The organism is Pseudonocardia hierapolitana (genome assembly GCF_007994075.1).
Classification (GTDB): Bacteria; Actinomycetota; Actinomycetes; order Mycobacteriales; family Pseudonocardiaceae; genus Pseudonocardia; species Pseudonocardia hierapolitana.
Genome location: NZ_VIWU01000001.1, coordinates 7,159,326 through 7,274,668, shown reverse-complemented (window position 1 = coordinate 7,274,668; position 115,343 = coordinate 7,159,326). Strand labels below are relative to the sequence as shown.

Sequence of the window (115,343 nt, the reverse complement as noted above, 5' to 3'; positions counted from 1 at the left end):
GGCCGCAGGCCCCGGGGCGGGCCGGATCAGCCGCGGTGCGCGTCCAGCCAGCCCTGCAGGATCGCGACGGCCGCGGCCTGGTCCACCACGGCCCGCTGCTTGCGGCCCTTCACGCCGCGCTCCCGCAGTTGCTGGGTGGCGACGACGGTGGTGAGCCGCTCGTCGGACAGCTCGACGGGCACGTCGAGCACGCCGGCGAGCGCGTCGGCGAAGGCGCGGGCGGCCTCCGCGGCAGGGCCTTCGCGGCCCGTGAGCGTGCGTGGCAGCCCGACGACGACACCGACCGCCTCGTGCTCCGCCACCAGCGCGGCGATCGCCCGCAGGTCGGAGCCGCCGGCTGCGTCGCGGGGGACCGTGACGAGCGGGGTGGCGAGCACGCCGCCCGGATCGCAGATCGCGACCCCGACCCGGACGGCGCCGACGTCGATCCCCAGGTACCGCCCCCGGTTCACCCGCGCAGCGCGGAACGCAGCGCGGTGACCGCCTCCGGGATGCCGGCGGGGTTCGTCCCGCCGCCCTGGGCGAGGTCGGGCTTGCCACCGCCGCGCCCGCCGACGGCCGGGGCGAACGCCGGGATGAGCTTCCCGGCGGCGATGCCCCGGTCGCGGGCCGCGGCCGTGGTGGCGACGACGAACGACACCTTCTCGCCGTCGGCGGAGAACAGGGCCACGACGCCGGGTCGCGCACCCAGCCGGCCGCGGACGTCGGAGGCGAGCGCGCGCAGGTCGTTGCCGCCGACCCCCTCCGGAGCGGCGACCGCGACGAGCGCGACCCCGTCGACGTCCTCGGCGCCCTCGGCGAGCGCGCCGGCCGAGGCGAGCACCGCGTCGGCGCGGACCTTCTCCAGCTCCCGTTCGGCCTGCCGAAGCCGCTCCACGATCCCGCCGATGCGCTCGGGCAGCTCCTCGGGCCGGGCCTTGAACTGCTCGGCCAGCTGGGAGACCAGCACGTGCTCCTTGGCCAGGAACCGGAACGCGTCGAGCCCGACCAGGGCCTCCACGCGCCGCACGCCGGAGCCGATCGAGGCCTCCGACAGCAGCTTCACGAGACCGAGCTGGCCGGAGCGGTGCACGTGCGTGCCGCCGCACAGCTCGCGGGAGTAGTCGCCGATCTCGACGATGCGCACCTTGTCGCCGTACTTCTCGCCGAAGAGCGCGAGCGCCCCCAGCTTGCGGGCCTCGTCCTGGGAGGTCACGAACCAGCGGACCTCCTCGTCGTTCTGCAGGACGGCGTTGACCTCGTCCTCGACGTCGGTCAGCACGGACGTCGGCACGGCCCCGCCGGGAGAGGTGAAGTCGAACCGCAGCCGGCCGGGGGCGTTGAGCGAACCCGCCTGGGCGGCGGCGTCACCGAGGTGCTTGCGCATCCCCGCGTGCACGAGGTGGGTGGCCGAGTGCGACCGCGACACCGCGGCCCGCCTGCCGGTGTCGACCTCGGCCTGGACGGTGGCGTCCACCTGGGCCTCACCGGCGGTCACGGTGCCGCGGTGCACGACCAGCCCGGCCACCGGCGACTGGACGTCCTCGACGTCGACGGTGAACCCGTCCCCGCGGATCCAGCCGGTGTCGGCGAGCTGCCCGCCGCCCTCGGCGTAGAACGGGGTGCGGTCGAGCACGACCTCCACCTTGGTGCCCGTGCCCGCGGCGGGCACGCCCACGCCGTCGACGACGAGACCGACCACGCGTCCCTCGGCGACGAGGTCGGTGTAGCCGAGGAACTCGCTGCCGCCGGCGGCGTCGAGCACGGAACGGTAGACCGAGGCGTCGCCGTGGCCCACCTTGTGCTTTGCGGCGTCGGCCTTGGCGCGGGCCCGCTGCTCCTCCATCAACGTGCGGAAGCCCTGCTCGTCGACGGTGAGCCCGGCTTCGGAGGCCATCTCGAGCGTGAGGTCGATCGGGAAGCCGTACGTGTCGTGCAGCTGGAACGCCTTGTCCCCGGCCAGCCGGCTCCCGCCGGCCTGCTTCGTGGCCGCCACGGCGGTGTCGAAGATCCGCGAGCCCGCGGTGAGCGTGGCGAGGAAGGCCTCCTCCTCGGCCCGCACGACCGCCGAGATCCGCTCGAAGTCGGTGACCAGCTCGGGGTAGGACGGAGCCATCGCGTCCCGCACCACCTCGGCGAACGGGCCGAGCACGGGCTCGTGCACGCCCAGCAGCCGGGCCGAGCGCACGATGCGGCGCAGCAGCCTGCGCAGCACGTAGCCGCGGCCCTCGTTGGACGGCGTGACGCCGTCCCCGATGATCAGGACGCCGGAGCGGGCGTGGTCGGCGATCACCCGGAACCGGACGTCGTCGGTGTGGTCGGCGCCGTAGCGGCGTCCGGAGAACTCCTCGGCCCGGGCGATCACCGGCCGCACGAGGTCGGTCTCGTAGACGTTGTCGACGCCCTGCAGCAGGTAGGCCACCCGCTCGATGCCCATGCCGGTGTCGATGTTCTTCTTCGGCAGGCTGCCGATCGGCGGGTGCCCCTTCTTCGGGGAGAGCTCACCGCGCTCGTCCTGCATGAAGACGAGGTTCCAGATCTCGAGGTAGCGGTCCTCGTCGGCGACGGGACCACCCTCGCGGCCGTGCTCCGGCCCGCGGTCGAAGTAGATCTCCGAGCACGGGCCGCCCGGGCCTGGCACGCCCATGTCCCAGTAGTTGTCGTCGCCGCCGCGGCGCTGGATCCGCTCCTCGGGCAGCCCGGCGATGCGCCGCCACAGCGCGATCGCCTCGTCGTCGTCCTGGTAGACGGTGACCCAGATGCGTTCCGGGTCGAAGCCGTAGCCGCCCGCGTCCTGGCTGCCGGTGACCAGGTTCCAGGCGTGCTCGATCGCGCCTTCCTTGAAGTAGTCGCCGAAGGAGAAGTTCCCGGCCATCTGGAAGAACGTGTTGTGACGGGTGGTCTTGCCGACCTCGTCGATGTCGCCGGTGCGCACGCACTTCTGGATTGAGGTGGCCCGCGGGTACGGCGGCGGGACCTGCCCGAGGAAGTACGGCTTGAACTGCACCATGCCCGCGTTGACGAAGAGCAGGTTCGGGTCGTCGAGGATCAGCGAGGCGCTGGGCACACGGGTGTGGCCGGCGTTGACGAAGTGTTCGGTGAACCGACGGGTGATCTCGTGGGTCTGCACGGTTGGCTTCCAAGGGTCGAACGGGAGGCAGGCGTCCTCAAGGCGGCGCGGCCCAGTCTCCCGCAGCGAACGGGACACGGAACGGCAGGGGGACGCGCGCGGTGGAACGAAGCGCGGTCAGGCCCCTGCCCTGCGCGCTCGCGCGCGGGGAGCAGGCCGGTACGCAGGCGCAGGCTCGGGGTCGGCGAACGCGTCGCTCAGCGCCGGGATCGGTGTTCCGGTGCGGCGCTCCACGAGGTCGGCGAGCTCCCGCTCCCGCTCGGTCATCCCGGCGCGCACCTCGGCGCCGAACGCACCCAGCCCGGCGCCCAGCTCGCGCAGGCCGTCGGCGAGGTTGGCCCCCACCCCGGCCGGAGTGAGCGCGTGGGCCGCCTCGGATGCCCGCCGGGTGGCGTAGACCCCCACGGCGAGCCCCAACCCCAGCCAGAAGAGCCGCTTCATCGCACGCCCTCGCTGCGCTCGGGCGACGCTTCGCGGCCGCGCTGTGACATCGGTGAGCTCGCGAGCCCGCTCACGTCCGCCGCCCCCTCCGCCGCCGGGAGTGGGCACCGGCGTCCTGCGCGGCGCGGCGGGCCTTGATCGCCTTGTTCAGGCCGTAGCTGAACGCCGCGGCCCGCACCAGCGGGCCGCCGAGGGTGGCGGTGAACAGCGAGGTCAGCACCGAGACGTTGCTCGACACCGTGCGCGCGCTCGAGGTGATCCCGTCGACCCGCTCCAGCTGTGTGTTCACCTGGTGCAACGTGGTCTGCGCGTCACGCAGGATCGGGTCGCCGCCCTCGTGCGCCTTGCGGATGGCGATGGTGGCCTCGTCGAGCGTGCGGCCGAGCTTCAGCAGCGGGACGGCCAGCAGCAGAACGAGGACCACGAAGGCCCCCGCGGCGATGAGCGCCGCGATCTGGCCAGCCGACACGAAGCCTCCCCGGATCCCGCGCGGCGCAACCGGATCGCCGCTCTTGATCTCCTCAGGTTACTCCCCGCCCGCATCCCGTCACCGTCAGGGCTCGCCGGTGAACGGGTCGGTGACCCGGCCTTTCTACTCGTCGTCGTCGTGCTCGTCCCCGGCATCGACCCCTGCCGCCACGAGCTTGCGGCGCAGCCGGTTGAGCGCCCGGTGCTGGGTGACCCGGACCGCGCCCGGCGTGGACCCGACCGCGTGCGCGGTCTCCTCGGCCGAGAGCCCCACGGCGATGCGCAGCACGAGCACCTCGCGCTGGCGCGGCGTGAGCAGGTGCAGCAACGCCCCGAGCCGCTCGGTGAGCTCGACCTGGAGCAGGTGGAACTCGGGACCGTCGTGGACGAGCGGGGTGTCGGGGATGTCGGCGACGGGCTCGGACCGGTTGCGGCCGATGGCCCGGAACGCGTCGGTGACCTTGTGCGCGGCGATCCCGTAGACGAACGCGCGGAACGACAGCCCGCGCAGCGTGTAGCCCGGCAGCGCGTTGACGACCGCGAGGCAGACCTCCTGCGCGACGTCGTCGGCGGAGCCCATCAGGGTCTCCTGCCTGCCCAGGCGGGCCCGGCAGTACCGCAGCACGAGCGGGTGGATCTCGGCGAGCAGTCGCTCACGCGCGCGGGGCTCGCCGGCCACGGCAGCCCGCAGCAGGCTCTCCAGGAGCGGCGGCTCCGCCTCGGCAGCGGCGCGCCCGAGCGCCGGGACGACGGCGTCCGGCAGGGGCGGCGCCATCTGCCCGACGACCTGCCCGAGGACCTGGCCGGCAACCTGATCGGCGGTCCGGTCGGTCTCCTCGACGGTGGAGATCACGTCGGGGGTCACCGCCGCGAGCGCGTTCATCGTGCGACTGCCGTGACGAGCAGGGTGGTGCCGGACGCTGCCCCGTGGCGCCGGCGGAAATGATGGGACAACAGATCGGACGCGTACATCGGGTTCCCCTCCCCTGCGCCGGCGGTGCCATCGCCGGCGGCTGCGCGCCCTCCGGACGACCGGGCGGCGCGTACTGCGATCGTGCTGAGTCATGCTCGGTGTTACTGCAGAGCGTCAGTGCCGATCCATGCTGTGGAGGAGCGCCCGGACCCTTCGCTGATACCTGCGCTCGTCCCCCGACTGCAGGCGTCCGTTCCGGTTCCCCTCCGGCGCCCGATCCCCGCCGTGCCCTGCGGTGATCGAGGTCGTTCGACTTTCAAGCACGGAGTTTGGGTCCAACCCAAGTTGGAGTCAAGAGCAATTCGAGCCGAAAGCGGTTACGCTGCGCTCAATGGCAGCTTCCGCCCCCGCTGACTCGGAGGATCCGCGCGCCCGCGCCGCACGGACGAAGCGGGACCGCACGCGACGGGCGCTGTTGGATGCTGCGGACGCGACGTTCGGCAGCCGTGGATGGGCCGACACGCGCATGGAGGACGTCGCGGCCGCGGCCGGGGTCAGCGCGGCCACGGCCTACAACCACTTCCCGTCCAAGCAGGTCCTCGTGGGCTCCGTCTACGGCCCGCTCGTGCGCCCGCTGCTGTCCGAGGCCGAGCACGACATCGCCATCGGCCGCCCCGTCGTGGACGCGCTGAACGACCAGATCAGGGCCCTGGCCCGCATCAGCCAGCGGTACCGCAAGCTCACCGCGGCCTTCTGGTCGGCCGTCGAGGAGTACACGATCAAGGTGAGCGGCCCGCCGGACCCGGACGACGAGGACGACCCGCGCACGCTCGCGCCGGTGCCGACACCGCTGCGGACGCTGATCGAACACGGCCAGCGCACGGGCGAGCTGCGCCCGTTCCCGAGTGCGCTCGACGCCAGCGGGATGGTCGTCAACCTGCTGCTGCTGCGCAGCATCAACCGCCCGGACGAGCCCGACGACGTCACCGCGGAGCTGCTACTCACCGTGCTGTTCGGGATGCTCCGCCCCGAGCTGCTGGCGGACGCGGGCACCGAAGGGCGGCCGTTCCGCCGAACGGGCTGAGCCGCGCGAGGCGCCCCACCGGGCGTCGGTCGACGGGCCGGTTCAGGCGCGGTTGCGCTTGCGGCCGGTGACCTGGTTGTAGACGACGAGCACGAGCACAGCGCCGATGATCGACCCGATCCACCCGGTGGGCTCGAACCCGCGCAGGCCGCCGGTCAGCAGCCCGAAGATCAGCCCGCCGACCACCGACCCGACGCAGCCCAGGATGATCGTGCGCAGGATGCCGATGTCGTCCTTCCCCGGCACGATCGCGCGGGCGATGAAGCCCGCGATCAACCCGAACACGATCCAGCCCAGAATCGTGAAGACGATCATCCCGGTGCTCCCCTCGGCCGATGGCGCCGCCGAGAGTACTCCAGGAAGATCACTGGCCGGTGAGCTCGGTCAACGACCGGGCCAGCGCGTCGACCGCGAAGCCGATCTCGTCCTCGGTGACGACGAGCGGTGGGGAGAAGCGGACGGTCGAGCCGTGGGTGTCCTTCACGAGCACGCCGCGCCGGGCGAGGGCCTCGCTCACGGCTCGTCCGCTGCCGAGACGCGGGTCGACGTCGACGCCTGCCCACAGGCCCGCGGCGCGTACCGCGACGACGCCGTGGCCGACGAGGTCGGCCAGCCGGGCCTGGAGCACCGCACCCGACCGCCGCGCTGCGGCGAGCGCGCCGTGCGGTCCGCCGTCGGCGAGCAGGCCCAGCACCGCGCGGCCGACCGCGCAGGCGAGCGGGTTGCCGCCGAAGGTGCTGCCGTGCTGGCCGGGCCGGAGCACGCCGAGCACCTCGTCGTCCGCGACCACGGCCGAGAGCGGCAGGATCCCGCCGCCGAGCGCCTTGCCCAGCAGGTACACGTCCGCGTCGGTTCCCGCGCCGCGCGTCGCGAGCACGTGACCGGTGCGGCCGAGCCCGGACTGCACCTCGTCGGCGACGAACAGCACGCGCGCGGCGTCGCAGAGCGCGCGGACGCCGGCCAGGTAGCCCTCCGGTGGCACGATCACGCCCGCCTCGCCCTGCACGGGCTCGAGCAGCACGGCCACGGTGTCCGGGGTGACGGCGGCGGCGAGCGCGTCCAGGTCGCCGTAGGGCACGACGTCGAACCCGGGGGTGAACGGGCCGAACCCGCCGCGGGCGTCCGGGTCGGTGGAGAAGCCGACGATGCTGATGGTGCGGCCGTGGAAACCCCCGGCGGCCACGATGATCCGGGCCCGGTCCTCCCGCACGCCCTTGACCTCGTACCCCCACTTGCGCGCGACCTTGAGCCCGCTCTCGACGGCCTCGGCGCCCGTGTTCATCGGGAGGACCCGCTGCTTCCCGACGAGCGCCGCGAGCTCGGCGCAGAACGGGCCGAGCTGGTCGTTGCCGAACGCGCGGCTGGTGAGCGTGAGGCGGTCGAGCTGGCGGTGCGCCGCCGCGACGAGCCCGGGGTGGCGGTGGCCGAAGTTGAGGGCGGAGTAGCCGGCGAGGCAGTCGAGGTAGTGGCGGCCCTCGACGTCGGTGACCCATGCGCCGCTGCCCTCGGCCAGCACGACGGGCAGGGGGTGGTAGTTGTGCGCCGAGTGCTCGCGGACGAGCTCCTCGTGGGCCGCCGTCGCCGACTGCGTGAGCGTCATGAGCGCACCTCCAGCGTGCAGCACTTCGGTCCGCCGCCCCCGTTGAGCAGCTCGGACAGGTCGACGGGCACAGGCGTGTAGCCACGCTCGCGGAGTGCCGCGGCCAGGCCGGTGGCCTGCGCGGGGAGCACGACGTGGCGGCCGTCGCTCACGGCGTTGAGGCCGAGCACGGCGGCGTCGGCCGGGCCTGCGACGATCCCCTCCGGGAACCGGGCCCGCAGCACCTCCTGCGACGCCGGTGTGAAGGCCGCGGGCAGCCAGGCGATGTGCGCGTCGTCGAGCACGGCCACCGCCGTGTCGAGGTGGTAGAAGCACGGGTCCACGAGCTCGAGCGGCACGACTTCGCGGCCGAACACGGCGGCCGCCTCGGCGTGGGCGCGCGGGTCCGTGCGGAACCCGTGCCCGGCCAGCACGACGTCGCCGACCACCAACAGGTCGCCCTCGCCCTCGTTCACGAACTCCGGTTCCACGACCGGGAAGCCCGCCGCGGCGAACCAGTCGCGATGCGCGGCCGCCTCCGCCTGCCGCTGGGGGTGGCGGAACCGCGCGCCGAGCACCGTCCCGTCGACGACGGTGGCGCCGTTCGCGGCGTAGACCATGTCGGGCAGGCCGGGGACGGGGTCGATCAGGTCGACGCGATGGCCCAGGTCCAGGTACGCCTGCCGCAGCGCCTCCCACTGGGCGAGTGCCCGCTCGCGGTCGACGGGCCGACCGGGCCGCATCCACGGGTTGATGGCGTAGCGGACCTCGAAGTGCTCGGGCCGGCACATCAGGTAGTGCCGGGGGCGGGCGACGGGCTCGGCGGCCGCAACCGGCCGGGGCAGGACGCTGGTCACGTTGATCACGGTAGGAAGGGTCCGGCCGCCCGACAATCGCGAAGTCCTGCCATCTCACGCAACATCGCTGCGTGTTCGCCCCGGTTCGCGCTCGATTCGAGCGCAGTACTCCGAGAGAGGGATCAGGGCAGCTCGGCCGGCAACCCGAACGCCGTGACCTGCTCGCGGCCGAGGAACGAGGTGACCCCCGCGATCCGGTCACCGCTCAGGGTGAGGACGTTGATCGCCCACGCCACGTGCGCCCCGGCCGCGTCGTCCCACAGGTAGCAGGCCACGGCGGGCTGGCCGTTGGCCGACGTCGGCAGGTGCCGCCACGCCCCGCAGGAGCCCATCGGGACCTGCACCGCCCAGTCGGTGACGGCGGGCAGGCCCCGGTACCAGTGCGGGAGCGGCGGCATCGTCCAGGTGACGTCCTCGGTGAGCAACGCGACCAGGCCGTCGGTGTCGCGGCGCTCCAACGCTCCGGAGAACCCGTTGACGATCTCGCGCAGCCGCGCGTCGTCCAGCTCCCGCAGCGTCTGCTGCTGGGTGCGGGGCGGCACCTTCTGGGCGACGACCGCACGGGCGCGCTGGATGGCGCTGTTCACCGACGCCCGCGAGGTGCGCATCATCTCCGCGATCTCCGCGGCGGAGAAGCCGAGCACCTCGAACAGCAGCAGCGCCGCGCGCTGGTTGCCCGGCAGGTGCTGGCACGCGGCCACGAAGGCCAGCTCGACGGCCTCGCGCTGCTCGACGCGCGCGTCGGCGAGCATCGCGTCCGGGTACGGCTCGAGCCAGGCGACGTCGCCACGCGGTGCGGAGTCGACCACGGCGTGATCGCTCGCCGGCCCGAGGTCCACCGGCGTCGCCCGGCGGCCGCGGCGCCGCGCCGCGTCCAGGCAGGCGTGGGTCACCACCGAGTACAGCCACGAACGCAACGAACTGCGGGCCTCGAAGCCCGGGAGCGCCTTCCACGCCCGCACCAGGCCGTCCTGCAGGGCGTCCTCGGCGTCGTGGACGGAGCCGAGCATCCGGTAGCAGTGGGCGTGCAGCTCCCGCCGCAGCGGCGCGACGATCCGGCTGAACGCGGCGTCGTCCCCTCCGCGAGCACGAACCAGATCCGGATCCTCGACGGCGGTCGACCCGCTCTGCTCGCTCACGCCACCAATTCTGGCTCCTCACATCATCACCGCGGAGGGCGCGTGGACGCTACCGGCCCTCGAGCCGGTAGCGGCGGGCGCCGTCCTCGCGCACCGTGCCGTCCCAGCGGTAGCGCAGCAGGGTGAACGTCGCCCGGGCCGCCTCGTCGGCGACGGGGTCGTCCTGAGACGGCGCGTCGACCTCCGGCAGCGCCAGCACCCCCGAGGTCGCGATCGGATCGTCGTTCGGCACGCGGAACTGCCTGCCGTCTTCGGCCCCACCGATGAGGACGACCAGGACGCTCACGGCTCGAGCCTTCCACGCCCGGCCTGCGATCAGTGCGGCGGCGGGGTGGACGAGCGCCGCAGCAGCGGCGACAGCACCAGCACCGACTTCGTCCTCGCCACGAACGGCTGGGCGCCGATCTGCTCGAGCACCTTCTCGAAGTGGCGCATGTCGGTGGCGAGGATCCGCAGCACGGCGTCGGCGTCGCCGGAGACGGTGCTGGCGTCGACGACCTCGGGGAACCGGTCCACCGCCGCCCGGATCACCCCGGGTGCCGTGCTGTTGCGGCAGTACAGCTCCACGTAGCCCTCCACGGTCCAGCCCAGTGCGCCCGGGTCGAGGCGCACCGTGAACCCGGTGATCGCACCGTCGGCCCGCAGCCGGTCGACCCGCCGCTTGACCGCGGACGCGGACAGGCCCACCCGCTGCCCCACCTCGGCGTAGCTGCGGCGGGCGTCCTCGACCAGCAGCGCGATGATGTCCTCGTCCAGACGGTCCAGCTGCACGCGCCCATCGTGCCCCCGCGGCATCGGCGGCGAAGCGGCAGGATGTGCCGCATGTACCGGGTGGATTCCGAGGTGGGCGTCCTGCGGCAGGTGATCCTGCACCGGCCCGGCATGGAGCTGAAGCGCCTCACGCCGGGCAACAAGGACCGGCTGCTCTTCGACGACGTGCTGTGGGTGGCCCGGGCGCAGGAGGAGCACGACCGGTTCGCCGCGCTCCTGCGGGAGCGGGGCGTGGACGTGTACCTGTTCGGGGAGCTGCTGCGCACCACGCTGGAGATCCCGGAGGCGCGCAAGTACGTGCTCGACCGGATCTTCGACGACCGGGTGTACGGGCCACTGGCCATCGACGCGCTGCGCAACTGCTTCGACGCGATGGATCCCGGCACGCTGACCGATCACCTCGTCGGCGGGATCACCAAGCGGGAGGTGCTCGACCGGATCCCGGAGCCGCGCTCCATCGCCTTCCACGTGCTCGACGCCGACGACTTCGTGCTCGAGCCGCTGCCCAACCACCTCTACACCCGTGACACGTCGGCGTGGCTCTACGGCGGCGTCGCGATCAACAGCATGCGCAAGAAGGCCCGGATGCGCGAGACCGTGCACTACGAGGCGGTCTACCGCTGGCACCCGCTCTTCGCGGACGCGGACTACGCGGTCTGGTCGGCGGGCGCGGTCAACGGGCCCGCCACCACCGAGGGCGGCGACATGCTCGTGCTCGGCGGTGGCGCGGTGCTGATCGGCCTGTCCGAGCGCACCACCCCGCAGGGCGTGGAACGGCTGGCGCGGCAGCTCTTCGCCGGGGGCGACGTGGACCGGATCGTCGCGCTGCGGATGCCGCAGGCCCGCGCGTTCATGCACCTCGACACGGTCCTGACGATGGTCGACCCGGAGACGTTCACCCAGTACGCCGGGCTCGGGATGCTGCCCGCGTACACCATCCGGCCCGGCGACACCGAGAAGGAGCTGGACCTGGTCGACCACCCGCCCGAGGACATGCACCGCGCGATCGCGAATGCACTCGACCTCCCGGCGATCCGGGTGCTCACCCCGGTGCAGGACGTGCACTCCGCGGAACGCGAGCAGTGGGACGACGGGTGCAACACCCTCGCCGTCGCGCCCGGGGTGGTGGTGACCTACGAGCGCACCGTCACCACCAACCGCTTCCTGCGCCGCAACGGCATCGAGGTGCTCGACATCCCGGGCGGCGAGCTCGGTCGCGGCCGCGGCGGGCCGCGGTGCATGAGCTGCCCGGTGCTGCGCGACCCCTAACGGGTGATCATCGGCCACCCGACGGCACCACGGATCCGCGGAAACGCCACGAACGCGCGCCGCGACGAGCAAGATCCGGAGCGTGATGTTCTGGGCTGCAGCCGCCACCGTCGCGATGCTCGTGGGCGCACCGGCAGCGCCGGGTCTGCCGCCGGTGCCGGACGTGCCGGTGCTGCCGGTGCTGCCGGCGGTGCCGGTCTCGGCCGCCCAGGACGACCGGATCGGGCGCATCGCCCTGTCCGCCGACGGCAACCAGCACGACGAGGACGACTGGGCGTCGTCCGCCATGACGCTGGCGATACTGGCCAGCGCCGGGCTGCAGCAGAACGTCGTGAACTACATCTACAACAACCACATCTGGGACTCCGACGCCGAGCACCGCCGGAACATGACCGAGAGCGTCCTGGGGGCGGGCGAGCGGTTCGGCTTCGACACCTCCCGCTTCTACGACGGCGCCGACCCCGCCGGGCTCGCCGCGGGCGTCGCGGCGCTGACCGCCGAGATCAACGCCTCCACGCCGGGCGACGAGCTCACCATCGTCCTCGCCGGGCCGATGGAGACCACGTGGATGGCCCTCGACGCGGCTGATCCCACGGCCCGCAAGCACGTGAAGTGCGTCTCGCACGGCGACGGCAGCTTCAACCAGACGCACGGGCAGAAGGACCACGGCGGCCACTCCTACGACGACGTGATCGAGCTGGGCTGCCAGCGCGTCCAGATCCCGGACCAGAACGGCAACCTCGGCCCCACCAAGCTGTCCGACTGGGGATACCTGCGAGACCTCGGCCCCGAGATGGACTGGTTGCACTCCCGGCTCGAGCTGGCCGAGAAGGGCGATGTGTCCGACGCGGGCATGGCCTACTTCGTGATCACCGGCGAGAAGCGGGTCTCCCGATCGGAGCTGCGGAAGTTCCTCACCACACCGCGCCGCACCTGACGCGGACCGGCCAGGATGGCCGGTGTGACGGACCTTCCCGGCGGCGTCCCGCCGCTCGACGGCTCGCTCCACGTCGACCTCACGACGCGCACGCGCTACGCCGGGGACGCCGGACGGATCAGCAGCGGGCCGCCCGCCGCCGTCCTGCGCCCCGGCTCCGCGGCGGACGTCGCCCGCATGGTCCGCTACTGCCGCCGCCACGGCGTCCCCGTGGGCGCCCGCGGACTGGGCAACACCACGGGCGGGCAGTCGCTCGTGCCCGGCGGGGTCGTGATCGACGCCAGTGCCTTGGCCGGCATCCGCACGTTCGGCCCGGGCGGGGCGACGGTCGGTGCGGGGACCACCTGGCTCGAGCTGGCCCGCGCGGCCGCCCGCCACGGCCTCGCGATCCCGGCCGCGACGGGCTACCTCGGCCTCACCGTCGGCGGCACGCTGTCGGTCGGCGGGATCCCCCCGGCCGTCGCCACCGGCGCCCAGGTCGACCACGTCCACGAGCTGGAGGTCGTCACCGGCGACGGCGAGCTGCGCCGCTGCTCGCCGTCGGACGACCGCGACCTGTTCGAGGCCGTGCTCGCCGGGCTCGGCCAGTTCGGGATCATCACGGAGGCCACGGTCGGCCTGGTACCGGCCCCGGCGGTGGTGCGGGGCTGGTCGCTCCCCCACGCCGACCCGGCCGCGTTCTTCGGCGGCCTGCGCGCCCTCGCACGCGGCGGCGAGGCGACCGAGGTCTTCGGGGACTGGTGGCGTCCGGGCGAGGCGGGCGAGGTGCACCACCTGAACGCCTTCGCCTTCGACCCGGCCGACGGCGCGCCCGACCCTCCGCCCGGTGCCGAGGTCCGGGAGGCCGGCTACCTGGAGCACGTCACACGCATCGACGATGCCGTGGCCGAGCTGCGGGAGCTGATCGGCTGGGACGCGCTGCCCAAGCCGTGGCTCACCGTGTGGCTGCCCGACTCGCGGGTGGAGGAGGTCGTCGGCGCGACGCTCGCCGAGCTGACGCCGGCCGACGTGGGCGTGGGCGGCTTCGTGCTGCTCTACACCCACCGCCGGGCAGCGCTCACCCGCCCGTCGCTGCGCCTGCCCGCACCGGACGGCAGCGACCTCGTCCACCTGTTCACCGTGATGACGGCAGGACCGCCGGACGCAGGCCCCGGGTATGGCGCAGCGATGCTGCGCCGCAACCGCCGCATGCTCGACCGCGCCCTCGCCGCGGGCGGCGCGCGCTACCCCATCGGCACAGTGACCAGCCGCCCCGCCGACTGGCACGCCCACTACGGCGAGCGGTGGCCCCATCTCGTCGCGCTGAGGCAGCGCTACGACCCGGCCGGCATCCTGACGCCCGGCCATGGCGTTTTCCTCGGGTGAAAATCACGGCGATGCCGCCGTGGGCCAGCTATCGTCGTCCGGTGACTTCCGTCGCGGAACAAACTCCGCCTTCCGCCGACTGGAGCGCGCTCGACGGCAGCCACCAGCGGGTCGCCGTCGAGGTCCTGCGGTTCGGCCCGCTGCCCCGCGCTCAGCTCGCCCGCCGACTGGGCCTCTCCCCCGGCTCGCTCACCCGGCTCACGCGCCCGCTCGTGGACGCGGGCCTGCTCGTCGAGGGCGGTCCGGAGAACGGCCCGAAGGACAGCCCGGAGCATCCGGTGCGCACCGGGCGGCCGTCGCTGCCACTGGACGTGGGGCCGTCCGACCAGCGCTTCGTCGGCGTGAAGATCACCGGGGACACGCTCTTCGCCGTCGTCACCGACCTGCGGGCAGCCGTGCTCGCCGAGCACACCCGCCCGCTTCCCGGAACGGATCCGGCGGCCGTGGTCGGTGCGGTCGCCGACGTAACCCGGCTGCTGCAGGCCGACCACCCCGGCGTCGTGGGCCTCGGCGTGGGGATCGGCGGGTTCGTGATCGACCGCCGCGACGTCGCCCGCGCCCACTTCCTCGGCTGGCACGAGCTGGTCCCGCTCGCCGACCTGCTGCACCGGGCCACCGGTCTGCCTGCGGTCGTCGACAACGACGTCCGCGCGCTCACGGCGGCCGAGCACTGGTTCGGGGCCGGGCGTGGTCTGCAGTCGCTGCTAGTGATCACGATCGGCGCGGGCGTCGGGTGCGGGATCGTCGTGCACGACCTCGTGGTGGAGGGGGCGCACGGCGGCGGCGGGTCGATCGGGCACCGCCCGGTGGTGAGCTCGGTGGTGTGCGAGGACGGGCACCGCGGCTGCGCGCAGGGCCTCGTCTCCTCCCGCGCGGTCTCCGGCGCCGTCGCCCAGGCGCTCGGCAGACCGGTGACCTACGCCGAGGCGCTGCGGCTCGCCGTCGACGGCCACGGCGCCGCCCGCCGGGTCGTCGACGAGGCGGCGGGAGCGCTCGGGGTGCTCGTGGCCGACATCGCCAACCTGATCGACCCCGAGCTCGTGATCCTCACCGGCGACGGCATCGGCCTGGTCGAGGCCGCCCGTCCCGCGCTGGACGCCGCCCTCGAAGAGAACCGGAAGGCACCCCTCGCCCCGGTGCGGCTCGACGTGCGGCCGTTCCCGTTCACCGAGTGGGCACGCGGCGCAGCGGCCGTGGCCGTGCAGGAGCACGTGCTGGGCCGAGCGCGGGCGGTCACCCCTGCGTGAACAGGGCGTTGACCTCCTCGTTGGCCGCTGTGAACGACGAGACGTCGGCGCTGCCCGCCATCACCCGCTCCATCGCCGTCTCCATGATCGAGTCGATGTCGGCCGCGTGCTGGGCCGCCGGGTAGGGGAACGCCGTTCCCTCGCGCAGCTGCCGGGTGAACGGGGTGATGTCGAGGCCGTGCGCGCCGATCGCCGCCTCGGCGGTGGAGACCACGGACGCGATCGCGGGCACCACCACGCCGCCCTCCGCCACCACCGACTGGCACTCCGGCGAGGCGAGGTAGCGCACCCACTTCCAGGCCGCGCCCTTGTTCGGCGAGCCGGCCGCGATCGAGTCGGCGAGCGAGTTGGTCATCGCGGACCGGAAGCCCTGGGGGCCGATCGGCGTGGGCGCTGTGGCCATCTCGATGCCGCCGAGCTTCGCGAACGTGCTGATGTTCCAGGACCCCTCGGTGACCAGCGCGACCCGGCCCGCCTGCAGCAGCTGCGACAGCTCGTTGCCGACGGCCTGCTCCAGCGGCGGCATGTAACCCTTCTCGACCAGGCTGCGCCACCAGGCGATCGTCTCCTGGAAGCGGGGGTCGTCGTAGTTGAAGCGCGTGCCCCACAGCGGGCGGTCGGTGTGGCCCCAGCCGAGCGTCGCCGTGAGGAACGACCACTGCGTCTGGCCCGACCCGCCGCCCGGCGGGTAGGCGATGCCGAGGCCGTAGGTCGCGACGTTGCGCGGGTCGAAGCCGGGCTCGTCGCCGCGCACCCCGTTGGCGTCGACGGTCAGGCGGGCGAGCACGTCCTCGTAGGTGCCGCCGTCCTGCGGGTTCCAGGTCAGGTTCTGCATCTGTTCCGGGGTGATGCCGGCGTCCCGGGCCATCGTCGCGTTGTAGAAGATGCCCACCGCGTCGAAGTCCTTCGGCAGGCCGTAGCGCTTGCCGTCGTCGCCGACCCACAGGTCGCCGGTGCCCTCGACGAACTGGGACAGGTCGGGCCCGTCGCGGGCGATCAGCTCGTCGAGCGGCTCGATGAGCCCGCGGGAGGTGTAGTCGCCGTACTTGGACGTGTGGTTGACGAACACGTCCGGTGCGGAGTTCGCGACGAACGAGGTGAGCATCCGGCCCCAGTAGTAGTCCCAGCCGACCTGTTCGATCGCGATGTCGATGTCGGGGTTGCGGGCCTCGAAGTCGGTGGCGCACCGCTGGTAGGCGGGCAGCTGGTTGGCGTCCCACATCCAGTAGGTGACCTCACCGGTGTCGTCCCACCCGCCGGACTCCGTGGGGGGACGCTCCGCGGCGCAGGCCGGTACGAGCGCGACGAGGACAGCGGTCGCGATGACGGTGAGCCTGCGGGTGCGCTTCATTTGATCCCCGAGAAGCCGATGGAGTCGACGATCTTGCGCCCGAAGGCGATGAACAGCAGGAGCACCGGGAGCGCTGCGATCAGCGTGGCCGCCATCAGACCGGGCCAGTCCGGGTTGCCCTGCGGCGTCTGGGCGCGGAACACCCCGAGCGCCACCGTCAGGGTGCGGACGCTGCGCTCGCTGCCCACGAGCAGCGGCCAGAAGTACTCGTTCCACGCCTGCACGTACTGCAGCAGGGCGAGCGTGGTGATCGGCCCCCAGCTCATCGGCACGATGATCCGGAAGAACGTGCGGACGTGGCCCGCGCCGTCCAGCCGGGCCGCCTCCTCGATCTCGCGGGAGATGCCGAGGAAGAACTGGCGGAGGAAGAACACCGCGAACGGGGTCATGAAGAAGAACGGCAGCACGAGCCCGGCGTAGGTGTTGACCAGCCCCAGATCGCGCATCAGCAGGAAGTTCGGCAGCTGCGTGAAGATCGGAGGCACCATCAGGGCCGTCAGCAGCACGAAGAACACGAGGTCACGCCCCGGCCAGCGCATGCGGGCGAAGGCGTAGGCCGCGAGCGCCCCGAAGAACACCTGCCCTGCCGTGATCAACCCCGCCACCAGCACGGAGTTGCGCAGGTAGACCCAGAAGTCCACGGCGGAGCCGGTGCCGCCCTCCGCCTGCGCCTCCTCGAGGGTGGCGAGCCCGAGCACGCGCCGGAACGCACCCCACGTGAAGTCGACCGGCAGCCACGAGCTGCCCGCGGTGGCGAGCGTGGTGCCGTTCGACAACGCGGTGCGCAGCATCCAGTAGAACGGGAACAGGGTGATCAGGATGATCACGACGAGGCAGGCCCATGCCAGCACCCGGCCCGGTGTCGGGCCACCTGCTTCGCGGCCGGGTGTGCGACTGGTGGGCGCGGCCGTGACGTCGGCATCGACGGTGACCATGCTCAGCTCCTCAGGCGAGGTCCGACTCGTTCGCCCGCATCAGCCGCAGCTGCACGAAGGCGATGACGGACAGGATCACGAGCAGGACGACCGACACCGCCGAGGCGTAGCCGTAGTCCAGACGCTCGAAGGCGAGGTCGAAGATGTAGTACTGGATCACCCGGGACGCGTCGGCCGGCCCGCCCATCGTGGTGACCGCGACCGTGTCGAACACCTGGAACGAGCCGACGACGGTGATCACCAGCACCAGTGCGAGCACCGGACGCAGCAGCGGCAGGGTGATCCGCCAGAACATCTGCCACTCGCTCGCGCCGTCCACGCGGCCTGCCTCGTAGAGGGTCCGCGGGATCATCACCAGCCCCGCGAAGATCAGCAGCGCGGTGTAGCCGAGGTGGCGCCACGTGTTGACGAACGCGATCGTCGGGATGGCCCACGACTCGCTGCCGAAGAAGGAGATCGGGCCGATCCCGAACCAGGACAGGACCTGGTTCACGATCCCGATTTGCGCGTCGAGCATCCAGAACCACAGCAGCGCGACCACGACGTTGGCCACCAGGTAGGGCAGCAGCACGAGCCCGCGGATCACGACCGAGCGGGTGAGCCGGTGCAGCAGGACCGCGAGCAGGACGGCCAGCACGGTCTGGAATCCGATGTTGAGCACGACGTACCAGACCGTCACCAGCATGGCGTTCCAGAACGTCTCGTCGGTGAGCAGCCGCTGGTAGTTGGCGAGCCCGACGAACGAGGTGTCGGAGAAGAACTGGTAGTCGGTGAGGCTCAGCCCCAGCCCGCGCAGGGACGGCCAGAGGTAGAACACGACGAACCCGAAGACCGTCGGGAGGATGAAGCCCAGCGCGACCCAGGTCTCGCGGTTCGAGCTCGCCCGGCGCGCGATCGCGGGGGCGCCGGAAGCGGGGGCGCCCGCGGCGGGCACGGCCGTCGTGGTCATGACGTCACGTCCGTCACGCGCAGGAGCAGCAGCTGCTCGGGGTTCAGCGCCGGGGCACGCAGACCGGCCTCGGCGAGCACGCGGCCGGGGAGCTCGACCCCGCGGGCGACCCAGTCCGGCGCCTGTCGCTGCCGCAACGCCGGGCGGTCCCCGGGCGGTTGGACCGTGACCCGGTAGCGCCGGTCCGGGTCGAGGCCGGGCAGCCGCAGCTGACCCGGCACCGAAGTCAGCGGCGTGGCCAGCTGGACCAGCGCGTAGAGCGCGTCGGCGCGGTCGGGCGCGACGGCGCCGTGCAGGGCGAACGACGGGTCGTGCTGGTCGGCGCGGACCATCGTGCCGGTGTGGATCAGGCCGCGGACGTCCTTGTAGAGCTGCACCCACGCGGCGAGCTCCTTGCGCTCCTCCGGGCCGGTGGTCGTGACGTCCCACTCGATGCCGAACGAGCCGAAGAGCGCGGTGCCCGCGCGGAAGGACAGGTCGTGGGTGCGCGCGGTCGAGTGGGAGCGCGGGGCGGCGACGTGCGAGCCGACCAGCTCGGGCGGGATCAGCTGCGCGGTCCAGCGCTGGATCTGCTGGCGCTCGAGGGGGTCGGTCATGTCGCTGCCCCAGATCCGGTCCGTGCGCTCCAGGATCTCCAGGTCCACGCGCAGGCCACCGGACGAGCAGGACTCGATCTCGACGCCGGGGTGGCGGGCCCGCACCTCGTCGATCAACCGGTAGACGGCGCGGGTCTGGGCGTGCACGCCGGGCACCCCGAGTGGGCCGTGCCCCGCGTCGACCAGGTCGCGGTTGTGGTCCCACTTCAGGTAGCTGATCGGGTACTCGCTGAGCAGCGCGTCGAGCCGCTCCAGGATGTACGCGTAGGCATCCGGGTGCGCGAGGTCGAGCACCTGCTGCTGCCGGGACGGGATCGGCATCCGCCCGCCGGTCTGCAGGATCCAGTCGGGGTGGGCGCGGGCGAGGTCGGAGTCGGGGTTCACCATCTCCGGCTCCACCCACAGCCCGAACTCCATGCCCCGCTGCCGCACCTCCTCGACCAGCGGGTGCAGGCCCTGCGGCCAGACGCCCTCGTCGACGTACCAGTCGCCCAGCCCTGCGCTGTCGTCGCGGCGGTGGCGGAACCAGCCGTCGTCGAGCACGTAGCGCTCCACGCCGACGTCGGCGCCGACCCGGGCGAGCTCGACGAGCCGGTCGAGGTCGTGGTCGAAGTAGACGGCCTCCCAGGTGTTCATCACCACGGGACGCGGATTGGCCGGGTGGTGCGGGCGGTCGCGCAGCAGCCTGTGGAACCGGGCCGCGATGTCGTCCAGGCCGCCGGTGGAGTGCGCGGCGTAGACCCAGGGACCGGTGTAGGACTCGCCCGGCCGCAGGAGCACCTCGCCGGGGAGCAGCAGCTCGCCACCGCCCAGCACGGCGGCTCCGGTGGAGAGGCGCTCGGCGTAGGTCACGTGGTTGCCGCTCCAGGCCACGTGGATCGCCCAGACCTCGCCCTCGGAGAAGCCGAAGCCCGCCGTGCCCGCGGCGAGGATCAGCGGGGCGTCCGGGCCGGTGCGGCCGCGACGGTTCTCCCGCGAGTGGACGCCGACGACGAACGGGGCCCGCTGCGGGGCGCGCTCGCGGCCCCACCTCCCGGCCAGGTCGAACAGCTCGGTGGCGACCGGCGGCACCGGCAGCGTCAGCCCGAGCCCGTCGACCACGAACGGCTCGGCGTCCGCCTCGGCGGGGACCTCCACGGTGCCGCGCTGGCGCAGCACGCCCGACGGCGACAGCTCCAGCTCGAGGTGCACGGCCAGGCCGGCCTCGCCGTCCCGGCCGGAGGCCCGCACCCGGCCGCCACCACCGGCGGTGTGCTCCACCGCGAGGTCGGTGAGCGTGAAGAGCGGCGACCACGCCCGGCCCGCACGCTGCCCGGCGAGCCCCGGCCTGCCGTTCCAGCCCGCGGCGTGCTCGGCGACGATCCCGGCCCGCGTGACCTGGTCGAGGTCGTTCGGGACGGCGGCGGGCACGCCTGCGCCGGCGAGCTGAGCGAGGTCGGCGGCGGTCAGCTCGCCGAGGTCGGCTCCCCAGTGCAGCACGGCGGGCAACCGTCCGCCGTCGGTCACGACGATCACGCTCACCCCGGCCGCGCGCAGGTGGATCGGGTCGGCGGCGGGCTGGGTCATGGCGTGCTCCGTTCACCTCGTCGTGGCGGGCTTAGTTCTACGGCAGAACTTATCCCGCGTCAACGGGGGAACTCAGCGGTCGCGAACCGCGTCCGCGAGCCGATCGAGCACGGCGACGAAGGTGGCGCGTTCGCGCGGTTCGAGGTGGGCGAGGAACTCCGCCTCCATCGCGCGGACGTCCGCCCGGCACGAGGCCACCAGATCCCGGCCCGCTGCGGTGAGCGCGACGATGCGGTTGCGCCGGTCGGCCGGGTCCGGGGTGCGCCGGAGCAGACCGCGGGCCTCCAGGCGGTCGAGGATCGGGATGAGCCGGGTCTTGTCCCGCCCGGTGGCCGCCGCGAGCTCCGACTGCGTGGGCGCCGGCCCGTCCTCCAGGGTCACGAGCACGGCGTAGTCCCACATCTCGACGTCGTGCGCGCGCAGGATCGGCTCCTCCGCCTTGATCATCGCGCGGGCGAGCCATGCGAATGCCGCGCCGAGATCGTGTCGCTGCCCGTCCACGAACCGACGCTATCCCTTGACCAATCGTCTACCACGGTAGACCATCTACTCGTGGAGAACATCATCGACCTGCACCGGCGCTCCGTCACAGGGCTGCGTCCCGTCCTCGACCGCGTCACGCCCGCCGACCTCGGGCGCCCCACCCCCTGCGCAGGCTGGGACCTGCGCGCCCTGCTCGAGCACATGGCAGGCCAGGACCGGGGGTTCGCCGCAGCCGTGCGAGCCGCCCGCGCCGGCGACGACGTGGACGTGTCGGCCTTCGCCCCGCACCCGCTCGGCCCGTCCCCCGCCGCGACGATCGCGGACGGACTCGACGACGTGGTGGCCGCGTTCGCGGCAGGAGCCGACGGCCTCGTCCTGATGCCCGAGTTCGACCGCCGACTGCCCCTGCCGGTCCTCGTCCAGATGCACCTGATCGACACCCTCGTGCACGGCTGGGACGTCGCCGCGACACTCGGCGTGCAGGCCGACTACGGCTCGCGGCTGGACGCGGACGTGGTCGCCGCGGCACTGGCCATGTCCGAGCAGATCCCGGACGACGAGTACCGGGAGACACCGGGGGCCACCTTCGCCCATGCGCTCCCCGCACCGCAGGACGCGGGCCCCTGGACCCGCGTCCTCACGTTGCTCGGCCGCGACCCGGCGTGGACGAGCGACCCCCTGGTCCGCCGGTAGCCGCTGCCGCGCACACCGGCTCGCCCGCGCTTCGAGGCCGGAAGGGTCAGAACGGCCCGATCACGGCGAACAGCAGCGCCGCGAGCGCGGCTGCCGCATACAGCGCGCCCGACCGCCACCCGCCCCGCTCGGCACGCTCGTCGGCCTGCACCGCCTCGGACGAGGTCTCGGTCGTGATCCGGATCGGCGCGTCCGGCCGCTCCTTCGCCACGAGCCTCCCCGCGACGTCCCGGACGTCGGCGACGACGGTGAGCCGGGTCCCGGCCGCGACGACCCACTCGCGGCGGATCGTGCGGTCGGGGTTCGAGACGATCCGCACCAGACCGAGGTCGATGCCCTCGTCGGGGCTCTCGACGACCTCGTCCACCGTCTGGGTCGCGCCCTCGATCGGGGTGGCCCCGGCGAGGACGTGGAGCTCGGCGCCGCCGTCGACGAGGCGGAACCCCTGCCGACTGGTGACGTCGGCGTCGACCTCGTGGCGGGTGCGGCCCTTCCCGTCCTGAACGACCCGGAGGGTCGTCGCCCGGTACCAGACGCAGGGCGTCGCGCTGAACGGCGCCTCGAGCGGTCCGTGCTCCGACGGCTCCGCCACCCCCGAGGCCACGACGTGCTGGTCGAACACGCCGGGGCCGAGCTCCGCTCGGGCTGCACCGGCCATCGCCACGAGCTCGGCCACCGTGACGGGGGTGGCGCCGAGCGACCGCAGGCGCCGGGACCGGCCGGCCAGCGCCGCCCGGACGTGCGTGTAGGCGCGATACGCCAGGGTGCCCGCGAAGACGATCGCGACGAGGCTGCTCATCGACACCCGATGAGCCTGCCATCGCCCGCGGTGAGGCCAGAACCGTAGTCCTACGGGGCTCAGCAGTTCTACCGGCCTCAGCCCTGTCGCTCCCCGCGCACGACGCGGCGCAGCCTGGGGAGCCGCTCGGCGAGCGCACGCTCGGCGCCGTGGGCGGACGGGCGGTAGTAGTCCCGGCCCACCAACGCGTCCGGCGGGTACTGCTGCGCCAGCACGCCGTCGGGGGCGTTGTGCGGGTAGCGGTAGCCGACCGCGTTGCCCAGCTTCTGCGCACCGGCGTAGTGGCCGTCGCGCAGGTGCGGCGGCACCGCGCCGGTGGCGCCGGCCCGCACGTCGGCCATCGCCTCGTCGATGCCGGTGATCACGGCGTTGGACTTGGGTGCGGTGGCCAGGTGGACCGTGGCCTGGGCGAGCGCGAGCCGGCACTCCGGAAGCCCGACCAGCTGCACGACCTGCGCCGCAGCCACCGCGGCCTGCAGCGCCGTGGGGTCGGCGAGGCCGATGTCCTCGCTGGCGTGCACCATCAGGCGCCGGGCGATGAAGCGCGGGTCCTCCCCCGCCACCAACATGCGCGCCAGGTAGTGCAGCGCCGCGTCGGCGTCGGAGCCGCGGATCGACTTGATGAACGCGCTGATCACGTCGTAGTGCTGGTCGCCCTGCCGGTCGTAGCGCACCGTCGCCTCGGTGACCGCGCGCTCGACCGCGGGGACGTCGATCACTGGGTCGATCTCTGCGGCTCCGGTGCCCGTCACGCCGTCGGCCGCCGCCTCCAGCGCGGTGAGGGCGCGCCGGGCGTCGCCGCCGGCCAGCCGGACCAGCGCGTCCTCCGCGTCGGGGGTGAGCGACACGACGCCGTCGAGCCCGCGCTGGTCGGCGACGGCGCGGCGCAGCAGCGACCGCACGTCGTCGTCGGTGAGCGACTGCAGCTGCAGCACCAGCGACCGCGACAGCAGCGGCGACACCACCGAGAACGACGGGTTCTCCGTGGTGGCCGCCACGAGCAGGACGAGCCGGTCCTCCACGGCGCCCAGCAGCGCGTCCTGCTGGGTCTTGGAGAAGCGGTGCACCTCGTCGATGAACAGCACCGTCTGCTGGTCGAGGCGGTCGCGGCGGCGCCGCGCGTCGTCGATGACGGCGCGCAGCTCCTTCACCCCGGACGACAGCGCCGAGAGCGCCACGAAGTGCCGGCTCCCCACGCCGGCCAGCAGCCGGGCGATCGTGGTCTTGCCGGTGCCGGGCGGGCCGTAGAGCAGCACCGACGCGGCGGCGCCGCCCTCCACGAGCCGGCGCAGCGGGGCTCCCGGGCGCAGGAGGTGGGCCTGCCCGACGACCTCGTCGAGGGTGCGCGGGCGCATGCGGACGGCGAGCGGCGCCGTGGCCCGCGCGCCGGCCTCGTCGACCGGCGGCATCGGGTCCGGCTCGTCCAGCTCGAACAGCCCGTCCGCCTCGGTAGTCATCCCTTCCAGCCTGCCACTCCGCTCCGACAACTTCCGCGGGTGCCTATCGTTCCGGCGTGCGGAAACCGGAGCGGGGCGCGATCAGCTCGGCGGCGGCCGTCCTCGCGCTGGTCCGGCTCGTGGCGCGGCGCGGCTCGGTGACGGTCACCGAGGTCTCGCGGGAACTGGACGTCGCGGTCTCCACCGCGCACCGGCTGCTCGCCACCTGCGTGCGCGAGGGCTTCGCCCGCCAGGACCACGTCGGCGGGCCGTACACCGCCGGGCCCGCGCTGCACGAGCTCACGCTCGTGGTCGGCTCGAACGCCGTGTCTCTGCGCGACGCGGGCGCCGAGGTGCTCGCCGGGTTGCGCGAGCAGGTCGGCGAGACGGTGAGCCTGGCGATCCTCGAAGGGCGCCACACCCGGTTCGTGCAGTCCCTCGAAGGACCGCATTCGGTGCGCGTGAGCTCGCGGCTGGGACTGCTGATGCCCGCGCACTGCACGTCAGGCGGCAAGGCGATGCTCGCCGCTCTCACCCCGGCCGCGCTGCGGGACCGCTACCCGAGCCACCACCTCGAGGCCACGACCGGGCGTTCGATCTCCGAGTGGGACGCCCTGGAGCGCGAGCTCGGCCGGATCCGCCGCCGCGGGTGGGCGACCAACCTCGGCGAGACCGACCCGTCCGTGGCCGCGCTCGGAGCGGCCGTGCTGCTCGGGACCGGTGAACCGGTGGCGGCCGTGTGCGTCGCCGCGCCGATGTCCCGGCTGGGCACCGCCACCCGCCTGCGCGCGCTGGCACCCGCCGTGACCGCAGCCGCCTCGCTGATCCAGCAGCGGATGCGCGGAAGCTGACCTTTCCGCATCGGGGAAAGGTCATCGCGCGCGCTTGCCGCCGTCCCGTAGACCCGGCTGTGGTGGGGGTCACCACACGAGGGGGGTGTCCGCGGATGACCAGGTTCCCGCAGCGGGAGGGCGCGAGCGCGTTCGAGGCGCCGATGCGCGTCGAGGCCGACATCGCCGGCCTCGAGGTCGTGCAGGGCGAGGTGCCCGAACACCTGTCCGGCACCTACTACCGCGTGGTCACCGACCGGCAGTGGCCGCCTGCCGTGCTCCCGGACGTGCCGACGTTCAACGACGACGGCATGGCCATGTACTTCCGCTTCCACGGCGGCCGGGTCGACTTCCGCAGCCGCTACGTGCGCACGCCGCGCTACGAGGCCGAGGCGAAGGCCGGGCGGGCGCTCTTCGGGGCCTACCGCAACCCGCTCACCGACGACCCGTCCGTCGCCGGGATCTCCCGCGGGCTGGGTAACACCAACGTCTTCTACCATGGCGGGAAGCTGTACGCGTCCAAGGAGGACAGCGCGCCGATCCTGCTCGACCCGATGAGCCTGGAGACGATCGGCGAGTACACGTTCGAGGGCACGCTCACGTCCCGGACGTGCACCGCGCACCCGAAGGTGGATCCGCGCACCGGCGAGATGGTGTTCTTCGGCTACGCCGCCAAGGGCGAGACCACCCCGGACATCGCCTACTACGAGGCCGACCAGGACGGCCGGATCATCCACGAGACCTGGATCCGCGCGCCGTACTCGAGCATGGTGCACGACTGGGCCGTCACCCAGAACTTCGTGGTCTTCCCGATCATCCCGATGCGCAGCGAGTACGCGTGGCTGGAAGCGCGGCAGCCGCACTTCCAGTGGGACCCGGACCGAGACGTCTACCTCGGCGTCCTGCCCCGCAAGGGCAGCGCCGACCAGGTGCGCTGGCTGCGCGGGTCCAACCGGTTCGCGAGCCACATCCTCGGCGCGTGGGACGACGGGCGCCACATCCACATCGAGACGCCGGTCGGCCGGAGCAACTTCTTCCCGTTCTTCCCCGACGTGACCGGCGCGCCGTACGACCCGGTCCGCGCCCGCGGGTACCTGTCCCGCTGGACGATCGACATGGGTTCCGACGGCGGGACGTTCACCGAGCAGCGGCTGACCGACGTCGCGGGCGAGTTCCCGCGGATGGACGACCGCTTCGAGACGCTGCCCTACCGGCGCGGCTTCCTCGCGCTCAACCACGTGCCCGGCGAGCAGCGGCCGGGCGCGGGCTTCCGCTGGATCGGCGCGTTCGACACCACCGGCGCGGCGCCGCCGCAGATCTACTACCCCGGCGACGACTGCTCGGTGGCCGAGCCGCTCTTCGTCCCCGGCGGCGACGACGCGCCCGAGGGCCACGGCTACGTGTTCGTCGTCGTAGGGCGCCACCAGGAGATGCGCAGCGACCTGGTGATCCTCGACGCCCAGCGGCTCGACGCCCCGCCCGTCGCCACGGTGGCGCTGCCCATCCGCATCCGCCGCGGCCTGCACGGCAACTGGGTGAGCAGCACGGAGCTCGCCGCCCGTACCGCCTGAGAGAACGAAGGAGTTCCCGAGGATGTCCACGACCGAAGCGCCGACCGAGCTGGAGCAGCTGCAGCGCACCGTCGACGAGCTCGCGCGCCGCCTCGCCGTCACCGAGGCGCGCCACGAGGTGCGCACGCTCCACCACAAGTACGGCTACTACCTCGACAAGTGCCTCTACCAGGAGGTCGTCGACCTGTTCGCCCGCGACGGCGAGGTCGTGTTCATCGGCGGGCGCTACCGGGGGCGGGCCGGGGTGGAGCGGCTGTACCTGCAGCGGTTCCGCGAGCGCTTCACCCGCGGCCACAACGGTCCGCTCCCCGGTTTCCTGCTCGACCACCCGATGCTGCAGGACGTCGTGACGGTCGCGCCGGACGCGCGGTCGGCGAAGGCGCGGATCCGCGCGCTCATGCAGGCCGGGGTGCACCACTCCGCGCCCGAGCTGGCCGGGCGCACGTCGTTCGAGCAGTGGTGGGAGGGCGGGGTCTACGAGAACAGCTACGTCGTCGAGGACGGGGTCTGGAAGATCCAGAAGCTGCACTACCACCCGTTCTGGCACGCCGACTACGACAAGGGCTGGGCACGCACCGAGCCGATGAACCACCTCATCCCGACGACCACGTTCCCCGACGACCCGACCGGCCCCGATGAGCTGGTCCCGGACTTCGCGTTCTTCCCGGCCACCGACGTGGTGCCGTTCCACTACCCGCACCCGGTGACGGGCCGGCCGTGGGCGTGACCTACCGGCGTATCGCCACCGAGGAGGCGTTCGCCCCTGCCGAGCTGCTGGACTGCTACCGACGGATGCTGCACGACGGGCGCGGCGACAAGGGCTTCCAGAGCCTCTGGGGCTTCTACCTCGGCAGCGCGGCGGAGCGACCGCGCGCCGTCGTCCGCAGGCTGGCCGACCTCGGCGCCGAGCGCATCGCCGACATGGACGCCGCCGGCATCGACCACCAGGTCCTGGCCCTCACGGCGCCGGGCACGAACGTCCTCGACGCCGTGACCGCCCGCTCGATGGCGACGCTCGCCAACGACGTTGCGGCGCAGGCCGTGCGCGACCACCCCGACCGGTTCACGGCCCTCGCCGCGGTGGCGTGGCAGGAGCCGGACTCGGCCGTCGCCGAGCTGGAGCGCGCCGTCAGCAGGCTCGGGATGTGCGGGGTGATCGCCAACTCCCACGTGCAGGGCCGCTACCTCGACGACCAGCGGTTCTGGCCGGTGCTGGAGGCTGCGGAGCGCCTCGACGTGCCCGTCTACCTGCACCCGAACACCCCGAACGACCGCATGGTCGAGCCGCTGCACGAGGCGGGCCTCGACGGCGCGATCTACGGCTTCGCCGTCGAGACCGGGATGCACCTGCTGCGGATCATCACGTCGGGGGTGTTCGACCGGTTCCCGCGGCTGAAGCTCGTGGTCGGGCACCTCGGCGAGGCGCTGCCGTTCTGGCTGCCCCGGATCGACCACTTCCACGCGGCGCAGGTCGCGTCCGGCCGTTACCCCGCGATGAAGGCGCTGCAGCTGCGCCCGAGCGACTACCTGCGCCGCAACGTCTGGTACACGACCAGCGGGATGGCCTGGCAGCCCGGGATCATGTTCGTCCGCGACGTCGTGGGCGCCGACCGCGTGCTCTACGCGATGGACTACCCGTACCAGTACGTCGCCGACGAGGTCCGGCACCAGGACGAGCTCCCGCTCGACGCCGCCGAGCTGCGCGAGTTCTTCGAGGGCATCGCCACGCGCCTGTTCCACCTGACCGTCTGAGCCGCGTTCCCACCAGCGGACCGGTGCGCGCCGGCCCGCCGTCCCGTCATGGAGTCAGCCGTGAGCACTGCGGACATGAGCGCTGCCGACCTGGGTGCGCAGGAGGCGCCCGGGCTGCGCCCGCTGGCCCTCACCGCCTTCGTCGTGGCGAACCTGTGCGCCTGGTCGGCGATCCTCACACCGGCCGCGATCGCCCTCGCCCTGCGCGTGCGCGAGATCGACCCGGCGGGCGCGAGCGCCACGCTCTCGTTGGTGGCGGCGGTCGGCGCCGTCTTCGGGATCATCGGGAACCCCCTGTTCGGGCGGCTGTCCGACCGCACCCGCTCCCGGTTCGGGATGCGCAGGCCGTGGATGCTCGGCGGGGTCGTCGCGGGCGCGCTGGGGCTCTCGGTGGTCGCCGTCGCGCCGTCGGTGCCGGTGCTCGTGCTCGGGTGGGCGGTGACGCAGCTGGGCATCCAGGCCCTGCTGGCCGCGATCACCGCGGTGCTGCCCGACCAGGTGCCCCACCGGCAGCGCGGACGCATCGGCGGGCTGATCGGCATGGGCCAGAGCGCCGCCACGACGCTCGGGACCGGCCTGCTCACGCTGAACGCGACGTCCCTGACGTGGGGCCTGCTCGCCCCGGTCTGCCTCGCGGCGGTCACCGTCGGGTTCCTGTGCCTCGTGCTGCCCGACCGGGTGCACGACGGGCGGCCGCAGCCGCCGCTGTCGGTGCGGGAGATCGCGTCCAGCTTCTGGTCCAGCCCGCGCCGCTACCCCGACTTCGCCTGGACCTGGGTGAGCAGGCTGCTCGTGTTCATGGGCATCACGATCCTGATCGTCTACCAGACCTACTTCCTGCTGGCCCGCATCGGCGTGCCGCCCGCGTCGATCGCGGCCGTCATGTTCGGGGTGCTGCTGCTGGAGAACGGGGTGAGCATCGCGGCGAACCTCATCTCGGGCCACCTGTCCGACCGGGCCGGCCGCCGCAAGATCTTCGTGGCCACCGCGGCGTGCCTCGGAGCACTCGGATTCGCCGTGGCCGGGCTGTCCGAGACGCTGCCGGTGTTCCTCGCGGGCGTCGCGCTCCTCGGGGCGGCCAAGGGCGTGTACGTCGCCGTCGACCTCGCCATGGCCACCGACCTCCTCCCGGCCGGCCGCGCCGAGGCCGCGAAGAACATGGGCCTGTTCACGATCGCGAGCCTGTTCCCCAACCTGCTCGCACCGATGCTCGCCCCGCTCGTGCTGGGGATCAGCGCGGGTCCGGCCGAGCCGGGAGCGCCCGCCGGGAACTACCCGCTGCTGTTCCTCGCCGGAGGCTTCTTCATGCTGGTCGGGGCCCTGGCCGTGCGGCCGATCCGGGGAGTGCGCTAGGGCCGTTGATGATCACCACAAGTGGTGCGATGGCGACAGTTCGAGCCTGTTGCCGGATGTCTGGCGGAGCATTGCCCGGGAGCCGCCGACCAAGGGCAAATGGTCGTCAGTCGATCTCCGACCATCTGCCCTTGATCACGGCCTCCGAGCACCTCGACGTCGGTCGGGCCGGGCCAGCCGCACTCCCTGCGACGTGCCGCATCCCGACCGGCCTGCGATCCATCTGAGCCGCACCCGACCGTCGCTGCGGCCGCAGCGGCGTGCCGCTCCGACCGATCACACGCGCGTGATCGCCGCGAGCAGCGCGTCGGTGCGGACGTCGCAGCGGTGAGGTACTGGTCGGATCGATCACCACGGCGGTAGGACAAGCGACGAGCCACTACGTCGTGGTTGGGCAACAGCCTGGTTCTGACGCCCTGGCGCCACTTCCGCCGATCATCGGCTCGACCGACACGCGCGCCGCCGCTTCCTGTCAGGCGCCCGTGGGAGCATGGCGCTGCCCGTGGAAGGAGACGGCGATGACCCTCTCGTGGCCGAACCACCCGATCACCCTCGAGGAGTGGGAGGCGCTGCCCGAGGACTCGGTGAACAAGCTCGAGGTCGCGGAAGGGATGCTCGTGATGTCGCCCAGACCCCTGTCTTGGCACCAGAAGGCAGGGATGCGGCTCGGCACGCTCCTCGACGATCAGCTCCCGGACCACCTCACTGGTCTGCTCGACGTCGAGGTGCTGATCACGCTCGCCCCGCTCACGATCCGGGCACCCGACGTGCTCGTCACCCTCACCGCGTTGTTCGAGACCAATCCCCCTCGATATCCGGCCGCCGACGTGCTCCTCGCCGTCGAGATCCTCTCCACCGGCACCCGCCGGGTGGACCGGGTCCTCAAGTTCTCCGAGTACGCGGAGGCCGGGATCCCGCAGTATTGGATCGTCGACCTCGACGACCCCACCAGCCTGCTCGCCTACGTCCTGGTGGACGGCAACTACGAGCTGTCCGGCGAGCACACCGGCGCGGCTGCCCTCGACGTCAGCGGTCACCCGGTCTCGATCGACCTCCCCGCACTCACCCGGCGCTGACGACACTGTTCCGGTCAGCGACGCGATCCGAACCAGGTGGCTACCGACCCCCGGGGTTATGCGGACGGCCGTGCCCGACCTGGGGGCTCGCCCGTTCACCGACGAGGCTGCTGCGGCCGGGCGCCACGCAGCCGGCTGTGGTCCCGTCCCCGCCACCGGCCCTTCCCAGGAGTCCGGGGTCTGGGCGGCTGGAGCGTGGCACGGTCTCCACGGACCGGCCGATGCCCGAGCGTGAGGGACCGGGTGGCGCCCGTACCGCCGTCTTGATCGCCGCGAGCAGTACCTCATCGCTGCCGCATCCGCGCTGACGTACGGGCCGCGGCGATCAACCCGCTCTGATCGGCGCGATCAGCACGCCACTGCCGTCGCAGCGACCAGTGGGTGCTGCCCAGGTGGATCAACGGGCGGCGGGGCCGCGACACGGCTCACGTCCTGGCCCGCCTCGCGGCTGCGGTACTTCTCGCGGATGATCACGCGAGGCACCTGGTCACCGCGCACCGCGCGTCCCACGGCGCGCCGGCCGCCGTGCTGGTCCGGCCGGACGGCTACGTCGCCTGGGCGGGTGCCGACCCGACCGGCCTGCCCGGGGCACTCGACGGGTGGTTCGGCACCGTGCATCTGCCGGAGGGGTCGGTTCTCCATCAGGGGTGGAAACGCAGGTCCAGGTGCTCGGGCCCGTGAGGTACCGGATCGCGCACTCGGGTCGACTTCCTCGCGCTCACGCGGCGCTGACCGGTCGATCCCGGGCCGGCTCGTTCGTCGTCAGGGCATGGAACTCGGAGTGGCGCTGCCCAACGGCGGCGCGACGGTGCTGACGGAGGACCTGGTCCGGCTGGCCACGGGCGCGGAGGCGGCCGGGCTGGATTCGGTGTGGGTGATGGACCGCTGGCTGCGCCCGCGGCACCCGGTCGAGATGCCCGGGGTGCCGGTGCCCGTCGAGATGCCCGCGGACGGCTACGCGTGCGTGTTCGACCCGATCGACGTGCTGGCGCACCTCGCCGCGCTCACCACCCGGCTGCGGCTGGGCACGAGCGCGGTACAGGCGCTGCTGCAACCGCCGGTGCTGCTCGCCCGCCGGCTCGCCACGGTCGACCAGCTCTCCCGGGGCCGGGTCGTCGCCGGCCTCGCCGCGGGGTGGATGCGCGAGGAGTTCGCCGCCGCGGGCCGCTCCCCCGCCAACGGTCACCGGCTCGACGCGCACCTCGCGGCGCTGCGCTCCGCATGGGGACCGGACCCGGTCGAGGTCACGTGCGACAGGTACCCGGTGCCGCCGTCGGACGTGGGGCCGAAGCCGTTCGGGCGGGCCGCGATCCCGGTGCTGCTCGGCTACGCGGCCGCGGCCGGGATCCGGCGAGCGGCGCGCATCGCCGACGGGCTGCACCCCTACCGCACCGACGCCGACCAACTCGCCGCCGACATCGCGCTGTTCCGGTCGGCGGCTGCCGAGGCGGGCCGCGATCCGGCGACCCTGCCCGTCGTGCTGCGCGGCGACGCCGTCCTGGACCCCGCCGCCGGACGGGACCGCCCGCTGTTCCGCGGAACGGTCGTGCAGTGGGCGGAGGACGCAGCGCGGGTCGCGGACCTGGGCGTCGGGCAGCTCGTGCTGCAGGTCGACGCCACCGTCGAGGCCACCCTCTCCGCACTCGAGGACCTGCGGTCCCGGTTGCCGACCGCGGGTCCGTGTCCGGCCAGATCGACCGCGCCCACCCGGGCCTCACACATGTGATCAGCACACCACGGCGCCGCTGCGCACCCCCAGGTACTTCTCGCTGATCGCGACGGGAAGCGCGTCATTGATCGGATCGATCATCAGTCCGGGCGGCCCGGCGAGGGCGAGTGGGCTCGCGTCAGCCGAAGCGGACGTGTCGCAGGCTGACTGCGTAGCGGCGCACCCGGCGGCGTACCGGGCCGTCGAGGTTCGGCGCGATCGACAGGCCCGCCGAACGTGCGATGTGGGTCGCGACGTCGGGGACGGGCAGGTCGTCGGTGCGGATGTGCTCGGCGAACTCAGGGGCCTGCAGGCGATCCAGGCACTCGTCGAGCTTGGCCACGGCGAAGCTGTCCCACTTCACGCCGAGCCCCCACCCCCGCTCGCGCAGCCGCCGCAGTACCGTGGCCCGCTCCGCCAGGAGCGCGAAGTGCCGCACCTCGTGCCCGTCGTCGCGAAGCCGCCCGACCACCTCGTCGAAGTAGCCGGCGTGCACCAGCGTCATCGGCGCGATCACCGGGCCCTCGTGCTTGCGGAGCACCATGTCGAGGACCTCCCGCACGCCCTCGCGCCACGCCGCGAGGTCCTGGAAGTCGCCGCGCAGCGCGCGCGGGGTCATCCGGTGCAGGCCGAAGCCGACGTGCTCCGGGTCGCACACGACACTGCCCGGCATCCGCCGGTGCAGCTCGTACGCGGTCTGGGTCTTCCCGCCGCCGAACGGCCCGTTGATCCACACCAGCATCCGGCAGACCCTAGAGCATCTCACGGACTGAGATCACATTTCCGCATTCCAGGATCGATCCGGCATCCTCGAGGGACGCGGGCGCCACCCGGCCCGCCACCCCGCTCGCCCTGTCGACCCAGGACGAACCGCCCTCCTGGATCGACATCGAAGGTGAAACGCATGTCCATCACCCTCTCCACCCGGCTGCGCGACGTGCGCGGCTCTGCCATCCGCGACCTCCTCGCGCTGACCGCCCGCCCCGAGGTGATCTCCCTCGCCGGCGGGCTTCCCGGCAACGAGCTGCTCCCGCGCGAACGGATCGCGGCGGCACTCGCAGCCGCCGTCACCGAGCCGGCCGCCGTGCAGTACGGCGAGACCGCGGGGCTGCGGTCGCTGCGGGAGGTCCTCGCGCAGCACGAGTCCCGGCGGCTCGGGCGCGCCGTCGACCCCGCCTGCGTGGTCGTGACCAGCGGCTCGCAGCAGGCCCTCGACCTCGTCGCGCGGGCGCTGCTCGACCCGGGCGACCCGGTCGTGGTCGAGGACCCCGTCTACGTCGGAGCGCTGCAGGTGTTCCAGGCCGCGGGCGCGCAGCTGAACCCGGTGCCGGTGGATGCCGACGGGATGGCCGTCGACGTGCTCGCCGACCGGCTCGCGCGCGGCCTGCGCCCCCGGCTGGTGCACACCGTGTCGAACTTCCACAACCCGCGCGGCGCCACCCTCAGCGCACCACGCCGGGCGCTCCTCGCGGAGCTCGCCGAGCGGTACGGCTTCCTCGTGGTCGAGGACGACCCGTACGGGATGCTCGCGTTCGACGGGTCGCCACCGGCACCGGTGGCCGCGCACGGCGACCGGGTGGTGCGCCTGGGCAGCGCGTCGAAGGTGCTCGCCCCCGCGCTACGGGTCGGCTGGCTCGCCGGGCCCGCGCCGCTCTGCGCCGCCGTCGAGCGGCTCAAGCAGTCCACCGACCTGTGCACGTCCAGCCTCACCCAGCTCGTCACGGCCGAGCTGCTGGCCGACGACGCCTGGTTCGCCGCGCACCTGGACCAGCTCCGCACGGCCCTGCGCGAGCGGGCGACCGCCCTCACCGGCGCCCTCGCGACGGTCTTCGGCGACGCGGCGACCGGGTCCGTCCCGAAGGGCGGGATGTTCTGCTGGCTGGAGTTCAGCGACGGCACCCGCCCTGCCGACCTGCTGCCACGGGCGCTCGAGCACGGGGTCGGGTTCGTGCCCGGCACGGCGTTCGCCGTCGGGCAGGACCTGTCGGCGGCTGCGCGGCTCTGCTTCGCGTCCAACCCGCCCGGCGAGCTCCACACGGCCGTGGAGCGGCTCGGCGCCGCCTGGCGCGCCGGAGGGACGTAGGGTCTCCCGCGTGCGCCAGATCCTGGAACTGCTGGAACGCGACGCCCAGCTCTCCCACGACACGATCGCGACGATGACCGGCCTGCCGGTCGCCGAGGTGAGCGAGGCGATCGCGACCTGGGAGGCATCCGGGGCGATCCGGCGGTACAAGGCCGTGATCGACTGGGACGCCGTCGACGAGGACCCGACCAGCGAGACGGTCACCGCGTTCATCGACGTCTCGCTCGCGCCGGCCCGTGGCGTCGGCTTCGACGACGTGGCAGCGCGCATCGCGCGGTTCGACGAGGTCCGCAGCGTCTACCTCGTGTCCGGCACGCACGACCTGCGCTGCACGGTGATCGCCCGCACGATCCGCGCCGTCTCGGACTTCGTCGCCCAGAAGCTGTCGACCATCGACCGCGTGCAGTCCACGGCCACGCACTTCGTGCTGAAGACCTACAAGCGCGACGGCGATGCGTTCACGGCACAGGAGGCCGACCACCGGCTGCCGGTGACGCCATGAGGCCGACGCACGCCACGGGGTCGACGCGGTGAAGCCGCTCAACTCGGTCATCGCCGCGTGCCCGCCGTCGGGCATCCGGCGCTTCTTCGACATCGCCGCCGAGATGGACGACGTGATCTCCCTCGGTGTGGGCGAACCCGACTTCGTGACGCCGTGGCGGGTGCGCGAGGCCGGGATCTACGCCCTCGAGCAGGGCTACACCACCTACACCTCCAACGCCGGGCTCCCGCGGCTGCGCGAGCTGATCTGTGCCGACCTGGCGAAGCGCTACGGCGCCGACTACGACCCGGGCAGCGAGTGCCTGATCACCACCGGTGTCTCCGAGGGTCTCGACCTGGCGCTGCGGGTGCTGCTCAACCCGGGCGACGAGGTGATCGTCCCGGAACCCTGCTACGTGGCCTACGAGCCGTGCGTCGCCTTCGCCGGCGGCACCCCGGTTCGGGTGCCGACGCGGTGGGAGGACGGGTTCGCCGTCGACGCCGACGTCGTCGAGGCCGCGATCACGCCCCGCACGAAGGCGATCCTCATCGGCTCACCGGCCAACCCGACCGGCGCCGTGCAGCCGCGGGCCGCGCTCGAAGCGCTCGTGCGGCTCGCCGAGGAGCACGACCTCTACCTGATCTCCGACGAGATCTACGACCGGCTCACCTACACCGGCGGCCACACCTGCCTCGGCACGCTGCCGGGCGCCCGCGAGCGCACGGTGCTGCTGGGCGGGTTCTCCAAGTCCCACGCCATGACGGGCTGGCGGGTCGGCTGGATCTGCGCTCCCGAGCCGGTCGCTGAGCTGGCCGTGCGGGTGCACCAGTACACGATGCTGTGCGCACCGCACATCTCGCAGCTCGCGGCCGTGGAGGCGCTCTCGGCGCCGGACGACGAGGTCGACGCCATGGTCGCCGACTACGACCGGCGCAGGCGGGTGTTCGTCAAGGGACTGCGCGAGACCGGTCTCGACTGCCCGGAGCCCGGCGGAGCGTTCTACGCGTTCCCCTCGATCCGCTCGTCCGGGATGGACTCGGAGACGTTCGCCGAGCGCCTGCTGCACGCCGAGCACGTGGCAGTGGTGCCCGGAAGCGTCTTCGGACCCTCCGGTGAGGGCCACATCCGCTGCTCGTACGCCACCGCGCTGCCCCTCCTGGAGGAGGCGCTCGTGCGCATCGACCGCTTCCTGCGCACGCACGGTCAGCGGAACGCCTCGCGGTGATCGTGCGCCCACTGCCGGAAGCTGCGTGCCGGCTTCCCGGTGAGGTCCTCCACGGTCGAGGTCACCAGGGTCGAGGCCGCGCGGTTCTCCGCTGCTGACAGCAGGGCGTCCACCAGCGCGTGCGGGCGGCCGTCGGCCAGCATCCGCGCTCGCGCGTCCGGAGCAGGGACCTCCTCGAAGTGGAGCTCCCGGCCGATCGCCGCCCCGATCGCCTCGACCTGCTCGGTGCGGCTGATCACCTGGGGCCCGGTCAGCAGGTGGGTCGCGCCGGAGTGGGCGTCGTCGGTGAGCGCGCGGGCGGCGACGGCGGCGACGTCGCGCGGGTCGACGACCGCCGTCGCCGCGGTGAGCGGGCCCCGCACCACACCGGTGGTGCGGACCTGCTCGGCCCAGCCCAGCGCGTTGCTGGCGAGGGTGTCCGACCGCAGCGCCGTCCACGGCAGGCCGCACGCCTCGATCAGGCGTTCCACGTCGGCGTGCAGCGCGAAGATCGGGTCCGCCCGCTCCTCGGGTCCGCCCACGCCGACCGACGACAGGTAGACCAGGCGCCGGGCACGCCGGCCGATCACCTCCAGCACGGCCGGCGCGACCTCGGTGGTCAGGAACGGCCACACCAGGAAGACCGTCTCCACCCCGGCCAGCGCCGCGTCCAGCCCGCCCGGATCGTCGAGACCCCCGGTCGCGACGTCGAGGCCATCGGGCCGGTGCGGGGCGCCGGAGCGCACCAGGGCGCGGACGTCGGCCGCGCCCGCCGCGCGGAGCTGGAAAAGCACGTGCCGTCCGACGTTCCCGGTCGCCCCGGTCACCAGGATCATGCGGCGGGTACCTCCTCGTCGCGGGGGAAGAAGGGGAGCTCGATGCGGACCCGATCCGCGGCGGCGAGGATCGCCTCGGCGTCGTCGACCGGCGGGTGGATCGCCAGGTTGATCTGCCTCTTGATCTCCCCGCCGTCGGCGCCCGAGGCCATCACCCTACGATCCCAGCCCCGCGTGAAGATCCCGCCCGCACCGCCGAGGTCCAGGCAGGTGACGTACGGGCCGGGGGTGAACTCGCGCAGCGGCACGCCGAGCAGGTCGGCCGCCGCGTTGTACCCGGCGACCTTGCCGAGCGGGGTGGCGTGCTGGCAGGCCTGCATGACCGTGTGCAGGGCGTCGACGGCCGCCGCGGCCGTGTCGCCGGCGACGAACACCTCGGGAAGGCCGCGCAGGTGCCGGTCGACCGGCACCCGGCCGAGGCCGTCGAGCTCCTCGGAGATCTGCTCGGTGAGCCGGCTGGCCCGCATCCCCACAGACCAGACCACCGCGTCCGCCGCGACGCCGGTGCCGTCGGAGAGGACGGCGTACCCGTCGCCGACCTCCGTCACCGTCGTCCCGAGGCGGCGCTCGATGCCCAGCTCGTCCAGCGCGGCCTCGATCGCCTCCCGCGGGCCGGGGCCGAGCTGGTCACCGACCACATCCGAGCGGTCCACCAGCAGCACCCGGCCCCGCGCGGCCAGCGCGGTAGCGGCCTCCAGGCCGACGAACCCGGCGCCGACGACCACGGCGGAGTAGTCCTCGCGGCCGCGCAGGTGCGCGGTGAGCCGCCGGGCCCCGTCCAGGGTGTCGATGTCGAAGAGCCGTTCGGCCCCGGGCAGTCCGTCGGGCCGGACGAGCTCGCTGCCCGCCGCCAGCACGAGACGGTCGTAGCCGATCTCCGCACCGTCGGCCACCACGACGCGGCGGTCGGTGTCGATCGTGCTCACCGTGGCCCGGACGTGCTCGACGGCGATCGGCCCGAGGATCCTGCTGAGCTCGACCGCGGCCAGGTCCGGCTCCGGCTCGTACAGGCGCGGCCGCAGCACCATGTGCTCGTTCGGCGCGACGAGCGTGATGCGCAGGTCTGCGTCCCCGCGGGCCAGCGCCGCTCCCGCTGCGCTCCACACGCCCGCGAAACCGCCTCCGACGATCACAACGTCTGCCATGAGGTCTGTCCTCCCTCGCACCTCGCCCCCCGGGATCGGAGGGTTCGGCAGGGAGTCAAGACAGCGGCCTCATGTGTGACCGAGGTGCGCGAGTTTCTCGGGATTGGCCAGCCGCCGCAGCGCCGTGATCCGCCCGTCGGTGACCTCCACCGTGTCGAGCCAGACCAGCTCGCCCTCCTGGTAGGTGGCAAGGGCGGGATGCCCGTTCACCTCGACGATGCGGAACGCGTCGGGCCGCCTGAGCTCGACCTGCCTGATCGCCAGCAGGGCGATCCGCTCGGCACCCTGGACCGGCCTGCGCGCGGCGGTCATCCTGCCGCCGCCGTCGGCGACGTAGACGGCCGCGGGGTCCAGCAGCTCGATCAACCCCGCCATGTCCCCCGCGTCGGCCGCCGCCTTGAACGCCTTGAGCACCCGCTCGGTCTCGGCCCTGGACGCCCTGGGCCGCTCCCCGGCCGCGGCGACCCGCGCCCGCGCCCTGGACGCGAGCTTGCGACTGGCGGCAGGCGTGCTGCCGATCACCTCGGCGATCCGGCCGAACGGGAAGTCGAAGACGTCGTGCAGCACCAGCGCGACGCGCTCCGCGGGGGCGAGGGTCTCCATGACCAGCAACATCGCCGTTCCCACCGACTCGTCCACGAGAACGTCCGCAGCGACGTCCGGCCCGGTCAGCAGCGGTTCCGGCAGCCATGGCCCGACGTAGGACTCGCGGCGGACGCGCGCCGACTTCAACACGTTGTAGGACGTCCGGGCGGCCACGGTCACCAGCCAGGCCCGCAGGTCGCGCACCTCCGACAGGTCGGCCGCCGCGGCGCGCAACCAGACCTCCTGCGCCACGTCCTCGGCCTCGGCCACGGTGCCGAGGATCCGGTAGGCCGCCCCGAAGACCGCGGGGCGGTGCGCTTCCCAGTCGGCCTCGGTCAAGGTGCCGATCCGCTCCACCGCGACCCCTCCCCTCGGCCAGCGATGCTAGCCACGCGCGTACCGGGCGGCGGGAGCACCGACACCGGAGGACCTCCAGTAGTCGGATGTCCACGCAGCGTAACCTTTATCCGGGGTTCATCCCGTCGCAATCGGGACCCGGGAGCCTCAGGAGGCATGGACAACAGGGCCGACAAGACGGCTTGCCCACTCTGCGCCCTCGCACGCACCCCCGCCGATGCCGCGGGACTCGCCTGGAGCAGCCAGCACGAGCCGGACGGCTCGATCACCTGGATCTGCCCCACCTGCACCCGCGCGCAACTGTGGCGGATCGAAGCGCTGCTCGCCGTGGCCTCGCCGACGTCACCGGTGGCACCGGTCCCCCTGCGCCGCGCCGCCTGACGGGCTCGATCAGCAGCGGCCGGTGAGCCCCGCGCGCAGCTCACCTGCGAGGCCCTGGACGATCACCGGGCCGAGGTCCCGGGCGCGCCGCACCAGCCACGGCACGCCCTTGAACACCAGCCATGCGGCCCGGTGCAGGGCCGTCACCTCCCGGCCGCCACCGCACTGCATGCTCACCCGGCCGGGCACCGCGAAGCCTGCGCCGGCGAGCAGCGCGGCGAGCCCGGCGGCGACCATCCGGTGCCCCAGCTCGGAGGGATGCAGCCGGTCGACCGCCCATGCGGCGGGTTCGTATCCGCCCGGCAACGCGTCCAGGTCGAGGACGCCGATCCCCGCGCCCGTCTCCGTGACGACGGCGTCGACGGCCAGGTTCAGCGCCACGACCCGCCGCCACAGGGCCCGGCGCAGCGGCGCCGGCAACGGGAACACCCGCGTGTGGTCGTGGTAGCGCATCACCAGCACGTACGCCCCGGCGGAGCGCAGCGCGCCAACCGTCGCGGCGAGGTCGGCCCGCAGCCGGACCGGGTCGAAGTCCGAGCGCAGGGTGTCGTTCATCCCGACGAAGACCACCCCGACGTCCGGTTCCTCCGCGAGGACCACGGGGAGCTGGTCGCGGCGGACGTCGGCCATCCGGGCACCGGTGACGGCCGGGTTCACCAGCCGCGCGCCGAGCGCCTCGGCCAGCAGCACGGAGAACCCGCGCCACCCGCCCCCCGGCATCGGGTCGCCGAGGCCGGCGGCGGTGGAGTCGCCGAGCGTCACCAGCGTGCGGACCGGGCGTGGCCGCGGCTCCGGGACGAGGGTGAGTCGGGGCCGGAAGGGGTCGGGTGGTGGCACAGTCGACGGCTGCACGCTCACACCGCCACGATCACCGATGCCGGCTCACCGGGAGTGTTCGCGGGATGACGTACCGAGGGCGGGCGGACGAACTATCGGTGCTCTGACCAGCGGCGATCGGTCACGCGACGGACCGGAACGCGGGGTAGAGCGGCAGGGTGCCCGGCGCGTCCGGGAACCGCTTGGCGAGCGCGTCGGCCACCGCGTCGCCGAGCTCGGCGGTGGCGGGAAGGCCACCCTCCTCTGCTGCTCCGGCCATCTGGCGCCAGTAGTGCCCCAGTGCGCTGCTGATCCGGGGGGAGCGGGTGGCGTCCGGGCCGATCGGACGGTCCCTCTCGCGGATCCGGGGCAGGAGCCACCAGGTGGTGAGCCACACCCACAGCAGCTGGGCGTGCAGCAGCCTGCGCTCGAGCACGGCGGGCTCGTCCAGGTCGGGCCAGACCGCCGCGATCTCGTTGCGCCACGCCTCGAGCATCGTGTCGGCCAGGCCGGCCGGCAGGGCGAAGCTCGCCTCGCAACCGGGGAACGGCACGCGGAAGTACGCGGCGTCGAGAGCGACGTCGCGGAAGCACCCCCACTCGAAGTCGACGAACCGCACGCCACGGCTGGTGACGAGGTTGTTGTCCGGGCAGGTGTCGGACGGGCTGAACGCCCGGTAGCGGGTACCGCCGAGCAGGCGGGCGGTCTCGTGGGCCTCCAGCACCGCCGCGGACGAGGCGTCGACCCCGAGCTCGCCCGCCAGCAGGGCCGGCCCCTTGGCGAGCGCGACCCGGGCGTCCTCGGCCACCGGGTCGCGCCAGGCCCGCTCCCCCAGCCGGCGCAACAGTGCCCCGAAGTCGCCCTCGCGGCCCGCCGTCGCCGCCTGCATCCGGCCCAGTGCCCTGGCCCAGCTGAGCATGTTGCTCCGCGCGGCGGCGGCGTCCGGCCCGAAGAGCTTGTCGGCCAGCGTGGAACTGCGCCCCAGGTCCTCGAGCACCAGCAGGCGGGTCTGCGGGTCGTGCGCGATCAGCACCGGGCTCGGGCGCGCATCGGCCGGGAGCGCCGTGAACAGCTGGCAGCTGGCCACCTCGTAGTGGAACGGGTCGGGACGGTCCGGGTCGGGCTCGCCCAGGTAGTGCTTGACCACGATCGTGCGCGGCAGCGAGAACGGGTTGCGCACCAGCCGGGCGCGCGCCACCACCGACCGCTCGCTCCCCCCGAGATCCTCGGGGTCCGCGAGCACGACGCCGGCCCCGGACCGGCGGGTGAGCAGCCGCTCTGCGGCAGCCAGCGCAGCGAGCACCGGCCTGGGAAAGCTGCCCAGGTCGCGAACCATCGTCTCGACCCTACCCCGCGGACAGCTTCCGCCCGCCCCGCTCCGAACGGCTGCGGGCGAGCAGGAGGACGGCGGCTGCCGCGATGACGATGCCGACGAGGTTGACGGCCAGCTGGAGCCCGGACTGCATCGCCTGCACGTAGCGGCCCTCGACCAGCGCCACCGAGGCGAACGCCGCGGCGGGCACCGTCGTCACCGAGATGAACACGCCGACGAGCGACGCCGACTTGGCCGAGGTCAGCGAGAGCATCCCGGCGGCGCCGGCCAGCAGGGCGACGATCAGCGAGAACGGGCCGACCTCGTAGATGAACGCCACCTGGTCGAGGTCGGCCAGCTGGGCCGTGGACAGCAGGCCGGTGGCGTCGAGCAGCAGCGTCCCGAGCGCCGTGACCGCCATGGCCAGCGGGAACCCGGCGCCCAGCGCGACGGCGCCGCGGCGGACGAGGTCGCCGCGGCGCAGGACGAGGCCCACGGCGACGGCCGCGAGCGGCCCGAACTCCGGCCCCAGCACCATCGCCCCGACGACCGTGACCGGCGAGTCGGTGATCGCGCCGATGGCCGCCAGCAGGCAGGCGATGGTCAGGAAGGCCTGATAGCTGATCGAGAGCCGGGACTCCTCGCCCGTGCGTGCCACCACCTCGTCCCAGATGACGGCGTCCTGCGGATCGCCCGGCGCGGCCTCCTCCGCCGCGTCGGCCGCGTCGGACAGGCTGGTGTCGATCAGTTCGAGCGTGACCCCGCCCGACCGGTCGACGCCGAGCGTGCACAGCTGCCCGAGGAGGTCGTCCGCGGCCTCGCGGGCCACATCGGCCTCGATCACGTCCCCCGCCGGTTGCACGGCGGCGCCCGGGAACACCGCGACGTGCGTGGCGCCCGGTTCGGCCACCAGGAGATCCCGCACCGCGGCCGAGCGGTCGGCGGGCGCGATCACCCTCATGTGCAGCACGGGCTCACCCCCGCGGCTGCACCGCTCACAGCTTGGTGGGCGGCTCGTCGGCGGCCGGTGACGCCGCGGGCGGTGCAGGCGGCGGCACCGCGTCGACGCCCGCCTCCTTGCGCTGCTCCGCCGTGATCGGTGCGGGGGCGGCCGTGAGCGGGTCGTAGCCCCCGCCGGTCTTCGGGAACGCGATCACGTCGCGGATCGAGTCGCCCCCCGCCAGCAGCATGCAGGTGCGGTCCCAGCCGAACGCGATACCGCCGTGCGGCGGCGGGCCGTAGGCGAACGCGTCGAGCAGGAAGCCGAACTTCTCCCGCTGCTCCGCCTCGTCCATGCCGAGCAGGGCGAACACCCGCTGCTGCACGTCGGAGCGGTGGATACGGATGGAGCCGCCGCCGATCTCGTTGCCGTTGCAGACGATGTCGTAGGCGTAGGCCAGCGCCTCGCCCGGCGCCTCCTCGAAGCGGTCGACCCAGTCCGGGTTGGGGGAGGTGAAGGGGTGGTGCACCGCCGTCCAGCCCAGCTCGTTGCCCTTGTCGTCCCGGATGCGCTCGAACATCGGCGCGTCCACGACCCACACGAACGACCACGCGCTCTCGTCGACCAGCCCGCACCGGCGGGCGACCTCGCCCCGGGCGGCGCCGAGCAGGTCGCGCGCGTCGGACGGGTGGCCGGCGGCGAAGAAGATCGCGTCGCCCGGTGAGGCACCGACGGCCTTCGGCAGTCCCTCCCGCTCGGCCTCGGAGAGGTTCTTCACGACCGGGCCGCGGTCGCTGACCGTCCCGTCGTCGTCGACGAGGACGTACGCCAGGCCGCGCGCCCCGCGCTGCTTCGCCCACTCCTGCCACGCGTCGAGCTGCTTGCGCGGCTGGCTCGCGCCGCCCGGCATCACGACGGCCCCGACGTAGGCCGCCTGGAACACCCGGAAGGCCGTGTCGGCGAAGTACTCGGTGAGGTCGGTGAGCTCCACGCCGAAACGCAGGTCGGGCTTGTCGGAGCCGTAACGGGCCATCGCCTCGGCGTAGGTGAGCCGCGGGATCGGGCGCGGGATCTCGTAGCCCGCGAGCTCCGACCACAGCGCCGCGACGATCTCCTCGCCGAGCTCGATCACGTCGTCCTGCTCGACGAAGCTCATCTCGATGTCGAGCTGGGTGAACTCGGGCTGGCGGTCGGCGCGGAAGTCCTCGTCCCGGTAGCAGCGCGCGATCTGGTAGTAGCGCTCGGCACCGGCGACCATGAGCAGCTGCTTGAACAGCTGCGGGCTCTGCGGCAGCGCGTACCACGACCCGGGGCGCAGGCGCGCGGGCACGAGGAAGTCGCGGGCGCCCTCCGGCGTGGAACGGGTGAGCGTGGGCGTCTCGACCTCGACGAAGTCCCGCTGGTGGAGGACGGTGCGAGCGATCCGGTTGGCCTCGCTGCGCAGCCGCAACGCTGCCGCCGGGCCGCTGCGGCGCAGGTCGAGGTAGCGGTGCTTGAGGCGGATCTCCTCGTTCGCGTCGCTGTGCTCGTCGAGCGGGAACGGCAGCGGCGCCGACTCCGAGAGCACGGTGAGGGCGGTGGCGGTGATCTCGATCTCGCCGGTGGCGAGGTCCGGGTTCTCGTTGCCGGCCGGGCGGCGCACGACCTCGCCGGTGACCTGGACGCAGAACTCCGCGCGCAGCCGGTGGGCGCGCTCGGCCATCTCGCCCTCGCGGAACACCACCTGCGCCGATCCGGACGCGTCCCGCAGGTCGATGAAGATCACGCCGCCGTGATCCCGGCGGCGCGCCACCCACCCGGCGAGTGTCACTGACTGTCCGGCGTGCTCGGCACGGAGAGTGCCGGCGGGGTGGCTGCGCATCACGAGCCGAGGTTATCCGGCCAGAGCCAGCGGGTTTCCGCGCACCCCGGTCCAACCGCCGCCTCCACGAACGCTGTGGGGGGCTCACGCAGGACCGGCTCGTCCGACGTGGCGCCTACAGGAGTGTCAGCTGCTCCGCAGGCGGCGTGTGTGGGGCCTCCTCCGGCGGGGTGCGGGGCATGCCCACCCCACGGTCCAGGCCGTGCTCGCGCAGCAGCGGGCGGACGCGTTCGGCCAGCATGCGGCGGTAATCCGGCACGACGTAGGAGCCTCGGCGGTACAGGCGGGCGTAGGGCTCGACGAGGCGCGGGTGTTCCCGGGCCAGCCAGGCCTGGAACCACTCCCGGGTGCCGGGCCGCAGGTGGAGGGCGATGACGCTGGCGCCGCTCGCTCCCGCGGCGCTGATCTGCGCGAAGAGGGCGTCGAGGGCCTCGGCGGAATCGGTGAGCAGCGGCAGCACCGGGGCCACCATCACCCCGCAGTCGAGGCCGGCGTCGGTGATGCGGCGCACCAGCTCCAACCGCGCGGCCGGTGACGGGGTTCCCGGCTCGAGGCGGGACTGCAGCGGCCGGTCGAGCAGGGCGATGGACACCCCGAGCGACACGGGCACATCGGCCGCCGCCGCGGACAACTGCGGAAGGTCGCGAGCGAGCACCGTGCCCTTCGTGAGCACCGAGAACGGTGTGCCCGAGCGCGCCAGCGCACCGACGATCCCGGGCATCAGCCGGTAGCGGCCCTCGGCACGCTGGTAGGGGTCGGTGTTGGTGCCCATCGCCACCGGCTCCCGTTTCCAGCGCGGGGAGCGCAGCTCGCGCTCCAGCACCCGCGCGATGTTGACCTTCACCACGATCTGGCTGTCGAAGTCGGCGCCCGCGTCGAAGTCGAGGTAGGTGTGCGTGTTCCTGGCGAAGCAATAGGTGCACGCATGGCTGCATCCCCGGTACGGGTTGACCGTCCAGCTGAACGGCATCGGCGACGCACCCGGCACCCGGTTCAGCGCCGATTTCGCCTCCACCTCGTGGAACACCGTGCCGGCGAACTCGGGGGTGCGCACCGAGCGCAGCAGCCCGCGCATCCCCGGCAACGCCGGCGCGGCCCCGACACCCTCGTCGAGCACCTGCTGCCCGCTCCAGCGGAACTCGGAAGCCATCCCGACATCGAACACCCGTTCGAGACCGGGTGCAAGCGGGTGCACCGGCGATGCGCGAAGCTGCCACCATGACACGCACGTTGGTGGTGATGGGCGTCTCCGGGGTCGGCAAGACCTCGGTCGCCGACGCGATCGTCGAACGCACGGGCTGGGTCTTCGTCGAGGGCGACGACCTGCACCCGGAGGCCAACCGGGCCAAGATGGCCGCCGGCACTCCGCTCGACGACGACGACCGCTGGCCGTGGCTGCGCCGCATCGCCGCCTGGATCGGGCAGCAGGAGGCCGCAGGCCGCGACGCGGTGCTCACCTGCTCCGCGCTCAAGCGCAGCTACCGTGACCTCCTGCGCGACGGCCACCCCTCGGTGCGGTTCGTGCACCTGCTCGCCCCGCGTGAGCTCATCCAGAACCGGGTGGACAACCGCCGCGGCCATTACATGCCGCCGTCCCTCCTGGGGAGCCAGCTCGCCACGCTCGAACCCCTCGCCCCCGACGAGCCGGGCTTCGCCGTCGAGACCGACCGCTCCCCCGCCGACATCACCGAGGACGTACTGGCGCGCGTCGCCGACGATCGGAGCAACCCCGATGCGCCGAGCGGACGCAATGACGATTGACGGGCGCGCGCCCACCCGCTGACCCCCAGGTAACGGGCCGGTGACCGCGCCACACCCACCGGCGAACGGACGAGGCGGGAAGCTCCCGGCGGGCGTTGACAGGATGGGAGCGTGCCTGCTGACGAACCGGAGGAGACCACAAGGGCGGCCCGTGGCAGCCGTGCACCGGGCCGGCACCGCACCGACCGGCCCGACACGGCGCCGCAGACACCCGAGGTCGGCTTCCCTGCCGTCCTCCAGCCCGCCCACCGCTCCGAGCGCCCCCGACACGCCCGCGACGGCGCAGCGGCCGGCCGCCGGTCAGCGGAGGCCTTCGAGGGCGGCTCCTCCGACGACCGGTACCGCAGCAGCGGGAACGGCGCCGACCCGACCGGTGACCCCGACGGCGACCGGAACCACGGAGACCGGACGGCCCGTGACGGCAACGGCGGCGGCCGGAACCACGGCGAGTGGGATCACGGCGACTGGGACACCGGCTGGGACACGGGCCGAGACACCGGCCGGGACCCGGGCTGGGACACGGGCGGCTGGGACACCGGCTGGGACACCGGCGACCGGGACCTCGCCGGCAGGAACGGCGGCCCACACAGCGCGGCCTCCGATCGCGGATCCCGACGCCGGGCCGACGCCTACCCGGATGCGCCGCACCGCGGCGAGCCGTACCCAGCGGACCCGTACCCGGCGGACCCGTACCCGGCGGACCCATACCCGGCGGAACCGTACGCAGCGGAACCGCACCGGGCGGACACCTACGCAGCAGACAGCTACGCGGCAGACTTCTACGCTGCCGACCGCCGTGCAGCGGGCACGTCCGCGCCGGGCCCCCGGGCGGCGGACACGTACGCACCCGGCCCGTATGCGGCGGACCGAGCTACCCGCAACCCGTTCGCCGCCGACGCCCCCGGGCCGGACGCCGACGCAGCCGCCGCGTACGCGAACGACCCGTTCGCCGAGCGTCCCGGCCGGCAGGACGAACGCGACCGCGTCGAGCCCGACCGGCCACCCCGCAGGAGGATCGCCGGCAACGGGGCCCCGGCCGGCTCCCCCGTCACAGCGGACGACCCGTACCACGGTGCCGATCTCGGGATCCCGCCCGGACCTCCGGGTCCCTCCCCAGACAGCACCGTCGGCCGGCCCGGCATCCGCGACATCCCCTCGCACCCGGACCACCCCCGCGTCGACCCGGTCGTGACCGGCCTGCCGGCCCGCCGTCCCGGTGACCCGCCCGGAGCGCCGGCCGAGCTATTCGTCGAGACCACCACCGAGACCCCGGCCCTGACCCCGGAACTGCTGGGACTCCACGACAAGGCGCGCGCGCCCGCGGCCCCCGACCCCGCGGCGCCCGCCGTCGAGGTCCCCGACGTCGAGGCCCCGCCGGAGGAACCGCCCGTACGAGCGCGCGTGTTCGGCCTGCCTGTGCCGATCACGCTCCCCGGCTGGGCCACCAGATTCCTGCCCCCGGGGAAGCCCCCGGAGGATCACCCGGCACCCGGCCACGGCCACGGGCACGGCCACGGACCTGTCCGCCCCGCCGGGCGGAAGGTGCGGATCCTCATCGCGGCGCTCCTGGTCCCGTGCGCGCTCGCCACGCTCGTCGGGCTCGTCCTGCTCCGGCCCTCCGGTGGCCCGCCCGCCACGGCGCATCCGCCCAGCCAGGAACTGGTACGGGCCCAGGTGACGGCCACCCGGGCGACGGACTGCTCGCCCGGCTCCGGCGACGGCGGTTGCGTCGCGCTCGTCGTCCACATGGCGGACGGGCCCCGACCGGGCCGGGACCTCGTGCAGGTGGTCCCCGTCGAGCCGGGCACGCCGCGGTTCGCGGTGGGTGATCAGGTGGTGCTGGGCTGGTCCGGTGCCGAGCCGGACGACGCCGGGTCCTACCAGGTCGTGGACTTCCAGCGGGACGCCCCGCTCGCGTGGCTCGCGGGCCTGTTCGCCGCGGCGGTGCTCGTGCTGGGCCGGTGGCGCGGCCTCGCCGCGCTCGGTGCGCTCGGGCTCAGCTTCGTGGTGCTGCTGTTCTTCGTGGTCCCGGCGATCCTCGCGGGCCGCGATCCCCTCGCCGTCGCGGTCGTCGGTTCCTGTCTGATCATGTTCGCGGTCCTGTACCTGACGCACGGCCCCTCGGCGCGCACGTCGACGGCCGTGCTCGGCACGCTGCTCTCGCTCGCGCTCATCGGCGCGCTCGGCGCCGCGTTCTCCGCAGCGGCCCAGCTCACCGGCCTGGACGACCAGACGAGCAACCTCATCGCCACCCTCGGCACCGGCGTCGACGCCCGCGGCCTCCTGCTCGCCGGGGTGGTCATCGGCGCGCTCGGCGTGCTCGACGACGTGACGGTCACCCAGACGAGCGCCGTGTGGGAGCTGCGCCACGCCAACCCGGGCCTGAGCGCGCGTGGCCTGTTCACGGCGGCGATGCGGATCGGGCGCGACCACGTGGCCTCCGCCGTGAACACCCTCGTGCTCGCGTACGCCGGTGCGGCGTTGCCGCTGCTGCTGTTGTTCTCGCTGTCCGGGCGGGGATTCGGCGACATCGTCACCTCCCAGGACGTAGCCACCGAGATCGTGCGGACCCTGGTGGGCAGCATCGGCCTGGTGGCCTCGGTCCCGATCACCACGGCGCTCGCGGCCGCGGTGGCGGCGCGGGAGACGGTGCCGGCTGCCGAGAAGGCGGGCTAGTGGTCCCCGCCACGCTGTGTCCGGCCGCTGGGACAACGCTTGCCCCGCACGCCCACGAGCGGTGATCCTCGACGCGTGACCTCCCTCTCCGTTCAGCTCTACACCCTGCGCGAGCTGCTGGTCGAGGACCTTCCCGGCACCCTCGACCGCCTCGCCGGGTTGGGACTCGCCCAGGTCGAACCGTTCCGGCTCACCGACTTCGCCGCGCAGCTCGGCCCGGCGCTCGCGGCGAGCGGGCTCACCGCGCCCACGGCGCACCAGCACGTCGTCGGCACCGGGGCGGAGGAGGAGATCTTCGCCGCGGCCGCCGCGCTCGGGGTGGGCACCGTGTTCGACCCGCGCATCGACCGGGAGCGCTTCGAGAGCGCGGACGGGGTGGCCGCCGTGGCCGACGACCTCAACGCCGCGGCCGCCGTCGCCGCCAGGCACGGGGTGCGCGTGGGGTACCACAACCACGCCCAGGAGCTGGAGATCGTCCTGTACCCCACTGAGGGCATGCGTCGGGACGGCACCACCGCCCTCGAGCTGCTCGCCTCGCACCTCGACGACGCGGTGGTGCTGGAGGTCGACACGTACTGGGCGGCCGTCGGCGGGCAGGACCCGGTGGAGCTGCTGAAGCGGCTCGGCGACCGGGTCACGGCGGTGCACGTCAAGGACGGGCCCGCCACCCCGGACCCGCTCGACCAGGTGCCGGTCGGCCAGGGCGACCTCCCGGTCCGCGAGATCCTCGCCGCGGCCCCGCACGCGCTGCGGGTCGTCGAGCTCGACGACACCCGGGGTGACCGGTTCCAGGCCGTCGCCGACAGCGTCGCGTGGCTGCGCGCCGAGGAGCTCGCATGAGTGGGGCCGGCGGGACGGGCCCGGTCCGGGTCGGCGTGATCGGCGCCGGCGTCATCAGCACCGAGTACCTGCGCAACCTGACGCGCTTTCCCGACCTGGACGTCCGCGCGGTCGGCGACCTCGACGAGGAGCGGGCCCGCGCGCAGGCCGCCGCGTTCGGCGTGCCCCGCGGCGGCTCGGTGCCGGAGGTGCTCGAGAACGAGGAGATCGAGCTCGTCGTCAACCTCACCGTGCCGCAGGCCCACGTCGACGTCGCGCTGCAGGCCATCGGGGCGGGCAAGCACGTGTGGAACGAGAAGCCGATCGGCCTCGACCGCGACGGCACCCGCAAGCTCCTCGACGCCGCCCGCGCGAGCGGGCTGCGCGTGGCGACGGCCCCGGACACGTTCCTCGGCCCCGGCATCCAGACCGCGCGCCGGCTCGTCGAGTCCGGGGCGATCGGCACGCCGCTCACGGCCCTGACCCTGCTGCAGAGCCCGGGCCCGGAGTCGTGGCACCCCAACCCGGACTTCCTGTTCCAGGACGGCGCGGGCCCGCTGTTCGACCTCGGCCCCTACTACCTCACCGCGCTCGCCCAGCTGCTCGGCCCGGTCGCGCAGGTCTCCGCGGTCACGTCGAAGGCGCGAGCGGTGCGCACGGTCGGGTCGGGGCCGCGCGCAGGCCAGCAGTTCGACGTCACGGTGCCCACCCACGTCGCCGCGATCTACCGGTACGCCGGTGGCGCGAGCGCCCAGTGCCTCTTCAGCTTCGACTCGGCCGTGAAGCGGCGCACGATCGAGATCTCCGGTACCGAGGGCACGATCGCGGTGCCCGACCCCAACACCTTCGCAGGCGAGATCGTCGTGCACCGCATGGACGGCGACGTGGTCACCACTCCGGCCGTTCCCGCTCCGGCCACGCGCGGCACGGGGGTGCTCGAGCTGGCCCGCGCGGTGCGTGCGGGGCGGCCCGAGCGCGCGTCCGGTGAGCTGGGCGAGCACGTGCTCGACGTCATGATCTCCACGATCGAGGCGGCCGATCGCGGCACACCCGTGGACGTGGCGACCACGGTCGAGGTGGCCCCGGCCCTCCCGGAGGACTGGGACCCGGCGGCCCGCACACTGGAGCAATGAGCTCCCCCGAACGGCCGACAGGGCGGCGCATCGCGATCGCGAGCTTCGTCGGCACCGCGATCGAGTTCTACGACTTCTACATCTACGGCACGGCCGCGGCGCTCGTGTTCGGCGCAGTGTTCTTCCCTTCGTTCTCGCCGCTCGCCGGCACCCTGGCCGCGTTCGCCACGTACGCGGTCGGGTTCGTCGCGCGGCCACTGGGCGCGATCCTGTTCGGCCACTTCGGCGACCGGATCGGGCGCAAGCGGATGCTGATCGTCTCGCTCGTGCTGATGGGCGGGGCCACGGTGGCCGTCGGCCTGATCCCCTCGTTCGAGACCATCGGCGTGCTCGCGCCCGTGTTGCTGGTGATCGCCCGCTTCCTGCAGGGCATCGGGCTGGGCGGCGAGTGGGGCGGCGCGGTGCTGCTGGCCACCGAGTACGCCCCGCCCGGCAAGCGCGGCCTCTACTCGGCGTTCCCGCAGCTGGGCCCCGCGGTCGGGTTCGTGCTCGGGAACGCGCTCTTCCTGCTGCTCGACGCGACGATGTCGGACGAGACCTTCCGCACCGTCGGCTGGCGCATCCCGTTCCTCGCCTCGGCCGTGCTCCTCGTGGTGGGCTACTACATCCGGATGCGGATCGCCGAGACCCCGGTGTTCCAGGCCGCGATGGACCGCCAGGAACGCTCCCGCGTGCCGTTCGCCGACCTGTTGCGCAGCCAGCCGCTGGTGCTGCTGTTCGCGACGCTGTCGTTCATCCTCGCGCACACGCTCTTCTACACGGTCACCACGTTCGCGCTGTCCTACGGAACCACCATCCTGCACGTCGACCGCACCACGATGCTGCTCGCCGCGATGGTGGCGGTGGCCGTCATGGGGGCGGCCACGCTGTGGTTCGCCGTGCAGTCCGACCGCATCGGCCGCAAACGGCTCTGCATGGCGTCGGCCGTGCTCGCCGCGGTCTGGGCGTTCCCGCTGTTCTGGCTGATCGACACCGGCAACCCGCTGCTGATCACGCTCGGCATGACCGGTGGTCTGCTCTGCTTCGCGATGCTCTACGGGCCGATGGGCGCGTTCCTGCCGGAGCTGTTCCGGGTGCGCTTCCGCTACTCCGGCGCCTCGTTCGCCTACAGCGCGAGCGGCATCGTCGGAGGCGGGATCAGCCCGATCGTGGCCACGGACCTGCTCGCCCGCACCGGGTCGAGCGCGGCGATCTCGGCCTACGTGCTGGTGATCGCGCTCGTGTGCCTGGGCGGCCTGGTCCCGCTGCGCGAGACGAAGGACGCCGACTTCACCGACGGCCTCGAGATGGCGCGGCCGTCCTGACCGGTGCCCGGGCCACCAGGCTCGCCTCGCCGTCCCGCTCGGTGTGGTGGAGCACGTCGAGCCCATCGAACGCGGCCCGCAGCTCCCCGGCGGGCGCGCGGAACGGCCCAGCTCCCTCCCCCACCTCGGACAGCACGCTCATGACGAGCAGGCCGCCGGGCGCGAGCCGGGCGGCCAGCTCCGGGTAGCGGGCGGGGTCGCGGAAGCGCTGGCAGACGACGACGTCGTAGGGGCGGGCCTCCGGCAGCCCGGTGTCGAGATCGTGGAGCAGCCACCGCACCGTCACGCCCTCCCGCGCCGCGAGGTCGCGCCCCGCGTCCAGCGCGACCGGGGAGACGTCCACCGCGTCCACGTCGAACCCGCGCGCAGCCAGCCAGACGGCCACGGTGCCCCGGCCGCAGGCCACGTCGAGTGCCCGGCCGCCGCGCGGGAGCAGCCCGGTGCGCCCGCGCAGCGCGTCGGGCGGGGCGGGCGCCACCGCACCCGCCGCCACCGCCGCGGCGTGCCGGGCGTCCCACCGCTCCCGATCGGAATCGGCCACGCGCCGAGCCTAAGGGCTCGCTACCGTGGAACGAGCCATGAGCACACCGGTGCGGAGTTCGCTGCTCGTCGGCCGGGCGGCCGAGTCGGGGCTCCTCGACGCCGCACTCCGCCGCGCCGCCACGGGCGGGGTGTGCGCCGTGCTCGTCGGCGGCGAGGCGGGCGTCGGGAAGTCGCGGCTGGTCGAGGAGTTCCTCGCACGCAACCCGACCCTGCGGGTGCTCGCAGGCGGGTGCGTCGAGCTCGGCGCCGACGGGTTGCCGTACGCGCCGTTCGTGGCCGCCCTCCGCGGCACGGAGCTGGAGGACGACACCGAACGGCGGCGCCTCGCGCCGCTCCTCCCCGCCCTCGACGTCGGGGACACCGCGCCCGGTGACCGGCCTCGGATGTTCGAGGCCGTGCTCACCCTGATCGCCCGGCCGGCGGCGGGCGGCCCCACCGTGCTCGTGCTCGAGGACGCGCACTGGGCCGACCGTTCCAGCCTCGACCTGCTCGAGTTCCTCGTCCGCAACCAGCGGGCGGCGCCCGGGTCGCTGATCGTCGTGACGCACCGCTCGGACGAGCCGGGCGCGCGGGGCCTGCGCCCGCTGCTCGCCGGGCTCGGCCGGCTCGGCCACGTCGAGCGCGTCGCGCTGGCGCCGCTCACCCGCGCGGAGGTGGCGGCGCAGGCGAGCGCGATACTCGGCCGGCCCGCCGATCCGGCGCTGGTGGCGTCCCTCCACGAACGCAGTGACGGCAACCCCCTCTTCGTCGAGGCCCTGCTGAGCGACGCGCCGGGCGACGTCCCCGGATCGCTCTCCGACCTCCTCGCGACGCGGGTCGACCGGCTCGGCGAGGCCGCGTCGGTGGTGCGGGCCGTCGCCGTCGGCGGACTCCGGGTCCCGCACGCTGTCCTCGCGGCCGTGTGCGGGGGGCCGGTCGACGCGGCGGTCCGCACGGCCGTGGACGCCGGCGTGCTCGTCGTCGACGGCGACGGGTACCGGTTCCGGCACGCGCTCATCCGGGACGCCGTGCTGGCCGGGGTGCTGCCGGGCGAGCGGGCCGGGCTGCACCGCCGCTACGCCGACGTGCTGCCCGACCACGGCGGTTCGTTCGCCGAGGTCTCGCACCACCTCACGGGCGCAGGCGACGGGCCGGGCGCGGTCGTCGCGGCATGGGCGGCCGCCGCTCAGGCCCGCAGGGCGCTCGCGCACGCGGAGGAGCTGCAGCTGGTCGAGCGCGTGCTCGGCTGGTGGGACGACGTTGCGGACGTGGCGGTCCTCGTGCGCGCAGATCGCGCGACCGTGCTGGAGACGGCCGCGGAAGCGGCGCTGCGGGCCGGGGAGAGCGAGCGCGGCGAGCAGCTCGTCACGGTGGCGCTGGCCGAGCCGGGACTGGAGGACGTGCACACCGCCGCGCTGTACGAGCTCCGCGCTCGGCTCAGGGCGTGCACCGGCCACCCCGGCCGGGGCGGCGACCTGCGCGCTGCGCTGGCCGCCGTTCCGGACGGGCACCCCATCCGGCCCTACCTGCTCAACGCGCTCGCGACGTACCTGATGGACCTGCCGGACCCGGACGGCGCCCGCGCGGCCGCGAAGGAGGCCCTGGCGGCCACCCGCGGCGCCGGCGACGACCCGGCCGAGGCGAGCGCCCTGGTCACCCTCGCCACGCTCGACGCACGGCTCGGCGACCTCGACACCCGGCTCCCGCTCCTCGTGCGGGCCGAAGCGGTGGCCCGCACGCTCGGGGCCGACCACCTCCGGTTGCGGGTGCTCGCCCTCGAGTCCCACCTGCTGGAGGGCTACGGCCGGCTCGCCGACGCCGAGCGGGCGGCGCGGGCCGGTCTGGCGACGGCCGCCGAGGCAGGCCTGATCCGCTCGGCAGGCCCGGTGCACGCGGCGAACCTCGCCGCGGCACTGCTGGCCGCCGGACGCTGGAGCGAGGCGGGTGACACCGTGGAGCGGGCCCTCGAGCTCGTCCCGGAACCCATCCACCACTCCCGGCTGCTCGTGCTGGCCGCCGACCTCGCGCTCGGCCGCGGTGAGCTCGACCACGCGGGTGCACTGCTCGACCGCGCGGCCGAGCTGGGTGTCGAGAAGCCGCTCGTCCTCGTGCGGCTGCGCGGCCGGCTGCACCTCGCTCGTGGCGAGCCGGTCGCCGCCATCGAGGCGTTGCGGCCTGCGCTCGATCCCGCCGACCTCGCCGTCGCCGCCCGGTACTCGTGGCCGCTGCTCGCCGTGGCCGCGGAGGCCGCCGCCGCCGACGATCTCCTCTCCGCGGACGTCGCATCGATCGCGGCCGGGGTGCCGGCTCTGACCCCGCCGCAGCGGGCGTGGGCCGCCACCGCCGCCGCGTACCCGTCGGGACGGTCCGCCGACTGGGCCACTGCGGCGGGGCTGTGGGACGAGATCGGACACCCGTTCGAGCGCGCGACCGCGCTCCACCACGAGGGTGCCGCCCTGCTCGCCGCAGGCGCCCGCGACGCCGCCGCCGAGGCACTCGCCCGCGCCGCGGCCATCGCGCGCGAGCTGGGTGCGGCACCGCTCCTGGCGGCGGTCACCGACCTGGCCCGGCGCGCCCGCCTCCCGCTGGGCGGGCAGGCATCCGCGGGCGACGCCGCCGGCCGCATCGGCCTCACCCCGCGCGAGACCGAGGTGCTGGCGCTGCTCGCCACCGGGATGGGCAACGCCGCGATCGCCGCGCGCCTCTACATCTCGCCGAAGACCGCGAGCGTCCACGTGTCGAACATCCTCGGCAAGCTCGAGGTCGCCAACCGCGTCGAGGCCGCGGCGGCCGCTCACCGCCTCGGACTGCTGGCGGACCGCGCCATCTGAAGCCACGCCCGGCGGCCGCCGCTCAAGGGCAAATTGTCGTCGGTCGATCTTCGGGAGCGACCATCTGCCCTTGGTCACCGAGCGGGCGCACGTCGAGTCCCGGCCCGGATGCGTCGAGTTCGGAATCGCCCTCTAGGGCTCGTGCCCGATGCGCGACCCCCGGACTCAGAACGAGCGTGGTCCCCGCGGCGGCCGAACGTGCCGCCGTGAACAGGAGGACCTCCATGACGGTGTCCCGCGCCGCGACGACCGGCTCGGGGAGTCGATGGGACGCGGTGCTCGTCGTCTGCCTCGGCGTCGTGCTGATGTCGCTCGACATGACGATCGTGGCCGTCGCCCTGCCGGCCATCGGCGCCGAGCTGAACGCACCGCCCGCGGTGGCGCAGTGGCTCCTGCTGGGCTACTCCCTGCCGGTCGTGGCGCTGAGCCTGCCGGCGGGCCGGTGGGTGGACCGCGCCGGCCCGCTGCCTGCGTTCCGGCTGGCCGTGGGCGGGTTCGGCATCGCGAGCGCGCTCGTGGCGCTCGCACCCGGGATCGGAACCCTCGTGGCGGCGCGGGTGCTGCAGGGCTGCGCGGGTGCGCTGATCGGCGTCGTCGCGCTGCCGCTCGTCAACGACGCGGTGCGGCCCGAGCACCGGGGCCGCGCGATGAGCATCGTGCTCACCCTCATCCCCCTCGCCGGGGTCGCTGGGCCGGCGCTGGGCGGCCTGCTCACCGACACCGTCGGCTGGCGGACGATCTTCCTGGTGAACCTGCCGGTGGTGGCGGTCGCGCTCGCGCTCTCCGGCCGGGCGATCCCGGCGGTGCGCCCCGGCCGGGCCGGGCTGCCGCGCCCGGACCGGGCGGCCGTGCTGGACACCGGTCTGCTGGGCGCCGGTGCCACCGCGCTCGTGCTGGCGCTGAGCCTGCCGGCCGATGCGCCGCTCCTCACGGCCGGCCTGCTCGCCGTCGCGGCCGTCACGACGGTCGCGTGGGCGCGGCGGCCGGACGCCCGGCCCGTGCTCGGGCTGCTGCGCATGCGGCGGATCACGCCGTCGCTCGTCGCGCTGCTCGCGACCACGGCCGGGGTCGGCGCGGTGAACCTGCTCGTGCCCTATGCGCTGGTCGGCGCCGGCGCGAGCACCACGGGGCTGGTCCTGCTGGTGCTGTCGGCCGCCATGGCGGCGACGTCGCCGCCTGCCGGCGTGCTCGCCGACCGGGTGGGCGCCGCGCCCGTCGTCGTCGCGGGGGCGGTCGCGGTGCTCGCCGGCGCGGCCTGGATGCTCGCCGCGCCGGTCGGCCCGCTCGGCCTGGTCGGGCCGCTGCTGCTCATCGGCGTGGGCAACGGCCTCTTCGCGGGACCGACCTCGGCGCTGGTTCTCGGCGCGACGCCTGCGGGCATGGTCGGAGCCGGCAGCGGGCTGACCGCGCTCGCCCGGAACCTCGGGTTCACCCTGGGCCCCGCCCTGGCCGCAGTCACCCTGGGCACCGCGGTGGTGCCGCTGGTCCTGGCGGCGATCGCCCTGATGGCCGCCGCGGCGGTACCGCGGCGGCGCACCGGGTCGTGACGCTCAGGCGAGCGCGGCCACGTCCCCGCGCTCCCGGTCGGCGCCGGTCGGGCGGCGACCGGGAGGCCGGAGGCGCGGTGTCAGTCCAGCAGGTCCTCGATCGTGATCGGGGTGTGCCGGACCCGGATGCCCGTGGCGTTGTAGACGGCGTTCGCAACGGCCGCGGCCATGCCGACCGTGCCGATCTCGCCGACACCCCTGGCGCCCACCGGGTTGTGCAGCGTGTCGGGGTGCTGCACGAAGTGCACGTCGGCCTCGGGGATGTCGGCGTTGACCGGGAGGAGGTATCCGGCCAGGTCGCCGTTGGCGAGCCGGCCGTTCTCCTCGATCTCCAGCCCCTCGTGCAGCGCCGCGGAGACACCCCAGATCATGCCGCCCATCAGCTGGCTGCGGGCGGCCTTCTCGTTGATGATCCGGCCGGCGTCGAACACACCGAGCATGCGGGACACGCGTGCCTCGCGCGTCCACCTGTGCACCCGGACCTCGCAGAACTGGGCGCCGAAGGAGCTGAACGAGTGCTTGGTCAGCTCCTCCCCCGGTGCCGACGAGCCGCTGGCCGAGATCGACACGCGGCCGAGCGCGATCAGCAGCTCGCCGAACGTCATCGAGCGGCCGCCACCCAGCACCCGCCCGTCGGCGTAGGTCACGTCCTGACCCGCGAACGGCGCGCCCGGCGCGCTCGCCATGGCCTGGAGGTCGTCGATCACCGCCGACGCGGCGATCATGATCGCCGAGCCGACGCTGGCCGTGGCGGTCGAGCCGCCGGACAAACCGCCGGGCGGGTACGCCGAGAGGCCCAGCCGGGGCGTGATCCGCTCCGGTGCGATGTCCAGCGACTCCGCGCCGATCAGCGCCATCACGGTCAGCAGGCCGGTTCCCGGGTCGGCGCCGCCGACCGAGATCACCGCCGTGTCGTCGGACCGCAGCGTGATCTCGGTCGTGGCCGGGAACCGCAGGGCCGGGAACATCGCCGTCGCCATGCCCATCCCGACCAGCCAGTCGCCGTCCTCGCGGCCGGTGGCCGAGCGGTGGGCCCAGCCGAAGCGCTCGGCACCGATCCGGTAGCAGTCCTCGAGGTACTTGCTCGACCACTGCAGGTCGCTGCCCACGGGTCCGATCGAGCCGTTGCGCAGGCGCAGCTCGATCGGGTCCATGTCCAGCGCGGCGGCCAGCTCGTCCATCGCGCTCTCGAGCGCGAACGACCCCGGTGCCTCGCCAGGCGCGCGCATGAACGTCGTGCGCGGGATGTTCAGCGGCACCACCTTCTGGCTGACGGCCAGGTTCGGGGTGCGGTACCACTCCTTGGACGTGGCGTGCGAGGTCTGCTCCACGAACGACAGGTCGGTCGCCGCGCTGCACCACGAGTCGTGGCGCACCGCGATCAGCGTTCCGTCGCGGTCGGCGCCCAGCGCGATCTCCTGCAGCGTCTCAGCGCGGTTCGCGGTCGCCGTGAAGACCTGCTCCCGGCTCAGCGCCGCCTTGACCGGCCGGCCCAGGACACGGGACGCGGCCGCTGCCAGGAACGCCGGGGTCGACGTGCTGCCCTTCCCGCCGAACGCACCGCCCACGAACGGGTTGACCGTGTGCACCGACGACGCCTCCACCTCGAGCGCGGCCGCCATGTCCGCCTGCTGGAAGCTCGCCCCCTGGTTTCCGCTGTAGATCGTCAGGCCGTCGTCGTCCCAGACCGCGACCGCGGAGTGGGGCTCCATGGCCGCGTGGTTCTGGGCCGCGGTGGAGTAGGTGCCCTCGACCACGACCGGGCTCGCGGCGAGGGCCTCCTCGATGGACGCCACGCCCGGGGCGAGCACGGTGTGCGTGGGCGGGGCGCCGTCCATGGCGGGCGGCCCGTCCTCGGCCAGGTCGAGGTTGGCCTGGAGCGACGTGCGGGCAGGCCGCTCGTCGTAGGACACCTCGACGAGCATCGCCGCGTCGCGGGCCTGCTCGTAGGTCTGCGCCACGACGAAGCCGATGGGCTGTCCGTAGTAGGCGACGTCCCGGTCCTGCAGCGGTACCCAGGTCTCGCCCAGCACCGGGCTGTTCGGCTTCCGCAGCGTCAGCGGGTCGAACGGCGAGTAGACGGCGACCACGCCGGGAGCGCTCTTGGCGGCGGTCACGTCCATCGCGACGATCTCGCCGTTCGCGATCGTGCTGGTGATCACGTAGCCGTGGAGCATGCCGGGGAAGTTGTGGTCCAGCCCGTATCGCGCCTGGCCGGTGACCTTCAGCGGACCGTCGATGCGGCTGGTCATGCCCCGCTCCCTTCCGTCAGTTCCAGCGGCGCAGTGAGTTCGAGCAACGCCCGCACGACCGTCCGCCTCAGCAGCGGCAGCTTGAAGCCGTTCCCGGACAGCGGTGCCGCGCCCTCGGTAGCGACGGCCGCGGCGTCCTCGAACGCGGCCTGGGACACCGGCGCGCCGCGCAGGGCCGCCTCCACCCCGTGCAGGCGCCACGGCACCGTCGCCACCCCGCCGACGGCCACCCGGGCGTCGACGATGCGGGAGTCGCGCACCTCCAGCGCGACCGCGGCGGAGCAGAGGGCGAACTCGTACGACTGCCGGTCGCGCACCTTGACGTAGGTGGAGTTGGCCGCCCAGTCGAGCCGCGGCACGACGACCTCGGTGATCAGCTCACCGGGCCGCAGGTCGTTCTCCACCTCCGGCGTATCGCCGGGGAGCCGGTAGAAGTCGGCCAGCTTCACGGTCCGGGTCCCGTCGGCGCCGGCGAGCGTGACGTGGGCGTCCAGCGCGACCAGGGCGACCGCGACGTCGCTCGCGTGCGTCGCGACGCACGAGTCGCTCGTGCCCAGGACGGCGTGCATCCGGTTGGCACCCGAGCGGGCCGGGCAGCCGCTGCCGGGTTCCCGCTTGTTGCACGGCATCGCGACGTCCCGGAAGTAGGTGCACCGGGTGCGCTGCAGGAGGTTCCCGCCGATGCTGGCCATGTTGCGCAGTTGCTGCGACGCGCTCTGCAACAGGGCCCGCGACACGGCGGGGTACACCCCGGGGTGCCGGGCGATGTCGCTCATCCGCTCCAGCGCGCCCAGGCGCAGGCCGTCGCTGGTGTCGATGCCGCGCAGGGGCAGCGCGTTGATGTCCAGCACGTGCTGCGGCGTCAGCACGTTGAGCTTCATCAGGTCGACGAGGGTGGTGCCGCCTGCGAGGAACGTGCCCGGTTCGGCGAGCGCGTCCTCGACGGTCGCGGGGGCGGTCAGCTCAAACGGACGCATCGGCCCGCCTCACCTGGTCGATCGCCGCCACGATGTTCGGGTACGCGGCGCACCGGCAGATGTTGCCGGACATGAACTCCCGCACGTCCGCCACGTCCTGCTCCACCGCCGCGACGGCGGACATGATCTGGCCGGACGTGCAGAACCCGCACTGCAGCGCGTCCTGGTCGACGAACGCCTGCTGCACCGGGTGCAGCTCGCCGTCGGCGGCGAGGCCGTCCACGGTGGCCACGGGCTCCCGCACGGTCGCGGCGAGCGTCAGGCACGACAGCACGGGCCGCCCGCCCACGTGCACCGTGCATGCGCCGCACTGGCCGCGGTCGCATCCCTTCTTGGGCCCGGTGACGTCCAACCGCTCGCGTAGCGCGTCGAGCAGCGTGACGCCGGGTTCGACGTCGAGGTTCTCGGTTCTGCCATTGACTTCGATACAGATGTCCACGGGACTTCTTCCCCGGCGGCCGCCCGCGAGCGGTCGCACGGCATCGTGTGGTGGTGGTGTGGCTCGTCGAGCTCGTAGGATGGAAACCGGATGAATATCCGGTCCATGCACCGCCACCGTAGCGGATAACTATCCGCTCGGCAATGTCCCGGGGAGCCCGGCGTGGATTACCGTGCAGCGGGACCAGCCGGGAGGTGAACGACGGTGACGATGGGATCGGTGAGCCCGAGACGCGCGGACACGCGACGCAACAACGAGCGCATCCTCGTCGCGGCGGCCGCGTCGTTGGCGTGCTCGGGCGAGGTCTCGTTCAACGCGATCGCCAAGGCCGCGGGCGTCGGGGTCGGCACCGTCTACCGGCATTTCCCCACCCATGAGGCGCTCGTACTGGCGGTCTACCGGCGGGAGGTGCAGCACCTGCTCGACGTCGTCCCCACGCTGCTGCGCGACAGGTCCCCCCAGGAGGCGTTCCGGGTGTGGACCACCGACCACCTCGCCCGGTACATGATGACCAAGCGCGGCCTCGTCGAAGCCCTGCGCGCCACCACGAGCTCCCACGAGGACGTCGCAGGCAAGGCCTACGAAGCCATGGCCGGCGCGGTGTCCACCCTGCTGGCGGCCAACGTCGAGGCGGGCACCGTCCGCGCCGACCTGGATCCGCAGACCGTGCTGCGCGGGCTCTCCGGTCTGCTCTACCTCGACCCGGGCGGCGACTGGCGCAGCCAGGCCGAGGCGCTCACCGACCTGCTCTGGCGCGGCATGGCCCCCCGGCCGGAATGATCATCGACTCGGTGCAGGAACGGCCGCATCCGACCGGTTTCGCACCAGCCCGCTGATCACCGCACCCGGAGAGCGCGAGCCCGGCCCGGCTGCATCACGATCTAGGCGAGCGCCGCGACCACCGTGTCGACCACCGCGTCGAGGGGCACCGACTGCTGCTCCCCCGTCGCCAGGTCCTTCACGCCGATCGTCCCGGCGTCCAGGTCGCGCTCGCCTAGGACGAGGGCGAGCCGCGCGCCGGAGCGGTCGGCCGCCTTCATCGCACCCTTGAGCCCGCGGCCGCCGTAGGCGAGGTCCACTCGGACCCCGGCCCGGCGCAGCTGCGCGGCGAGCACCACGAGCCGCCGCTTGGCGGCATCACCGAGCGGCACCCCGAAGACCTCGCAGCGGGCCTCCGACCAGGGCGCGACGCCCTCCGCCCTGCAGGCCAGCAGGGTGCGGTCGACGCCGAGCCCGAAGCCGACGCCCGACAGCGGCTGCCCGCCGAGGGTGGCCATCAGCCCGTCGTAGCGACCGCCGCCGCCGATCCCGGACTGCGCGCCGAGCCCGTCGTGCACGAACTCGAACGTGGTCTTGGTGTAGTAGTCCAGGCCCCGGACCATCCGCGGGTTCTCGACGTAGGGCACCCCGAGGTCGTCGAGGTGCTGCTTCACGGCCGCGTGGTGCTCGGCGGACGCAGCCGAGAGGTGGTCGATCAGCAGCGGCGCGCCGGTGAGGAATTCGCGCACCTCCGGCCGCTTGTCGTCGAGCACCCGCAGGGGGTTGAGCTGCGCGCGGGCCCGGGTCGGCTCGTCGAGCGGCAGCCCCGCGAGGAACTCGCGCAGCAGGCGCCCGTACTCCGGGCGGCATTCGGCGTCGCCGAGCGAGGTGATCTCCAGCCGGTATCCGGTGAGCCCCAGCGCGCGGAACCCCTCGTCGGCGATCGCGATCACCTCGGCGTCGAGCGCGGGGTCGTCCACGCCGATCGCCTCGACGCCGACCTGCTGCAGCTGCCGGTACCGGCCGGCCTGCGGGCGCTCGTAGCGGAAGAACGGGCCCGAGTAGCGCAGCTTGACCGGCAGCCCGTGCCGGTCGAGCCCGTGCTCGATCACCGCCCGGACGACGCCTGCGGTGCCCTCCGGCCGCAGCGTGACCGAGCGGTCGCCGCGGTCGGCGAACGTGTACATCTCCTTGCTCACGACGTCGGTGGACTCCCCGACGCCGCGGGCGTACAGCGCGGTGTCCTCGAAGACGGGCAGCTCCAGCAGGCCGTACCCGGCCCGGTCGGCGGCCGCCTCGAGCGTGGCACGCACGTGCGCGAACCCGGCCGACTCCGGCGGGTAGTACTCCGGGATGCCCTTGGGCGCCGCGAACGGCGTCACCTTCTCCTCCAGCGCGGTCACAGCCCGCGCCCCCGCGCCGGCGCCTCCAGGCCCTGGAGGAAGGGGTTGGACGCCCGCTCCCGGCCGACCGTGGTGGTCGGCCCGTGCCCGGGCAGCACGACCGTGTCGTCGGTCCTGGTCAGCAGCTTGTCACGCAGGCTGGCGAGCATCTGCTCGTGGTCGCCGCCGGGCAGGTCGGTGCGCCCGATCGAGCCGGCGAAGAGCGTGTCACCGGCGAGCACGACCTCGACGCCTTCCTCGGTGGGGGTGGTGAACACGACGGAGCCCGGGGTGTGGCCCGGGGTGTGGTCGACGCGCAGCGTGAGCCCGGCGAGGTCGAGCGCGGCGCCGTCGGCCAGCTCGCGGACCTCCCGTGGCTCCCGCAGCTCCAACCGCCCGCCGAAGAACGCGGCCGCATCGGCCGAGATGCCCTTGAGCGGGTCGGCCAGCATCTCGCGGTCGTCCGGGTGGATCCAGGCCGGCACGTCGTGGCCGTCGCAGACGGGGGCGACGCTGAACGTGTGGTCGAAATGGCCGTGGGTCAGCAGGACCGCCACCGGCGTGAGCCGGTGCTCGGCGAGCAGCGCATCCAGGGGCTCGACGGCGTCCTGACCGGGGTCGACCACGACGCACGCCTCGCCCGGACCCGCTGCCACGACGTAGCAGTTGGTCTGGAACGAACCGGCGGGAAAACCTGCAACGAGCACGTCACCAGCGTAGAGGGACCTGACCTCACCGAACTCTCTCAGGGTCGCTCGCTATCCTGCCGCCGTTCGGCGGAAAGCGAGGGAGTTTCGGTGGCGACCAACCAGATTCGGCGCGAGGCGGCCAAGCGCAAGCTGGAGAACCAGCAGAAGCGACGGGCCGAACGGGCCCGCCGCCGGCAGCGCACCGCGCTCATCACCTCCGCGTCCGTGGTCGTCGTGGTGGTCGTGGCCGTGGTCCTGCTCTCCACCGTCGGCATGCCCGGAGGCGGCGACGACCCCGCCGCGCCGCCGGCCGACGCGCCCACGCCCTCCGCCGCCCCGGCCGCGCTCGGCGACTGCGCCTTCACCCCCACCCCGGACGAGCCCGCGGCGAAGCCCGCCCCGGTCCCGACGGTCACCACGGCGAGCACCAGCGGCACGGCCGCCGTCTCCCTGGAGACGAACCGCGGCCCCATTCCGCTGACGCTCGACCGGGCCACCGGCCCCTGCGCGGTGGAGAGCTTCCTGAGCCTCGTGAATGCCGGCTACTTCAACGACACGCCGTGCCACCGCCTCACGACGGGCGAGGGCCTCAAGGTGCTGCAGTGCGGCGACCCGACCGGCCAGGGCACGGGCGGTCCCGGCTACACGATCAACGACGAGCCGCCCACGAACCTGGCACCGGCGCCCTCCGGCGGCGGTACGGTGATCTACCCGCGGGGCACCCTCGCCATGGCGAAGACGTCGGCCCCGAACTCCGGCGGGAGTCAGTTCTTCCTCGTCTACGCCGACTCCACCCTCCCGCCGGACTACACGGTGTTCGGGACGGTCGGCCCGGACGGCCTCGCCACGCTGGACGCCATCGCGCAGGGCGGTTCCGACGACGCCAACGGCCCCGGTGACGGAGCGCCGCGCACGCCGGTGACCATCCAGACCGCCACCGCCGCCTGAGACCGGTGAACCGGGCGCGCGCCGGGGCGGCCGCCGCGCTCTGCGCATCCACCGTCCTCCTCACGGCGTGCACGAGCGCCGCGCCACCCGCGCCTGCCGCCCCGCTCGGCGAGCTCGTGGCCGTCGAGCAGGGCGAGCTGCTCGGCCTCACCGACGGATCGGTGCTGCGCTACAGGGGCGTCCCGTACGCCGCACCGCCGGTGGGCGACCGGCGCTTCGAGCCGCCGGGGCGGCCGCACGCGTGGAGCGGCACCCGTCCGGCGACGGAGCCGGGAGCGCGGTGTGCCCAGCCGCCCGCCGCGCCGGACACGCCGCACGCCACCGGCGCGAGCGACACCGAGGACTGCCTGACGCTCGACATCACCGTGCCGGCCGGCACCACCGCCGGTGCCCGGCTGCCGGTGCTGGTGTGGATCCACGGCGGCGGGTTCAACGCGGGTGCGGGCACCGACACCGACCCGCGTCGCCTCGCCGAGGCCGGGCCCCTCGTCGTCGTCACCGTCAACTACCGGCTCGGCATCTTCGGGTTCTTCGGCCTGCCCGGTGTGGAGGGGTCGGGCTCGTTCGGGCTGCTCGACCAGCGCGCCGCGTTGACCTGGGTGCAGCGCAACATCGCCGCGTTCGGCGGCGACCCGGACAGCGTCACGCTCGCCGGCCAGTCCGCGGGCGCCGACAGCGTCTGCAGCCAGCTCACCTCGCCCCAGTCCGCCGGGCTGTTCCACCGGGTGATCATGCAGAGCGGCGAGTGCGGCACGACCAACCTCGTCGACGTGATCCACCCCGGTGCGGGGCCCGCGGGCGACACGTGGAAGCCGCTCCCCCTGCTCGAGGCCGCAGGCGTGGCCGCGGCGAGCGCCCTGGGCTGTCCTGCACCACCCGGTGAGCAGGACACCGCCGCCGTGCTCGCCTGTCTGCGCGCACTGCCCACCGCACAGCTCGCCGGCGGGGCGGCCTACTACTGGAGCCCGGCCACCGGAACCCCGACCCTCCCACGGCGACCGTCGGACATCGTGCTGAACCGGGACGCCCGGCCGGGAGTGCCCGTGCTCGCCGGCACCACCCGCGACGAGGGCACCCTGTTCACGGTCGCGTTCTTCGACCGCGCGGGCGCCCCGCTCACCGACCCGGGCTTCCGCGCGCTGCTCTCGGCCGCCGCCGGCACCCGGGCCGGGGAGGCCGGCGAGCTCTACCGCATCGTCGACCGATCCCCCGGGCGGGCCTGGTCCGACGTCATCACCGACCGCGCGTACGCCTGTCCCGGCCTGGTCAACTACCGCGCGCTCGCCGCCCGTGGCCCGCTCTACGCCTACGAGCTCGCGGACCCCGCGGCGCCCTCACCGTACGTCGCGCTGCCGGCCGATCTCGCAGGCGGCTCGGCCCACGGCGCCGAGATGCCCTACCTGTTCGACCTCGTGCCCGGCCAGCCGCAGCTCACGCCCACCCAGCAGGCCCTCGCGACGGAGCTGGTGAACCGGTGGGCGCGGTTCGCGACGACCGGCGACCCCAACACGGGCACCTCGACCGAATGGCCACCGTGGACCGGCGACGGCCAGTTGCTCACGATCTCCGGACCGGGCCCGGCGACGACCGTCAGCCCGGCGACGGCGTTCGCCACGGCCCACCGGTGCGCGCTCTGGGGCGTGCGCTAGCCCGTCGGTGAGTCGGCGGCCGGCGGCGCGACCAGGTCCCGGTCGATCCGGCGGTGGTAGCGCATACCCGCCAGGCCACCGAACACCGCACCCAGCAACGTCACCACCAGCACGCCCACGGCGAGCGCCGCGGCGCCTGCGGAGATCACCCCGCCGTTCATCAGCCCGCCGTTCAGCGGGAGCCGGAACAGCTCGTCGAGCCGCGGGCCGGTGACGGCGCCGGACAGGGTGGCGACCACCGCGCCGATCACCGCCACGAACAACGTCCACAGCCACACCGCCACGCCCTGCCGCGCGCCGGCGAACCGGGCCATCCGCCCTGCGACGTAGCCGCCGCAGTAGAACCCGACGAAGATGATCGCCAGCATGGCGGCTGCGCCGGCGACACCCATCGTCTGGAGCGTCGTGGCGTCGACCGTCGGGGGCACCAACCCCAGAGCGGCGCCCGCGGCCGTGAGAAGAGCACTGAGCAGGGTCACCATGCCCATGGCCGCCACCCAGCCGAAGAAGGCCGAGCCCCAGCGGATGCCGCCGAGACGCCGCGTCTGCTCGGACGTCACATGGCTGCGCGCCTGCTTGAAGGTGGGGACGGGCTGGGTGCGTTCCGCATCGGGCACCGTGGTCATGGGCATCTCCTCACTCTCGTGAAAGGAGGTACCCCGATCAGGTGTGCGGCACTCAGCTCGCGCTCGTCACCCGGTACACGTCGTACACGCCCTCGACGTTGCGCACGGCACGCAGCACGTGCCCGAGGTGCTTCGGGTCGCCCATCTCGAAGGTGAACCGGGAGACCGCCACCCGGTCCCGCGAGGTCTGGACGGAGGCGGAGAGGATGTTCACCCGCTCGTCGGCGAGCACCTTCGTGACGTCCGACAGCAGCCGGTGCCGGTCGAGCGCCTCCACCTGGATCGCGACGAGGAACACCGAGCCCGGCTGGACCGACCATGCGACCTCGACGAGCCGCTCCGAGCGCGCCTGGAGGTCCGTGGCGTTCGTGCAGTCCGTGCGGTGCACGCTGATCCCGCCGCCGCGGGTGACGAATCCGAGGATGTCGTCACCCGGCACGGGCGTGCAGCACCGGGCGAGCTTGGTGTACATGTCGCCCATGTCGCCGTCGGGGCCGCGCACCACGACGCCTGCGTCGCCGCTGCTGCGCCGCAGCCGCACGATGGACGGGGTGCGCTCGGCGAGGTCCTCCTCGGCCTGCTCCTCCCCGCCCAGGAGCGCCACCAGCCGCTGCACGACGTGCCGGGCGCTGGCGTGCCCCTCCCCGACGGCGGCGTAGAGCCCCGAGACGTCGGCGAAGTGCATCTCGCGCGCCAGCGCGGACATCGCCTCGGCCGAGACGAGCCGTTGCAGCGGGAACGAGGTGCGCCGCGCCTCGCGGGCGATGGCTTCCTTGCCCGCCTCGATGGCCTCTTCGCGGCGCTCCTTCGCGAACCACTGCCGGACCTTCGACTTCGCCCGGGGCGACGCGACGAACGACAGCCAGTCGCGGCTCGGGCCTGCGCTCTCGGCCTTGGACGTGAAGATCTCGACGACGTCGCCGGACTCGAGCTTGCGTTCCAGGGCCACCAGCTTGCCGTTGACGCGGGAACCGATGCAGCGGTTGCCCACCTCGGTGTGCACGGCGTACGCGAGGTCGACGGGGGTGGACCCGGCGGGCAGCGTGACGACGTCGCCCTTGGGCGTGAAGACGAAGATCTGCTGCGACCCGAGCTCGTTGCGCAGCGACTCCAGGAAGTCGCCCGGGTCGGCGGCCTCACGTTGCCAGTCGAGCAGCTGGCGCATCCAGGCCATCTGCTCCACCTCGACGGCCTGGCCGTTGTGGGCGCCGCGGGTCTCCTTGTACCGCCAGTGCGCCGCGATGCCGAACTCGGCCGTGTTGTGCATCTCCCGCGTGCGGATCTGCACTTCGAGGGGCTTGCCGTCCGGCCCGATCACGGTGGTGTGCAGCGACTGGTACACCCCGAACCGGGGCTGGGCGATGTAGTCCTTGAACCGGCCGGGCATCGGCTGCCACAGCGCGTGGACCATGCCCATCGCCGCGTAGCAGTCGCGCACCTCGTCGACGAGCACGCGGACGCCCACGAGGTCGTGGATGTCGTCGAAGTCGCGGCCCTTGACGATCATCTTGCGGTAGATCGAGTAGTAGTGCTTGGGCCTGCCCTCGACCGTGGCCTGGATCCGGGCCGAGTCGAGCTGCTGCATGACCTCGTCGATGACCTGCTTGAGGTACGTGTCGCGCGACGGCGCCCTCGTGGCGACGAGCCGCACGATCTCGGAGTACTTCTTCGGGTGCAGGATGGCGAAGGACAGGTCCTCCAGCTCCCACTTGATGGTGGCCATCCCGAGCCGGTGGGCCAGCGGGGCGAGCACCTCGAGGGTCTCGCGGGCCTTCTTGGCCTGCTTCTCCGGCGGCAGGAAGCGCATCGTGCGCATGTTGTGCAGCCGGTCCGACAGCTTGATCACCAGCACCCGCGGGTCGCGGGCCATCGCGACGATCATCTTGCGGATCGTCTCCGCCTCGGCCGCGGTGCCCAGCTCCACCTTGTCCAGCTTGGTGACGCCGTCGACGAGGTGGGCGACCTCCTCGCCGAAGTCCTTGCGCAGCCGGTCGAGCGAGTAGTCGGTGTCCTCCACCGTGTCGTGCAGCAGCGCCGCGACGAGCGTGGTGGTGTCCATGCCCAGCTCCGCGAGGATGCTGGCCACGGCGAGGGGGTGGGTGATGTACGGGTCGCCGGACTTGCGCTTCTGGCCCGCGTGCTTGGCCTCGGCGACGTCGTAGGCGCGCTGCAGGAGCGCGAGGTCGGCCTTCGGGTGCAGGGTGCGGTGCACGCTGGCCAGCGGCTCGAGCACCGGGGCGACGACGGCCACCCGCTGTGGCGTCATGCGACGGGCGATGCGGGCGCGCACGCGACGCGTGGCCGACGGCCTCGCCCCGACGCCGTTCGCGTCCGGGACGGGTGGAGCCGGGCTCGCGGCCGGGGGCGCGGGCTGATGCAGCTCCGTCATCCCGTCGTGCCTCCCACCCGCGCCAGTCTAGGCTTCCCCGGATCAGGCCGTCAGTAGGGCGTGCACCGGCACGTCACCCAGCCGTGCCCGGCCGTTCAGCGCGGTGAGCTCCAGCAACGCACCGAACCCGACCACGGTGGCTCCCACCTCGCGCAGCAGCTCGGCCGCGGCCGCCGCGGTGCCGCCGGTGGCGAGCACATCGTCGACGAGGAAGACGCGCGCGCCCCGCGCCACCGTGTCGGCGGGCAGCTCGAGGGTGGCGGTGCCGTACTCCAGCTCGTAGGTGCGCGAGGCCGCCACGCGGGGGAGCTTGCCTGCCTTGCGGACCGTGACGACGCCCGTTCCCGCCACCACCGCCACCGCTGCACCCAGGAGGAACCCGCGGGCCTCCACCCCGGCCACGAGGTCGGCCTCCCCCACCAGCGCCGCCAGCTCGGTGGTGACGGCCGTGAACGCCTCCGCGTCGGCCAGCACCGGCGTGATGTCGCGGAACAGGATTCCGGGCGACGGGTAGTCCGGCACGTCGCGGACCAGCCCGGCCACGCGCTCGAGCTCGGGCTCGCCGCCGGCGACGGGGACCGGACCGGGGTCCGTCACAGGGCCGGTCACCGTTGCCGCTTGCCGGTGGGGCGTGCGACCTTGCCGGCCGGCCGGGCGCCCCGGTGCTGCCCGCCGCGGGCCTGCCGGGCCGGCACGCCCGCGGCCGCCGCCATCGCCCGTTCCTTGCGCAGCTCCCCGGCGAGCACGGCGTCGTCGGCGATGTCCGGGTCGGTGTCGGCTGCCGCACCGTCCACCGTGACGCCCGCCGCCTTCGCCCGCCGCGCCGCCACCCGGGCGGCCTGCTGCTGGAAACGCGGGTCGCGCATCTTGAGGTCGACGAGGATCGGCGTGGCCAGGAACAGCGACGACAACGCGCCGGCGATGATGCCGACCATCTGCACCAGCGCCAGGTCCGCCAGCGTGCCGACACCGAGCAGACCGACACCGATCACCATGAGCGCGATGACCGGCAACACCGCGAACAACGAGGTGTTGATCGACCGGATGAGCGTCTGGTTCAGCGCGAGGTTCGCCGCCTCGGCGTAGGTGCGGCGGGTGAGCCCGAGCAGCCCCCGGGTGTTCTCCTTGACCTTGTCGAACACGACGACCGTGTCGTAGAGCGAGAACCCCAGGATCGTCAGCAGCCCGATCACCGTGGACGGGCTGACCTCGAACCCGATCAGCGAGTAGATCCCCGCGGTGACCACCACGTCGTGCAGCAGCGCGACCAGCGCCGCCAGCGCCATCGACCGCTCGAAGTAGAAGGCCAGGAAGATCGTGACGAGCACCAGGAAGACGCCGAGCGCGATCAGCGCCTGGCGGGTGATCTGCCCACCCCAGCTGCCGCTCACCGCGCTGTCACTGATCACCGCGAGCTCCGGCGCGCCGGACGCCCCGATCGGCTGGAACGTGTCGAACAACGCCTGCTTCAGCGGGACCAGCTGGCTCGCGTCCAACGCCTCCGAACGGATCAGGATCGACGCCGAGCCGCCCGAGCCCGCCGACTGCACGGCCTCCGGCTCGTGCCCGATCACCCGCTCGTAGACCCCGCGCACGGCCTCGACGTCGGCCGGAGCGGCCGCGGTGGTGGCCGGGAACTGGATCTGCGTGCCACCGGTGAAATCGATCCCCAGGTTGAACCCGCGGAACACGATCGAACCGATGCAGATCAGCACCAGCACCGAGAACGCGGCGTACCAGACCCGCCTGCGTCCGACGATGTCGAACGCACCGGTGCCCGTGTAGAGCCTGTTCAACACCCCGGCCACGTCAGGCTCCCTTCGATCGGCCGGAAGCGGCCGCCAGAACACGCCGGCGCTCGGCACCCGTACGCGCCGCCTCCCCCAGCCCGGACAACCCCGGGTTGGAGAACACGCGCGACTTCGCCGCCAACGCCACCAGCGGATGCGTCACCAGGAACACCACGATCAGGTCCAGCACCGTGGACAGGCCCAGCGTGAACGCGAAGCCCTTCACCTGCCCGATCGCGAGCAGGTACAGCACCGCCGAACACAGGAAACTCACCGCGTCGGCCGACAGGATCGTGCGCCGCGCCCGCACCCAGCCCCGCGGCACGGCCGAACGGAACGTCCGCCCGTCCCGCATCTCGTCCTTCAACCGTTCGAAGAAGATGATGAACGAGTCGGCCGTGATGCCGATGGCGAGGATGAACCCGGCGACGCCCGCGAGGTCGAGGGTCAACCCGATCCAGCGCCCGAGCAGGACCAGCACCGGATAGACGATCGCCGCGGACAGCGCGAGCGACAGGATCAGGAGGATCCCCAGCACGCGGTAGTAGAAGAGGCCGTAGAGGAAGACGAGCGCGAGCCCGATGGCACCGGCGATCATGCCCGCCTCCAGCGAGGCGAGCCCGAGCGTCGCCGACACCGTCTGTGCCTCGGACGACTCGAACGACAGCGGCAGCGAGCCGTAGCGCAGGACGCCGGCAAGCTGTTCGGCGTCCGCCTGGTTGAACTGCCCCTCGATCTGGGTGGGCCCGAAGATCGGCTGGTTGATCCTCGGCGCCGACACGACCTCGCCGTCGAGGGTGAACGCCACCAGCTTGCCGACGTTGTTGGTCGTGTACTCGCCCCAGGTCTGCGCGCCCAGCGACTCGAACGTCAGGCTGACCACCCAGCCGACACCCGTGGTGTTCGCCTGCGCCTGCGCACTCGCGATCTCGGTGCCCTCGAGGAACGACGGTCCGAGGATGTACTTCTCGGTGCCGTCCTGGTTGCAGGCGACCAGCGGCTTGGTCGGGTCGTCGTAACCGCGCAGCGGGTCACGCGCGTTGCAGTCCAGCGTCAACAGCGCAGTCTCCTGCACCGTCGGGTCGCTGCTCTGCCGCATCTGACGCGCCGAGTCGACCTCCGCGGCGAGCCGCGGGTCGGCGGGCGCCGCCGGGCCAGGGGCCGGCGGCGGGGCGGGCGGAGGCACCGGGTCCTGCAGCGGCCGGCTGAAGGCGACCGGGGCGACATCGCGCTCGACGGCGTCACCCATCCCCTGCGGCTGCCCCGTGGGCGGCGCCTGCCCCGCGTCGACCGGAGGCGCGGCGGGATCCGCGGGCGGGGCACCCGGCTGGGGAGCACCGGGCTGGGGCTGCTGCTGGGGCTGCTGCTGCGCCGCGTACGGGCCGCCGACGACCTCCCGGAACCGCAGCTGGGCCGTCTGCCCGAGCGAACGCGCCTGGTCACCCTCCTGGCCGGGCACCGTGATCGTCAGGTTGCTGCCGTCGACGACCACCTCGGCACCGCCGACGCCCAGGCCGTTGACGCGCTGCTCGATGATCTGCTGCGCCTGCAGGAGCTGCTCGCGCGGCGGCTCGGCGCCGGTCTCGGTGCGCGGCTGCAGGGTGACACGGGTGCCACCCTGCAGGTCGATGCCCAGCTTGGGCCTCGGATTGCCGTCGCCGGTGAAGAACACCAGCGCGTACAGCGCGGCGACGATGGCGACGAACGCCGCCAGGTGACGCCAGGGGCGGATCTGCCCCGGGGTGGATGCCACTGCTCGCGATCTCTTCCTTCTCAGGTGCGAACCGGCCGGCGCACCGGTGGCCGCGCGGGCGCCGTCAGCTGCGGGCGGTGCCGTTCGTCGACTCGTCCTTCTCGGCCGCTGGCTTCTCGAGCGGGGACTTCTCCAGCGACGGTGCCACCGACTCGTCCTCGGTGGCCGCGGTGGCCGCCGGCGTCTCCTCGGCCGATGCGTCCTCGTCGGCGGCCGGGTTGACCTTCTCCCGGACCGCGCCGCGCACCCAGGTGGTGACGACGCCGTCGGCGATCTCGATGTCGATCGTGTCCTCGTAGGAGGCGTCCACGACCGTGCCGCGCAGGCCGGAGGTGGTCATCACGACGTCACCGGGCTCGAGCGCGGCCTGCAGCTGCTGCATCTCCTGCTGCTGGCGGCGAGCACGCCTGCCTTGCAGGAAGATCGGGATGAACAGCAGGAGGATGAGCAGCGGGAACAGCAATGAGATGTCCATGGTCTCCGAATCTCCGCACGTCGTGGAGCTACCAGAGTCTGCCAGCCCCCGGTTCAGAACAACGCGGGAGGTCCACCCGGAGTGACGTCGGGTGGCGCAGCGATGCCCAGATGTGACCAGGCGGCTGCGGTGGCCACCCGGCCGCGCGGTGTGCGGGCCAGCATGCCGGCCCGCACGAGGAAGGGCTCGCAGACCTCCTCGACGGTACCCGGTTCCTCTCCCACCGCCACTGCCAGCGTCGATACGCCCACCGGCCCGCCGCCGAAGGAGCGCACCAGCGCCCCGAGCACCGCGCGGTCGAGCCGGTCCAGGCCGAGCTCGTCGACGTCGTAGACGGCGAGCGCGTCGCGCGCCACGGCGCGGGTGACGGCGCCGTCGGCGCGCACCTCCGCGAAGTCGCGCACGCGGCGCAGCAGCCGGTTCGCGATCCGCGGCGTGCCCCGGGACCGCATGGCGATCTCCTCCGCGCCGTCCGGACGCAGGTCGACCCCCAGGATGACGGCCGCGCGGCGCAGCACGAGCTCCAGCTCGGTGGGCTCGTAGAACTCCATGTGGGCGGTGAAGCCGAAGCGGTCGCGCAGCGGCCCGGTGAGCGCACCGGACCGGGTGGTGGCGCCCACGAGCGTGAACGGCGCGATGTCGAGGGGGATGGAGGTGGCGCCCGGCCCCTTGCCGACGACGACGTCGACCCGGAAGTCCTCCATCGCGAGGTAGAGCATCTCCTCGGCGGGCCGGGCCGTGCGGTGGATCTCGTCGATGAACAGCACGTCGCCGGGCTCGAGGTTGGACAGCATCGCGGCGAGGTCGCCCGCGCGTTCGAGGGCGGGACCGGACGTCAGCCGGATCGCCGCGCCCAGCTCGGCGGCCACGATGAGCGCGAGGCTCGTCTTGCCCAGCCCGGGTGGCCCGGACAGCAGGATGTGGTCGGGTGGCTGGCCGCGGCGGCGCGCGCCCTCCAGCACCAGCTCCAGCTGTTCGCGCACGCGTGGCTGGCCGATGAACTCGCCGAGCGTGCGCGGGCGCAGCGAGGCGTCGGCCTCGAGGTCCTCCGGCTCGGGCCCGGGGGTGAGCGAGAGCTCGGTCATCGACCCTTGCCGCCGAGCCTCGTGAGCGCGGCCCGCAGCAGCGCGCTCGCGTCCGCGGTGCCGTCACCGGCCAGTACGGCGTCCACCGCCTGCTCCGCGGGCTTCGCCGCGAAGCCGAGGCCGACGAGCGCCTCCACCACCTGGTCGCGGCGCGGGTTCGTCCCGTTCGCGGCGGCATCTCCCACGCCCGGCAGCGTCGCGGGCGATGCGGCGGGAGCGACGACCTTGTCCCGCAGCTCGAGGGCCAGCCGCTCGGCGCCCTTGCGGCCGATGCCGGGAACCCGGGTGAGCGTGGTGAGGTCGCCGTCGACGAGGGCGCGGCGCAGCACGTCCGGGCTCAGCACGGCAAGGGTCGCGAGGGCGATCCGGGGCCCGATCCCGCTCACGGTCTGCAGCAGGCCGAAGAGCTCGCGCTCCTCCTCGTCGGCGAACCCGAACAGGGTGAGCGAGTCCTCCCGCACGACCAGCGCGGTGGCGAGCCTGCCCTGCTCGCCCCGGCGCAGCCGGGCGAGCGTGCCCGGCGTGGCCTGCACGGCGAGGCCGACGCCGCCGACCTCGACGACCGCGTGGTCGAGGCCGATCTCCAGCACCTCTCCCCGCACCGAACTGATCATGAGGCCTCCCCAGCACGTCGCGCGGCCTCCAGCCGCGCCTTGTGGGCGCGGGCGAGCTCCGCCGACCGCGCCTGCGCCTGCGCCATCCGGTCGAGCATCGGCGCGCGCCAGCAGTGACAGATGGCGAGGGCGAGGGCGTCGGCCGCGTCGGCAGGCCGCGGCGCCTCCTCCAGCGCGAGCAGCCGCGTGACCATCGTCGTCACCTGCTGCTTCCCCGCGCGCCCCTCCCCCGTGACCGCGGCCTTCACCTCGCTGGGCGTGTGGAAGGCCACCGGCAGGCCCGCCTTGGCCGCGAGCATCGCGACGACGCCGCTGACCTGGGCCGTGCCCATCACCGTGCGGACGTTGTGCTGGCTGAACACCCGCTCGACCGCCACCACGTCGGGCCGGTGCCGCTCGATCCACCGCTCGACCTCGGCCCCGACGGCGAGCAGCCGCTCGGGCAGCGGGGCGTCGGCCAGGGTGCGCACGACGTCCACCGCCACGCACCGCACCCGCCGCCCGCCCGCACCGTCGACGACCCCGAGCCCGCACCGGGTCAGCCCCGGGTCGACGCCGAGCACCCGCACCCGATCTCCCCCACCCGATCAACTCCGCGAACAGCCGTTCGAGGAGGCAGGCTACCGGCGCGCCCAGGAGGCGCCGCAGGGGCGCGCCGACCCGCGGTCTACGCGTTGGGCTGGGTGAGGCTGAACCAGTTGCCCGAGTCGTCGCGGAACAGCGCCTCCACGCCGTAGGGCCGGGTCACCGGCTCCTGCGTGAACACGACCCCGCGGCCCGACAGCTCGTCGAAGGTCTTCCGGATGTCGTCGGTGGTCATCGCCCCGGGGCCCATCGCCCCCTTCGCCACGAGCGCGCGGATCTGCTGGGCGCTCTCGGCGTCGTGACCCATGCCGGGGTCGGCCAGGATGATCTCGACGTCCGGCTGGTCGGGTGGGCAGACGGTGAGCCAGCGGAACCCCTCTCCCGCTCCCTCGAACTCACTGCCCATCCGCACGTCGCTGCGCACCTCGAAGCCGAGCTTCTCGGTGTAGAACTCCTTCGCCCGATCCTGGTCCAGCACGTAGACGCAGGTGTGGGACAGCCTTCTGATCATCGGCCCAGGCTAGGAGCGGCGCACGCGGGAAGGCTTCTTCCAGATTGCGGTAGTCCGGGTCGTCGCTACGCCACGGGCGCCTCGGCCGCCGCACCGGAGCTGCGCCGGTCCCACTCCGCCAGAACGTCGGGCGCGGTGGGCCGCGACACCAGGCTCCCGACCACGAACACGGCCAGCCCGGCCGCGAGCCCGACGTAGATCGGCTCGTTCGCGTCGATGTCGCCGACCACGGCCATCGTGACGAGGGTGCCCACGGTGCCGACGGCCATCGCCGCCACGGCACCGACGATCGTGGCGCGCCGCCACACCAGGCCACCGAGGATGGGCACCAGCAGGCCGCCGACCAGGATGTCGTAGGCGATGGTCAGCGCGCCCACCACGTCCTGCAGCAGGCAGGCGATCACGATCGCCACGACCCCGAACGCGATGACGAGGAGCCGGTGGCCGCGCACGTGCTCGGCCTCGGAACCATCCGCCCGCCCGCGCAGCCGCTGCGCGATGTCCTGGCCGAACACCGTGGCCGTGGCGATGAGCGAGCCGCTGGCGGTGGACATGACGGCGGCGAGCGCCGCGGCGAGCACCAGCCCGGCCAGCACCGGCGTCATGGTCGCGCCCACGACGGCGGTGAACGCGTCGCCCGGTTCCTCGAGGCCCGGGACGAGCACGCTCGCGCCCATCCCGACCAGTGCACCGGCCACGCCGTACAGCAGGCAGTAGACGCCCGCCGCCGCACCCGCCCAGCGGGCAACGCCCGGGCTGCGGGCGGTGAACACCCGCTGCCAGATGTCCTGGCCGATGAGCAACCCGAACGTGTAGATGACGAAGTAGGTCAGGATCGTCTCGCCGCCGATCGTGGTGGGCGAGAGCGCCTCGGGCGGCACCGCCGCGAACCCGCCTGCCTGCACGAGCACCACCGGCAGCAGGATCAGGAAGATGCCGACCGTCTGGATGAAGAACTGCACGAAGTCGGTGAGGGTGATCGACCACATCCCGCCCAGCGCCGAGTAGATCACCACGACGAGGCCGCCGACGAGGATCGAGGGCACCCGCGGCAGGTCGAGCAGTGCCGCGAAGATCGTGGCGTACGCGATCGTCGAGGTCACGGTGAGCATGAGCGTGTAGCCGAACATCACCACGCCGGACAGCACGCTCGACCCCGGCCCGTAGCGCAGCTGGAGCATCTGGCTCACGGTGTAGACGCGCAGCCGCTGGATCCGCCCGGCGAACAGCAGGGACAGCAGCAGGACGCCGGTGCCGATCGCGACCACGAGCCACATGCCCGACAGCCCGTACTCGTAGCCCAGCCCGACGCCGCCGATCGTCGACGCGCCGCCCAGCACGAGGGCGGACAGGGTCCCGGCGTAGAGCAGCGGGCCGAGCCTGCGGCCGGCCACGAGGAAGTCCGACTCGGTCCTGGCACGCCGCTTGCCCCAGAATCCGAAGGCGATCATGGCGACCAGGTACGCGACGACGACGGCGACGTCCATGCTCACTCCATTTCCAGGTGGATGACGGTCGGGCGGTCGGCCGACAGGGCGTCGGCCACGAGCGCGGTGAGCGCGCCCGGATCGGACGTACGCACGCCGTGCGCACCGAAGGCTCCGGCGAGGGCGGCGAGGTCGGGGACGGGCAGGTCCACACCGACCGGCGGGATGCCGCGCTGCTCCTGCTGGTCGCGGATCTCGCGGTAGCCGCCGTTGTCGACCACGACGATCGGCAGCGGCAGCCGCAGGTCGACGGCGGTCGCGAGCTCCTGCACGGAGAACAGGAACGCCCCGTCCCCCAGCAGGACGGCGACGGGCTCGCCCGGCCGGGCGAGCGACGCCCCGATCGCCGCAGGCAGGCCGTAGCCGAGCGTGGCGTAGCCGGGCGTGTAGCAGAACCGCCGGGGCGCGGGAACGTCGAAGAAGTGCACCGAGCCCAGGTAGGTGACCTGCGAGCTGTCGCCGGCGAGCACCCCGTCGGCGGGCAGCGCGGCCCGGACTGCGAGATTGATCTCCTCGTACGTCGCGGCCCCGTCCCTCGCCTCCGCACGGCAGGCGTCCCGCAACTCGCTCGCCCGCACGGACGCGGGCCCGTGCGTTCCGACGAACGGCGCGTTCGTCGGATAGGTACCGACGAGGGCGCCGCTCGTCGGAAGGGCCGTCCGCAGCGCGCGCAGGGTCGTCGCCGCGTCGCCGAGCAGCGCGACGGCCGCCTGGCAGTTCTTGTGGAGTTGCCCGGGCTCGATGTCGCAGCGGATCACGGTCTGCGCCGTGATCCGGCCCTCCCACAGGTCGGAGTCGCCGAGCTCGCTGCCCACCACGAGCAGGGCGTCGCTCTCCGCCGCCGCCTTGTGCAGGGCGCGCAACCGCACGGAGGCGCCGACGGCGAGGGGATGCGACTCGTCCAGCACGCCCTTGCCGTTGACCGTGGTCGCGACCGGGGCACCGAGCGCCTCGGTGAGCGCGCGTACCTCGGCGGCGGCGTCGACGGCGCCCCCGCCCACGATCACCAGCGGCCGGCGGGCGCCCGCGAGGAGGGTGGCCGCGCACCGCACGTCGGCGGCGTCGGGCTCGGGCGGCGCGGTGACGGCCCCGACCCACGGGCTGCCGTCCCACTGCTGTTCCAGGACGTCGAGGGGGATCTCGACGTGTACCGGCCGTGGCCGTGCCCCGCGGAACGTGGCGAACGCCGCGGTGACCGCGTCGGCGGCGTCCTCGGGGCCTGCGACGCGCCGGCTCCAGCGCACCAGGCGGTCCATGGCGCCGCTCGCGTCCTTGGTCTCGTGCAGGAGGCCGAGGTCGCGGCCCTCGGTGCCCGTCGGCACGCCCGGCGAGAGGACGAGCATCGGCTGCGACTCCGCGTAGGCGGTGGCCGCAGCGGTCATCGCGTTGGTCATCCCCGGGCCGCTGGTCGTCAGCACGACGCCCGGCCGCCCGCTCACGCGCGCGTACCCCTCGGCGGCGTAGCCGGCTCCCTGCTCGTGGCGGGGCGTCACGGCGCGGATCCCGCAGGGTGCGAGGTGCCGGTAGAGCTCGAGGTTGTGGGTGCCCGGGATGCCGAAGACGGTGTCGACGCCGTGCGCGGCGAGCGTCTCGACGACGGCCGACCCGCCGTTGCGAACACTCATTTCGCCGCGAGTACCGCGAGCAGCTCGTACGCCACGTGCGCCGCCGCGATGCCGGTGATCTCCGCGTGGTCGTAGGCCGGGGCGACCTCGACGATGTCGGCGCCGACGATGTCGGTGCCGACGAGCCCGCGCAGGGTGTGCAGCAGCTCGCGGCTGGTGAGCCCACCGGCCTCGGGCGTGCCGGTGCCGGGCGCGTGGGCGGGGTCGAGCACGTCGATGTCCACCGAGACGTAGACCGGGCCGTCGCCGAGGCGGGCGCGCATCCGCTCGACCACCGTGGCGAGCCCGTCGACCTGGTAGTCGTCGGAGCCGATCACCTGGAAGCCGAGCCGGGCGTCGTCCGCGAGGTCCTCGGCCCCGTAGAGGGGTCCGCGGATCCCGACGTGCAGGCAGCGCTCCGGGTCGAGCAGGCCCTCCTCGCTCGCCCGCCGGAACGGGGTGCCGTGCGTGTAGGGCGCGCCGAAGTAGGTGTCCCAGGTGTCGAGGTGCGCGTCGAAGTGCAACACGGCGACCGGCCCGTGCGTGCGGTGCACCGAGCGCAGCAACGGCAGCGCGATCGTGTGATCACCGCCGATGGACAGCAGCCGCGCCCCGCTGCCGCGCAACTCGTCGGACGCGCGCTCGACCGACCCGATCGCGTCGTCGAGGTCGAACGGGTTGATCGCGACGTCGCCGGCGTCGACCACCTGCTGGTCGGCGAACGGCTCCACCTTCAGAGCCGGGTGGTGCGGGCGCAGCAGCTTGGACGACGCGCGGACGTGGGCGGGCCCGAAACGGGCCCCGGGCCGGTAGGAGACACCGGAGTCGAACGGCATCCCGAGCACGGCCACGTCCACGTCGGTGACCTGGTCGAGGCGTGGCAGGCGCGCGAACGTGTCCGGGCCCGCGAAGCGGGGTGTGACTCTCGCATCGACTGGTCCCAGCGGCATCGGCCCAGGGTGGGGCGCCGCGCGCTTCCCGCACATCGCCATCACGTCTAACCTCACACCGTTGGGTTGGCCGAAACGTCCAGGAGTGTGCGCGCTGCTGACCGTCGCCGACCTCGCCGCCGATCCGGCACTGCGGCTCTCGGTCGTCGCGGGCCGGGGCGAGCGGGGCCGCGAGCTCGAGGCCGCGGCCGTGTCCGAGCTCGCGGAACCCGGCCCGTGGCTGCAGGGCGGCGAGCTTCTGCTCACCATCGGGCTGCTGCTCGACGAGTCAGACGCAGGCTGCGCCGCCTACGTCACCGGGCTGCAGGCCGCAGGCGTGCGGGCGCTCGGACTGGGGCTCGGCGCGGACCTGCGCTACCAGGCGGCTCCGACCTGCCTCGTCCGCGCGGCCGAGGACGCCGGGCTGCCGCTGCTGACCGTGCCGGACGGGGTGCCGTTCATCGCCGTCACCAAGGCGGTCTTCGCCTGGCGGGCGCGCGAGGAACGCCGGCAGCTGGAGTGGGCGCTGCACACCCAGCGCGCGCTCACCGCGGCCGCCGTCCAGCCCGGCGGGCTCGCCGGCATCCTGGGCGCGTACGAGCGGGCCACCGGCCGTGCCGCCCTCGTCGTCGACCTGCTCGAGCGACCCATCGCGAGCTCCCGCCCCGGGCACGAGTCCCTCGCCGCGGAGTTCGCCGGCATGCTCGCCCGCGTCCGCGCACAGGGGTTGCTCGGCGCCGCCGTCGACGCCGCCCCTGGTCGCAGGCGCGAGGTGCACCCGCTCGGCTCCCGCAGGCTGCGGGCCTGGCTGCTCGTCACCGGGCCTGCCGACCGAGCCGGCTCCAACCTCGTCACCGGCGACCTCGTCTCGCTGCTCTCCCTCGAGCTCGAACGCGTGCACGGGCTGGGCGCGACGCGGCAGCGCGACCGCGCGCAGGTGCTGGCCCGGCTGGCCCGGGGCACCGTCGACGACATCCTCGCTGCCCGCTGGCTGGACGCGGCGGGGCTGCCCGACGGCGACCTGCGCGCCGCCGTCGTCGCGGCGCCCCACGCGGCCGAGCTCGCCGCCGACCTCGCAGGCGCCCTCCCCGACGCGCTGACCCGCGTCGTCGAGCTCGCGGGTGAACCCTGCGTCGAGCTGGCGGTGCCCGTCGGTGTCGACCTCGCCGCGGTGCTGCGCACCCTCGCCCCCGCGCGCCCCGCCGGGATCGGCATCGGAGTACGGCCCGGGGCGCTCGCGGTGTCGCTGCGGCAGGCGCGCTCCGCGCTGCCGGAGAGCCGGATCACCGGCCGCCACGTGCACGCCGCCGACATCGCGAACAGCCGCCAGCTGCTCGCGACCGTGCCCGGCGAACGCCTGCAGGGTTACGCCGACGCCGTGCTCGGCCCGCTCGACGCGGGCGACCGATCCGCCGATCTCGTGCGCACCCTCACCGCGTTCCTCGAGCACAACGGCCACTGGGAGGCGGCCGCCGCCGCGTTGCAGGTCCACCGCCACACCGTGCGGAACCGCATCGCGACGGTGGAGCAGCTCACCGGCCGCCGGCTGGCGTCGGCCCACGACCGCCAGGAATTGTGGCTCGCACTGCGCGCCCGCGACCTCGCCCGCATGTCCGACGGCTGATGTTCCCCGGCACGTCACCCCGCCGTCGCGGAGGGATCTCTACGGTCTCGGCATGGGTGATGGCCGGGTTCTGTTCCAGGAGTTCCTCCGCGCGCCGACACGCGTCGCGACCGTCACGGCCAGCTCGAACGCCCTGGTCGACGCGCTGCTCGCACCGCACCGGCTGGACGGCTCACCGACCGTCGTCGAGCTGGGCGCCGGCACCGGCCGGGTCACCGACGCGTTGCAGCACCGCCTCAGCGGCACGGGACGGCACCTCGCCGTCGAGATCAACCCGGTGCTCGCCGACCGGCTCGCCACCCGGCACCCTGCGGTCACCGTCGTGTGCGCCGACGCCGCCCGGCTCCCGGACGTCCTGCGCGAGCACGGCATCGACCGGGTGGACGCGATCGTGAGCCTGCTGCCCTGGGCGGCGTACGCGGTCGTACCCGTGCCGGCCATGGCGGCTCGCGCCCTGGCTCCGTCCGGCACGTTCACCCAGGCCACCCTGCGCGGCTTCCACCTGCTCCCACCCGCCCGGCGCCAGGCCCGGGACCTGCGCGCGGCGTTCGGCACGCTCACGGCGAGCCCGACGATCTGGCAGAACCTGCCGCCGGCCCGCGTCCTCATCGCCCGCGAACCCCGCTCCGCAGCATCCTGACAGCACCTGTCAAGGTATGCCCGTAGCGTCTCCGGCCATGAGCACATGGGACGAGTTCACGGCGGGCGCCCCGCGGATCGCGGAGATCTTCAGGCGCCGCCACGCGAAGGCCGGGAACCTGTGCATGCTCGCCACGATCCGCTCCGACGGCTTCCCACGGATCAGCCCGATCGAGCCGCGGATCTTCGAGGGACGGCTGGTCGTCGCCGGCATGCCGGACACCACGAAGTTCCGGGACCTCGCCCGCGACCCGCGGTTCTGCCTGCACACCGCCACCGTCGACACCCACGTGGCCGACGGCGACGCGAAGATCTTCGGCCGGGTGCACGACGAGCAGGACGAGGCCATGCACCAGCGGTTCGCCGACGCGCTCTTCGCAGAGACCGGGTTCGACCTGCGGGGCCGGCAGTTCCGCCCCTTCTACGTCGCGGACCTGATCGGGGCCTCGTCGGTGGAGATCGTCGACGGCGCGATGGAGGTGACGATCTGGAAGCCGGGTGAGCCGGAGCGGGTGGTTCGCAAGAGCTGAGGGCGATCGCCGGCGGCTGATGCGGCGTCCGAACGGCGGACGACAGCTCCTGCGCCACCTGTGATGCTGGCCGCTCCCTGCGGTCACGCGTCATCCGGGAGGCGCCATGAAGGCCGTCCGGCTCCACTCGTACCACCAGCCGCCCCGGCTCGAGGAGGTGCCCGAGCCCCAGGTCCGCGACCCGCACGACGTCGTCGTCAGGGTCGGGGGTGCCGGGGTGTGCCGCACCGACCTGCACATCCGCGACGGGTGGTTCGCTCCCGCCGTCCCCACCGAGCTGCCGATCACGCTGGGGCACGAGAACAGCGGGTGGGTGCACGAGATCGGGTCGGCGGTCGAGAACGTCGCGGTCGGCGACCCCGTGATCTGCCACCCGCAACAGTCCTGCGGGGTCTGCCCCGCGTGCCGGATCGGTGACGACATGCGCTGCGCCCGCGGCCTGCGCTTCACCGGCCTCACCCGCGACGGCGGCTTCGCCGAACTCTTCGCGACCACCGACCGGGCCGTGCTCCCGCTCCCGGCCGGGCTGCGACCGGCGGACGTCGCGCCCCACGCCGATGCCGGGCTGACGGTCATGCACGTCGTCCGCAAGGCCGTACCGCTGCTCGGGCCCGGGACCCGGGTGGTCGTCGTCGGGATCGGCGGCCTCGGGCACATCGGCGTGCAGTGCCTGCGCGCGCTGACCACCGCCGAGGTCATCGCCGTCGACCGCGACCCCGACGCGCTCAAGCTCGCCACCGGCGTCGGCGCGCACCACGTCGTCCCCGCGGACGAGCAGCAGGTCGAGCGCGTCCGTGCCCTGACCGGCGGTGAAGGCGCCGAGGTGGTGATCGACTTCGTCGGTGAGGGGGACGCCGTGGCCGCCGCCGTCGGCATGGTGCGCGCCCGCGGCACGTACTTCGTGGTGGGTTACGGCGGCGAGCTGCGGGTGCCAACGTTCGCGGTGGTGCTGCCGGAGATCAGCATCGTCGGCAACGCCGTGGGTACCCACGACGACCTGCGCGAGCTCATGGCCCTCGCGACGATCGGCGCGGTGCCGGTGCACACCCGCACCTACCCGCTCGACGCCTTCGCCGACGCGATGACCGATCTCGAGCAGGGCCGCATCCACGGCAGGGGCGTACTCGTGCCCTGACCGCCGGTAGCGTCGGCGTGGTGGAGACCGCGGTGGAGATCGTCGGCCTGCTCGTCTCCCCGATCCACGCCTATGGGGGCCGGCCCGACGACGGCCCGAGACCCGACCCGGACGGCCGCCGCCCGACCGCGGTCGAGGTGCGCGCCGGGCTCGGGCTCGTCGGCGACCGCTACTTCGGACGGCCGGCGCACCGGCGGGCGGCGGTCACGCTCTTCGCGGCCGAGTCGATCGACACGATCGCCCGCGAGCTGGACCTTCCGGCCACGCCAGACCCACTGCTGGCCCGGCGCAACCTCGTGCTGCGCGGCTTCCCGGTCGACGAGCTCGCCGCCGGCCGGGACCATCCCGGGGCGCTGTTCAGCCTCGACACCGGCGACGGTCCGGTGCGCTTCCAGGCCCACCGCCCCGCCAACCCGTGCCGCTGGATGGACGTCGTACTCGCTCCGGGCGCCTTCCGGGCCATGCGCGGCCGGGGCGGGGTGCGGTGCGAGCCGCTCGACGACGGCGTCCTCCGGCTCGGCCCCGCGCGCCTGCGCATCCTGGAGTTCGTGCCCGCCGAGGCGTGATCGTCCCGCCGGCGCTGCAGGACGAGGCCCTGCACCAGCGGTTCGCCGACGCGCTCTTCGCAGAGACCGGGTTCGCCTGCGGGGCCGGCAGTTCCGCCCCTTCTACGTCGCGGACCTCATCGGGCCTCGTGGGTGGAGATCGTCGACAGCGGTATGGAGGCGACGATCTGGAAGCCGGTGAGCCGGAGCGCGTGGTGCGATAGGGCTGAGGGGCACTTCTTCTGACGACAGGCCTCCTGGCGGCAGGCCTCCCGGCGGCAGGCCTCCCGGCGGCGCCGCGCATTGTGCGGGCAAGCATCGCGGGCAGGCCGGGGCCTGCCCGTTGGGCGCGCGGCGCCGCCAGCAGGCCGGTCTCAGGGCACGTGAAGGTGGATCTCCGTGCCCGTCACGCACCTGGTGTGCGCTCACGCGCCCCGTGTCCGCCGACGCGCCCGGTCGACGGGGCGTGTGAGCCGAGAACGGATGCGTCAGCTGCGCAAATCGTCCGATCAGCACACCACGGGCTCGGCGGAGACGTTGATGCACTCCTCGGGCCGGTCATCAGAGCCGTCGCCCCCGCCGACGTGATCGGCAGGTCGACGCGATCCCGTGTCGCTTTTGGCCCGTTCCGCGCCGAAGCCTCGATCTTGTCCGCGGACACCGCCTTCGGTGGCGCCGCGCGCCCTCCGGGCAGGCCCCGGCCTGCCCGCGTTGTACTGCCCGGAGGGGCGGCCCCGCACGATGCGCGGCGCCACCGGAGGCCACACCGCCAGCCCTCCACACACGCCGATCAGTGGGCGGCGTCGTCCCAGCTGCGCCCGTACCCGACGGAGACCTCGAGGGGCACCGACAGCTTCGCCGCCGCACCCATCTCGCGGCGCACCAGCTCCTCCACGTGCTCGCGCTCCCCGTCGGCGACCTCGAGAACGAGCTCGTCGTGCACCTGCAGCAGCATGCGGCTGCGCAGGCCCTCGGCGGCCAGCGCGCGGTGGACGCCGAGCATCGCGACCTTGATGATGTCGGCGGCGCTGCCCTGGATCGGCGCGTTCAGGGCCATGCGCTCGGCCATCTCGCGGCGCTGGCGGTTGTCGCTGGTGAGGTCGGGCAGGTAGCGGCGGCGACCCATGATCGTGGCCGTGTAGCCCTCCTTGCGGGCGACGTCGACGACGCTGCGCAGGTAGTCGCGCACGCCCCCGAAGACCTCGAAGTAGTCGTCCATCATGCCGCGGGCCTCCTCGGTGGAGATCCGCAGCTGGCCCGACAGGCCGAACGCGGACAGGCCGTAGGCCAGCCCGTAGTTCATCGCCTTGATCTTGGCGCGCTGCTCGACCGACACGTCCGTCGGCTCGCAGCCGAACACCCGGGCCGCCGTGTCGGCGTGGAAGTCGTGGCTGGACCGGAACGCCTCGATGAGCGCGGCGTCCTCCGACAGGTGGGCCATGATCCGCATCTCGATCTGGCTGTAGTCGGCGGTCATCAGCTCCGCGTGCTCCGGGCCCACCACGAACGTCTCGCGGATCCGACGGCCCGCGGCCGTGCGGATCGGCACGTTCTGCAGGTTGGGCTCGGTGGACGACAGCCGGCCGGTGGCCGCGATGGTCTGGCTGTAGGTGGTGTGGATGCGCCCGTCGTCGGCCACCGACTTGAGCAGGCCCTCCACGGTGACCTTGAGCCGCGTGGCGTCGCGGTGCAGGAGCAGGTGGGACAGGAACTCGTGGCCGGTCTGCTCGAAGAGCGTCTGCAGCGCGTCGGCGTCGGTGGTGTAGCCGGTCTTGGTGCGCTTGGTCTTCGGCATGCCCAGCTCGTCGAAGAGCACGACCTGCAGCTGCTTGGGCGAGCCCAGGTTGATCTCCTTGCCGATCACCGCGTAAGCGTCCTGGGCGGCCTGCTTGACCTGCGCGGCGAACTCCGCCTCCAGCGCGGCGAGTGCCTCGTGGTCGACGGCGATGCCCGCGGTCTCCAGATCGGCGAGCACGTACTCGAGGGGGAGCTCCAGCTCGGCGAGCAGTTCGGTGCCGCCGCGCTGGGCGAGCTCGGCGTCGAGCGCGTCGGCCAGCTCGGCCACGGCGGACGCGGCCACCATCTGGGCGTGCGCCCGCTGCGCGTCGGCCTCCTCCTCGCCGCCGAGCAACGACAGCTGCCCGGACTCGGCCTCACCCTCGGAGCGCAGCTCGCGCCGCAGGTAGCGCAGCGCGAGGTCGGCCAGGTCGAAGCTGCGCTGCCCCGGCCGGGCGAGGTAGGCCGCGAGCGCGGTGTCGCTGGTGAGCCCGGCGAGGGTCCAGCCACGCCCGCGCAGCGCGTGGAGTGCGGCCTTCGCGTCGTGGGCGGCCTTCGGGACCGACGGGTCGGCGAGCCACTCCCCCAGCGCGGCCTCGTCGTCGGGGGTGAGCCGGGTGACGTCGAGGAAGCCCGCCTGCGGCACCCCGGCAGCGGCCCCTTCGGCACGGGCCTCCACGGTGGGCTCGCCGACGGCCAGCCCGATGCCGGACAGGTCGGCTGTGGTGGCGCCGCCCCGCACCCCGGCGAACGCGACACCGATCCGGCGGCCGTCGCGCGCGTGCTCGTCGAGCCACGCCCGCACCGCGCCCGGCTCGATCGCGCCGCCCTGCACCTCGATGCCGCCCTCGGCCTCGGGCTCGGCGCTCTGCAGCGTGGCGAAGAGCCGCTCGCGCAGCACCCGGAACTCCAGCTCGTCGAACAGCCGGTGGACCGCGTCGCGGTCCCACGGGCGCACGACCAGCTCGGCCGGAACGGCGTCGAGCGGGACGTCGCGGATCAGCTCGGTGAGCTGGCGGTTGAGAAGCACCCCGGCGAGGTGGGCGCGCAGCGCGTCGCCCGCCTTGCCCTTGACCTCGTCGACGCGGTCGGTGAGATCGGCGAGCGAGCCGAACTCGCGCACCCACTTGGCCGCCGTCTTCTCCCCCACACCCGGGATGCTCGGCAGGTTGTCGCTCGGGTCGCCGCGCAGCGCTGCGAAGTCGGGGTACTGCGCGGGCGTGAGGCCGTAGCGGTTCATCACCTCGGCCGGGTCGACCCGCGAGAGCTCCGAGACCCCCCGCTTGGGGTAGAGCACCGTGACGTTGTCGCTGACCAGCTGGAACGCGTCGCGGTCGCCCGTGGTGATGAGCACCTGGAAGCCGTCGGCCTCGGCCTGGGTGGCGAGGGTGGCGATCAGGTCGTCGGCCTCGTAGCCCTCGACGCCGAAGTCGGGGATGTTGAGCGCCCGCAGGACCTCCTTGATGAGGTCGACCTGGCCCCGGAAGTCGTCGGGCGTGGTGGTGCGGTTGGCCTTGTACTCGGCGTAGCGCTCGTTGCGGAACGTGACCCGCGAGACGTCGAAGCACACCGCGAGGTGGGTGGGCTGCTCGTCGCGCAGCAGGTTGATCAGCATCGAGGTGAAGCCGTAGACCGCGTTGGTGGTCTGCCCGGTGCCCGTGCGGAAGTTCTCGGCGGGCAGCGCGAAGAACGCCCGGTAGGCCAGCGAGTGGCCGTCGAGCAGCAGCAACCGCCGCCCCGTTGACGGCGGCGCGTCCTGCGCGGCGCCGGACTTGCTGGATGCGGTGGTGGCGGTGCTCACGGGACGCGAGTGTAGGACCACCCCCCGACAGTGTTTCCCGGCCCGCCGAGCACCGAGGAGCCGGGTTCAGGGCGCCGGTTCGTCGACCTTCCGGACCGCGACCGGGGCGGAGCCGTTGGTGGTTGTGGCGGGCTCTTGCTTGTCGCCCATCGACGCGAGCAGCTGGCGGGCGAGGCCGAGGCCGGTGCCACCCATGGCCAGTGCCTTGGTGAGCAGGTCGGCCACCCCGTCGGCGCCGTTGAGCACCACCATGTGGTCGACGTTGCCCAGCGCACCCGCGCCGGCGCGGACGATCTCCGGCCAGTTCTCGGCGAGCTGCTGGGCGATGACGGCCTCCTGGTTGTGCGCGAGGGCGTCGGCGCGGGCCTGCATCGCCTGGGCATCGGCGAGGCCCTTGGCCTTGGCCGCCTCGGCCTCGGCGAGACCGCGGGCGCGGGCGGCGTCGGCCTCCGCCTCGCCGGTGAGGCGGGTGGCGGTGGCGTGGGCCTCGCCGCGCGCCTTCGTGGCCTCGGCGTCGGCCTGCGCCGCGGTCTTGACCCGCGTGGCGTCCGCACCCGCCGACAGCTCGGTCTCCCTGGCACGGGCCTGGGCGCGCGCGATCTGGGCGTCGCGCTCGGCGTCGGCGAGGGTGCGCAGCTCGTAGGCCTTCGCGTCGGCGGGCTTGCGCACCTGGGACTGCAGCCGCTGCTCGGCGAGGTCGGCCTCCAGCTGGGCGGCTCGCGTCTCCTGGACCACGACCTCCTGGCGGGCGGTGGCCTGCGACAGCGGACCGGCCTGGGTGGCCTTCGCCGAGGCCTCGTCCATCTCGGCCTGGTAGCCGGCCTGCTGGATGCGGCTGGCACGGACGGCGGCCGCCTTCTTGGCCTCCGCGATCTGCTCGGCCTCCGTGGCCTCCTGGTCGCGCTGCGCCTCGGCGATCCGCGCGGCCGCGGCGATCGCGGCGGCGTGCGGCTTGCCGAGGTTCACGATGTAGCCGGAGTTGTCGTCGATCTCCTGGATCTGCAGCGAGTCGATGACCAGCCCGAGCTTGCTCATCTCGTCGGCCGAGCTGCGGCGCACCTCGCCGGTGAGCGCCTCCCGGTTGTGGATCATGTCCTCGATCGTGAGCCCGCCGCAGATCGAGCGCAGGTGCCCGGCGAACAGCTCGTGGATCGTGTCGTTCATCGTGTTCTGCTGGTCCAGGAAGCGGCGCGCGGCGTTGGCGATCGAGACGAAGTCGTCGCCGACCTTGTAGATCACGACGCCGCGCACGGCCACCGGGATGCCCTGCTTGGTGACGCAGGAGACCTGCAGGTTCGCCCCGCGGGTGTCCAGCGACAGGCGCCGGGCGGCCTGGAAGCCGGGGATGACCATCGTCCCCTTGCCGGTGACGATCTTGAAGCCGAGGCTGTCGGCGGCCTCGCCGGGACTGCTGCGGGCCCGGAACCCGGAGATGATCAGCGCCTCGTTCGGCTCGGCCACCCGCCACAGCATCTTGAGCACGAGCGCGAGCACGATGATGCCGACGACGACCGCGCCGGCGGTGATGAGCAGTTCCACGACGTCCCCCCAGTGATGTGGATCAGCTCGAGGACCACCGCTCGACGTACGCCGTGCGGGGTGCCTGGAAGTCGACGATCAGCACCTGCGTACCCGGTTCGATCACCTCGTCCGGCTGCTGCGGATGGGCGTAGAACGCCTCCGAACCGCCACGCACCGACACCATGATCTCGCCGACGAGCCCCGGTCCCACCCGGCCGGTCACCCGCCCCACCTTGCCGATCACGCGACCCCCACTTCCTCGAGCGGAGGCAGCCTAGTGGACCGCCGTGAACGCCGGGAGCGGCTGCGGGAACCGGACGGACGGGTCCTCCGTTGCCGTGATGACATCCGTGGCGTCGCGTCCGATTCATCCCGTTAAGCTCGGCCGCGCCCAGCTCGAGAACCAGGGGGGTTCGAGCCCCCCGAGACAGATGCGGAGCAATACGTGAGCGTCAGCCTCACCAAGGGTGGAAACGTCAGCCTCTCCAAGGAGGCCCCCGGTCTGACCAACGTGGTCGTCGGCCTCGGCTGGGACGCCCGCACCACCACCGGCGTGGAGTACGACCTGGACGCGTCGGCGATCGTCGCGGGCGCCGAGGGCAAGGTCCTCTCCGACGGGCACTTCATCTTCTTCAACAACAAGACGACCCCGGACGGCACCGTCGAGCACACCGGCGACAACCTCACCGGCGAGGGCGAGGGCGACGACGAGCAGATCAAGATCCACCTGGCCGGCCTGCCCGCGGAGGCCGACAAGATCGTCTTCCTGGTCAGCATCTACAAGGGCGACGAGCTCGGCCAGAGCTTCGGGCAGGTGCGCAACGCCTTCATCCGCGTGGTCAACGCCGCCGACTCCAAGGAGATCGCGCGCTACGACCTGTCCGAGGACGCCTCCACCGAGACCGCGATGGTGTTCGGCGAGGTCTACCGCAACGGCGCCGACTGGAAGTTCCGCGCCGTGGGCCAGGGCTACGCATCGGGTCTCGTGGGCATCGCCCGCGACTACGGCGTCAACGTCGGCTGACGCCCGTCGTGGCGATCGACTACACCAAACGACCGAAGGCCCAGCCGCCCGCCCCCGACGGCGGCGGCGTCTCGCTCTCGAAGGTCACGCTCACGAAGTCCGCACCGAGCGTCTCGCTCACCAAGGGCGCGACGGGCGGGCAGCTGCGCGTCAACCTCCAGTGGAGCGCGGGCGAGCAGCAGAGCCGGGGCCTGTTCGGCAAACGCCGCGGCAACGCGATCGACCTCGACCTCGGCTGCCTGTGGGAGTTCTCCGACGGCAGCAAGGGCGTGGTGCAGGCGCTGGGCAACGCGTTCACCGCGCCGTACCACGGCACACCGATCGTCCGGCTCGACGGGGACGACCGGTCCGGCTCCGCCAGTGGCGGCGAGAACATGTTCATCGACCTGTCCCGGGTCGACGAGATCCGCCGCATCCTCGTGTTCACCTTCATCTACGAGGGTGTGCCGAACTGGGCGAGCGCCGACGGGGTGGTCACGCTCCACCCGGCGAGCGGGCCGGAGATCGAGGTGCGGCTCGACGAGCCCGACCCCAGCTCGCCCACCTGCGTCATCGCGATGCTGGAGAACCGGGGCGGTGATCTCGTGGTGCGCCGGGAGGTGCGCTACATCCGAGGTGGCCAGGCAGACGTCGACGCGGCGTACGGCTGGGGGATGGAGTGGGCGCGCGGGCGCAAGTAGCGCTCGCGGCAGCGATGCAGGCCGTGCCACGCGGGGGTGGCGTCGTCGAGGGGGGCTCCACCGTGCGGCACTTCGGGTACCTGAGCGCGTCCGATACGGACGCGCTGTTCGAGGCTCCACCGCAGCAGTTCAGCCGCGAGAGCGCCGCCGATCTGCTCGCGGTGGCCCTCGGCGCCACGCTGTACATGCCGGCGAGCCGTCCCGCGCTCGCCGCCGACGTCACCAAGCAGGCGGCGGCCGGGGTCACCTCGGTCGTCGTCTGCCTGGAGGACTCGATCGCCGACGACGACCTCGCCGAGGCCGAGGCCAACCTCGTCGCGGCGCTCGTGGAACTGCACCAGCAGGACCAGGCCGAGCTACCGCTCCTGTTCGTCCGGGTCCGCGCGCCGGCCCAGATCCCCGACCTGGTGTCCCGGCTCGGGCAGGCGGCCGCCGTGCTCGACGGGTTCGTGCTGCCCAAGTTCACCGCCGCGCTCGGGGCGGTCTACCTGCACGCGGTCGACGAGGCCGACGCGCTGCGCCGAGCCCTGTCGGGCGGGCCGGGCCCGGCGCTGCGCGTCATGCCGGTCATCGAGTCCGGCGCCGTGCTGTACGCCGAGACCCGCGTCGTGGAGCTCACTCGGCTGCGCGACCTGCTGCACCGCGAGCGGCACCGCATCCTCGCCATCCGCCTCGGCGCCACCGACCTGTGCGCCCTCTACGGGCTGCGCCGCTCGCCCGACCTGTCCATCTACGACGTCAAGGTGGTCAGCGACCTGATCGCCGACGTCGTCAACGTGCTCGGCCGCGCCGACGGCACCGGCTTCACGGTCACCGGCCCGGTCTGGGAGTACTTCGGCGGACCGGAGCGCATCTTCAAGCCCCAGCTGCGGCAGTCGCCGTTCGTCGAGCACGACGAGCCGGACCTGCGCGGCCAGCTCGTCTCCCGCGCGATCGACGGGCTGATCCGCGAGGTCACCCTCGACCGCGCCAACGGGCTCACGGGGAAGACCGCCATCCACCCCAGCCACGTGGCCGTCGTCAACGCGTTGTCCGTGGTCTCGCACGAGGAGCACCGCGACGCCGCGGACGTGCTCGGCGCCCGGCGGGCCGGGGGTGTGCTCGCGTCGGTGCGCCGCAACAAGATGAACGAGGTGCGCCCGCACACCGCGTGGGCCCGCGACACCATGCTGCGGGCGCAGGTGTTCGGCGTGGCCGCCGACGGCGTGTCGTTCGTCGACCTGCTGGCCGCGAGCCTGCCCCGATGACCGAGCAGACGACGACCGAGCAGACGACGACCGAGCAGACGACGACCGAGCAGACGACGACCGGGATCGCCGCAGGCGTGATCGACCGGCTCGGGGTGCGGCTGCACCCCACCGGGGCGGGTTCCGACCCCCGGGTGCTGCTCGGGCTCGCGCTGCGCCGCAACCCGCGCCGCGCCCAGCTGCTCGTCTCCCGCGTGCTCGGCAAGCACGTGCCCACCGACCCGCGCCTCGTCCGCTCGGCCGGGCTGCTGCTGGGCGGCCTCGTCGCCGACGCGCTCGCCGACCGGCCGGCCCGGACGCTGCCCGTGCCGCTGCTGCACGCCGCGGTGGAGGGCGACCGCACGGCCGTCGCCGCCCTCCACACCGCGGCGCAGGCCGCGATCGGCGAGCCGCCCGACGCGCTCGTGCTCGGGTTCGCCGAGACGGCCACCGCGCTCGGCCACTGCGTCGCAGAAGGCCTCGGTGGCGCGGACGTTCTGCACTCCACCCGGCGGCCGGTGCCCGGGTTCGCCACGGCGGGCGGGTTCACCGAGGAGCACTCGCACGCCACCGAGCACCTGCTGCTGCCCGCCGACCCGGGCCTGCTCCGCGGGGGGCGCCCGCTCGTGCTCGTCGACGACGAGCTGTCCACCGGGCGCACCGTCCTCAACACGATCACGGCGCTGCACCGGGCGTCACCGCGGGAGCGCTACGTCGTGGCGGCGCTCGTCGACGTCCGGCCGGCGGGCGGGGAGCTCCCCGCGGGGGTCGCCGCGCTCGGGGCCCGGCTCGACGTCGTCTCGCTGGCCCGCGGCGTGGTCGACCTCCCGCCCGACGTCGCCGAGCGGGCGACCGCGCTGCGCGCCGAGCTGGAGGCAGTACTTGCGTGCACCCATACCGCGACCCGCGAGCACCCGGACCGCGACTCGCGGGTGGAGCTGGCCGGGCTGGGGTGGCCCGCCGGGGTGCCGGCCGGGGCACGGCACGGGTTCGGCGCGGCCGAGCACCGGGCGTTCGCTGCGGCGCTCCCGCGATTGGCCGATGCACTCGCACCGGCCGCCGGCATGCGCCTCGGGGAACGGACCCTCGTGCTGGGCACCGAGGAGCTGATGCAGCTGCCGCTGCGGCTGGCGCAGACCCTGGCCGACGCCGGCCACAACGTGGCGTTCTCCACCACCACCCGCTCCCCCGCGGTGGTCGTCGACGAGCCCGGCTACGCCCTGACCAGCGGGATCACCTTCCCCGCCCACGACGGCCCCGCCGACGGGCCCGGCCCGCGGTTCGCCTACAACATCGGAGCCGCCGACTGGGACCACGTCCTCGTGGTCGTCGACCCGCCTGCCGACACCCCCGCGCTGCACGGCGGGCTGCTCCCGGCACTCGCCCCGTACACCCGCCGCACGACCCTGGTGGTGACGCCCTGAACACGCCCGACCCGCTGCGCGGGCCCGCCTTCGGCAGCTACGCCCCCGACGAGGTCGGCTGGCTGCTCACCGACATCTCGCACCTCGCGCTGGAAGCACCGATCGAGGAGCGCGAGGAGGCCGTCCAGAACGGCGGGGCCCACTACGCCGAATCACTGCCGCAGGAGTACCAGCCGGACGCGGAGTACCTGCGCCTGTACCGGTCGGCACTGGCGGCGGGGGCACCGCGGCTCGCGCGGGCCGTCGCCACCGTGGCCGAGCTGGTGCTCGCCGAGCGCGGCGGACGGCACGGCCGCGACCTGGTGCTCGTCTCGCTCGCCAGGGCCGGCACACCCGTCGGCGTGCTGCTGCGCCGCTGGCTGCGCTACGCGCACGGGCTCGACCTGCCGCACTACTCCGTGTCGATCGTGCGCGGCCGGGGCATCGACCGGCTGTCGCTGCGCCACCTCGCCGCCCACCACGACCCGGCGCGCGTCGTGTTCGTCGACGGCTGGACCGGCAAGGGCACGATCTCCCGCGAGCTCGCCGCCGCCCTCTCCGATCACGAACGCGACACCGGGGTGCGCTTCGACCCGGACCTCGCCGTGCTCGCCGACCCGGGCCGCTGCACCACCACGTTCGGCACCCGTGCGGACTGGCTGATCGCCTCCGCGTGCCTCAACTCGACGGTCTCCGGCCTGGTGTCCCGCACCGTGCTCAACCCCCGCCTGCTGCCGCCCGGCCGCTACCACGGGGCGAAGTTCTACCGCGAGCTCGCGCCGGTGGACGTCTCGAACGACTTCCTCGACACCGTCACCGCGGAGTTCGCGGGAGTCACGGACACCGAGCAGCCTGCGGGCCGGGTCGCCGACTTCGCCGGGCGTGCGGCGGTGGAGCGGATCGTCGACGAGTACGGCATCGGCGACGCCGACCTCGTCAAGCCCGGGGTCGGGGAGACCACGCGGGTGCTGCTGCGCCGCGTGCCGTGGCGGGTGCTGGTGCGCACCGGCGCGCCCGCCGCCGACCTGACGCACGTCCGCTTGCTCGCACGACGCCGGGGCGTCCCGGTCGAGGAGGTGGCCGACCTGCCGTACACCTGCGTAGGGCTGATCCATCCCCGGTTCACGCGTGCCGGCACCGGCACCGATGGGCTCGCGGCGGTGGGCTCATGACGGCCGTCGGCCCCGTTGCCTGCCTCGACCTGGACCGCACGGTCATCTACTCGGCGGCGGCGCTCGACCTGCGCACCCCCGACCACGAGGCGCCGAGGCTGCTGTGCGTCGAGATCCACAAGGGCGCGCCGCTGTCGTTCCTCACCGAGGCCGCTGCGGTGACGCTTCGGGAGCTGCAGGACGTCGCCACGGTGGTGCCCACCACCACCCGCACGCCCGCGCAGCTGGCCCGGGTCCGCCTGCCCGGCCCGCCCGCGCGGTACGCGATCGCGAGCAACGGCGGGCACCTGCTCGTCGACGGCGTCGCCGACCCCGGGTGGGACGCCGTCGTGCGCGACCGGGTCGCGGCATGCGCCCCCCTCGCCGAGGTGTACGCCCACATGCAGGCCCGCAGCGGCACGTTCGTGCTGTCGCTGCGGGAGGCGAGCGGGCTCTTCGCGTACGCGGTCGTCGAGCGGGCCGCGCTGCCTGCCGGATGGGTGGACGAGCTCACCGACTGGTGTGCCCGGCGCGGCTGGACGGTGTCGCTGCAGGGCCGCAAGGTCTACGCCGTGCCGGCCGGCCTGACGAAGTCGGCGGCGGCGGCCGAGGTGGTGGCCCGCTGCGGGGGCGGCGGTCCGCTGCTGGCCGCGGGCGACTCCCTGCTCGACGCCGACCTGCTCGACGCGGCCGACGCGGCGATCCGTCCCGCGCACGGCGAGCTGGCCGCCACCGGCTTCACGCGGCCGCACGTCGCCGTCACCGCGGCCACCGGCGTCGCGGCCGGCGCCGAGCTGCTCGACTGGCTGCGAGATCGGGCGGTATCCGCCGCGATGTCCGTTTCTGGCAGTCTGTGATCCACTTCCACCGAAGATCTCCCGAGAGGAACACCATGGCGCTGTGGGACCAGCTCAAGTCCCGGCTGCAGGGATTGACGGCCGACACGAAGGTGCAGGTCGGCAAGTTCCAGAACAAGGACTTCGCGAAGGCGAGCATGGCGATGTGCGCCCTCATCGCCGCGGCCGACGGCACCATCTCCGCCGATGAGCGGACCAAGATGATCGGCTTCATCTCCAGCAACGACGCACTGTCGGTGTTCCCGCCCTCGGAGCTGCAGCAGCACTTCGAGTTCTATGCCTCGAAGCTGGAGAAGGACTTCGAGTTCGGCAAGCTGGAATCCGTCGCGACCATCGGCAAGCTCAAGTCGAAGCCGGAGGCCGCCCGTGCCGTGATCCAGGTCGGCATCATCATCGGCGGCGCCGACGGCTCCTTCGACGAGAACGAGAAGCGCACCGTGCGCGACGTCTGCAACGCGGTCGGCATCTCGCCTGCCGACTTCGACCTGTAGGCCCAGCGCCCGTTACAGCAGAGCCACTTTCCTGCAGCCTCGTGGCAGGAAAGTGGCTCTGCTGTCGTCAGGGCGGTCCCGAACCGACCGGGAACGCCGCCGAGCGGACGACCGGAGCTTGCGCGAGGCTGGCCGTCGGTGGCGCGGACGGCGGATGCTCGGGAGGCGCGATGGGTGACGACTGGGTCCGGCACGCGATCTGGTGGCAGGTGTTCCCGCTCGGGTTCGTGGGGGCCGAGCCGGCCCTCGACTCGATCGACGGCCCGGTGCGCCACCGGCTCCACCGCATCGTCGGGTGGCTGGACTACGCCGTGGAGCTGGGCGCCTCCGGGCTCGCGCTCGGCCCGGTGTTCGCCTCCGGGACGCACGGCTACGACACGGTGGACCACTTCCGCGTCGACCCGCGGCTCGGCGACGCCGACGACCTCGCCGACCTCTTCGCCGCGGCCCGTGCCCGCGGCCTGCGCGTGCTGCTCGACGGGGTGTTCCACCACGTCGGCCGGGGGTTCCCGGCGTTCGCCCGCACCCTCGCGGAGGGGCCGGGAGCGCCGGAGGCCGGCTGGTTCCGGCGGAGCCGGCCGGACGCCGCCGGGCCGGGGTCGGAACCCGAGTACGACACCTTCGAGGGCCATCACGCCCTGGTCGCCCTCGACCACGCCAACCCCGCGGTCGCGGACTACGTCGTGGACGTCATGAACCACTGGCTCGATGCAGGCGCCGACGGGTGGCGGCTGGACGCGGCGTACGCGGTGCCGCCCGAGTTCTGGGCGGCCGTGCTCCCCCGGGTCCGGGCCCGGCATCCGGACGCCTACGTCGTGGCCGAGGTCATCCACGGCGACTACGGGGAGATCGTCGAGCGCAGCGGTGTCGACGCGGTTACCCAGTACGAGCTGTGGAAGGCGGTGTGGAGCTCGCTCGCCGACCGCAACCTCCACGAGCTCGCATGGGCGCTGCAGCGGCACAACGACTTCCTCGACTCGTTCGTGCCGCTGACGTTCGTCGGCAACCACGACGTCACGCGGATCGCGTCGGCGCTCCCGGACGAGCGGCATCTCCCGCACGCCCTCGCGGTCCTGCTGACCGTCGGCGGGACCCCGTCGATCTACTACGGGGACGAGCAGGCGTTCCGCGGTGTGAAGGAGCACCGGGAGGGCGGGGACGACGCGATCCGCCCCGCCTTCCCGGACGAGGGCCCGGACGGGCTCGCCCCGTGGGGGTGGCCGACCTACCGGCTCCACCAGCAGCTGATCGGGCTGCGCCGCCGGCACCCGTGGCTCCACCGGGCCCGGACCACTCCGGTGGAACTGCACAACCGGCTGGCGGTGCTGGAGTCCGTGGCCGAGCAGGGGGACGGCGACCACCGCCTCCTGCTCGCGCTCAACCTCGACGACGACGCGGCCGACCTGCCTGCTCCGGGGACATCCGAGCTGCTCGCGGGCAGCGGGGAGCTGCGCCGGGCGGGCCCGGCCGCCCGCGTCGTCGTGCCGCCCCATGGCTGGGGCGTGCTCGCTTAGAGGTGGGCGGAGGTGGCGGGGAGCAGGTCCTGGAAGGTGCGGCCACTGGCGGTGGCGCCGATCGCGGTCATGCTCCACGCGCCCGCGCCGTCCCGGCTCACCTTGGCCATGATCTGCGCGTTGTGCCGGCCCGATCCCGTGAGCTGGTAGCGGGCCAGCTCGTCGTTCGTGGTGTCGTCGATCAGCCGGCAGAAGGCGTTCTCGATCTGCGAGAAGTCCTGGCCGGTGAACGAGTTGACCGTGAAGACGATCTGCGTGGTGCTCGGCGACAGCCGGGTGAGGTCCACCAGGATCGACTCGTCGTCGCCCTCGCCGGCACCGGTGAGGTTGTCGCCGGTGTGCTGCACGGCGCCGTCCCCGCTGCGCAGCTGCCGGAACCACACGGCGTCGACCAGGTTCCCCCCGGTGTCGAACAGCAGCGCGGACGCGTCGAGGTCGATCGACTGGGACTTCGAGCCGAACAGGCCGCGCTTCTTCACCGCGTCCCATCCCAGGCCCATCCGGACCAGGGTCAGGGTGCCGCCGCCGCGCTTGGCCAGCGACACCCTCTGACCCTTGGTCATGTTGATACTCACACGTACCCCCTCGTAGCCGTGAACAGATCGCAGGTTGATCAGACGCCGCCGTGGTCTGCGGCCGGCCCGTCGGCCGTCGTGTGGGTCTCGCCCCCCTGCGCCTCCAACCCGCGGTTGCGCACATTACTGCCGGCGAGTACGGACAGGATGAAGGCAACGCCCACGTCGCGGGATCCGGCGGCGTCCCCGTCGACGGCCTCGAGCTCTCCGGACGTCACGGCGCCGAGTGGATCTCCGGCGAGCGCTCGCCGCCGGCCGCCGCACTCACCCCGTACACGGGTACGGGGCCGTTCGAGGGGGCACCGCCGTCCTCGATCGACAGGTCCCGCGTGCGCCCGACCACCCGCCATCGCCCGTCCGGGGTCAGGCTGCGCACCCGGTACTCGACCTCGCCCGATCCGGTCCAGCTGACGCGCACGGTGCCGCCCGCGGTGCGCAGCGCACGGACGTCCCGGGGCGGCTGCGGCCCACGGGCAACGGCAATCGGCTCCACCGCGTGCACGGCGTCCGAGCGCGTCTCCCCCGATGCGCGTCCGGCGTGCATCGCCACCACCGCGTACACCGGAACCTCGACCCCGACCGGAGCTCCGCCGTCGTCCATGGAGGTGGTGTCGGTGCGGCCCAGCACCTGCCACCGGCCGTCGCTGCCCTGCCGGCTCACCCGGTACGCGACGTCGGGCGTGATGGACGCGGCCCACAGCACCAGGACGTCGCCCCGGGCGTCGCGGGCCGCGCTGACCCAGGCCGGGGCGGCGACAGGGATCTGCTGCAGGGCCGCGGTGGCGCCGGGGTGGCCGGCGCAGTCGGCGAGCACCGCGGACAGGGCCCGGGCCCGGTCGGCCACCGGACCGCCGAGCGCGGCGGCGACGGCCCGGTCGGCCCGCTCCAGCGCGGCGCGCGCCTCCCGCAGCAGATCCTCGACGGAGGAACCCCGCGGGCCGGGTACGTCGGCCGCGGTCCGCCGGAGCCCGTCCAGGATCTCGACGGCCTCGCTCCACCGACGTGCCTCGACGGCGGCCATGGCTGCGCGCCAGCGGGTCTCGGCGTCGGCGAGCACGGCGGCGACCTCGCCGGCGACCGCCCGCACCCGCGTGCCCCCGTCGTGGCCGGCGTGCTGCTCGGCAACCCCGACGAGGCGCTGCGCCTCCGCAGGCCGGCCCGCCCGCAGCGCCGCACGGGCCGCCTTCAGCGGCTCCTCCCACTCCCGCACGCGGGGCGGGGCCGGCGGCGCAGGAGCAGGCGCGGGCCCGTCGACGCCCACCCCCAGCTCCTCGGCCAGCGCGGCGATCAGCGCGGCCACCCGGCGGCGGTCCAGCCCGAGCTCCAGGGCCTCCTCCAGCAGGTGTTCCCGGTCCTCGGCGACCAGCCGGTCCTCCACCAGCACCGCGGCGCGCACCCGGGGGCGCAGGTACTCGGCGACGTCGGCCGCCACCGCCTCCAGGTAGGCGTCGACGGCCTCGCGCCCCGGCTCCAGCAGCTCGGACACGTGCACGAGCAGCTCGTCCACCACGGCCCGCAGCCGCTCCGGCGGCAGCTCCCGGGCGCGTGCCCGCCAGGCGCCCGCCATGGTGCGCACCTGCTCGGCCGTGGCGTCCGGGCCCAGCCCGAGCAGCGCGAGCAGGGTGGGCGGTGCCGGATCGCCGGTGAGCCTGCCGAACTCGTCCAGCAGGGCGCGCACCTGCCGGCGGCGCTCCGGTCCGATCGCAGGCTCCCGTGCCGACGCGGCCGTCGGCAGCACCCGGTGCCGCCCCAACCGCGCGTCCACCTCGGCGCGGCTCAGCCCCGCGAGCGCACCCACCTCGTACAGGCCCTCCACCTTGTCCGCGGGGATCCCGCGGTGCCGCTGCACCAGGCGGCGGATGGCGGCGTCGAGCAGCTCGTAGCGCGCGGAGTCGCGCTGCTCCCGCTGCGCGCGCACCCGAGCCGCGGCCATCCGGCGCCGCCGGGCGTCGAGCAGCTCGGCGCTGCGCTGCGCGTGCTGCTGCACGAGCAGCCCGACGAGCACCCGGTACTTCGGGTGGTCGCGCTGGCGCTGCCAAGCGGCCCACACCTCGGCGACCTGCTCGGCGACGGCGGCGTCGTCCAGGTCGTCGACCGGGGGCAGGTCGTAGAGCTCGAACGGGTCCGACGCGTCCGGCCCGCCGCGCTTCTCGACGGCGGCGAGCACGCGCTTGCGGTAGTCGTTGGGATCGAACGGCGCAAGATCAGCCACGTCGGCGGGTCTTCCCCAGCTGGTCGCGCTCGCGCGCCACCTCGGCCTGGGAGAGCGTGGCCCCGGTGGTGGCGGTGAGCTGCAGGGGGATGCCGGCGTCGAGGTGGAACGCGGTGACGTGCAGGACCCCGTCGAACCCCATCTCGAACGTCACCCGCACCTCGCTGCCCTCGTCGTAGCCGGGCGGGATGCCGGTGATCTCCCCCGCGATGAGGATCTTCACGTCCTCCGGCCGGGCCGACTCCGCCTGGCCCTGCTGCTCGACGACGGTGACCTGGATGACGTCCTGGTCGGCGCGCATGGTGCCGTACGAGCGGCTGGTGCGGATGGGCAGTCGGTCGTTGCGGTGCACCAGCCATGACGCCTCGAGCCGGCCGGTGAACCCGTTGATCGCGAGCACGCCGAACCCGCGGGAGACGACCGTGTCGACCTGGATCTCCACCGCGCGGCGCACCTGCACCAGCGCCACCCCGTAGGCGTCCGCGACGCGGCGGCAGGCGTCGTCCAGATCAGGGGCCGCGGCGTCGTCGAGCGGGACGCCGTCGCGCAGCCGGCCGCGGGTGCGCAGGTCGGCGGCGACCATCCGCTCGAGCTCCTTCTTCTCCCCGTACAGCGCCGCGCCGCGGGCGACGGCGAGATCGGGGTCGTGCAGCCGCGGCTCGAGCCCCAGCTCGTCGCGGAGGGCGGCGGCGACGACCGGCATCCGCGACGATCCGCCGACGAGCAGCACGCGGTCGACGCGAGGAACCCCGCGGCGGGCGGCCTCCGCGAGGCAGGCGCGGGTGAGGTCGAGGGTGCGACGCAGCAACGGGGCCGTCATCTCCTCCAGCTCGGCCCGGGTGATCCTGACGACCGAGCGGGCGCCGTCGTGGGCGACGACCACGTCGGTGCTGTCGGCGTCGGTGAGCTGGTGCTTGGCGCGCTCGGCGGCGAGCACCAGCGCCTGTGACCCCGCGGAGTCGTCCAGGGGGTCCTCGGCGTCGGGGTTCTCGGCGCAGAACCGGCGGGACAGGTGCAGGGCGATCCGCTCGTCCCAGTCAGCGCCACCGAGCTGGTGGTCGCCCTCCACGGCGAGCACGGCGATGCGCCGGTCGGCCAGCTCGATCACGGTGGCGTCGAAGGTGCCGCCGCCGAGGTCGTAGACGAGCACGGTCTCGTGCGCATCCCCCTTGGCGAGGTCCGGCGTGGCGTCGAGCCGCCCGAATCCGTAGGACAGCGCGGCGGCGATCGGCTCGGACAGCACGTCGACGACGTCCAGCCCGGCATAGGTGCCGGCCAGGACCGTGGCGCGCCGCTCCTCGTCGCCGAAGTAGGCGGGCACGGTGATCACCGCGGACGTCTGGGTCTCCCCGGTGGCGAACGCGGCGTCGGCGACGAGGCTCTTCAGGATCAGCGCCGACACCGCGGGCGCCGACCAGGCCTTGCCGTGCGCCACGAACCGCCACTCGGCGTCGCCCATCCGGCGCTTCACCAGCGCGCAAACGTGCTCGGGGTCGAGCCGCGCCTCCCGGCGCGCCCCTTCCCCCACGACGTGCTCGTCCGGGCCGGCGAACAACACCACCGACGGCGTGGTGGGCGAACCCGCCAGCCCTTCGAGCACCTCGGGCCGTCCGTCGATTCCGGTGTGGGCGATGGCGGAGTTCGTGGTGCCGAGATCGATACCGTGGACGGCCACGACCGGAGAGTAGCGATAGGTTCCCCCGGGTGGCCGACCCCTCACTGCAGGACCTCGCTGACAAGGTGGACGACCTGTCACGGCTCGTCACGCGCCAGTCCGCAGCGCTCGCCCGGCTGGCGGAGGGCGGCACGCGGGCCGGTCCGGACGTGCCGCTGCTCGTGGAGCTGCACGCCCTGCGATCCGACGCGCTGGCCTGCGCGGCGACCACCCGCACCCGCAAGGAGCGCGCGGCGTTCGAGGCGATCGCGGCCGGGCTGGAGCGGTTGCTCGCCGGCCGTGGCGGCACCCTGGTCTCACCGCGCCCCGGGCACGCGTTCAGCGCCGCCACGATGGAGGCGGCGGAGGTCCTGACCACAGACGACGCGGCGCTCGACCGCACCGTGGCCGCCCTGCTGGAACCCGGCCTGGAGGTCGACGGCCGCTCGGTGCGCCCGGCGCGGGTGTCCGTGCACCGCCTGCGGGTGCCGGAGAAGACGAACGGCGCTCCCCCGGGCGGGGAGCGCCGTTCGTAGCGGCTGCGGGCGGGTCAGCCGACCTCGGCCATGACCTCGTCGGACACGTCGAAGTTGGCGTAGACGTTCTGGACCTCGTCGGAGTCCTCGAGGGCCTCGATGAGCCGGAACACCTTCTTGGCCGCCTCGGCATCCAGCGGCACCGACATCGACGGCAGGAACGTGGGGTCGGCCGAGTCGTAGTCGATGCCGGCCTCCTGCAGCGCGGTGCGCACCGCGATGAGGTCGGTGGCCTCGGAGACGATCTCGAAGCTCTCGCCGAGGTCGTTGACCTCCTCAGCGCCCGCGTCGAGCACGGCCATGAGCACGTCGTCCTCGGTGAGCCCGTTCTTCGGGACGATCACCACGCCCTTGCGGGTGAACAGGTAGGCCACCGAGCCGGGGTCGGCCATCTGGCCACCGTTGCGGGTCATCGCGAGGCGCACCTCGGTGGCGGCCCGGTTGCGGTTGTCGGTGAGGCACTCGATCAGCACCGCGACGCCGTTGGGGCCGTAACCCTCGTAGGTGATCGTCTGGTAGTCCGCGCCGCCGGCGTCGGCGCCCGAGCCGCGCTTGATGGCACGCTCGATGTTGTCGTTGGGCACCGAGCTCTTCTTCGCCTTCTGGATGGCGTCGTAGAGCGTGGGGTTGCCGTCGGGATCACCGCCGCCGGTACGCGCGGCGACCTCGATGTTCTTGATCAGCTTGGCGAACATCTTGCCGCGCCGAGCGTCGATGACGGCCTTCTTGTGCTTCGTCGTCGCCCATTTGGAGTGGCCGCTCACCGTCTAGTCCCTTCGCCGTGCACAGATCCCGTCGATGGTACCGGCGGCGGCCGTCGCGCCCCCTCGGAGTCCTCTCGCCCACGGTTTCAGGTCAGGCTCACCTAACATCGCGTCGTGTTCCTCCTCGCCCCTGACGAGCCGGGCATCGGCGGGCTCCGTGCCGCGCTGTCCCGGCGCTCGCTGCTCACGTCCGCCGGGCTCGCAGGGCTGCTCACCGCCTGCGGCAGCGCCCCGGAGGCCACGCCGGAGCCGACCCCCAGCCGCACCGTCGGTGGCGCCGCGCATCGTGCGGGGCCGCCCCTCACCCGTCAAGGGCGCCTCCGGCGTCGCTTCGCGATCGCTTCGCGACCCTTGACAGGCGAGCCTCTGCGGCCCCTCCGGGCGGCACTTCGCGGGCAGGCCGGGGCCTGCCCGGAGGGCGCGCGGCGCCACCGAAGGCGGGCCCACGGGCATGATCACGGCGTTGGTGCCTCTACGGCGGAATCCGGCCGTGAACGCGCCGAAACACCGATCATGAGGCCTCCGCGCCCCGATGATCGGCGATCTGGCGCACCCACGGCTGCCCGGCCCGCCGTGAGCGCACCGAATCGGCGATCTTCCCCAATGAGGACCAACCACAGCCGCGCACCGGGGCCTGATCGGCGATCAAGGCGAAATGGCGGCTAGTTGATCTTCAACAGCGACCATCTGCCCTTGATCGTGGCCGATCTCCCTTGATCGCGGCCATCAGCCTTGATCGTCGCTGCAGGCCACACAGATCCGAGCTGCTGATCATGCGCGGGACCGCCTCCTGGCGGCGCCGCGCGCCTACCGGGGCAGGCCCCCGGCCTGCCCGCGCAGCTTGCCCGAGGGGCCGCAGAGGCTCCCAGGTCAAGGGTCGCAAAGCGATCGCGCAGCGACGCCGAAGGCGCCCTTGACCTGGGAGGGGCGGCCCCGCACAATGCGCGGCGCCGCCAGGAGGCCATAGGGCCGGGACGGCGCAGCGCAGTCAGCAAGGCCGTGATCAACAGGCCTGGGTGAAACCTGCCGATCGACGGGTTACCCCGTCGCCGTCTTCACCAGCTCGCAGAAGAGGCCGTGGACCCGCAGGTCGCCCGTCAGCTCCGGGTGGAAGGCGGTGGCGATCACCGAGCCCTGCCGCACGGCCACCGCGCGTCCGGCCGCCGCCCCCGCGTCGGCGCCCGTGAGGGTGCGTGCCGGGACGGTGGCGAGCACCTCGACCGCAGGCCCCACCGACTCCACCCACGGGGCGCGGATGAACACCGCGCGGACCGGGCCGCCTGGGAGGCCGCTGAACTCCAGGTCGGTCTCGAAGGAGTCGACCTGGCGACCGAAGGCGTTGCGCCGCACCACGACGTCGAGGCCGCCGAGCTGCTGCTGGTCGGGGCGGCCGTCCAGGACCTCGCCGGCCAGCAGGATCATCCCGGCGCAGGAGCCGTAGGCGGGCATCCCGTCGACGATGCGCTTGCGCAGCGGGTCGAGCAGGTCGAACGTCTGCAGCAGCCGGCTCATCGTGGTGGACTCGCCGCCGGGGATCACCAGGGCGTCCACCGCGTCGAGCTCGGACGGGCGTCGCACCGGCACCGCGCGCACGTCACCGCAGGCCGTGAGGGCCGCCACGTGCTCGCGGACGTCACCCTGCAATGCGAGCACGCCGATCACCGGAACCACGCCCTCCAGGGTACGTCGCCGGTGGGACGGCGATCCCCGGCACGCCCTTCAGCTCGCCCAGCAGCGCCGAGGTGATCTCGACCGGGTAGTCGTCGAGCGCGAAGAGCCGCGGCCCGCGCCGCCCGTCGAGGCGGACGTGCACGGGCGTGTCGCCCGGGTGTGCGAGCAGGGTGCGGCGCAGCTCGTCGACCGCGTCGGCGTCGAACCGCTCGGGCCCGCACGAGAGCACCAGCGGCTCCGGCCCGGTCGCGGCCAGGTCCAGCACGACCAGCGACTCGCCGAACACCGACATCCGGTCCTCCCGCCAGCTCACCCGCCCGGTGACGGCAACAGCGGTGTCGTCGGCGAGCTGCGCTGCGACCGCCGCGTACGTCCGGGCGAAGAACAGGACCTCCAGGCCCGAGTCGAGGTCCTCGAGGGTGCAGATCGCCCACGGCTCGCCCTTCTTGTCGACGCGCCGGTCCACGGCGGTGATCAGGCCGGCGACCGTGACCACCCCCTCGCGGGGCCGATCGGCGAGCAGGGCGGCGATCGAGCGGTCGGTGTGGCGTCGCAGCAGGCGCTCCGCGCCGTCGAGGGGGTGCGCCGTGACGTAGAGGCCGAGCATCTCCCGCTCGTGGGCGAGCAGTTCCGCGCGCGGGTACTCCTCGGTGCCCAGCCGCAGGTGCGCGAGCGGCGAGGTGGATTCGGGGTCCGCGGTCTCCTCCCCGAACAGGTCGTACTGGCCCGCCGCCGCCCGCCGCTTGAGCGGGACGACGGCGTCGACGGCCGCCTCGTGGACCTGGATCACGGCCCGTCGCGTCGCACCCAGCGACTCGAACGCCCCGGCCTTGGCGAGCGACTCGAGCGCCCGCTTGGCACAGACCGCGAGCTCGGAGCGCTCCATGAAGTCGGCGAAGGACCGGTACGGCCCGCCGTCCTCGCGGGTGCGCAGGATCGCCTCGACGACGCCCGCGCCGACGTTGCGCACGGCCTCGAGACCGAAGCGGATGTCGTCACCGACCGCGGCGAAGCGCCGGGCGGAGGAGTTGACGTCGGGCGGGAGGACCCGGATGCCGAGCCGCCGGCACTCGGCGAGGTACACCGCCGACTTGTCCTTGTCGTTGCCGACCGAGGTCAGCAGGGCCGCCATGTACTCCACCGGGTAGCGCGCCTTGAGGTACGCCGTCCAGTAGCCGACCAGCGCGTACCCGGCGGCGTGCGACTTGTTGAACGCGTACCCGGCGAACGGGAGGACCGTGTCCCACAGCGCCTGCACCGCCTCGTCGCTGAATCCCTGCGCCCGCATGCCGGCGCGGAAGCCGTCGAACTCCTCCTCCAGTACCTCCTTCTTCTTCTTGCCCATCGCGCGGCGCAGGACGTCGGCGCGCCCCATCGAGTAGCGCGCCACCCGCTGCGCGATCTGCATGATCTGTTCCTGGTAGACGACCAGGCCGTGGGTCTCGGCGAGGATGTCGGAGAGCGGCTCGGCGAGCTCGGCGTGGATCGGCTCGACGCGCTGGCGGCCGTTCTTGCGGTCGGCGTAGTTCAGGTGGGTGTTCATCGCCATCGGCCCCGGCCGGTAGAGGGCGTTGACCGCGATGATGTCGCCGAACCCGGTCGGGCGCATGCGGCGCAGCAGCTCCCGCATGGCGGCGCCGTCGAGCTGGAACACGCCCAGGCTCTCGCCGCGGGCCAGCAGCGCGTAGGTCTCCGGATCGTCCGGTGCGAGGTTCTCGAGGTCGACGTCGACGCCCCGGTTGGCTCGGACGTTCTCGATCGCGTCGCCGATCACCGTGAGGTTGCGCAGCCCGAGGAAGTCCATCTTCAGCAGGCCGATGGCCTCGCAGGACGGGTAGTCCCAGCCGGTGATCAGCGCGCCGTCGTCGCGCCGCCACAGCGGGACGACGTCGATCAGCGGCTCGGCCGACATGATCACCGCGCAGGCGTGCACGCCCGCGCCGCGCACCAGGCCTTCGAGCCCGCGCGCGGTCTCGACGATCGTCGCCGCGGTCTCGTCGCTCTCGATGAGCGTCCGCACCTCGGCGGCCTCGGCGTAGCGCTCGTGCGCCGGGTCGACGATCCCGGAGAGCGGGATGTCCCTCGCGGCGACCGGCGGCGGCAGCGCCTTGGAGATCCGGTCGGCGACCGCGTAGCCGGCCTGCCCGAAGTGCACGCGGGCGGCGTCCTTGATCGCCGCCTTCGTCTTGATCGTGCCGAACGTGATGACCTGAGCGACCCGGTCGGCGCCGTACTTCTCGGTGGCGTAACGCACCATCTCGCCGCGCCTGCGGTCGTCGAAGTCCATGTCGATGTCGGGCATCGACACGCGTTCGGGGTTGAGGAAGCGTTCGAAGAGCAGCCCGTGCGGGATCGGGTCCAGGTTGGTGATGCCCAGCGCGTACGCCACCAGCGAGCCGGCCGCCGACCCGCGGCCGGGCCCCACGCGGATCCCCACGCTGCGGGCGTGGGCCATGAGGTCGGCGGTGATCAGGAAGTAGCCGGGGAATCCCTTCTGGACGATCACGTCGATCTCGAAGTCGGCCCGTTCGCGGTAGGTGTCCGGGACCCCTGCGCGGAGACGGCGGCGCAAGCCCTCGGCGACCGTGTGCCGGAGCCAGGACGCCGCGTCGTGGCCGTCCGGCACGTCGGGGACCGGCATCCGGTCGCGGTGCTCCCAGACCTCGGCGTAGGAACCGATCCGCTCTGCCACCTCGAGGGTGTTGTCGGCTGCGCCGGGCACCTCCGCGTCCCAGTAGGCCCGCATCTCAGCAGGCGAGGCCAGGTGGTAGCCGTCGCCGTCGAACCGGAACCGCGTCGGGTCGGTGAGCGTCCTGCCGGACTGCACGCACAGCAGCGCGGCGTGCATGGCCGCCTGGTCGCGGGTGACGTAGTGGGAGTCGTTCGTGGCCAGCGGCGGCAGGTCGAGGGCTCGGCCGATCTCGAGCAGGCCGTCGCGGACCGACCGCTCGATCGGCAGTCCGTGGTCCATCAGCTCCAGGTAGACGTCGCCGGCGCCGAACAGGTCCTTGAGATCGGACGCGGCCTGCATCGCCTCCGCGCGCTGCCCCAGCCGCAGCCGGGTCTGCACCTCGCCGGACGGGCAGCCGGTCGTGGCGATGATCCCCGCCGCGTGCCGTTCGAGGAGCTCCCGGTCCATCCGCGGCTTGCGGTAGTAGCCCTCGATGCTGGCGAGCGAGGAGAGCCGGAACAGGTTGCGCAGGCCGGTCGCGTCCTGCGCCAGCAGCGTCAGGTGGGTGTACGCGCCGCCGCCGGAGACGTCACCGCCCCCACCCAGCTCGTCGGTACCGCGCTGGTGCGCCTGGCCCCAGAACACGGGCTTGCGGTGGAACCGGCTCGCCGGTGCCACGTACGCCTCGATCCCGATGACCGGTTTCACGGCGCTGCGGCTCGCGACCCGGTGGAACTCGTCGGCGCCGTGCAGGTTGCCGTGGTCGGTCATCGCCACGGCGGGCATGCCGAGCCGCTCGGCCTCGGCGACGAGTGCTGCGATCTTCGCGGCGCCGTCGAGCATCGAGTACTCGGTGTGGACGTGCAGGTGCGCGAACGAGTCCACGCGTACGCTCCTCGGTGGTGGGAAGCCGATCTCCGATCAGGCATCCCAGCCAGGGCAGTGCCCTGCGGTCCAACAGCAGACACGCGAGCACCGACAACCATCGGTTGTCGCAGGAGGGTGAAGGTGGAGCTGGACCTCGGAGCGGTGCGCGCGTTCGTCGCCGTCGCCGGGTGCCGCCGCTTCGGCGAGGCCGCCGACGAGCTGGGCCTGTCCCAGCAGGCCGTCTCCAAGCGGATCGCGAAGCTCGAGTCCGACCTCGGCACCACGCTGCTGCGCCGCACGTCCGCGGGTGCCGAGCCGACCGACGACGGCGCGGCGTTCCTGCTGCCGGCCCGCGCCCTGCTCGCCACGGCGGACCAGGCGGTCGACGCCGTGCGGTCCCGTCGACGGGCGCTGCGCGTGGACGTGCTCGGCACCCGGCTCGCCACCACCGAACTGGTCCGGGAGTTCCACGAGAGCTCCGGAGCCGACGTCGAGATCATCACCTCGGACGGCCTGCGGTCCGCGGTGCCGGCGCTGCTGCGCGGCTCCGTCGACGCGGCGTTCGCGAGGGTGCTCGGCCCGCTGGATCCCGCGCTCGCGCACACCCCCGCCCGCCTCGACCCGCTGCACGTCCTGGTCGGAGTCGCGCACCCACTGGCAGGGCGGAAGCGGGTGACGATGGCCGAGCTCGCCGGCACCACCGCCTGGATGCCCGGGAACGCTCCCGGCACCGAGTGGACGGCCTGGTTCACCGACCTCGCCGCCGAGTTCGCGCTGAACATCGAGACCCGCGGCCCGAACTTCGGCTTCGACCACCTCCTCGACGAGGTGGCCCGCTCGGCGGAGACGGTGACGTTCGCCGGCGAGGGCGTGCGCGTGCCGTGGCACCCGGACCTCGTCCGGATCCCAGTGGCCCCCCCGGTGCCGTGCTACCCGCACTACCTGCTGTGGCGCCGCGACAACCGACACCCGCTGCTACCCGGGCTGATCGCGCACCTGAAGGCCCGCTACCGCCCGCCCACGACCGCCGAGGTCTGGCTGCCGCCGCCCGACCGGCACCTGTTCGCCTGCTGACCCGGCCCGCCTGCGCCCGGACCGCAACTCGCGCGCATCACGACCCGACTCGCGTGGGGTCAGACCGGGGCGACGTCCTTCTGCCTCGTGGCCTCGCGCACGGCCTCGGCGACCGCGGGGGCGACGGCGGCATCGAACACGCTCGGCACGATGAACGAGGGGTTCGGCTCGGTCACGACGTCGGCGATCGCGTGCGACGCCGCCAGCAGCATCGCGTCGGTGATGTCGCGGGCCTGGGCGTCGAGCAGGCCCCGGAACACGCCGGGGAACGCGAGCACGTTGTTGATCTGGTTCGGGTAGTCCGACCGGCCGGTGGCGACGACGGCGGCGTGCGCGGTGGCGACGGCGGGGTCGATCTCGGGGTCCGGGTTGGCCAACGCGAACACGATTGCGTCGCGGGCCATCGTCTTCAGCTCCTCGGCGCCGAAGAGGTTGGGCGCCGAGACGCCGATGAACACGTCGGCGCCCACGAGCGCGTCGGCGAGGGAGCCGGTGAGCCCCTCGTCGTTGGTGTGGTCGGCGATCCAGCGCAGGTTGTCGTCGAGCCCCGGACGGTCGCGGTGGACGATCCCCTCGATGTCGACGGCCACCACGTCACCGGGACCACTGCCGTTGGACTGCAGCAGCCGGATGATCGCCGAGCCTGCGGCGCCGACGCCGCACACCACCACCTTGCAGCCGGCGATCTCCTTGCCGACCACGCGCAGCGCGTTGCGCAGGGCACCCAGCACCACGACCGCCGTGCCGTGCTGATCGTCGTGGAACACCGGGATGTCGAGCATCTCCCGCAGCCGGGCCTCGATCTCGAAGCAGCGCGGTGCGGCGATGTCCTCCAGGTTGATGCCGCCGTAGGCCGGGGCGAGGATCTGGACCGTCCGGATGATCTCCTCGGTGTCCTGGGTGTCGAGGCAGACCGGCCAGGCATCGACCCCGGCGAACCGTTTGAACAGCGCCGCCTTGCCCTCCATCACCGGCATCGCGGCGGCGGCGCCGAGGTTGCCCAGCCCGAGCACCGCTGATCCGTCGGTGACCACGGCGACCGTGTTGCGCTTGATCGTGAGGCGGCGGGCGTCGGCCGGGTTGGCCGCGATCGCCTGGCAGACCCGCGCGACGCCGGGGGTGTAGGCGCGCGAGAGGTCGTCGCGGTTGCGGAGGCTGACCTTCGACTGCACCTCCAGCTTCCCGCCCAGGTGCACGAGGAACGTGCGGTCGGAGACCTTGCGCACCGTCACGCCCGGCAGCGCCTCGAGCGTCGCGGTGATCTCCTCGGCGTGCGACTCGTTCAGCGCGTTGCAGCTGATGTCGACGACGAGCGTGGCCGTGTGGGACTCGACCACGTCGAACGCGGTGACCACGCCGCCGACGCGGCCGACCGCCATCGTGAGGTCGCCCGCGGCGCTGGCGGAGGCGGGCACCTCGACGCGCGCGGTGATGGCGTATCCGGGACCGGGAACTGGCACGGACCGCACCCTATCCGCGGACATCGACTGTGAGGCGCGCCACACCCGAGCCAGCAGCCCAACGACGGGCGCCCACCTGCAGTCGTCCGGCTCGCACCGAGGCCGACCCGACCTGGAACGGGAGCGGCCCGTCCCCTGCCGGCTCCCGCATCGGAGGTACCCGTGTACGTCGCCCCGCCGCCCCCCGCGCCGCCCCGGCTCCGATCCGTGAGCGGGCTCGCGATCGCCGTGACCGCCCTCGGAATCGCCGTCATCGTGGCGTACCTGCCGAGAATCGTCGCGAGCTGGTGGGTCTATTCGGCGATGTTCACCGAGCCGCAGGACGGGCTGGACTCGCTCGTCCAGCGACTGGACACCCCGATCCTCCTGCTGCTCGTGGGCCTCATCCTCCTCGTACCCGCCCTGATCGCCGCGGCGGTCACGACCCTCGTGTGGGTCCACCGGGCCGGCACGAACGCCGCGGCGTTGTCCCCGCATCTGCGACCCCGGTACACACCCGCCGCGTCGGTGGGCCTCCTCCTGATCCCGTTGGCGAACCTGTGGTTCCTCCGCCCGGTCCTCGAGGACCTCTGCACTGCGAGCAGCCCGTACACGCCGGACGCGCGGGGCGCCCGCCTCGTCCGCGCCTGCTGGGCGACCACCGTCGTCACCGCCACCGTCTCCCTGCTCGGCAACCTCGCCATGCACGGCATCAGCACGCAGCTGTACGGGCCCGGCCGGCCCGTGGACGAAACGCTGAACACGTGGATGGCCACCGCCGGGCTGGCGTTCGCCACCGTCGAGTACCTCCTCGCCATCGCGTGCACCGTCCTGTTCGCCCGCGTGGTGCGCCACATCTCCCGGCAGCAGGCTGCGCTGCTGCCCCCGCCCGGCGCCCAGTGGTGACCCCTTTATGACTCACGTCACAGCGCCCAACCGCATCAGGGCGACCCGGGTCGCCCCTGGTGTCCCGTCGCCCCCTCCGGAGGTACCGATGACCACCGAACCCGCTCCGACCACCGCCCCCGCCCGGCCGCGCCCGATCAACGGACTGGGCACGGCCGCCAGTGCGCTCGCCGTCGCCACCGGCCTGCTCCTGGCGTCCTTCCTCGTCTCGGACTGGTCGAACTACCGGCTGCTCTCCGACCACGTCAGCGGCCGGCTCTCCGACGACGCGTTCTGGGAGCAGTACTCCTCCGGGTCGCTCACGCTCACGGTGTTGATGCTTCCGCTCATCATCGCGACGGCCACCACATGGCTCGTCTGGGTCCACCGGGCCCGGACCAACGCCGGCGTCCTCTCCCCGCAGTACCGCTTCCGCTACTCCCCCGGCTTCTCCGTGGGGGGCATGGTCGTCCCGTTCGCGAACTACTGGTGGTTCCGGCCGATCCTCGAGGACATCTGCGTCGGCAGCAGCCCGAACCGCCCCGCCGGCGACACCGTGCGCCTGGTCCGCGCGTGCTGGGGGATCTCGATCGGCGCCGCGCTCGTGTCGATCGTCGTCCGGCCCTTCTTCTCGTTCCACGTGCTCACCTACACGCCCGACGGCCGGCTGGTCGGCGGGGGCGCGGAGGCGGTGCAGGGCCTCTTCGGGGTCGCGCTGTACAACACCCTGGTCGCGGTCGTGTGCGCCCCGGTCGTCGCCCTGCTCGTCGTGATCATCCGGCGGGTCAGCCGGCAGCAGACCGAGCTCCTGTTCCCGGCGCCTCGGGCCTGAGCAGAACAGGAGCGCGGTGAGCGGCGGGGCGTCGGCGTCGAGCCCGGCCTTCCCCGGCGTTGCCCACCTCGTCCGCCCCGCAACCCGCTCCACCCCTGCCGGTCGAAGCCGGACGGCAGGGGTTGTGGGCGTTCCGGGAGGGGTGTGTGATGGCGGGCACGTCACACGCAGCGTCGCGGAGGTGGTCCTCGATGGCGGTCAGAGCAGAGGCCGGGCAGCGCGCGGGGAGCCGTGGGACGGCCCCCACCGTCAGCGACCCGGCCCGGGTGCGCAACGCGGTTCTCGTCGGACCGTCCGGTTCCGGGAAGACGACGCTGGTGGAGGCGCTGCTCGCGCACACCGGCGAGATCCCGCGGGCGGGCACGGTGCTCGACGGCACCACCGTCTGCGACCACGACCCGGCCGCCGTCCGCCAGCAGCGCTCGGTCGCGCTGTCCGTCGCTCCCCTCTTCCACGAGGGCACCAAGATCAACCTGATCGACACCCCCGGCTACGGCGACTTCGTCGGCGAGCTGCGCGCCGGGCTGCGCGCCGCCGACGCCGCACTCTTCGTCGTGCCGGCCAACGCCGGCCGCGCGGGTCCCATCGACCCCACGATCGTCGCCCAGTGGGAGGAATGTGCCGCCGTGGGCATGCCCCGCGCGGTCGTCATCGCCCGCTGCGACAACCCGCGCGCCGACATCGAATCCACCATCGCCGCCTGCCAGGAGGCGTTCGGCAACGGCGTCGCCCCGCTCTACCTGCCGCTGCGCGACGGCGACACCCTCACCGGCCTCTACGGGCTGCTCTCCCAGACCCCGGCCGGCCATGCCCCGCCCGGCGCCGAGGACGCCCGCGCCGCGCTGATCGAGGGCATCATCGAGCAGTCCGAGGACGAGACGCTCATGGACCGCTACCTCGGCGGCGAGGACATCGAGGTCGGCACCCTCATCGACGACCTGGAGACCGCGGTCGCCCGCGGCACGTTCCACCCGGTCATCCCGGTCTGCGCCGCGTCCGGCACGGGACTGGACGCGCTCCTCGAGGTGCTGGTCGGCGGGTTCCCGTCCCCCCTCGAACACCCGCTGCCCCGCGTCACCGGGATCGACGGCGCCGAACACCCGCCGCTCGCCACCGACCCGCAGGGCCCGCTGGCCGCCGAGGTCGTGCGGACCTCCGCCGACGCCTACGTCGGCCGGGTGTCGCTCGTACGGGTGTTCTCCGGGACCCTGCGCCCGGAGTCCACCGTGCACGTGAGCGGGCACCCGACCGGCATCCCGACGCAGCGCACCGGCGAGGCGGACGGTCACGACGCCGACGAGAAGCTCGCGCACGTCTACGGCCCGATGGGGGCCACCCTGCGCGAGGTCGACGCCTGTATCGCGGGCGACATCTGCGCGCTCACCAAGATCGGCAGCGCCGAGACCGGCGACACCGTCTCCTCCGCCGACCACCCGTTGCTGCTCTCCTGCTGGAACCTCCCGGAGCCGCTCCTGCCGGTCGCGGTGGTGGCCCGTACCCGAGGTGACGAGGACGCGATGGTGAAGACCCTCGCCAAGATCGTCGCCGCCGACCCGACCCTGCGCCTGGAGCGCAACCAGGAGACGCACCAGACGGTGCTGTGGTGCATGGGCGAGGCCCACGCCGACGTCGTGCTCTCCCGGCTGCGCGCCGGCGGCGCCGAGGTCGACACCGAGCCGGTCCGCGTCCCGCTGCGCACCACGCTCGCCAAGCACGCGAAGGTCACCGGGCGGCACGTCAAGCAGTCCGGCGGGCACGGGCAGTACGCCGTCTGCCACGTCGAGTTCGAGCCGCTCCCCCGCGGTGCCGGGATCGAGTTCGTCGACAAGATCTTCGGCGGCTCGGTCCCGAACCAGTTCATCCCCAGCGTCGAGAAGGGGATCCGGGCGCAGGCCGAGCGCGGTCTCACCGACGACCACTACCCGGTGGTCGACGTCCGCGCCACGCTCGTGGACGGCAAGGCGCACAGCGTGGACTCCTCCGACGCCGCGTTCCAGACCGCGGGTGCGCTCGCGCTGCGCGAAGCGGCGCAGGCGTGCGGGCTGGTGACGCTCGAGCCGTACGACGCGGTGTCGATCCGGGTGCCCGACGAGCACCTGGGCTCGGTGCTCGGCGACCTGTCCGGCCGGCGCGGGCGGGTGATGGGCACCGACGTCGCCGGCCACGGCCGCACCCTCGTGCAGGCCGAGGTGCCGAGCGTGGAGCTGCTGCGCTACGCGGTGGACCTGCGGGCGCTCACCGCGGGCGCCGCGACGTTCACCCGCCGGTTCGCGCGCTACGACGTGGCGCCCGGATAGCCAAGTGCCCCGCCGGGAGGGCGGACACTACGGCACCCCGAGCATCCGCAGGCCGGCCGTCGTGGCGGCGGCGAGCACCACGACCAGCACGAACGGCACGCGCCGCCACGCCGCCAGTGCGCCGACGAGCACGCC

104 protein-coding genes (1 of these 104 only partly in view) are annotated in these 115,343 nt (G+C 73.5%); 46 read left to right on the top strand and 58 right to left on the bottom strand.

What is annotated here, in order from left to right:
- Positions 1-26: 26 nt before the first annotated feature.
- From ruvX to shbA, 5 genes are all read right to left on the bottom strand, one after another.
- Positions 27-452, bottom strand: a complete 426-nt coding sequence (ruvX, locus tag FHX44_RS34345; RefSeq protein ID WP_147259584.1) for a Holliday junction resolvase RuvX — start codon at positions 450-452, stop codon at positions 27-29.
- Entirely contained in the window at positions 449-3,109 is a 2,661-nt protein-coding gene (gene alaS, locus FHX44_RS34340; protein ID WP_147259583.1) for an alanine--tRNA ligase, read from the bottom strand. The genes ruvX and alaS overlap by 4 nt, the downstream gene beginning before the upstream one ends.
- A gap of 117 nt (positions 3,110-3,226) precedes the next feature.
- Positions 3,227-3,550, bottom strand: a complete 324-nt coding sequence (locus FHX44_RS34335; RefSeq protein WP_147259582.1) for a hypothetical protein — start codon at positions 3,548-3,550, stop codon at positions 3,227-3,229.
- Between the two features lie 70 nt (positions 3,551-3,620).
- Positions 3,621-4,019 carry a DUF948 domain-containing protein gene (locus FHX44_RS34330; protein ID WP_147259581.1) on the bottom strand — a complete coding sequence of 133 codons (399 nt, stop codon included), beginning with the start codon at positions 4,017-4,019 and terminating at the stop codon, positions 3,621-3,623.
- 123 nt (positions 4,020-4,142) lie between these two features.
- The gene (gene shbA / locus FHX44_RS34325) at positions 4,143-4,793 is read right to left on the bottom strand and encodes an RNA polymerase sigma factor ShbA (RefSeq protein ID WP_147261684.1); all 651 of its coding nucleotides are present in this window, start codon (positions 4,791-4,793) and stop codon (positions 4,143-4,145) included.
- Between the two features lie 529 nt (positions 4,794-5,322).
- Here shbA and FHX44_RS34320 point away from each other — a divergent pair.
- Entirely contained in the window at positions 5,323-6,015 is a 693-nt protein-coding gene (locus tag FHX44_RS34320; protein ID WP_147259580.1) for a TetR/AcrR family transcriptional regulator, read from the top strand.
- A 42-nt stretch (positions 6,016-6,057) separates the two neighbouring features.
- Here FHX44_RS34320 and FHX44_RS34315 read toward each other — a convergent pair whose 3' ends face one another.
- The 6 genes from FHX44_RS34315 to FHX44_RS34290 all read right to left on the bottom strand — a co-directional run bounded on the left by FHX44_RS34315 (position 6,058) and on the right by FHX44_RS34290 (position 10,361).
- Positions 6,058-6,327 (bottom strand): GlsB/YeaQ/YmgE family stress response membrane protein, encoded by a 270-nt coding sequence (locus tag FHX44_RS34315; protein WP_147261683.1) that lies wholly within the window; start codon positions 6,325-6,327, stop codon positions 6,058-6,060.
- A gap of 52 nt (positions 6,328-6,379) precedes the next feature.
- Positions 6,380-7,615, bottom strand: coding sequence for an ornithine--oxo-acid transaminase (gene rocD / locus FHX44_RS34310; protein ID WP_147259579.1), 1,236 nt, complete (start codon positions 7,613-7,615; stop codon positions 6,380-6,382).
- Positions 7,612-8,451: a dimethylargininase gene (ddaH, locus tag FHX44_RS34305; protein ID WP_342793283.1), complete on the bottom strand. Its 840-nt coding sequence runs from the start codon at positions 8,449-8,451 to the stop codon at positions 7,612-7,614. Before ddaH ends, rocD begins: the two co-directional genes overlap by 4 nt.
- A 122-nt stretch (positions 8,452-8,573) precedes the next feature.
- Positions 8,574-9,590, bottom strand: a complete 1,017-nt coding sequence (locus tag FHX44_RS34300) for a sigma-70 family RNA polymerase sigma factor (protein WP_147259578.1) — start codon at positions 9,588-9,590, stop codon at positions 8,574-8,576.
- Positions 9,591-9,639: 49 nt separating this feature from the next.
- On the bottom strand, positions 9,640-9,876 hold the full coding sequence (locus FHX44_RS34295) for a hypothetical protein (protein WP_147259577.1): 237 nt from the start codon (positions 9,874-9,876) through the stop codon (positions 9,640-9,642).
- 29 nt (positions 9,877-9,905) lie between these two features.
- Positions 9,906-10,361: an Lrp/AsnC family transcriptional regulator gene (locus tag FHX44_RS34290; RefSeq protein WP_147259576.1), complete on the bottom strand. Its 456-nt coding sequence runs from the start codon at positions 10,359-10,361 to the stop codon at positions 9,906-9,908.
- 51 nt (positions 10,362-10,412) lie between these two features.
- Here FHX44_RS34290 and FHX44_RS34285 point away from each other — a divergent pair, with 51 nt between their 5' ends.
- The 4 genes from FHX44_RS34285 to FHX44_RS34270 all read left to right on the top strand — a co-directional run bounded on the left by FHX44_RS34285 (position 10,413) and on the right by FHX44_RS34270 (position 15,179).
- Positions 10,413-11,630, top strand: coding sequence for an arginine deiminase (locus FHX44_RS34285; protein ID WP_147259575.1), 1,218 nt, complete (start codon positions 10,413-10,415; stop codon positions 11,628-11,630).
- 82 nt (positions 11,631-11,712) lie between these two features.
- Positions 11,713-12,567, top strand: coding sequence for a hypothetical protein (locus FHX44_RS34280; protein WP_147259574.1), 855 nt, complete (start codon positions 11,713-11,715; stop codon positions 12,565-12,567).
- Positions 12,568-12,591: 24 nt separating this feature from the next.
- On the top strand, positions 12,592-13,932 hold the full coding sequence (locus FHX44_RS34275; RefSeq protein ID WP_170309155.1) for an FAD-binding protein: 1,341 nt from the start codon (positions 12,592-12,594) through the stop codon (positions 13,930-13,932).
- 41 nt (positions 13,933-13,973) lie between these two features.
- Positions 13,974-15,179, top strand: a complete 1,206-nt coding sequence (locus FHX44_RS34270) for an ROK family transcriptional regulator (RefSeq protein WP_212612780.1) — start codon at positions 13,974-13,976, stop codon at positions 15,177-15,179.
- Here FHX44_RS34270 and FHX44_RS34265 read toward each other — a convergent pair.
- The 5 genes from FHX44_RS34265 to FHX44_RS34245 form a co-directional block, all read right to left on the bottom strand.
- Positions 15,166-16,530: an ABC transporter substrate-binding protein gene (locus tag FHX44_RS34265; RefSeq protein WP_147259571.1), complete on the bottom strand. Its 1,365-nt coding sequence runs from the start codon at positions 16,528-16,530 to the stop codon at positions 15,166-15,168. The genes FHX44_RS34270 and FHX44_RS34265 overlap by 14 nt on opposite strands.
- Positions 16,527-17,465, bottom strand: a complete 939-nt coding sequence (locus tag FHX44_RS34260; protein WP_147259570.1) for a carbohydrate ABC transporter permease — start codon at positions 17,463-17,465, stop codon at positions 16,527-16,529. Before FHX44_RS34260 ends, FHX44_RS34265 begins: the two co-directional genes overlap by 4 nt.
- Before the next feature lie 10 nt (positions 17,466-17,475).
- Positions 17,476-18,414 carry a carbohydrate ABC transporter permease gene (locus tag FHX44_RS34255; protein WP_147259569.1) on the bottom strand — a complete coding sequence of 313 codons (939 nt, stop codon included), beginning with the start codon at positions 18,412-18,414 and terminating at the stop codon, positions 17,476-17,478.
- A complete protein-coding gene (locus FHX44_RS34250) occupies positions 18,411-20,576 on the bottom strand; it encodes an alpha-galactosidase (protein ID WP_147259568.1) in 2,166 nt (721 codons plus the stop codon). Before FHX44_RS34250 ends, FHX44_RS34255 begins: the two co-directional genes overlap by 4 nt.
- 72 nt (positions 20,577-20,648) lie before the next feature.
- The gene (locus tag FHX44_RS34245) at positions 20,649-21,077 is read right to left on the bottom strand and encodes a MarR family winged helix-turn-helix transcriptional regulator (protein ID WP_212612779.1); all 429 of its coding nucleotides are present in this window, start codon (positions 21,075-21,077) and stop codon (positions 20,649-20,651) included.
- Positions 21,078-21,128: 51 nt separating this feature from the next.
- Between FHX44_RS34245 and FHX44_RS34240 the strand changes: the two genes are divergently transcribed.
- Complete coding sequence (locus tag FHX44_RS34240; protein WP_170309154.1) at positions 21,129-21,752, top strand: TIGR03086 family metal-binding protein; 624 nt, start codon at positions 21,129-21,131, stop codon at positions 21,750-21,752.
- A gap of 46 nt (positions 21,753-21,798) precedes the next feature.
- Here the strand turns inward: FHX44_RS34240 and FHX44_RS34235 are convergent, their stop codons facing one another.
- Together FHX44_RS34235 and FHX44_RS34230 are read right to left on the bottom strand one after the other, a co-directional pair.
- Entirely contained in the window at positions 21,799-22,551 is a 753-nt protein-coding gene (locus FHX44_RS34235) for an E3 ubiquitin ligase family protein (protein WP_246171035.1), read from the bottom strand.
- Positions 22,552-22,628: 77 nt separating this feature from the next.
- Positions 22,629-23,960: a replication-associated recombination protein A gene (locus tag FHX44_RS34230; protein ID WP_246171034.1), complete on the bottom strand. Its 1,332-nt coding sequence runs from the start codon at positions 23,958-23,960 to the stop codon at positions 22,629-22,631.
- Between the two features lie 104 nt (positions 23,961-24,064).
- On the opposite strand from FHX44_RS34230, the gene FHX44_RS34225 reads away from it, so the two are divergent.
- The 8 genes from FHX44_RS34225 to FHX44_RS34190 all read left to right on the top strand — a co-directional run bounded on the left by FHX44_RS34225 (position 24,065) and on the right by FHX44_RS34190 (position 32,295).
- Positions 24,065-24,838, top strand: a complete 774-nt coding sequence (locus tag FHX44_RS34225) for an IclR family transcriptional regulator (protein WP_147259563.1) — start codon at positions 24,065-24,067, stop codon at positions 24,836-24,838.
- Positions 24,839-24,933: 95 nt separating this feature from the next.
- Positions 24,934-26,388: a carotenoid oxygenase family protein gene (locus FHX44_RS34220; protein WP_147259562.1), complete on the top strand. Its 1,455-nt coding sequence runs from the start codon at positions 24,934-24,936 to the stop codon at positions 26,386-26,388.
- Between the two features lie 22 nt (positions 26,389-26,410).
- Positions 26,411-27,115 carry a nuclear transport factor 2 family protein gene (locus FHX44_RS34215; RefSeq protein WP_147259561.1) on the top strand — a complete coding sequence of 235 codons (705 nt, stop codon included), beginning with the start codon at positions 26,411-26,413 and terminating at the stop codon, positions 27,113-27,115.
- Entirely contained in the window at positions 27,112-28,140 is a 1,029-nt protein-coding gene (locus tag FHX44_RS34210) for an amidohydrolase family protein (protein ID WP_212612778.1), read from the top strand. The genes FHX44_RS34215 and FHX44_RS34210 overlap by 4 nt, the downstream gene beginning before the upstream one ends.
- Before the next feature lie 60 nt (positions 28,141-28,200).
- Positions 28,201-29,493, top strand: coding sequence for an MFS transporter (locus FHX44_RS34205; protein ID WP_170309153.1), 1,293 nt, complete (start codon positions 28,201-28,203; stop codon positions 29,491-29,493).
- 518 nt (positions 29,494-30,011) lie between these two features.
- Entirely contained in the window at positions 30,012-30,569 is a 558-nt protein-coding gene (locus tag FHX44_RS34200) for a Uma2 family endonuclease (protein WP_147259559.1), read from the top strand.
- Between the two features lie 381 nt (positions 30,570-30,950).
- Complete coding sequence (locus FHX44_RS44080; RefSeq protein WP_147259558.1) at positions 30,951-31,250, top strand: aromatic-ring hydroxylase C-terminal domain-containing protein; 300 nt, start codon at positions 30,951-30,953, stop codon at positions 31,248-31,250.
- Positions 31,251-31,338: 88 nt separating this feature from the next.
- A complete protein-coding gene (locus FHX44_RS34190) occupies positions 31,339-32,295 on the top strand; it encodes a TIGR03619 family F420-dependent LLM class oxidoreductase (protein ID WP_147259557.1) in 957 nt (318 codons plus the stop codon).
- A 121-nt stretch (positions 32,296-32,416) separates the two neighbouring features.
- Here FHX44_RS34190 and FHX44_RS34185 read toward each other — a convergent pair whose 3' ends face one another.
- Positions 32,417-33,019, bottom strand: a complete 603-nt coding sequence (locus FHX44_RS34185; RefSeq protein WP_147259556.1) for an AAA family ATPase — start codon at positions 33,017-33,019, stop codon at positions 32,417-32,419.
- Positions 33,020-33,181: 162 nt separating this feature from the next.
- On the opposite strand from FHX44_RS34185, the gene FHX44_RS34180 reads away from it, so the two are divergent.
- From FHX44_RS34180 to FHX44_RS34170, 3 genes are read left to right on the top strand one after another with little or no spacing between them, the layout of a single operon-like run.
- On the top strand, positions 33,182-34,360 hold the full coding sequence (locus FHX44_RS34180) for an aminotransferase-like domain-containing protein (RefSeq protein ID WP_147259555.1): 1,179 nt from the start codon (positions 33,182-33,184) through the stop codon (positions 34,358-34,360).
- Positions 34,361-34,370: 10 nt separating this feature from the next.
- Positions 34,371-34,862: an Lrp/AsnC family transcriptional regulator gene (locus FHX44_RS34175; protein ID WP_170309152.1), complete on the top strand. Its 492-nt coding sequence runs from the start codon at positions 34,371-34,373 to the stop codon at positions 34,860-34,862.
- A gap of 28 nt (positions 34,863-34,890) precedes the next feature.
- Positions 34,891-36,066, top strand: a complete 1,176-nt coding sequence (locus FHX44_RS34170) for an aminotransferase class I/II-fold pyridoxal phosphate-dependent enzyme (protein ID WP_147259554.1) — start codon at positions 34,891-34,893, stop codon at positions 36,064-36,066.
- Here the strand turns inward: FHX44_RS34170 and FHX44_RS34165 are convergent.
- The 3 genes from FHX44_RS34165 to sigJ form a co-directional block, all read right to left on the bottom strand.
- Positions 36,045-36,881 carry an NAD(P)H-binding protein gene (locus FHX44_RS34165; RefSeq protein WP_212612777.1) on the bottom strand — a complete coding sequence of 279 codons (837 nt, stop codon included), beginning with the start codon at positions 36,879-36,881 and terminating at the stop codon, positions 36,045-36,047. The two genes, FHX44_RS34170 and FHX44_RS34165, sit on opposite strands and share 22 nt — an antisense overlap.
- Positions 36,878-38,026 carry an NAD(P)/FAD-dependent oxidoreductase gene (locus FHX44_RS34160; RefSeq protein WP_147259553.1) on the bottom strand — a complete coding sequence of 383 codons (1,149 nt, stop codon included), beginning with the start codon at positions 38,024-38,026 and terminating at the stop codon, positions 36,878-36,880. Before FHX44_RS34160 ends, FHX44_RS34165 begins: the two co-directional genes overlap by 4 nt.
- Positions 38,027-38,095: 69 nt before the next feature.
- The gene (sigJ, locus tag FHX44_RS34155) at positions 38,096-38,968 is read right to left on the bottom strand and encodes an RNA polymerase sigma factor SigJ (RefSeq protein WP_147259552.1); all 873 of its coding nucleotides are present in this window, start codon (positions 38,966-38,968) and stop codon (positions 38,096-38,098) included.
- 156 nt (positions 38,969-39,124) lie between these two features.
- Between sigJ and FHX44_RS34150 the strand changes: the two genes are divergently transcribed.
- A complete protein-coding gene (locus FHX44_RS34150) occupies positions 39,125-39,349 on the top strand; it encodes a hypothetical protein (RefSeq protein WP_147259551.1) in 225 nt (74 codons plus the stop codon).
- Positions 39,350-39,358: 9 nt separating this feature from the next.
- Here FHX44_RS34150 and FHX44_RS34145 read toward each other — a convergent pair whose 3' ends face one another.
- The 5 genes from FHX44_RS34145 to FHX44_RS34125 all read right to left on the bottom strand — a co-directional run bounded on the left by FHX44_RS34145 (position 39,359) and on the right by FHX44_RS34125 (position 45,428).
- Positions 39,359-40,201, bottom strand: a complete 843-nt coding sequence (locus FHX44_RS34145) for an SGNH/GDSL hydrolase family protein (protein WP_246170744.1) — start codon at positions 40,199-40,201, stop codon at positions 39,359-39,361.
- A 106-nt stretch (positions 40,202-40,307) separates the two neighbouring features.
- A complete protein-coding gene (locus FHX44_RS34140; protein WP_147259549.1) occupies positions 40,308-41,501 on the bottom strand; it encodes a hypothetical protein in 1,194 nt (397 codons plus the stop codon).
- 10 nt (positions 41,502-41,511) lie between these two features.
- On the bottom strand, positions 41,512-42,447 hold the full coding sequence (locus tag FHX44_RS34135) for a DUF389 domain-containing protein (protein WP_147259548.1): 936 nt from the start codon (positions 42,445-42,447) through the stop codon (positions 41,512-41,514).
- A gap of 25 nt (positions 42,448-42,472) precedes the next feature.
- Positions 42,473-44,281 carry an aspartate--tRNA ligase gene (gene aspS, locus FHX44_RS34130; protein ID WP_147259547.1) on the bottom strand — a complete coding sequence of 603 codons (1,809 nt, stop codon included), beginning with the start codon at positions 44,279-44,281 and terminating at the stop codon, positions 42,473-42,475.
- A gap of 112 nt (positions 44,282-44,393) precedes the next feature.
- Complete coding sequence (locus tag FHX44_RS34125) at positions 44,394-45,428, bottom strand: Rv2578c family radical SAM protein (protein WP_147259546.1); 1,035 nt, start codon at positions 45,426-45,428, stop codon at positions 44,394-44,396.
- Positions 45,429-45,496: 68 nt separating this feature from the next.
- Between FHX44_RS34125 and FHX44_RS34120 the strand changes: the two genes are divergently transcribed.
- The 5 genes from FHX44_RS34120 to FHX44_RS34100 all read left to right on the top strand — a co-directional run bounded on the left by FHX44_RS34120 (position 45,497) and on the right by FHX44_RS34100 (position 51,971).
- On the top strand, positions 45,497-46,039 hold the full coding sequence (locus FHX44_RS34120; RefSeq protein ID WP_147259545.1) for a gluconokinase: 543 nt from the start codon (positions 45,497-45,499) through the stop codon (positions 46,037-46,039).
- A 111-nt stretch (positions 46,040-46,150) separates the two neighbouring features.
- Positions 46,151-48,715, top strand: coding sequence for a YibE/F family protein (locus tag FHX44_RS44075; protein WP_342793272.1), 2,565 nt, complete (start codon positions 46,151-46,153; stop codon positions 48,713-48,715).
- Between the two features lie 75 nt (positions 48,716-48,790).
- Positions 48,791-49,555 carry a sugar phosphate isomerase/epimerase family protein gene (locus tag FHX44_RS34110; protein WP_147259544.1) on the top strand — a complete coding sequence of 255 codons (765 nt, stop codon included), beginning with the start codon at positions 48,791-48,793 and terminating at the stop codon, positions 49,553-49,555.
- Positions 49,552-50,667, top strand: a complete 1,116-nt coding sequence (locus FHX44_RS34105) for a Gfo/Idh/MocA family protein (protein WP_147259543.1) — start codon at positions 49,552-49,554, stop codon at positions 50,665-50,667. Before FHX44_RS34110 ends, FHX44_RS34105 begins: the two co-directional genes overlap by 4 nt.
- On the top strand, positions 50,664-51,971 hold the full coding sequence (locus FHX44_RS34100; RefSeq protein WP_147259542.1) for an MFS transporter: 1,308 nt from the start codon (positions 50,664-50,666) through the stop codon (positions 51,969-51,971). The genes FHX44_RS34105 and FHX44_RS34100 overlap by 4 nt, the downstream gene beginning before the upstream one ends.
- On the opposite strand, the gene FHX44_RS34095 is transcribed toward FHX44_RS34100, so the two are convergent.
- Positions 51,937-52,512, bottom strand: a complete 576-nt coding sequence (locus tag FHX44_RS34095; protein ID WP_147259541.1) for a class I SAM-dependent methyltransferase — start codon at positions 52,510-52,512, stop codon at positions 51,937-51,939. The two genes, FHX44_RS34100 and FHX44_RS34095, sit on opposite strands and share 35 nt — an antisense overlap.
- A 37-nt stretch (positions 52,513-52,549) precedes the next feature.
- Here FHX44_RS34095 and FHX44_RS43955 point away from each other — a divergent pair, with 37 nt between their 5' ends.
- Both FHX44_RS43955 and FHX44_RS34085 read left to right on the top strand, forming a co-directional pair.
- A complete protein-coding gene (locus tag FHX44_RS43955) occupies positions 52,550-55,324 on the top strand; it encodes an ATP-binding protein (protein WP_147259540.1) in 2,775 nt (924 codons plus the stop codon).
- A gap of 224 nt (positions 55,325-55,548) precedes the next feature.
- Complete coding sequence (locus tag FHX44_RS34085; RefSeq protein WP_147259539.1) at positions 55,549-56,871, top strand: MFS transporter; 1,323 nt, start codon at positions 55,549-55,551, stop codon at positions 56,869-56,871.
- A gap of 80 nt (positions 56,872-56,951) precedes the next feature.
- On the opposite strand, the gene FHX44_RS34080 is transcribed toward FHX44_RS34085, so the two are convergent.
- The 3 genes from FHX44_RS34080 to FHX44_RS34070 are packed head-to-tail and all read right to left on the bottom strand — an operon-like array spanning position 56,952 to position 60,539.
- A complete protein-coding gene (locus tag FHX44_RS34080; protein WP_147259538.1) occupies positions 56,952-59,123 on the bottom strand; it encodes a xanthine dehydrogenase family protein molybdopterin-binding subunit in 2,172 nt (723 codons plus the stop codon).
- Complete coding sequence (locus FHX44_RS34075; RefSeq protein ID WP_147259537.1) at positions 59,120-60,100, bottom strand: FAD binding domain-containing protein; 981 nt, start codon at positions 60,098-60,100, stop codon at positions 59,120-59,122. The genes FHX44_RS34080 and FHX44_RS34075 overlap by 4 nt, the downstream gene beginning before the upstream one ends.
- A complete protein-coding gene (locus tag FHX44_RS34070; RefSeq protein WP_147259536.1) occupies positions 60,087-60,539 on the bottom strand; it encodes a (2Fe-2S)-binding protein in 453 nt (150 codons plus the stop codon). Before FHX44_RS34070 ends, FHX44_RS34075 begins: the two co-directional genes overlap by 14 nt.
- Positions 60,540-60,743: 204 nt before the next feature.
- Here FHX44_RS34070 and FHX44_RS34065 point away from each other — a divergent pair, with 204 nt between their 5' ends.
- Positions 60,744-61,319 (top strand): TetR/AcrR family transcriptional regulator, encoded by a 576-nt coding sequence (locus FHX44_RS34065; RefSeq protein WP_147259535.1) that lies wholly within the window; start codon positions 60,744-60,746, stop codon positions 61,317-61,319.
- A gap of 101 nt (positions 61,320-61,420) precedes the next feature.
- On the opposite strand, the gene hisS is transcribed toward FHX44_RS34065, so the two are convergent.
- A complete protein-coding gene (gene hisS, locus FHX44_RS34060) occupies positions 61,421-62,680 on the bottom strand; it encodes a histidine--tRNA ligase (protein WP_147261677.1) in 1,260 nt (419 codons plus the stop codon).
- A 17-nt stretch (positions 62,681-62,697) separates the two neighbouring features.
- On the bottom strand, positions 62,698-63,387 hold the full coding sequence (locus tag FHX44_RS34055; RefSeq protein ID WP_147259534.1) for an MBL fold metallo-hydrolase: 690 nt from the start codon (positions 63,385-63,387) through the stop codon (positions 62,698-62,700).
- A gap of 90 nt (positions 63,388-63,477) precedes the next feature.
- On the opposite strand from FHX44_RS34055, the gene FHX44_RS34050 reads away from it, so the two are divergent.
- Entirely contained in the window at positions 63,478-64,317 is an 840-nt protein-coding gene (locus FHX44_RS34050) for a peptidylprolyl isomerase (protein ID WP_147259533.1), read from the top strand.
- Between the two features lie 5 nt (positions 64,318-64,322).
- Positions 64,323-65,966, top strand: a complete 1,644-nt coding sequence (locus tag FHX44_RS34045; protein WP_170309151.1) for a carboxylesterase/lipase family protein — start codon at positions 64,323-64,325, stop codon at positions 65,964-65,966.
- Here the strand turns inward: FHX44_RS34045 and FHX44_RS34040 are convergent.
- From FHX44_RS34040 to speB, 13 genes are all read right to left on the bottom strand, one after another.
- Positions 65,963-66,592: a hypothetical protein gene (locus FHX44_RS34040; protein WP_147259531.1), complete on the bottom strand. Its 630-nt coding sequence runs from the start codon at positions 66,590-66,592 to the stop codon at positions 65,963-65,965. The genes FHX44_RS34045 and FHX44_RS34040 overlap by 4 nt on opposite strands.
- 52 nt (positions 66,593-66,644) lie before the next feature.
- Entirely contained in the window at positions 66,645-68,981 is a 2,337-nt protein-coding gene (locus FHX44_RS34035; protein ID WP_147259530.1) for a RelA/SpoT family protein, read from the bottom strand.
- Between the two features lie 42 nt (positions 68,982-69,023).
- On the bottom strand, positions 69,024-69,578 hold the full coding sequence (locus FHX44_RS34030; protein ID WP_147259529.1) for an adenine phosphoribosyltransferase: 555 nt from the start codon (positions 69,576-69,578) through the stop codon (positions 69,024-69,026).
- Positions 69,579-69,586: 8 nt separating this feature from the next.
- On the bottom strand, positions 69,587-70,789 hold the full coding sequence (gene secF / locus FHX44_RS34025) for a protein translocase subunit SecF (protein WP_246170743.1): 1,203 nt from the start codon (positions 70,787-70,789) through the stop codon (positions 69,587-69,589).
- A gap of 1 nt (position 70,790) precedes the next feature.
- Positions 70,791-72,524, bottom strand: coding sequence for a protein translocase subunit SecD (secD, locus tag FHX44_RS34020; protein WP_147259527.1), 1,734 nt, complete (start codon positions 72,522-72,524; stop codon positions 70,791-70,793).
- Positions 72,525-72,588: 64 nt separating this feature from the next.
- Positions 72,589-72,999 carry a preprotein translocase subunit YajC gene (gene yajC / locus FHX44_RS34015; protein ID WP_147259526.1) on the bottom strand — a complete coding sequence of 137 codons (411 nt, stop codon included), beginning with the start codon at positions 72,997-72,999 and terminating at the stop codon, positions 72,589-72,591.
- Positions 73,000-73,052: 53 nt separating this feature from the next.
- Positions 73,053-74,084: a Holliday junction branch migration DNA helicase RuvB gene (gene ruvB, locus FHX44_RS34010; protein ID WP_147259525.1), complete on the bottom strand. Its 1,032-nt coding sequence runs from the start codon at positions 74,082-74,084 to the stop codon at positions 73,053-73,055.
- On the bottom strand, positions 74,081-74,698 hold the full coding sequence (ruvA, locus tag FHX44_RS34005) for a Holliday junction branch migration protein RuvA (RefSeq protein WP_147259524.1): 618 nt from the start codon (positions 74,696-74,698) through the stop codon (positions 74,081-74,083). Before ruvA ends, ruvB begins: the two co-directional genes overlap by 4 nt.
- Positions 74,695-75,267 (bottom strand): crossover junction endodeoxyribonuclease RuvC, encoded by a 573-nt coding sequence (gene ruvC, locus FHX44_RS34000; protein WP_147259523.1) that lies wholly within the window; start codon positions 75,265-75,267, stop codon positions 74,695-74,697. Before ruvC ends, ruvA begins: the two co-directional genes overlap by 4 nt.
- 98 nt (positions 75,268-75,365) lie before the next feature.
- A complete protein-coding gene (locus FHX44_RS33995; protein WP_147259522.1) occupies positions 75,366-75,794 on the bottom strand; it encodes a VOC family protein in 429 nt (142 codons plus the stop codon).
- 65 nt (positions 75,795-75,859) lie between these two features.
- Positions 75,860-77,287, bottom strand: a complete 1,428-nt coding sequence (locus FHX44_RS33990; protein ID WP_212612776.1) for a sodium:solute symporter family protein — start codon at positions 77,285-77,287, stop codon at positions 75,860-75,862.
- Positions 77,284-78,906, bottom strand: coding sequence for a 5-guanidino-2-oxopentanoate decarboxylase (locus tag FHX44_RS33985; RefSeq protein ID WP_147259520.1), 1,623 nt, complete (start codon positions 78,904-78,906; stop codon positions 77,284-77,286). The genes FHX44_RS33990 and FHX44_RS33985 overlap by 4 nt, the downstream gene beginning before the upstream one ends.
- Positions 78,903-79,835: an agmatinase gene (gene speB / locus FHX44_RS33980; protein WP_212612775.1), complete on the bottom strand. Its 933-nt coding sequence runs from the start codon at positions 79,833-79,835 to the stop codon at positions 78,903-78,905. The genes FHX44_RS33985 and speB overlap by 4 nt, the downstream gene beginning before the upstream one ends.
- An 85-nt stretch (positions 79,836-79,920) precedes the next feature.
- Between speB and FHX44_RS33975 the strand changes: the two genes are divergently transcribed.
- The 5 genes from FHX44_RS33975 to FHX44_RS33955 all read left to right on the top strand — a co-directional run bounded on the left by FHX44_RS33975 (position 79,921) and on the right by FHX44_RS33955 (position 84,308).
- The gene (locus FHX44_RS33975; protein WP_147259519.1) at positions 79,921-81,438 is read left to right on the top strand and encodes a PucR family transcriptional regulator ligand-binding domain-containing protein; all 1,518 of its coding nucleotides are present in this window, start codon (positions 79,921-79,923) and stop codon (positions 81,436-81,438) included.
- A gap of 52 nt (positions 81,439-81,490) precedes the next feature.
- Positions 81,491-82,078: a class I SAM-dependent methyltransferase gene (locus tag FHX44_RS33970; RefSeq protein WP_147259518.1), complete on the top strand. Its 588-nt coding sequence runs from the start codon at positions 81,491-81,493 to the stop codon at positions 82,076-82,078.
- A gap of 37 nt (positions 82,079-82,115) precedes the next feature.
- Positions 82,116-82,607: a pyridoxamine 5'-phosphate oxidase family protein gene (locus tag FHX44_RS33965; RefSeq protein WP_147259517.1), complete on the top strand. Its 492-nt coding sequence runs from the start codon at positions 82,116-82,118 to the stop codon at positions 82,605-82,607.
- A 106-nt stretch (positions 82,608-82,713) separates the two neighbouring features.
- Positions 82,714-83,742: an NAD(P)-dependent alcohol dehydrogenase gene (locus FHX44_RS33960; protein WP_147259516.1), complete on the top strand. Its 1,029-nt coding sequence runs from the start codon at positions 82,714-82,716 to the stop codon at positions 83,740-83,742.
- A gap of 20 nt (positions 83,743-83,762) precedes the next feature.
- A complete protein-coding gene (locus FHX44_RS33955) occupies positions 83,763-84,308 on the top strand; it encodes an MOSC domain-containing protein (protein ID WP_246170742.1) in 546 nt (181 codons plus the stop codon).
- 769 nt (positions 84,309-85,077) lie between these two features.
- On the opposite strand, the gene polA is transcribed toward FHX44_RS33955, so the two are convergent.
- The 3 genes from polA to FHX44_RS33940 all read right to left on the bottom strand — a co-directional run bounded on the left by polA (position 85,078) and on the right by FHX44_RS33940 (position 89,608).
- The gene (gene polA / locus FHX44_RS33950) at positions 85,078-87,864 is read right to left on the bottom strand and encodes a DNA polymerase I (protein ID WP_147259515.1); all 2,787 of its coding nucleotides are present in this window, start codon (positions 87,862-87,864) and stop codon (positions 85,078-85,080) included.
- A 66-nt stretch (positions 87,865-87,930) separates the two neighbouring features.
- The gene (locus FHX44_RS43950; protein ID WP_281287932.1) at positions 87,931-89,403 is read right to left on the bottom strand and encodes a flotillin family protein; all 1,473 of its coding nucleotides are present in this window, start codon (positions 89,401-89,403) and stop codon (positions 87,931-87,933) included.
- Between the two features lie 22 nt (positions 89,404-89,425).
- On the bottom strand, positions 89,426-89,608 hold the full coding sequence (locus tag FHX44_RS33940) for a hypothetical protein (RefSeq protein ID WP_246170741.1): 183 nt from the start codon (positions 89,606-89,608) through the stop codon (positions 89,426-89,428).
- A gap of 222 nt (positions 89,609-89,830) precedes the next feature.
- Between FHX44_RS33940 and FHX44_RS33935 the strand changes: the two genes are divergently transcribed.
- From FHX44_RS33935 to FHX44_RS33900, 8 genes are all read left to right on the top strand, one after another.
- Positions 89,831-90,409, top strand: a complete 579-nt coding sequence (locus FHX44_RS33935) for a TerD family protein (protein WP_147259513.1) — start codon at positions 89,831-89,833, stop codon at positions 90,407-90,409.
- 8 nt (positions 90,410-90,417) lie between these two features.
- The gene (locus FHX44_RS33930) at positions 90,418-91,089 is read left to right on the top strand and encodes a TerD family protein (protein ID WP_147259512.1); all 672 of its coding nucleotides are present in this window, start codon (positions 90,418-90,420) and stop codon (positions 91,087-91,089) included.
- Positions 91,090-91,112: 23 nt separating this feature from the next.
- Complete coding sequence (locus FHX44_RS33925) at positions 91,113-92,336, top strand: HpcH/HpaI aldolase/citrate lyase family protein (RefSeq protein ID WP_246170740.1); 1,224 nt, start codon at positions 91,113-91,115, stop codon at positions 92,334-92,336.
- Positions 92,333-93,739, top strand: coding sequence for a phosphoribosyltransferase family protein (locus FHX44_RS43545; protein ID WP_147259511.1), 1,407 nt, complete (start codon positions 92,333-92,335; stop codon positions 93,737-93,739). The genes FHX44_RS33925 and FHX44_RS43545 overlap by 4 nt, the downstream gene beginning before the upstream one ends.
- Positions 93,622-94,890, top strand: coding sequence for a cysteine protease StiP family protein (locus FHX44_RS42925; RefSeq protein ID WP_246171030.1), 1,269 nt, complete (start codon positions 93,622-93,624; stop codon positions 94,888-94,890). Before FHX44_RS43545 ends, FHX44_RS42925 begins: the two co-directional genes overlap by 118 nt.
- Positions 94,887-95,726 (top strand): HAD family hydrolase, encoded by an 840-nt coding sequence (locus tag FHX44_RS33910; RefSeq protein ID WP_147259509.1) that lies wholly within the window; start codon positions 94,887-94,889, stop codon positions 95,724-95,726. Before FHX44_RS42925 ends, FHX44_RS33910 begins: the two co-directional genes overlap by 4 nt.
- A 35-nt stretch (positions 95,727-95,761) precedes the next feature.
- Positions 95,762-96,217, top strand: coding sequence for a tellurite resistance TerB family protein (locus FHX44_RS33905; RefSeq protein WP_147259508.1), 456 nt, complete (start codon positions 95,762-95,764; stop codon positions 96,215-96,217).
- Between the two features lie 170 nt (positions 96,218-96,387).
- Positions 96,388-97,731, top strand: coding sequence for an alpha-amylase family protein (locus FHX44_RS33900; RefSeq protein WP_147259507.1), 1,344 nt, complete (start codon positions 96,388-96,390; stop codon positions 97,729-97,731).
- Here the strand turns inward: FHX44_RS33900 and FHX44_RS33895 are convergent.
- From FHX44_RS33895 to FHX44_RS33880, 4 genes are read right to left on the bottom strand one after another with little or no spacing between them, the layout of a single operon-like run.
- Positions 97,728-98,294: a TerD family protein gene (locus FHX44_RS33895; protein WP_212612773.1), complete on the bottom strand. Its 567-nt coding sequence runs from the start codon at positions 98,292-98,294 to the stop codon at positions 97,728-97,730. The genes FHX44_RS33900 and FHX44_RS33895 overlap by 4 nt on opposite strands.
- Positions 98,295-98,344: 50 nt before the next feature.
- Positions 98,345-98,524 carry a hypothetical protein gene (locus tag FHX44_RS33890; protein WP_147259505.1) on the bottom strand — a complete coding sequence of 60 codons (180 nt, stop codon included), beginning with the start codon at positions 98,522-98,524 and terminating at the stop codon, positions 98,345-98,347.
- Positions 98,521-100,518 carry a fibronectin type III domain-containing protein gene (locus tag FHX44_RS42440; protein ID WP_170309149.1) on the bottom strand — a complete coding sequence of 666 codons (1,998 nt, stop codon included), beginning with the start codon at positions 100,516-100,518 and terminating at the stop codon, positions 98,521-98,523. The genes FHX44_RS33890 and FHX44_RS42440 overlap by 4 nt, the downstream gene beginning before the upstream one ends.
- Positions 100,511-102,193: an Hsp70 family protein gene (locus FHX44_RS33880; RefSeq protein WP_147259504.1), complete on the bottom strand. Its 1,683-nt coding sequence runs from the start codon at positions 102,191-102,193 to the stop codon at positions 100,511-100,513. Before FHX44_RS33880 ends, FHX44_RS42440 begins: the two co-directional genes overlap by 8 nt.
- Before the next feature lie 29 nt (positions 102,194-102,222).
- Between FHX44_RS33880 and FHX44_RS33875 the strand changes: the two genes are divergently transcribed.
- Positions 102,223-102,708 (top strand): nucleotide exchange factor GrpE, encoded by a 486-nt coding sequence (locus FHX44_RS33875; RefSeq protein ID WP_147259503.1) that lies wholly within the window; start codon positions 102,223-102,225, stop codon positions 102,706-102,708.
- 14 nt (positions 102,709-102,722) lie between these two features.
- Here FHX44_RS33875 and FHX44_RS33870 read toward each other — a convergent pair whose 3' ends face one another.
- From FHX44_RS33870 to dnaE, 3 genes are all read right to left on the bottom strand, one after another.
- Entirely contained in the window at positions 102,723-103,472 is a 750-nt protein-coding gene (locus FHX44_RS33870) for a YebC/PmpR family DNA-binding transcriptional regulator (RefSeq protein ID WP_147259502.1), read from the bottom strand.
- A gap of 1,038 nt (positions 103,473-104,510) precedes the next feature.
- Positions 104,511-105,143 (bottom strand): pyridoxal 5'-phosphate synthase glutaminase subunit PdxT, encoded by a 633-nt coding sequence (pdxT, locus tag FHX44_RS33865; RefSeq protein ID WP_170309148.1) that lies wholly within the window; start codon positions 105,141-105,143, stop codon positions 104,511-104,513.
- Positions 105,106-108,657 carry a DNA polymerase III subunit alpha gene (gene dnaE / locus FHX44_RS33860; protein WP_246171029.1) on the bottom strand — a complete coding sequence of 1,184 codons (3,552 nt, stop codon included), beginning with the start codon at positions 108,655-108,657 and terminating at the stop codon, positions 105,106-105,108. Before dnaE ends, pdxT begins: the two co-directional genes overlap by 38 nt.
- Before the next feature lie 165 nt (positions 108,658-108,822).
- On the opposite strand from dnaE, the gene FHX44_RS33855 reads away from it, so the two are divergent.
- Positions 108,823-109,755: a LysR family transcriptional regulator gene (locus FHX44_RS33855; protein ID WP_147259499.1), complete on the top strand. Its 933-nt coding sequence runs from the start codon at positions 108,823-108,825 to the stop codon at positions 109,753-109,755.
- A gap of 59 nt (positions 109,756-109,814) precedes the next feature.
- Here FHX44_RS33855 and FHX44_RS33850 read toward each other — a convergent pair whose 3' ends face one another.
- The gene (locus FHX44_RS33850) at positions 109,815-111,215 is read right to left on the bottom strand and encodes an NAD-dependent malic enzyme (RefSeq protein ID WP_147259498.1); all 1,401 of its coding nucleotides are present in this window, start codon (positions 111,213-111,215) and stop codon (positions 109,815-109,817) included.
- Between the two features lie 207 nt (positions 111,216-111,422).
- On the opposite strand from FHX44_RS33850, the gene FHX44_RS33845 reads away from it, so the two are divergent.
- The 3 genes from FHX44_RS33845 (at position 111,423) to FHX44_RS33835 (ending at position 115,208) form a co-directional block, all read left to right on the top strand.
- On the top strand, positions 111,423-112,100 hold the full coding sequence (locus tag FHX44_RS33845; RefSeq protein WP_147259497.1) for a DUF4328 domain-containing protein: 678 nt from the start codon (positions 111,423-111,425) through the stop codon (positions 112,098-112,100).
- 88 nt (positions 112,101-112,188) lie between these two features.
- A complete protein-coding gene (locus FHX44_RS33840) occupies positions 112,189-112,911 on the top strand; it encodes a DUF4328 domain-containing protein (protein WP_170309147.1) in 723 nt (240 codons plus the stop codon).
- 191 nt (positions 112,912-113,102) lie between these two features.
- The gene (locus FHX44_RS33835; RefSeq protein WP_147259495.1) at positions 113,103-115,208 is read left to right on the top strand and encodes an elongation factor G-like protein EF-G2; all 2,106 of its coding nucleotides are present in this window, start codon (positions 113,103-113,105) and stop codon (positions 115,206-115,208) included.
- 27 nt (positions 115,209-115,235) lie between these two features.
- Here the strand turns inward: FHX44_RS33835 and FHX44_RS33830 are convergent, their stop codons facing one another.
- A protein-coding gene (locus tag FHX44_RS33830; RefSeq protein ID WP_147259494.1) for an AzlD domain-containing protein crosses the window boundary here: on the bottom strand, positions 115,236-115,343 show its final stretch. Its footprint extends 201 nt past the window's final position; only the last 108 of its 309 coding nucleotides appear in the window; its start codon lies off the right edge, out of view; it ends in the stop codon at positions 115,236-115,238.

Excerpts from the sequence above, each read along its gene's own strand:
- ruvA (WP_147259524.1), bottom strand. The coding sequence starts at position 74,698 with ATGATCAGTTCGGTGCGGGGAGAGGTGCTGGAGATCGGCCTCGACCAC.
- ruvB (WP_147259525.1), bottom strand. The coding sequence starts at position 74,084 with ATGACCGAGCTCTCGCTCACCCCCGGGCCCGAGCCGGAGGACCTCGAG.
- FHX44_RS43545 (WP_147259511.1), top strand. The coding sequence starts at position 92,333 with ATGACCGAGCAGACGACGACCGAGCAGACGACGACCGAGCAGACGACG.
- FHX44_RS33835 (WP_147259495.1), top strand. The coding sequence starts at position 113,103 with ATGGCGGTCAGAGCAGAGGCCGGGCAGCGCGCGGGGAGCCGTGGGACG.
- FHX44_RS34150 (WP_147259551.1), top strand. The coding sequence starts at position 39,125 with ATGGACAACAGGGCCGACAAGACGGCTTGCCCACTCTGCGCCCTCGCA.
- FHX44_RS34085 (WP_147259539.1), top strand. The coding sequence starts at position 55,549 with ATGACGGTGTCCCGCGCCGCGACGACCGGCTCGGGGAGTCGATGGGAC.
- rocD (WP_147259579.1), bottom strand. The coding sequence starts at position 7,615 with ATGACGCTCACGCAGTCGGCGACGGCGGCCCACGAGGAGCTCGTCCGC.
- FHX44_RS34040 (WP_147259531.1), bottom strand. The coding sequence starts at position 66,592 with ATGACCACGGTGCCCGATGCGGAACGCACCCAGCCCGTCCCCACCTTC.
- yajC (WP_147259526.1), bottom strand. The coding sequence starts at position 72,999 with ATGGACATCTCATTGCTGTTCCCGCTGCTCATCCTCCTGCTGTTCATC.
- FHX44_RS34180 (WP_147259555.1), top strand. The coding sequence starts at position 33,182 with ATGTCCATCACCCTCTCCACCCGGCTGCGCGACGTGCGCGGCTCTGCC.
- FHX44_RS33840 (WP_170309147.1), top strand. The coding sequence starts at position 112,189 with ATGACCACCGAACCCGCTCCGACCACCGCCCCCGCCCGGCCGCGCCCG.
- FHX44_RS34255 (WP_147259569.1), bottom strand. The coding sequence starts at position 18,414 with ATGACCACGACGGCCGTGCCCGCCGCGGGCGCCCCCGCTTCCGGCGCC.
- FHX44_RS34200 (WP_147259559.1), top strand. The coding sequence starts at position 30,012 with ATGACCCTCTCGTGGCCGAACCACCCGATCACCCTCGAGGAGTGGGAG.
- FHX44_RS34120 (WP_147259545.1), top strand. The coding sequence starts at position 45,497 with ATGACACGCACGTTGGTGGTGATGGGCGTCTCCGGGGTCGGCAAGACC.
- FHX44_RS34035 (WP_147259530.1), bottom strand. The coding sequence starts at position 68,981 with ATGACGGAGCTGCATCAGCCCGCGCCCCCGGCCGCGAGCCCGGCTCCA.
- FHX44_RS34100 (WP_147259542.1), top strand. The coding sequence starts at position 50,664 with ATGAGCTCCCCCGAACGGCCGACAGGGCGGCGCATCGCGATCGCGAGC.
- FHX44_RS34160 (WP_147259553.1), bottom strand. The coding sequence starts at position 38,026 with ATGGCAGACGTTGTGATCGTCGGAGGCGGTTTCGCGGGCGTGTGGAGC.
- FHX44_RS34190 (WP_147259557.1), top strand. The coding sequence starts at position 31,339 with ATGGAACTCGGAGTGGCGCTGCCCAACGGCGGCGCGACGGTGCTGACG.
- FHX44_RS33905 (WP_147259508.1), top strand. The coding sequence starts at position 95,762 with ATGGCGCTGTGGGACCAGCTCAAGTCCCGGCTGCAGGGATTGACGGCC.
- shbA (WP_147261684.1), bottom strand. The coding sequence starts at position 4,793 with ATGGCGCCGCCCCTGCCGGACGCCGTCGTCCCGGCGCTCGGGCGCGCC.
- dnaE (WP_246171029.1), bottom strand. The coding sequence starts at position 108,657 with ATGCTCGACGGCGCCGCGAAGATCGCAGCACTCGTCGCCGAGGCCGAG.
- FHX44_RS33970 (WP_147259518.1), top strand. The coding sequence starts at position 81,491 with ATGGGTGATGGCCGGGTTCTGTTCCAGGAGTTCCTCCGCGCGCCGACA.
- FHX44_RS33910 (WP_147259509.1), top strand. The coding sequence starts at position 94,887 with ATGACGGCCGTCGGCCCCGTTGCCTGCCTCGACCTGGACCGCACGGTC.
- FHX44_RS43955 (WP_147259540.1), top strand. The coding sequence starts at position 52,550 with ATGAGCACACCGGTGCGGAGTTCGCTGCTCGTCGGCCGGGCGGCCGAG.
- FHX44_RS34260 (WP_147259570.1), bottom strand. The coding sequence starts at position 17,465 with ATGGTCACCGTCGATGCCGACGTCACGGCCGCGCCCACCAGTCGCACA.
- FHX44_RS34080 (WP_147259538.1), bottom strand. The coding sequence starts at position 59,123 with ATGACCAGCCGCATCGACGGTCCGCTGAAGGTCACCGGCCAGGCGCGA.
- FHX44_RS34250 (WP_147259568.1), bottom strand. The coding sequence starts at position 20,576 with ATGACCCAGCCCGCCGCCGACCCGATCCACCTGCGCGCGGCCGGGGTG.
- FHX44_RS33960 (WP_147259516.1), top strand. The coding sequence starts at position 82,714 with ATGAAGGCCGTCCGGCTCCACTCGTACCACCAGCCGCCCCGGCTCGAG.
- FHX44_RS33895 (WP_212612773.1), bottom strand. The coding sequence starts at position 98,294 with ATGACCAAGGGTCAGAGGGTGTCGCTGGCCAAGCGCGGCGGCGGCACC.
- FHX44_RS34105 (WP_147259543.1), top strand. The coding sequence starts at position 49,552 with ATGAGTGGGGCCGGCGGGACGGGCCCGGTCCGGGTCGGCGTGATCGGC.
- FHX44_RS34265 (WP_147259571.1), bottom strand. The coding sequence starts at position 16,530 with ATGAAGCGCACCCGCAGGCTCACCGTCATCGCGACCGCTGTCCTCGTC.
- FHX44_RS34075 (WP_147259537.1), bottom strand. The coding sequence starts at position 60,100 with ATGCGTCCGTTTGAGCTGACCGCCCCCGCGACCGTCGAGGACGCGCTC.
- FHX44_RS34125 (WP_147259546.1), bottom strand. The coding sequence starts at position 45,428 with ATGGCTTCCGAGTTCCGCTGGAGCGGGCAGCAGGTGCTCGACGAGGGT.
- FHX44_RS33900 (WP_147259507.1), top strand. The coding sequence starts at position 96,388 with ATGGGTGACGACTGGGTCCGGCACGCGATCTGGTGGCAGGTGTTCCCG.
- FHX44_RS34235 (WP_246171035.1), bottom strand. The coding sequence starts at position 22,551 with ATGAGCAGCCTCGTCGCGATCGTCTTCGCGGGCACCCTGGCGTATCGC.
- FHX44_RS34320 (WP_147259580.1), top strand. The coding sequence starts at position 5,323 with ATGGCAGCTTCCGCCCCCGCTGACTCGGAGGATCCGCGCGCCCGCGCC.
- FHX44_RS34140 (WP_147259549.1), bottom strand. The coding sequence starts at position 41,501 with ATGGTTCGCGACCTGGGCAGCTTTCCCAGGCCGGTGCTCGCTGCGCTG.
- FHX44_RS34185 (WP_147259556.1), bottom strand. The coding sequence starts at position 33,019 with ATGCTGGTGTGGATCAACGGGCCGTTCGGCGGCGGGAAGACCCAGACC.
- speB (WP_212612775.1), bottom strand. The coding sequence starts at position 79,835 with ATGCCGCTGGGACCAGTCGATGCGAGAGTCACACCCCGCTTCGCGGGC.
- FHX44_RS34220 (WP_147259562.1), top strand. The coding sequence starts at position 24,934 with ATGACCAGGTTCCCGCAGCGGGAGGGCGCGAGCGCGTTCGAGGCGCCG.
- FHX44_RS33965 (WP_147259517.1), top strand. The coding sequence starts at position 82,116 with ATGAGCACATGGGACGAGTTCACGGCGGGCGCCCCGCGGATCGCGGAG.
- FHX44_RS34285 (WP_147259575.1), top strand. The coding sequence starts at position 10,413 with ATGTACCGGGTGGATTCCGAGGTGGGCGTCCTGCGGCAGGTGATCCTG.
- FHX44_RS33995 (WP_147259522.1), bottom strand. The coding sequence starts at position 75,794 with ATGATCAGAAGGCTGTCCCACACCTGCGTCTACGTGCTGGACCAGGAT.
- FHX44_RS34335 (WP_147259582.1), bottom strand. The coding sequence starts at position 3,550 with ATGAAGCGGCTCTTCTGGCTGGGGTTGGGGCTCGCCGTGGGGGTCTAC.
- FHX44_RS34230 (WP_246171034.1), bottom strand. The coding sequence starts at position 23,960 with ATGCCGCCGGTCGACGAGGCCGGCGCGCGGGCCACGGCGCCGCTCGCC.
- FHX44_RS34215 (WP_147259561.1), top strand. The coding sequence starts at position 26,411 with ATGTCCACGACCGAAGCGCCGACCGAGCTGGAGCAGCTGCAGCGCACC.
- FHX44_RS34165 (WP_212612777.1), bottom strand. The coding sequence starts at position 36,881 with ATGATCCTGGTGACCGGGGCGACCGGGAACGTCGGACGGCACGTGCTT.
- FHX44_RS33985 (WP_147259520.1), bottom strand. The coding sequence starts at position 78,906 with ATGAGTGTTCGCAACGGCGGGTCGGCCGTCGTCGAGACGCTCGCCGCG.